A 115,343-nucleotide genomic window follows, 5' to 3' on the forward strand; every position below is an offset into this window, starting at 1 on the left:
CATCCTCACGTGCTTTCTTCAGACGCGATTTTAAACGCTGCCAAGCTTGTTCATCCGGCTGGCAATTTTTCAATAAATCCTCCAGTAATTGAACCGCCTGTCCGAAATTCTCCTGTAAACCATCTAAGCTAATGGAGCTAACTTCCGAAGAAACGTTAACATCAAAGGATGATGCAATTTGATAAAAGGCCTTACTGATATCCTCTGCGCTTTTTGTCGATGTACCAATATATTGTAAATATTCGGCGGCAATGGGCAGTAATTTGTTGTGATAGCTACCCATTTCTAATCGATAGCTCAAGCGAAAAATATCGTTCGTTTTATTTTCCACCGACAAGAGCGTTAGCCCATTAATTCGGTCTCGATTAATATCTTTGCCGTAATCGATCCACATAGGAGCGACCGGTGTTTCCGGCATCTCATTCACTTGCTTCAAAAAAGCAGATTGAGCATCTCTGTTCACTTCAACCGGTGTAATTGCCGGTTTCTCAACTTTCTTTATACTTTTATCCTCCCCCTTCTTCTTATAGACAGCGACATAATTATTATTTAAATATTTCTTTGCGAAAAGCATGATGTCTTGCTTCGTGATTGTCGCCAGTGTACTATTATAAGCGACCATTCGTCGCCAATCTATATCCGATGTAAAGGCATCCATCAGGCTGCTTGCTCTGGATCTGTAGCTTTCGTTCGTCTCGATAGTATACTTTTTGGCGTTATTAAGGATGCCAATTAAAAGCTCATCAGAGAACATGCCTGTTTTGAGCTTTTCAATCTCGTCCAGCATCAGCTGTTTTACCTCGTCCAATGATTGACCTTTCATAGGCCTTCCTTGCAAGAGTAGCGTACTATAATCTTTGAGTACATAAGGAAAGGCTGCGGCAGAAAGCAGGCGTTGTTTTTTAACTAAATTGAGATCGAATAGACCTGCGTTACCATTGGTAAGAATGCTACCGATCAGCTCTAGTAATTGGGTGTCCTTACTCTGAGATCCCGGAAAGCGGTAGCCAATCATCACACTTTCAGGTGTTGGCCCAACCACTTCCTTAAGAATTGGTGTTACCATTTCCTTTTCAGGTTCAAAGTGGTAGGCCGGTACTTCTTTCTCCTTCATAAAGGAAAAGCCAGTATCGATTTTTTTATCACGAGATCGGGATTAAAATCTCCCGACATAATGATGGCCATATTATTGGGGACATAGTATGTTCGATAATAATCTCTGATTGCAATTAAAGAAGGATTCTTTAAATGTTCGATTGTCCCTATGGTTGTTTGCTTACCATAGCTGTTTGGAAATAGATTTTCAAACATGGATTCGAATACCTTAGTGCCATCATTATCCAAGCCCCTGTTCTTTTCTTCATAGACAGCCTCCAATTCGGTGTGAAAAATTCTGAAAATCGGATTCCGAAATCGCTCCGCCTGTACGGCTAAAAACTTATCGATGGACGAAGAGGGGATGTTTTCGATGTAAACGGTCTGTTCAAATGATGTAAAAGCGTTGCTCCCTTGCGAGCCCATGTTGGCCATCAACTTATCATATTCATTAGCGATAGCGAATTTTGCCGCTTCACCTGAAACTCGGTCAATTTCGGTATAAATCGCTTTTCGTTTCGCTGAGTCGGTTGTTGAATTATATTGCTCATATAATTTATCAATCTGGTTTAGCAAAGGCTGTTCTTTCGACCACGTTAAGGTTCCAAATTTGTCCGTACCTTTAAAGAGTAGATGCTCAAGATAGTGCGCTAAACCGGTATGGCTTGCCGGGTCCGTTTTACTTCCTGCTTTGACCGCTATATAGGTTTGAATTCGTGGTTCTTTCGTAGAAGGACTTAAAATTACGGTAAGACCGTTCTTTAAGGTATAAAATCTAGACTGCGTGGGGTCGTTTGTGACGTAACGGTAAGTATAACCGTCGCTAGTAGCGGTCTTCCATTCGTATGCCTGCTGCCCGAATAAAGTGCCTATGCCTATAAAAAGAAATAGAATGGATAGTATATTTGTATGTTTCATATGTGTGAAATTAACTTGGCCTAAAGTTAATGTTTTAAATCAAAAACTTTTTGGCACTTGGTTTGTATAACTTTTAACGTCATCAAAAAATATTAAAATGAGCATAAAAAAGAACATAGCTATTTTTGGTGTGGCACTGGCTACATCAAGTATGTTATTCACCAGCTGTAATACAGTTAAATCCATGAATAACACCCAAAAAGGTGCAGGTATAGGTGCCGTAGGTGGAGCAGGATTAGGTGCGCTTATTGGTAAAAAAGCAGGTAATACGGCTGTGGGAGCCATCATCGGTGGAGCTCTTGGTGGAGTGGCCGGTGGGCTGATTGGAAAGAAAATGGACAAACAGGCCGCAGAAATTGAGCGGACAGTAGACGGTGCGGAAGTCGTACAAGCAGGTGAAGGTATCATTGTCAAATTCGATTCAGGCATCTTATTCGGATTTGACCAAACAGCCTTAAAGCCGGAAGCCCAAACTAACATTAAGAACTTGGTTAAGTCGTTGAACGACAATCCTGATACCGATATTTTGATTATAGGTCACACTGACAACAAAGGAACAGCGGAGTATAATCAGGGACTATCGGAACGTAGGGCTGCCGCTGTAAAAAATTATGCAGTGGCACAAGGATTATCCTCTAGCCGGGCAAAGACAGAAGGAAAAAGCTTTAATGAGCCAATTGCTGATAATAGTACCGAAGCCGGACGCGCCCAGAATCGACGCGTAGAAATCGTAATTGTTGCTAACGAAAAGATGAAGGAAGAGGCGAAGCAGCAAAGTTCAATGTAGCCTAAAACATTCACTACATACTCAAGAGAGTAAGCGATTTTAAGCTTACTCTTTTTTTGTTTTAAAGGTATTCATAGAAGCTCAGCGCAAAGCTCCCCAGTTGTTCGGGCCTTTATGATCAAGCATAAAGAAAAGCTATAAAAATAGGCTAATAAAAACCTTTCTTTTTTAAAAGCGAAATTCCTGATGGAATTAGCAAGTGATATTTCAAAATCGGCCTATTCTGTTAACTTTGTATCCAACGATGGGAGGGGATAGAAAGTATCTTCTTACTAAGTCCAAGATTGAACGATAACGAATAAACATATTCCAATGAAACTTTTTTTGTTAGATGGTATGGCTCTGATATACCGGGCTCATTTCGCATTAAGTAAAAGTCCTCGCTTTACCTCTACAGGATTGAATACTTCCGCTATTATGGGCTTTACGAATACTTTATTGGAAGTACTAAAAAAGGAAAACCCATCGCACATGGCGGTCGTGTTTGATACCGAAGCGCCAACAGAGCGTCATACCTCTTTCGAGGCGTATAAAGCCCATCGGGAGGCTATGCCCGAAGATTTGGCAGCGGCTATTCCCTATATTTTTCGATTAATTGAAGGTTTCAATATTCCGGTGATTACCATGGACGGTTTTGAGGCCGATGATATTATTGGGACTTTGGCAAAAAAAGCAGAGCAAGCGGGTTTTGAAGTCTTTTGTATGACGCCTGACAAAGATTATGCACAGCTTGTAAGCGATCATATCAAAATTTACAAGCCTGCCCGTATGGGAAACGGACATGAAATACTGGGCGTAAAGGAAGTGTTAGAGAAGTGGGAAATCGAAAGAGTAGAGCAGGTAATCGATATCTTAGGTCTGTGGGGTGATGCGGTTGATAATATACCCGGCATCCCTGGAGTTGGCGAGAAAACAGCAAAAAAATTGATCCAGGATTTTGGATCGGTTGAGGGAATAATTGCCAATAGCGATCAATTGAAAGGAAAGCTAAAAGAAAATATCGAAACCTATGCTGAACAAGGACTTATTTCAAAAAAGCTGGCAACGATTATCCTCGATGTGCCTGTCGAATTTGAGGCTGAAACCTTGATGATAAGGGAGGCCAATAAAGATTTATTGGAGCCGTTATTTGCGGAATTGGAATTCAGAACATTGGGTAAGCGAGTGTTTGGAGAAGAGTTTAATGTCGTAGACAATAAAGTGTCTGCCGGTGGCCAAATGGATCTCTTCTCATCCGGAGAAAGCGCGGCGCCTGCACCTGAAGCAACAATATCGCCTGCTCCGGGAAACCATATCGGTAATACGGAGCATAGTTATACCTTCGTGGATAGCGAGGAAAAACTGAACGAATTGCTGGCACTTTTAGCGAGCCAGAAGTCTTTTTGTTTCGATACGGAAACCACCGGTACCGATGCTAATTGCTGCGAATTAGTTGGACTTAGCTTTTCGGTAGAAAAAGGCCAAGCGTGGTATGTACCCGCATCAGCGGATCAAAAAGAGGCTCATGCATTGGTTCAGCAATTTAAGCCTGTTTTCGAAAACCCTGCGATCGGTAAAATCGGACAAAATCTAAAGTTCGACATATTGGTTTTGAGCTGGTATGATGTGAAGGTTGCAGGTGAGCTTTTTGATACCATGTTGGCTCATTATCTCATTGATCCCGAGACTAGGCATGGAATGGACGTGTTATCGGAAAATTACTTGGGGTATACACCGGTGTCCATTACCACGTTAATCGGCCCAAAAGGCAAAGGGCAATTAAATATGCGCGATGTAGACCCTAAAACGGTTAGCGATTATGCCGCAGAGGATGCGGATATCACTTTACAGCTGAAAGAGATTTTTGAACCCATGCTTATTAAGGTTGAGGCTGATAAGCTGGCACATGAAGTCGAGTTTCCACTTGTACCGGTATTGGTAGATATGGAAAGGGTAGGCGTTCGGATCGATGTGAAGGCACTATCCGACTTCTCCTTGGCGATACAGAATGAAGTTCAAATACTGGAGGCAAGAATTTATGAGAAGGCAGGTGTGCCTTTTAATATTGCTTCCCCTAAACAGTTAGGAGAGGTCTTATTTGATAAATTGCAGCTTGATCCAAAAGCAAAGAAGACAAAGACAGGTCAATATCAAACGGGAGAGGATGTACTCATGGCGCTTGCCAATAAGAGTGACATTGTGCAGGATATACTGGAATATAGGCAGTTACAAAAGTTGCGATCAACTTATGTTGACGCGCTACCCCAGTTGATCAATACGAAAACCGGACGTGTACATACCTCTTATAATCAGGCGGTGGCCGCAACTGGAAGGTTAAGTTCAAACAACCCCAATCTTCAAAATATCCCGATTCGCACAGAGCGGGGAAGAGAAGTTCGGAAAGCTTTTATTGCACGTGATGACGATCATGTTATCCTTTCGGCGGATTATTCGCAGATTGAACTTCGCTTAATTGCAGAAATCAGTAAAGATGCCAATATGCTGGATGCTTTTGCAAAGGGCTTGGATATTCACACAGCGACAGCGGCCAAGGTGTACGGCGTAGGTTTGGAGGAAGTTACCGGTAATCAAAGGCGGAATGCAAAGGCGGTGAACTTCGGGATTATTTATGGGCAATCGGCATTTGGTCTGTCGCAAAGCTTAGGAATCCCGCGTCGGGAAGCAGCGGATATGATTGAACAATATTTTATTCAGTATCCGGGCATCCGTAATTATATGAATAATACCATCGCCTTTGCTAAAGAGCACGGTTATGTAGAAACGCTGTTAAAACGTCGACGTTACCTGAGGGACATTAATTCGGCCAACGCTACGGTACGAGGTTTTGCAGAGCGAAATGCGATCAATGCCCCTATACAAGGATCGGCCGCCGATTTGATTAAAATTGCGATGATTCACATTCATCAAGATATTCAGCAAGCTAATCTTAAAGGAAAAATGACAATGCAAGTACATGATGAATTGGTGTTTGACGTACCAAGGAATGAGGTTGCAGCGTTTAAGGAAATTATAGAAGCGCGTATGAAGGGAGCTTTAAAAACAGAAGTTCCCATTGTGGTGGAAATTGGTGAAGGGCAAAATTGGCTTGAAGCACACTAGAATGAAAATCAAACAAAAGAAAACGATTTTTAAAATGGGGCTGCTGCTGATCAGCAGTCTATTAATTGGGCCACGCTTAAGGGCGCAAACAGATAGTGCGGAAATTAAACCTATCTATTTTGAACAGTTGACGGACGGCACGACGCAGTTCTATTTCGATGAACATTATTTTCTGGTCGATAAATTTTGCCAATTTAAATCCATCGAGCGAGTGGGTAAATATAATATTTCGATCAAAAGCTTCGACGGTCCTTTTACCGATTACAATAACGATGGCAAAGTGATCCTGACAGGGAATTATTTCCAAGGCAAAAAAGAGGGTGTTTTCACGGCCTATTTTGCCAATGGACAGATAAAGTGGACAACTACCTTTAAAAATGGTAAGGCCGAGGGGGTCTCTCGCTATAATTATCCGGATGGCTTGCCGATGCTGGAAATTCTTTATAAAGAGGAGGGAGCTTTTGTCCAAAATTATTGGGATACCAAAAGACGTCAACGCGTGAAAGATGGAAATGGAAAATATGAGTTTTCGGTAAAGGCTGAGGGTTACAACGAATGTGGCTACACCTTTACCGACTATCAAGGGAACATTAAATCTGGAAAGCCGGATGGTAATTGGAATATTTTTCTGGTATATCCTAAAAATGAACGCGACTACGCAGGCTATGAGCGATTTGAAGAGGGCGTGTTTAAAGGAGGTTATGATGAAATTACCGGGGTTCCCTATAAGAACGGATCGCGGATACAGATCGGTCCCTCCTTGTTCTTCCTTCAGGCGGAAGGAATGGTCAGCAAGAATTGCACCATAGATGAGAACCAGGATTTTTCTATGTTCATGATGAAGAAACTAGAGGCCGCTTTCGCTATTTATGATTCTCGCGGGTTACTCACCGGACCTGCCAAGCTCGAAATAAAGGCGAGTGTTGGCAAAACAGGAAGTCTGCGCGAACTGGAGATCGTTAAGGGCTTAGCGGAGAAAGACGGCGATAAAATCATGGCTAATGCCTTACAGAATATCAGTTATTGGATTCCTTCTTACGGCGAGACTGACTATATCGATGATGTTTTCAATATTACTGTAGACGCAATGGTGGACGAGGAAAGTGGACGACTCCGCTTTTACAATTTACAAATACAGCGGGAAAAGGGAATATAACGTCAATTAGCTAATGTAATAATTAGCTAATTGATTGATTCTATGCGCAACTTGAGATGCTTGTGCACCTTATCTTTTTTACAAGGTTATCGATTCTCCGATTGCTAGCAAATGAAGGTTTAAACCGGCGGCAGCAAATTTTTGCTTGGCTTCTTCTTCATTGATTTTAATAGGAGGAAAGGTGTTATAGTGTATCCCGATAATATTCTTGCAATTAACAAAACCAGCGGCTTTAATGGCGTCATCCACGCCCATGGTATAATGGTCTCCGATGGGTAAAATGGCCCAATCCAATTGCTCATCCGCTAAGAGCTTCATCTCCAGCGTCAATGCCGTATCGCCTGCAAAATAGATTTTTTTATCGCCACTTTTGATGAGATATCCCGCGGCTACGCCTCCATATTGCTGATCCGGCGTGCCATTGGTATGTAGTGCATACACCATTTTGGCTGTACCAAAAGAGGTTTTTAGGGTACCGCCAAAATTGAACGCAATAATCTTGTCTTGGTTAATGCCTTGCCGACCTACCCAGGCAGCCGTTTCTACGATGGCAACGACAGTGGCATCCGAGTTTTTTTGAATGGCCGCTACATCTGCTACATGATCTTCATGTGCGTGGCTGAGCATAATATAGTCAGGCTTCAGCGTATTGATGTCTATATGTTTTGCTTGTTCATTTGGTGTAATAAAAGGATCGAACAATACATTGGCGCCAGCTAACTCCAAGGCAATCGTGGCATGTCCATAAAATGTTGCTTTCATGTGTTAAAAGTAAAAAGTTAAAAGTAAACCTGCATGCGGTAGGCAGGAAGTAAAAAAGCCTGCCTTCTGTAAAACTGCTCATTACCCGTTATGAGTTGATAGTCATAATTCTTAAAGCGTATAACTTACCACCCATAAGACAAACTATTGACCAAACATACCACCCAAGCCTCCCAACATGTCTTTGGTTGCGGCTTGCATTTCGGTCTGGCTTACATTTTCAGCTTGCTGAAGAGCCTTGTTGATAGCCACCACTAATAACTCTTCCACTTCCTCCAAATCAGCACCTTCGTGGAACGTTGGGTCTATTGTAATCGATTTAATTTCTTTATTGGCGGTTGCAATTACTTTAATCGCTCCTCCCTCCACTTCACCTGACACACTTATTGTGTCGAGGCGTTTTTTAATTTCTTCGGCCTTTTGCTGTGCCTGAAACAATTTATCGAACATATTCTTTTATATTTAGTTGTCTGTTAAAACGTTAAGTAGTTGAGTCGTTAAGTTCCTACTCAACTACTCAACCATTTCCCCACTCAACTAGTCCCTATTCTCCAACATAATCTCCACTACCGTTATAAGCGCCTTGCCTGATAACGGGCATATCCAATATTTTAAATAGATCGTCTAAATGTGTAAGACTTCCGTTCGCCATATTACTTAACAAAACAATGGTAACATCGTTTTTCAAATCTCTAACATATAAGTTTTTAAAACCATGCCACCAACCTGTATGGTATACAACATGCTCCTTTCCTTGCTCAAAGGTACGCCAACCAAAGCCATAATTAAACACACCTTTGATGGACTTTTTGTTATGTGGTGCGTAAGCAGAGTCTTGCCAACTTTGATTGATTAATCGCCCTTCACGCATAGCACGATCAAAAAGAAATAAATCTTCCACGGTGCTATAAATTCCCTTATCGCCCACGGGGCCGTCGTGAAAATTTTGAACAACAGACCTCCGCCAAACCTTGTCATGGCCGACAACATCGGTAGGTATTTTTTCATAATCAGCTTTAGAGTAAACATGCGTATTCTTCATTCCCGCGGGTCTAAAGATATTCTCTTGCATAAATACCGTAAATGATTGACCGCTTACCTTTTCTATAATTGCCCCCAGTATCATAAAGTTGGAGTTGTTGTAATGAAACCGAGTGTCGGGTTTGGCATAGGGTGCCGGCTTACGCTCAGCAAGAATCTTCATAACGTCCATGTTGGTCATCCCTTTTTTCTTATCGGGCCATAGGTCATCCGTAAAATAAACATAATTGATCAAGCCCGATCGATGCGTTAGTAGCATCCGGACGGTAATGCCTTCATAGGGGAAGTCGGGGAAAAACTCCTTCACTTGCTGGTCGAGCTTTAATTTACCCTCTTGTACCAATAGTAAAATACCGGTAGCAGTTAATGGTTTAGAAACCGAAGCCAATTCAAACTGAGAGCGAATCTTCAAGCTGTCCTTACGCAGATAATCAGCCCAACCAAATGCATTTTCGTAAATAATCTTTCCTTTTTTTGCTATCAGTACATTGCCATTAAACGCCGATTTCTTATGAAGTTTCTGCATAAAAGCATCTACCTCTTTATTTGCATCCCGAGGGTGGTATATGAGCTTGATACTATCGGTAATTGCTTGTTCTTTGGCTTGCTGCGCCTTTTTTTCTTCAGCAGAATTGCAAGCGGCGAATATAATAAAGGAAAGGAGTGAAAATAGTAATAATCGTCTCAACACGTAATGAATTTGCTATTAAAAGTACAACATCATAGGAATGGCGAAATTGATAAAATATTGTGTTAATTGCTAATTTAATGAAATTTTTACACAGCCTGTATGCATAATGTAATAAGAAATAGGAAAAATAAAAACAATTAGCGCGCAAATATGGTCAAGTGTATAAGTTTTATAATCACCGACGCATAGCTAGAACAGGTAATCACGAGAAATACAACAATTAGATTCCGGCTTAGCATATCTATTTAATCTTGATTTTGAAGATATGAAAAGAATAGGGTGATAAGTCGGAGATTATCGTTTTCCCTTTAAGCGTCACCTTGTCAATTTTCGGGCTGACTTTATTGGGATGCTGAATGGAATTCTCTTCCGCTAATCCAGCGGTCAACACAATATGTTCTACTTCTTTTGCTAAATTTTCTTTTGTTTGTATATTAAAACTACCATTGATAGGATAATCGTTATGATTTACCACCTTAATGATCGCTTCGTTGGTTTTACTGTCTAGTACCGCGGACGCATATAGACCATCCTGACCACTAGGAATCACGTTATCCATACGAACGGAGATTACATGAGTTCCTTTGTTTATAGCGTATAGCTTCTGCACTTGATAGTTCGGTGTACCGTATGCTTGCAAATTATCCACCCAAATAAGGTCAGGTGTCCATTGCCATCCGTCAACATGAGCGAATAAGGGTGCATAAGAAGCCATACCGACAACGTCTGCATTTCGTTCTACCCCGGTTAGGAATGCTGCTTCGGCAATAGCCGCTTTCCAGTTATTTCGGTTACCGGTACCTGCGGTCCGATCAGTATGGGCAGCATATTCACCCGCAAAAATTTTTGGTCCTTGGCGATCATAAGCGTCATAGCGATTAGCATGGGTCAAAAACCAATCGGGACTGCGATAATAATGTTCATCAATAAAATCGACCTTTAGTCGTCTTAACTCCTTATTAAGAAATTCAAAACGTTCGCCTTCGGGATCGGTACCTGAACTAGCTACAATCTTAATATTCGGATATCGTTCGTTAAGGGCTTTTTTGAAGACTTCAAGTCGTTCTATATATTGCGGACCCCAGTTTTCATTCCCTACTCCTAACATTTTTAAATTGAAGGGCAGCGGATGTCCCATTTCGGCACGCAGTTTTCCCCATTTTGTGCCGGTATCCCCATTAGCAAATTCTATTAGATCCAATGCATCCTGTACATATTCATCCAGTTCATCTATTGGAACCAGCTCGGCCGTATTGAACTGGCAAGCCATACCGCAGTTCAAGATGGGCAATGGCTCGGCCCCGATATCCTCCGCCAACTGAAAATATTCAAAGAACCCTAATCCAAAGCTTTGATAATAATCAGGTGTTAAGCGATGCTTAAACTCGGTATTCCATCGATTGATGATGAGCTTACGATCCTCAATCGGCCCAACGGTCTTTTTCCATTGAAAACGATTAGCTAAGTCTCTGCCTTCAACGATACACCCACCGGGAAATCGTATAAAACCCGGTTTCATGTCCGCCAATAATTGAACCATATCTTTCCGTAAGCCCCCGGGTCTGTTTTTCCAAGTATCTTCCGGGAAAAGCGAAATCATATCTACATCTAGCGTACCCTTCCCTTCGAACCAGAGAACAAGTTTCGCTTTTGATTCCGTTTTAGCGGCTCGGAAGCTTATCTGCTGCTTTTGCCAATCCGTCCCGGTTTTTTCCGGACGAAGCGTACTCTCCCCTATTACAGAACCCAAGGTATCCACCAGCTGTAAACGTAAAGTAATGCCAGGTACAGCTTGTTTATACAAGACACTAAAGTCATATCGAAGTCCCTGCTTAATCCCCATGCCACGGAAACCTTCGTTTTGTAATCCAACTTTTTCTGATGATAAGCTTGTGTTAACCCGTAAAAAACGTGGATTATTGGGTTTGTCTTTTCGATTCAATACCAAAAAAGTTCCCTCTCCGATCTTCTCACCCAATTTCTTCCAGCCCATAAAAGGATCTGCGAATTCAAAGGACCTATTCTTTATAAGTTCAGCATAGATTCCGCCGTCCGCTCCTAAATTAATATCCTCAAAAAACACCCCCCACATATTGGGGGATATGTTTCCTGTAGGATGTGAAATATCGATAGTAAACGATTTCTTTTCTTGCGCACTTAAGCCGAGTGCGCAACTCAAAATAAATACTCCCAGTAACTTCCGTCGAATCATTATGTTATATATCTTTCGTTTGTACCTTTAATTTAACGCTAAGACGGCCACAGAGAATGGCGGTAGCGTGACCGAAATTTGGTTATTTTTCATTTTGGCTCCTTTAAATATTTCTGGTTTTATGTAGCCTGGATTCTCAAAAGAATTAAAATCTCTAAGTTTTTTTGAAGTAAGTAATCGTCCGTTTAGATTTTTGTATTTTCTATCACTTAAGTCGATCGTAATTTCTTGCTGGTTTTTAGGGTCGATGTTTACCAACGATATATGTGTATTGCCGTCCTCTGCGATGGATGCCGAAGCGGAAACCGCTGGAATTGATTCGCCGTTAAATGAAAGCTTTTGACTATTTACTTCAATAGGAACCAATCTAGCATCCTGATGCACTTTGTACATTTCCAAAACATGATAGGTCGGAGTCACCAGCATCTTATCACCTTCGGTTAATATAACCGCTTGTAGCACATTCACAGTTTGCGCCAGATTAGCCATTCGCACCCGTTCTGCATGATTGTTGAATATATTGAGCGTCATACCGGCTATCATCGCATCCCTCATGGTATTTTGTTGATATAAAAAGCCGGGATTAGTGCCGGGCTCTACCTCGTACCAGCCACCCCACTCATCAACAACAAGCGCGATTTCTTTTTTAGGATCATATTTATCCATGATAGCACTATGCTTCTCAACCAGCTCATTCATGAACCAGGCAGATTTCATCGTTTTGAAATACTGTTCATCAGTATACATGGTTGCTGAACCTTTCTTTTGCCAGTCAATTACCGCATAATGATGTAATGCTAAGCCCTTGACCAAAGATTTGGGAATCTTTTTCATAAGCGTTTCGGTCCATTCATAATTATCGCTGTTGGCTCCGGATGCAATACGAAACAGCCCGCCGCTATTGGTCCAATCTGACATAAAGGTGGCGTATTTACGGTATACATCCGCATAATACTCCGGCGTCATATTGCCCCCGCATCCCCACGCTTCGTTACCAACTCCCCAGAACTTAACCTTCCAGGGTTTGTCTCTCCCGTTTTCCCTCCGAAGATCGGACATGGGGCTTTTTCCATCAAAATTGACGTATTGTACCCAATCGGCCAGTTCTTGCACTTCCCCACTACCTACATTACCAGCTAGGTACGGTTCGGTGCCAAGAAGTTCACACATATTTAAAAAATCATGCGTTCCAAAGCTGTTATTCTCAGTAACTCCTCCCCACCAAGTATTTACGATGCTTGGTCGCTTTCCTTTTGGCCCGATACCATCTTTCCAATGATAGGTATCTGCAAAACAACCACCCGGCCAACGAAGGTTTGGTATGTTTAATTTTTTTAATGCCTCTATCACATCATTGCGAACACCGTTGGTATGTGGAACGGTTTTATTGTCCTCGCCTACATAAATGCCATCGTAGATGCAACGGCCCAAATGTTCGGCAAAATGCCCATAGATATGTTTATTAATGGTAATGGTGTCTTTCCCCGGCAATAATTTCACCAGGTTTTGTGCCCATAATGTCGTACTGGAAATCAGCAAGGACAGTAAGGCAATAAGTGGTTTTTTATTCATGGTATCAATTTTGGTATCTAACAAATAATTGGCTATACGCTCGTCTAAGATAGGAAAATATTAATAAATGTAAAATAAACATTTAAAAACTATCCTATTCAGCTATTCCTTTTAATTTGCCGAATTAGGCAACAAGTTTCTATTAAGATCTAACTCTCGCTGTGGAATGGGAAGGTATTCCTTTCCTGCTCGCCAGGTGTCAAAATCGTTATCATTTTCTTTCAGTTTGGCAAGTTTATCCGGATCATATAACCAGCCCCATCGGATAATGTCATTAATCCGAATTCCCTCAATAGCTAGCTCTAGAAATCGTTCATGTGCGATTTGATCGCGCATTTGCTCTTGTGTCATATTCGACTTTACACTCGCCAGATCAGGAAGTTTCGCGCGATCTCTTACTTGTTGTATATAGGGATAGGCTTGGTCTGTCTGGCCAAGTTCGTTCAGCGCTTCCGCATACATGAGTAATACGTCAGCATACCGAAGAATACGGTAATTAATGCCTGAGTTTTCCACGCCGTTATTTTCATTTGTATAGCCTGGAATACCATCATGGGTATATTTACGCGGATAGATATTGCTCTTCGGATTTTTCCAAACATCCCCATAGGCCAATTCGGACACACCTGGCTCAAAGGAAGCAATGGTAGATAGCAGTCTGGGATCGAGCTCACCATCTATTGTCCGCTCTTCCTTAAATTCATTATAAAGTCCTCTTGTAGGCAAAAAGTCAGAATAACCAAAACCGTCCATGGCATAGGTATGCCCAACAGAAGAGACTTGCTTCCAGTTGGCATTCGGCTCTCCTCCGTAATTGAAGACAGTTCCTCCAACCGTTTCCGGGTCGGCAAATTGGACTTCAAATAAAGACTCGGCATTATTTTCGTTAGTTGGCTTGAAGTTATCTCGATAATCAGTCATTAAACGATAGGTATTCAGCGTTGGCCCTTCTATTAGCAATCGGAATTGCTCAGCCGCTGCTGCCCAATTTTTCCGATAGAGAAACACTTTCCCGAGCATTCCCACTGCAGCGCCCTTCGTAACTCTCCCGGTTTGATTGGCATCAGGCCCGGATACCGTACTATAAGAAATCGGTAACAACTCTACTGCAGCACGAAGGTCGTCGATAATCTGTTGCCATAAAACCTCTTCAGAGGCTGTTGCCGGGTAATAATCCTGCCTATCGACAGGAGGTGTAAGAATAACGGGAACAGTCTTATAAGTATTTGCTAGGGTAAAATAGGCTAAACCCCTTAAAAAATGAGCTTGTCCAAATAGACGATCCTTCAATGCTTGATCCATCTCAATCTTGGGAACAAACGTAAGCACTTGATTTGCCCTGTATATCAATTGATACCATTGCGACCAAACCCACTCTACCGGTCCGGAGGTTGACATAACCGTAAACTTTCCCGTTTGCACCAAATCGCCCCAGGGGCTGTCTCCTACAAAATCATCTCCTCTTGCATCGGTAAGAGCAGGCATCATCCGCATATAGGTACCGTCTTGAATCAGACTATTGTAAATGGCGATAACACCCGCCGATGCTTGCTCTGCTGTTTGCCAATAAGTCTCTACTTGTTCTTGTTTTTGACTATTAAGATCTAGTTTTTTATCGCATCCAACCATCAACATGGAGAATAAAAACAGTGCGATTATATATCTTTTCATAATTATTTTGATTATATATTAAAACCCAACTTGTACTCCCAACATCAAGGTTCTTGGCTTCGGAAAGGAACCAAAATCAAACCCGGGCTCAAAGACCCCGGCAGTGAAATCAGGATTGTATCCTTTGTAAGATTGGAAAGTATATAAGTTTTGAGCCGTTGCATAGACCCGCAAGCGTTGAACGCCCTTGATCAATTTATCAGGTAAAGTATAGCCCAGTGATACCGTGTTGATCCGTAAATACGTTCCATCTTGCAGCCAGCCCTTTCTATCCGAGTCACGTCCGTTTCCATTGGGATCATTGGCTACCAAACGAGGGATTTCGGTGTTCGTGTTTGTCGGTGTCCAACGCTCCAAAATATCCTCATGTCTATTAATATAATCTGTCGTTAACATAAGGTCTCGGTACATTCTGCTATTGATTTTAAAGCCCGAACTACCGGATGCAAATAAGGTAAAATCTATTTTTTTGTAAGAGGCAGTGAAGTTCAATCCATAATTTAATCCCGGGATAGCACTTCCGAGATAGGCTCGGTCATCCGCATTAATCACATGGTCTCCATTTAAATCCTTAAACTTAAGGTCTCCGGGTGCTGTTCCTGCACTTTGAAAAGCATGCGCATTTACTTCTTCGACCGATTGAAAGATACCTTCCGTCACATAGCCAAAATGCTGTCCCACTTCGCCTCCAATTTCCGTTTTGGAACCAGCACCATAAATAGGTTCATTGTTATCACCCAAAGCCAATACTTTATTCTTAATTGTACTTACATTTGCGGCAATACTAAAATTAAAATCTCCTTGGGTTTTATTATAGGCTGCCATAAACTCAAACCCTGAATTCTGCAAACTTCCCGTATTAACTGTCGGTGCCTTATTAACCGATCCCGTTGAACCGGGAATAGGAACACCAACCAATATATCAGTGGTTTTATTGCGATAATATTCTACGGTAAAATCAATTAGTCCATTCAGCAAAATACCATCCAAACCGATGTTGGAGGTAACTTTAGATTCCCATTTGATATCAGGCGACACTAAACTTGTTTGAAGTCCGCCGAACACTTTTTGGCCATTAAAGTTGTAGACAATATTCGGATTGATATAGCTCATATATAAGTAATCCCCAATATTTTGATTTCCCAGCTTGCCATAACTCGCTCGCAGCTTTAAGTCACTTACAATATCCTTCGATACCTTAAAAAATGGTTCATTGGTCAACTTCCATCCCAAAGCAATCGAGGGGAAATAACCGAACCTATTCCTAGGACTAAATCGGGAAGATCCATCTCGACGGATATTGGCAGTCAGGAGGTACTTATCATCGTAATTATATGTAATACGGCCTAAATAAGATGAAAGCGCATTTTCGTCAATGGTGCCGGAGGCCGTTTTATTGCTTCCATTGTCTAAAATTGGGAAATATGGCTCTGTAAAGGCTTCTGAATGTCCACTACGAACTAATGCAGATCCATACTGGTAGGTTTGCCCGATCAGTGCCGTGAGCGCATGTTTTCCAAACTTTTTTTCATAATTCAAGGTGTTCTCTACCAAGCCCGTTGTATAGGTGCGTTGCCCGTCGTCTAATCTGGAAATATTTGAATGGAAAAAATATCCCAAATCGAAGGCAGGTTGAAAAGCGTAATCCCGCGCCTGTGTTTTGTCGTATCCTAAATTTAATTTATATCGTAAGCTATGCCCGTTCTTGTTTATTAAATCGATCTCTCCATAAGCAGTTGCAAACATGCGATCGACGTCTGTATAATTCTCAAACAAACTATTGATGGCAATTGCATTAAGCGATATAACATCATGGATATTCGACTCCGTACCGCCAAAACCTCCCTTATTATTAGGATCATAAACCATTTGTGTTGGAATAGCTTCCACCAAATCGATCACCAATGGCGGGCGACTGCCAGTCAATATGGTATTATTGTAGGTAAGTGTATTTTCGTGCGAGTGTGTATAGGATAAAAGTTTGGCCAACTTTGAAAATACCTTTTCTGGCAGTTGTATTGATGCGTGCAGTATACCGATCATAACTAGGTCCATTGCCAACAAAAGTACCGTCATTACCAAGGTAGTCGAAAGAAAGGTTATAGGTCGTATTTTCCCCACCACCCATAAAATTGAGATTATGGTTTTGCCTTGATCCGTTTTTTAATCCTTCCTTTTGCCAATCCGTATCCACGTTATCAATAAATAGTGGTGAAGATGGATCATTTCCCGGAATGAGCGGTAACCCGGCATTGGTTCTTACTTCATTGGCAATCAACTGATAATCGGTGCGCTTTAAAACCGGTATACGTTGCCAAACTTTATCCACCCCATAGGATCCATTATACTCAATATTTAACGGCGTATTTTTCTTACCCTGTTTTGTTGTAATTATCACCACTCCGTTGGCTGCCATAGAACCGTATATAGCACCTGCTGAAGCGTCCTTTAAGACCTGCATCGATTCGATATCATTAGGGCTGAAATCACGTATGGACGTGCCCACAGGAACACCGTCTACCACATATAGCGGCTGTGCATTACCAAAAGTGCTTACGCCTCGAATTCTTACATTTGGGCTGGCACCGGGCTGTCCATCGCTATTTACGGTAATACCCGGACTCCGTCCCTGTAATAGCTGGGAAATATCATTTGTTAAGTATTTCTTGGATTCGGCAACATCCACAATAGCAACAGAGCCGGTAATGTCTGCTTTTCGCTGCGTTCCGTATCCCACCACCACCACTTCTTCCAATCCCAGTAAATCCTCTTCCAAGGTTACGTCGTAGATGAATTGTCCGGAAACTAAAGGGACTTCTTTTTTTATATACCCAACATTGGTAAATACCAGCTTGCCAATTAAGGCCGGTACTTGAACTTGATAAAAACCATTGAGATCACTTGTAGTTCCGATTTTCGAGCCTGGTAGACTTACGCTGATACCGGGTATAGGCTCTCCTTTTTTATCAGTTACCTTCCCTTTAATTTGCGTGCTCTGTTGGCTCCACCCCAAATGGCTTAGCAGAAGCGCCATGTATACTATCAAAGCGCTACGCCAATTGAATTTTAAATTGATTCGTTGCATGTGTTTATATATTGGTTATTCGTTTTAAGCGTAATCGGTCGGAACGAATATAGAAGCTTTTTATTAAATGTCAATGGAACATTTAATAAAAAGTGTCAAAAAACACTTCTTTGAATACTTAATCGTTTAAACAATGATTATCTTTGTAACATTGTCTGCTTTACCAATTTGATAAAGCAACTGGAATTTGACTATCTTTATCGCATGTAATGCGAACGTGGAACTAATTTTTACAGAATGCCGATAATTATCTTAAATGAATATTATCTTACCGATCTAATTACCTTTAAATTATGACGAAATACTCAAAACAAACACGCCTACTTGTTGCCGTAGACTGTATCATCTTTGGATTTGATGGGGAAAGTCTTAAATTGCTGCTTATACAAAGAGGCTTTGAGCCTGAAAAAAATAAATGGAGCTTAATGGGCGGATTCGTGGAGCCGAATGAAACACCTGAGGAAGCCGCTGCACGCGTCTTGAAGCAATTGACGGGTTTAGAAAATGTATATATGGAGCAAATGGAGGTCTTTGGCGAACCCAATCGAGATCCCATTGAGAGAACAATCAGCATTGCTTATTATGCACTTATTGACATTCGTAAATACAAAGATCAGTTAAGCAAGGAGTATCGTGCCGAGTGGATGCCACTAAAAGAAATACCGAAACTTATCTTTGATCATAATAGCATGGTAGAACATGCGAAGAAAAAATTACGCTATAAAGCCGCCCTGCATCCAATACTCTTCGAGTTACTGCCCGAAAAATTTACTATCCCCCAAATACTGACTCTTTATGAGGGTGTTTATGATATTGTATTGGATAAAAGAAACTTTAATAGAAAACTTTTGTCAACAGGTTTATTAGTTCGTCAAAAAGATAAGGATAAAGAGAATTCGAAAAAGGGTGCATTTTATTACAAGCTCAATAAGGAAACCTATAAAGATAAAATAAGTTCATTCTTAAACTTTATACCTAACCCTTAATTTTTTTCATGCACATTTTTTCGATAATATTTTTTATCTAAAAAAATAAATGTTATTTTGACACGAAATAGCAGAAGAGATTGACAGACTGACCAATTAGTATCGTAAACTCACAGCACTGTAATTCTCTGGGTATAAAAATTAAAGAACGAAATACACTTTAGTATATATGGACAATGCATATGTTATCGGAGTAGACTACGGCACGGATTCGGTGCGATCTGTGCTCGTGAATGCCCGTAATGGACAAGAGATCGCTTCCTCGATCTATCATTACCCCCGGTGGAAAAAAGGTTTATATTGTAATCCTTCCATCAACCAATTTAGGCAACATCCTTTAGATTATATTGAAGGTCTGGAATATACGATTAAAGACTGCTTAAAGCAGAGTGGTGAACAGATATCAGCCAATGTAAAGGCTATCGCAGTTGATACAACCGGATCAACACCAGTTGCCGTTGATAAAACAGGTACACCGTTAGCACTGCTTCCTGCTTTCGAGGAAAATCCAAACGCAATGTTTGTACTCTGGAAAGATCATACATCCGTAAAGGAAGCAGACGAGATCAATCAAACCGCCAAAAAATTTGATATAAACTACCTGCAATACGTGGGAGGCATCTATTCCTCTGAATGGTTTTGGGCGAAGTTGCTCCATATTTTACGTAAAGACAAAGCGATCGCCAACAACATTTTCACTTGGGTTGAACATTGCGATTGGATTCCGTTTTTACTAACCGGTGGCAAAGATGCGCTACATATAAAAAGAGGTGTATGCTCGGCCGGTCATAAATCCCTTTGGAACGAGTCATTTGACGGTTATCCGCCAAACGAATTCTTTATTGCTGTTGATCCTTTGCTAAATGGCTTTACCGACAATATTTCAGCAGATACCTATACGGCCGATAAAAAGGCGGGCCATTTATGTGAAGAGTGGGCGCAAAAACTCGGACTCAGCACATCGGTAGTGATCGGAATTGGCGCCTTCGACGCCCACATGGGAGCTGTGGGTGGACAAATTGAGCCATACTATTTAAGCAAGGTAATGGGCACGTCTACCTGCGATATGCTAGTGGCTCCGAACCATGAAGTAGACGGCATCTTAGTAAGCGGTATTTGTGGCCAGGTAAATGGTTCTGTCATTCCCGGGATGCTCGGAATGGAGGCCGGTCAGTCTGCGTTTGGTGATGCCTATGCCTGGTTCAAAAATCTTTTGATGTGGCCACTAAAAAATCTTTTGTCAACAAATGATAATCCGGCATTGGACGATTTGGCGAACCAACTAGAACAGCAGATTATACCGCAACTGAGTAAACTCGCCGAGAAGATCGAACCTAATATTCAGCAAGAATTTGCAATCGACTGGCTAAACGGAAGACGGACACCTGATGCTAACCAGGCGCTTAAAGGAGCTTTTTTCGACCTAAACCTGGGAACAGACGCGGTGCAGCTCTTTAGAGCATTAGTAGAGGCAACTTGTTTTGGCGCTAAGAAAATTGTTGATCGCTTCAATGAACAAGGTGTACCGGTTAAAGGCTTAATTGGCATGGGAGGTGTCGCCAGAAAAGCACCATTTATCATGCAAATGATGGCTGATGTAATGGATATGCCCATAAAAATCCATCGATCGGAGCAAACTTGTGCGATTGGAGCCGCTATGTTTGCAGCCACTGCGGCAGGCATTTACACCAAAGTAGAAGAGGCTATGTCTGCCATGGGCCAAGGCTTTGACGCTGAATATCACCCGAATCCGCAAAGAGTTGCGATTTATAAACTACGCTACGAAAAGTATACACAAATGGGTATGCTCATTGAAGAGAAGTTAACCTCAAAAGACAATATATTAACTCATATCGCTTAAAATTCATGGCTAATTTTAATTATCAAGATATAAGAGAGGCTGCATATGAAAGCAATATGCAGCTTCCTAAACTAGGTCTGGTGCTTTTTACATTTGGCAATGTCAGCGTTGTCGATCGAGCTAAAGGAGTTTTTGCCATTAAACCAAGTGGTGTGCCTTACGAAAAATTAAGTCCCGAAAACATGGTGATTGTCGATTTTGAGGGCAATACCATTGAAGGTGACATGAGACCCTCTTCTGATACGAAAACCCATGCTGTATTATACAAACACTGGGAAAATATCGGCGGTATTGTCCATACCCATTCTACTTATGCTACTGCGTGGGCGCAAAGTCAGCGGGATATTCCCATATTTGGCACGACACACGCCGACCATCTTACTACCGATATTCCATGTGCTCCGCCCATGGCCGATCACATGATCAAAGGTAATTATGAATATGAAACAGGCTTTCAGATCCTTAACCACTTTAAGGATCACGGATTGGATTACCGGGAAGTGGAAATGATTTTGGTAGGAAACCACGCCCCCTTTACTTGGGGAAAGACCGCAGAAAAAGCAGTGTACAATAGCGCTGTCTTGGAAACGGTGGCACAAATGGCCTTATTAACGGAACAGATTAATCCCAATGCGCCACGCCTTAAAGATTCATTGATCAAAAAACATTTCGAGCGGAAGCATGGACCGGATTCTTATTATGGACAACAGTAGTTTTAAGTGATGAGTTTTACGTGGTAAGTTTAAATTTACAACAGGGAATAAGCCCCCTGTTTCCCAGCTCCTAAGCCACAGACAAAGGCTGGAAAATCAATAAACGTAAAACTGAAAACTTCTAGGAATATCTTGATACTTGATACAAAACAAATAACGAACAACGAAATATAGATATGCTAAATTTAAAAACTTTTGACGTCTGGTTTATAACAGGAAGTCAAGATTTATACGGTCCTGAAACCCTCGCGCAGGCTGCGGAGCACGCTAAAAAGATTGCTGATTATTTGACGGATCAAGCACTGATTCCGGTTAATATTGTGTACAAACCAATTGTAAAAAACTCGGAAGAAATATATAACACCATCGCAGAGGCAAACAAAGACGCCAATTGTATTGGCATTATTACCTGGATGCACACGTTCTCTCCGGCAAAAATGTGGATCAGGGGATTGAACGCTCTCAAAAAACCCCTCTTACATCTGCACACGCAGTATAATCGAGATATTCCGTGGGACAGTATTGACATGGATTTCATGAACCTCAATCAGAGTGCACATGGCGACCGGGAATTTGGGTTCATCGTTTCCAGGATGCGGATCAACAGAAAAGTAGTGACCGGCTTCTGGCAGGATGAAGATGTTGCCAAAAAGATTGGTATCTGGACTAGGGCCGCCGCCGCTTGGAACGATTGGCAAGGCGCGAAGTTTGTTCGCTTTGGCGATAACATGCGATATGTTGCTGTAACCGATGGAGATAAAGTGGAAGCAGAAATGAAATTCGGTTTCTCGGTTAATACTTATGCCATTGGTGATCTAGTAGCTGAGATAAACAAAGTAAGTGATGAAGCGGTTGCAGCACTGGTAAAAGTATATGAAGAAGAATATATACTTGCCGATAACGCGAAAGAAGGCGGAGCGCAACGACAACACGTACTAGATGCAGCAAAAATCGAAATCGGTTTAAAGAACTTCCTGGAAGCAGGCGGTTATAAAGGATTTACAGACACCTTTGAGGATTTGCACGGTTTAGTACAACTTCCAGGTATTGCCGCCCAAAGGCTTATGCAACAAGGGTATGGTTTTGCAGGAGAAGGCGATTGGAAAACACCGGCTTTGGTTCGTGCCTGCAAAGTAATGGCTTCGGGTCTACCTGGAGCGAATGCTTTTATGGAAGACTATACGTATCACTTCGATCCTGATAATGCAATGGTACTCGGGTCACATATGCTTGAAGTAGACGCTTCCTTAGCAAAAGATAAACCTCGTTTAGAAGTTCATCCTTTAGGTATTGGCGGAAAGGCAGATCCGGCCCGACTTGTTTTTAATGCAGCAGGCGGAAAGGCATTGAATGCCTCATTAGTGGATATGGGAAACAGGTTTCGCCTTATTGTGAATGTTGTAGAAGGGGTTGATGTACAAAATGAACTACCAAAGTTACCGGTTGCACGCGTTCTTTGGAAACCATTACCGGATATGAAAACCGCATGTACCGCTTGGATCTATGCCGGTGGTGCGCACCATACCGTTTATAGCCAAAATCTAACAAGTGAGTACCTGGAAGATTTTGCACGTATAGCAGGTATTGAATTTGTAAAAATTGATGAAAACACGAAGCTTGGTCAATTCGAAAATGAATTGAAATGGAGTGAGGTGTTTTATCAGATCCAAAAATAAAATAAAAGGTGGCGGAACGGCTCTTTTCGCCATCTTTTTTGCTAACCTTTTAACCTTAACTCCATTATGGGAAAATTTGCACAAATTGATTACATCATATTTCTCGTCTATTTTGTAGTAGTAGCGGGATATGGATATTGGATTTATCGCAAAAAAAACAATGCGAACGCCAGTAGTAAAGATTACTTTTTAGCTGAAGGATCGTTAACCTGGTGGGCAATTGGCGCTTCGCTTATCGCTTCCAATATATCGGCAGAGCAATTCATCGGTATGAGCGGCAATGGATTTACCGTCGGGGTTGCTGTTGCAGCCTACGAGTGGATCGCGGCCCTGGCTCTTATTATTGTAGCCGTGTGGTTCATTCCTGTTTATCTGAAAAACAAGATTTTCACCATGCCGCAATTTTTAAATAATCGGTACAATGAAACAACCAGTCTAATCATGGCTGTATTCTGGTTGTTCCTTTATGTTTTTGTAAATCTAACGTCAATCTTATTCTTAGGAGCTTTAGCTATTAATAATTTGGCCGGCGGTGGAAGCTTTCATACGATTGTATTGGCTCTATCGGTCTTTGCTGTTGTAATTACCCTGGGCGGTATGCGCGTAATCGGTTTTACGGACGTTATTCAGGTGCTGGTACTTATTATTGGTGGCGTAGCTACAACTTATGTAGCGCTTACACTTGTCAGCGAACATTTTGGTTTAGGCAAAGATGTATTGGCCGGCTTCTCGCAACTTATGAAGGATTCGCCGGAGCATTTTAAAATGATTATCGAAAAGCCGACTGCTTCGTCATCCCAGGAGGAAATTAATAAGTACCTTATGCTCCCCGGCTTAGGCATGTACTTAGCAGGGATATGGATTGTCAATCTAAATTATTGGGGTTGCAATCAATATATTACCCAACGCGCTTTGGGTGCTGATTTAAAAACCGCACGTACGGGAATTCTTTTTGCCGGATTTTTGAAGCTTTTTATGCCGGTTATCGTTATGCTTCCCGGGATCGCCGCTTATGTTCTATACAAAAATGGCGCTTTGCAGGAAGAAATGGCACCGGGTGGACATTTCAACCCTGACAATGCCTATTCGGCTATTCTAGGTTTTCTGCCTGATGGCATGAAAGGGCTATCATTAGCTGCCTTAACCGCAGCCATTGTTGCTTCGTTAGCGGGAAAGGCCAACAGTATAGCCACTATTTTCACCATGGACATCTATAAAAAGTATATGAATAAAGATGCGTCGGAAAGAAATCTGGTCAATGTTGGAAAAATTACCGTAATCATCGCGATTGCAGCATCAATTCTCTTCACGTGGGACGATATGCTTGGAATCGGCGGAGAGGGCGGTTTTACTTTTATTCAAAAATATACCGGTTTTATCAGTCCAGGTGTATTGGCAATGTTTTTATTAGGTATGTTTTGGAAACGAACTACAGGAGCTGCAGCCATCGTAGGACTTATTATGGGTTTTGCTTTATCGGTAGTTTTTAACAATTACGCGCCGACGTGGTTTGGAAATGACACTTTGTTATATACGGCTTATCCAAACGGGCGCGGTGGTTATGAAATTCCTTTTCAGATTTGCATGGGCCTTTCGTTTCTGTTCACTGTTATTGCAATGATCGCTGTTAGTTTGGCAGGACCAAAAATTAATCCCAAAGCATTCATTTTAGACACTAAAATGTTTAAAGTAGAACCTTCCGTAATGGTTATGATTGTATTGACTTTACTATTAGTTAGTGCGCTTTACGTAAGATTCTGGTAATCTCCCGAAAATGGGATACCTCTTATATTGCCTTTCAGTTACAAGAGGTATCCCATTCTATACACCTTTTAATGGAATATAACGCCACAGCCTTCGTTTTACACCTTTAAAGAAATCCTAAAAATGGGAGTCAAGCCATAACATTATCAAAACTGCCAAGCAAAATCGATAAAATATTACTAATTTTATACAATAAATATTGCATAAACCAAATTTTATTTTTTACATTTGCAACCATTATTAAATAAGGAAAGATTCTTTATAACATGAATATTGCTAATATGCATATAAATATTGCTAAGCATTCCAATCCAGGAAGTGCGCAAGTAATCCCATGCATAAAAGCGATTGGCAACAAACTTGTTTTAAGAGTCCGACGACCCATTATGCCCCGGGCTTGATTCGAGGGCATACCCACTCCACAAAAAGTACAATAGCGAGTCCGGTTATTGTATCCATCAAAAACAATTAACAAAAAGGTAATCAAAATCAAACGGTAGAGCAAAATGTGTTTTATTGTTTTGTTCTCTTGGGTCATTCACATTCAATGAATACTTCAAATTTTGTTGTTATTCCTGCAAATGAATCGCATATCGGATATGCCGAACAGATTTGCAATGAAATGGCGGAATCTGCCAAAGCACGCGGTACGGGTATTGCACGTCGAAAACCGGAATATATTGCCAATAAGATGCTTGAGGGAAAAGCTGTAATAGCGCTCCATAAAGATGGCACTTGGGCAGGTTTTTGTTATATCGAAACTTGGAGCCATGGTGAATATGTTGCCAATTCCGGCCTCATCGTTAATCCGGTTTTCCGAAAAGAAGGGTTAGCTAAAGCTATTAAAAAGCGGATTTTTGACTTATCGCGCGAAAAATACCCGAAGGCAAAAATCTTTGGTCTGACCACTGGTTTTGCAGTAATGAAAATCAATTCGGAGCTGGGGTATGAACCCGTCCCCTATTCAGAGTTAACCCAAGACGAAGAATTTTGGAAAGGTTGTCAAAGTTGTGTAAATTACGATATCTTAATGAGTAAAGACCGTAAAAATTGTATGTGCACAGCTATGTTATGGGACCCTGTGGAGAAGGAAAAAGAGCTTCGACAAAAAATTGAGCAAAAAGCGAAAGCAAAAGAACGTTTGAAACAGATGCAAAAAAAGCACTCCTTATTAAAACGTATCGAATTAAGTTTGAGAAGAAGGAGCAAAATTATCGCTACCTTATTTTTAGCGTACGATTAGTTGATGTATTAGTTACCGCTTACAGTAATTACAATATAAGCTAGCCTGTAAAAGACAGGTATAACCGAGTGTTAGGAGCTCATTTATGCCAATAAGAGCCTTCACTCATCATATTCTATAAGATGGATTTGCCGGCGTACTGCAAGCGAGTTCATTCCGTTTAATAATAAATTATTCTAATGAAAAAGAAAGTAGTATTAGCATTTAGTGGAGGATTAGACACCTCATTCTGTGCCATTTACCTATCCAAAGATATGGGCTTAGAAGTTCATTCCGTCATCGTCAATACGGGAGGATTTTCGGAAGATGAACTTAAACAGATCGAAGCACGCGCTTATGAGCTCGGTGTTGCGTCACATGCTACAGTTGATGAAACCCAAAACTATTATAACGAAAGTATAAAGTATCTTATCTACGGTAACGTATTAAAAAATGCAACCTATCCCTTATCGGTAAGTGCCGAGCGTGTATGCCAAGCAACTGCCATTGCAAACTATGTAAAGAAAATCGACGCAAACTTCGTTGCCCATGGAAGTACTGGTGCAGGTAATGATCAAGTACGTTTCGATATGATCTTTAATATCCTGATTCCGGACGTAGAAATCATAACACCTATTAGGGACTTGAAATTAAGCCGCGAATCTGAAATCGATTACTTGCATAATCATGGTGTAACCTACAGTGCCGAAAAAGCAAAATACTCGATTAATAAAGGCATTTGGGGCACTTCAGTGGGAGGAAAAGAAACCTTAACATCCCATGAAACATTACCGGAAGAGGCATGGCCCACACAAGTGACAGCAAGTGAAAGCAGAAGAATTACCATGAATTCGAGAAAGGTGAGCCGGTAGCACTTGACGGTGAACGGCTAGGTCCGGTAAAAGTGATACAAAAATTGCAGTCGATTGCCCAACCATACGGAATAGGAAGAGATATACACGTAGGAGACACAATCATTGGCATCAAAGGAAGAGTCGGTTTTGAAGCGGCAGCACCGGTTGTTATTATTAAAGCTCATCATACGCTTGAAAAACACACACTTACGAAATGGCAGTTAAGTTGGAAAGATCAGTTAGCTTCTTTTTATGGTAACTGGATGCACGAGGGGCAATTTCATGATCCTATTATGAGAGATATTGAAGCCTTTTTGCAAAGCTCACAGGAAATGGTCAGTGGTCAAGTATTCGTTGAATTAAACCCGTATCGATTTAATATAATTGGCGTGGAATCCAAGCATGATTTAATGTCCAGTAAGTTCGGAAGTTATGGAGAGATGAACAATGCATGGACTGGCGAAGATGTAAAGGGATTCTCTAAAATCTTTGGAAATCAAGTAATGATATGGCATAAGGTTAATAAGTTGTAAGTTTTAAGTAATGAGTTATAAGTATCGAGTGAGTAAGAAAAAAACGTATAACGTATAACGTATTACTTATAACTCAAAACTATTCTGATATGAATAAAATAAAAGTAGGGATTGTTGGCGGAGCCGGCTATACCGGAGGAGAGCTTTTAAGGGTTCTCATTAATCATCCTCATGTAGAAGTTGCCTTTGTCAATAGTAACAGTAACGCAGGGAACCCGGTTCATTCCGTGCATACTGATCTATTTGGCGATACAGAGCTGAAATTTACCGATGAGCTTCCCCAAAATATTGATGTCTTATTTCTGTGTGTTGGTCATGGTGCGGCCCGGAAATTTTTAGAGGCAAACCGGATAGCCGAATCCATTCGGATAATTGATCTGAGCCAGGATTACAGATTGAAGTCAAAGGCGGAAAACTTTGTTTATGGTTTACCCGAGCTTCAACGGGATAAAATAAAAACGGCGCAGCATATCGCGAACCCGGGCTGTTTTGCTACAGCGATTCAATTGGGCTTGCTGCCGTTGGCAGCTAAAGGACTGCTGGCTTCGGAAATACATATCAATGCAACAACCGGCTCTACCGGTGCCGGACAGAGCTTATCACCGACATCCCATTTTAGCTGGAGGAATAATAACCTTTCCGTATATAAGGCTTTCGAGCATCAACATCTACATGAGATCGGAGAAAGTCTTATTCAACTGCAATCTTCGTTTGATCAAACAATCAATTTTGTGCCACAACGTGGTGCATTTACCCGAGGTATTTTAGCCTGTACTTATTTGGAGTCAACATTATCTATAGAGGAGGCATCAGATTTATATAGCCACTATTATGCAAGTCATCCATTTACTCACGTAAGTCCGGGCAACATCGATTTAAAACAAGTGGTGAACACGAATAAAGCACTGATTCATTTAGAGAAACATGGTACTAAATTGATGATTATCTCCATCATCGATAATCTTCTAAAAGGTGCAAGCGGACAAGCCGTACAAAACATGAATCTTCTATTCGGATTGGAGGAAACGACTGGATTGAAGCTTAAAGCCGTTGGTTTTTAAGTTATAAGTTATAAGTAGTATGTTATACGTTTAACTTCAAAATGCAAAATTATAAAGAATTGATTGTATGGGTAAAGTCGCATCAAACTACTCTTAATATCTATAAAATCAGCGCGGCTTTTCCTAAAGAAGAACAATACGGTTTAACCAGTCAGTTGCGGAGGTCTACAGCTTCTATACCTGCGAATATTGCAGAAAGATGTGGAAGGCCCTCCCAAAAAGATTTTATTCACTTTTTGAGCATTTCGTTAGGATCTGCAAACGAAACAGAATACTTTTTACTACTTGCAAATGATTTAGGCTATTTATCACAAAAAACTTTTGAATCGCTCAACGACGAAATTAATCAGATAAAAGCAATGCTCATTTCGCTCATAACAAAAATACGTAGCACGATAGCTTAAAACGTAAAACTTAATACTCATAACGCAATGAAACTCTTTGACGTATACCCTATAAATCCCATTGAAATTGTAAAAGGAGTTGGCTCTTATGTTTATGATGCCACTGGCCGGGAATACTTAGACCTATATGGAGGACACGCAGTTATCTCCATAGGCCATAGCCATCCGCATTATATACAGCGTATAACAGATCAACTGAATAAGATAGGTTTTTACTCTAATTCGATTGAGATACCGCTTCAAAAACAACTCGCTGAGCTACTGGGCAAAGTTTCTGACAAAAAAGATTACCAGCTTTTTTTATGTAACTCCGGCGCCGAAGCTAATGAGAATGCGCTCAAATTGGCGTCTTTTTACAATGGTCGCAAAAAAGTGATCGCATTCAAAGGCGCTTTCCACGGAAGAACATCACTAGCGGTTTCGGCAACTGACAATCCCAAGATTATCGCTCCGGTAAACGAGACGGAAAATGTTATTTTCCTTCCTTTCAATGACGAAGACGCACTTGAAAAAATCTTTGCGGAACAAGGAGAAGCGATATCTTCCGTCATTATTGAAGGAATTCAAGGCGTTGGTGGTATACGGGTAGCCAACCACAGCTTCCTTCAGAAAATACGGAGCTTAACCGAACAGTATAATGCAATCTTTATTGCTGATTCTGTACAATGCGGCTACGGACGCTCCGGAAAATTTTACTCCCATGACCATGCAAACGTACAAGCAGATATTTATAGCATGGCCAAGGGTATGGGTAATGGCTTCCCGATAGGTGCCATTTCCATTTCACCCAAGATTAAGCCTTGGTTTGGTGAATTAGGTACCACTTTCGGGGGGAATCATCTTGCATGCGTAGCCGCCTTAGCCGTTTTGGAGACGATGGAGAAGGAACAACTCGTGCAGAACGCATTGCAAATTGGACGCTATTTAATGAGCGAATTAAAGGGATTTGATAAAATCAAAGAAATAAGAGGTGAAGGTTTAATGATCGGCATCGAGCTTCCGGAAGAGCTAAATCAGGTCAAGAAAGATCTATTATTTAAAAACCATATATTTACAGGAGAGGCAAAGCCTAATGTGATCCGCTTACTGCCTGCATTGAATTTAGGAAAGAAAGAGGCGGACAGGTTTTTGGAGGCATTATCGGAGAGATTAAGAAGTTATAAGTAATAAGTTTCACGTCGTAAGTGCCTAAAGCTTAAAACGGACAACCTGTAACTTAAAACGTACAACTATTAAAAAAGAGATTCAATGAAGAAATTTTTTTCAGTAGCGGATGTAGATAATTTATCAACTATTGTCAAAGAAGCATTAGCGCTTAAAGCTGCACCGAATGCTCATCGCAAATTGGGAGAACATAAGATGCTCGGACTTGTTTTCCTGAATCCAAGTTTACGCACACGACTTAGTACACAGAAAGCTGCTATAAACTTGGGAATGGATGTTATGGTCATGAATATGGATAAGGATGGCTGGGCGCTTGAAACCAGGGATGGCGTTGTGATGGATGGCACAACGGTTGAACATATTCGGGAGGCGGCGGCCGTAATGGGTGAATATTGTGATGTTTTGGGCTTACGTTCCTTCCCAGGCTTAAAAGATCGTAAAGAAGACTATAGCGAAGACCTTTTTAATAAATTTTCAACTTACTGCAAAAAACCCCTTGTTAGCTTAGAGAGTGCTACACGTCACCCGCTTCAAAGCTTAACAGATTTAATTACGATCTTAGAGCATACGCCATCCACGTCTAAAGAAGTGGACGGTAAATTTTCAACAGTTACAGCCAAGCCAAAAGTTGTTCTTACCTGGGCTCCACATGTTAAAGCATTACCGCAAGCGGTTCCCAATTCATTCTCCGAATGGATGTGTAAAGCCCAAGAGCAGGGATTGTTAGATTTTACTATTACCCATCCTGAAGGATACGAGCTCGATGAGCACTTTACAAACGGGGCTACAATCACCACCAATCAGAATGAGGCTCTAAAAAACGCTGATTTCGTCTATGTTAAGAATTGGTCGAGCTATCAAGAGTATGGCAAAATACTGGTTACAGGAAGAGAATGGATGCCCACACCCGAGAAGCTTAAAGTAACAAACCATGCAAAAGTGATGCATTGTTTGCCGGTAAGAAGGGATCTGGAATTATCATCAGCCCTACTAGACGGTCCGGACTCATTGGTTATTCAAGAGGCTGGTAATCGCGTATGGGCGGCTCAGGTTGTATTGAAAAGGATATTGGAAAATCTATAAGAGCCACTTATATAATCCCTCATATGGAAAAACTAAATATCGTAAAAATAGGTGGCAATATTGTAGAGAATGAAACCGCGCTATCTGCGTTTACTAACGTTTTTGCCAATTTGAAAGGAAAGAAAATATTAGTGCACGGTGGAGGAAAAATTGCCAGTAAGTTAGCAAGCGATCTAGGCATCGAGGCAAAAATGGTCAATGGCAGACGGATAACGGATCTCGAAACGCTGAAAATTGTGACCATGGTATATGCCGGCTTGACAAACAAAAGCATTGTCGCGCTATTACAAGCGAACCACTGCGATGCGATTGGGCTAAGTGGAGCAGATGGGAACACGATTCGCACCATTAAACGCCCTGTCAAAGAGATCGATTATGGATTTGCGGGCGATATGACCCCAACTTCGATTCATAACAAGCGTATCCAAAGTCTGCTCGAACTCGGCTTATGCCCTGTATTTTCCGCTATAACCCATAACGGAGAAGGTCAGTTATTAAACACAAATGCCGATACCATTGCTTCTGCATTAGCCGTAGGGCTCGCCTCAAACTATGATATTTCTCTAATTTACTGCTTCGAAAAAAGAGGCGTATTAAAAGATATAGAAGACGAAGGCTCCGTTATTACGCAAATTAATCGTACTCATTATAGCATGTTAAAGGAGCAAGGTATTATTGCCGACGGCATGATTCCAAAACTTGATAATGCTTTTGATGCCATTTCAAAAGGTGTCAAGAAAGTAATTATTAAACATGCGAATGATTTAACAGATGAGCAAGCAGGAACAACCATTTTTTAACGCAAATAATTCAACACGAACATTATGCCTAAGATTACCATCATAGGAAGCGGCAACATCGGCCTATCCTTGGCAAAAGGACTGATAGCGAAGGCTTATTGTAATGCCTCCGATATAACGCTCACGAGAAGGAACATCAGAAATATGTCACAGGAAGCCAAACTTGGATTTAAGCTTTCGGACAATAATAGAGAAGCAGTTCTTGATGCTAATATCATTGTTCTGGCGGTTCTCCCTCAGCAACTAAATCAAGTATTGGAACAAATCAATGGAGCCGTAATTGCCGATAAACAGCTTGTTGTTTCAGTAATTTCAGGCGTAAGCTGCCGAGATATCCGTCATAAGCTGGGCGATGCTGTACAAGTAATACGGGCGATGCCGAACACCGCTATCGCCATTGGACAATCGATGACTTGTATCGCCTCTGATAATGCACACGAGCAGCATATGGACGAGGTCACTCGCTTATTTGAAACCGTAGGTGCTGTAGTTACCATCAATGAAGATTTGATGACCTCTGCCACTGCGCTTTGTGCTTGCGGGATTGCCTTTTTCTTAAGAAGTATTCGCGCGGCTTCTCAGGGAGGTGTTGAAATTGGATTTCATGCCCACGATGCATTAAAGATGGCTGTTCAAACCGCAAAGGGTGCGGCCGACTTGTTATTGCAAATGCAAAGCCATCCGGAAAGCGAAATTGATAAAGTAACCTCACCAAAAGGCTGCACAATTGCCGGCCTAAACGAGATGGAACATAACGGTTTTAGCTCTGCCTTTATCAAAGGCATTAAGCTCTCTGCGGAACGGGCCGGCGGGCTATATAAGGAATAAGATGGACGCATTAATAAGGGATAGCATCAATTTATTGAAAGACCTAATTGAAATTCCATCTTTCAGCAAGGAAGAAACCGGGACAGCAGATCGAATTCAGCGCTTCTTCCAAGAGCGGGATATACCCTGTTATAGGAAGTTAAATAACGTTTGGGCTTACAATCAGTTTTATGACAAGCGTAAACCCACAATTTTATTAAATTCTCACCACGACACAGTAAAACCGAATACAGGTTACTCCCGCGATCCCTTTAAAGCAGCTGTAAGCGATGGTAAATTATATGGCTTGGGAAGTAACGATGCAGGTGGACCGCTAGTCTCTCTCATCGCAACTTTCTTACATTTTTATCCTTTACAAGAACTCCATTACAATATATGCATAGCAGCAACTGCAGAGGAAGAAATCTCAGGAAGGAATGGAATTGAGCTGATATTTCCCTTATTAGAGCCCATAGATTTTGCCATTGTAGGTGAGCCCACGGAGATGCATCTCGCCATTGCCGAAAAAGGGCTAATGGTACTTGACTGCATGGCCCAGGGGGCGTCAGGACATGCAGCAAGAGAAGAAGGCGATAATGCGATCTATAAAGCCATGAAAGACATTGAGTGGTTCCGCGCCTATAAATTCCCTAAAGAATCCGCTATCTTCGGCCCTATAAAAATGAGTGTAACAGTCATCAATGCCGGATCCCAACATAATGTAGTCCCGGCAACCTGCAGTTATGTAGTGGACGTGCGCACAACCGATGCTTATTCCAATGAAGAAGTACTGGCTATCATCCGCCAATATGTGGCAAGCGATGTACAGCCGAGATCCACTCGACTCAATCCTTCATCAATAACAAAAGACCATCCTTTTGTGAAAGCGGGAGTGGCTTTAGGCAGGAAAACATATGGGTCGCCCACCATGAGTGACCAAGCGCTCATTCCGGTGCCGTCTTTAAAAATGGGTCCCGGTGATTCCGCCCGCTCTCATAGTGCGGATGAATTTATATATCTTCGCGAAATTGAAGAGGGAATAGAACTTTATGTAGCTTTGCTAAGCAAGGTCTTAGCTATTAGCAATTAACTTTCGGTTATCAGCAATCGGAGATTGGCACTCGGCTAATGGCTTTTTTACTTTTTAATTTTGAATTTTAATTTCTTATGAAATGTCCATGACTGCAAAACACAAACTCGAATGAAAATAATCTGGACATTCCATATGACCTTTCAAAGACAAATTATTTACATATGAAACTTTGGCAAAAAGAAACGGAAGTAGAGCAATCGGTCGAAAAATTCACAGTAGGAAACGATCGAGCACTTGATATATTTTTGGCTCCTTTTGATGTATTAGGATCCCTGGCGCATACGCAGATGCTCGAAAGCATTGGCCTATTGACAAAAGACGAACTAGCGGTTATTCAAGAAGAGCTCAAAAAGATTTATCGCGAAATTGAGACGGGTGGTTTTACAATTGATGAGCATGTGGAGGACGTTCACTCTCAGATTGAGCTATTGCTCACGCAACGTATCGGAGATGCCGGAAAGAAAATACACAGTGGTCGTTCAAGAAACGATCAGGTATTGGTCGACCTCAAACTTTACTTTAGAAACGAGATCAAACAAATTGTAGAAAATACTAAGTTTTTATTCGAGCTACTCATAGAACTAAGTAATCAATACCGGGAAGTGTTAATGCCGGGGTATACCCATTTGCAAATTGCTATGCCTTCCTCATTTGGGCTTTGGTTTGGTGCTTACGCTGAAAGCTTAGTAGACGATCTGGAGCTTATGTTGGCCGCTTGGAAGATATGCAATAAGAACCCTTTGGGTTCCGCAGCAGGCTATGGTTCTTCCTTTCCATTGAACAGAACATTAACCACCGAATTATTGGGTTTTGAGACCTTAAACTACAACGTTGTATACGCACAGATGGGCCGTGGAAAGACAGAACGAGTCTTAGCACAAGGAATGAGTGCAATCGCCGCGTCACTAGCAAAAATGGCCATGGATGCCTGCCTATATATGAATCAAAATTTCGGATTCATTAGTTTTCCCGATAAATTGACCACAGGATCCAGCATCATGCCCCATAAAAAAAACCCGGACGTCTTTGAACTTATCCGAGCTCGCTGCAATAAAATCCAGGCCTTGCCAAATGAAATCGCTTTGATGACCACAAATCTTCCTTCGGGATATCATCGAGACTTGCAGTTGCTGAAAGAGAATTTATTTCCTGCCTTTCAATCCATCAACGACTGCCTTCAATGATGCACTTAATGCTGAGCAATATTAAAGTCAATACAAATATTCTCGAGGATCCAAAATACAACTACTTATTCAGTGTAGAAGTGGTGAATCATGAAGTGTTACAAGGCGTCCCTTTTAGAGAGGCTTATAAAAACATCGGTTTGGCAATAGAAAAAGGGACTTTTAAACCCATTAAGGAAGTAAAGCACACGCACGAAGGGAGCATCGGAAACTTACAAAACAAAGAAATAAAAAACCTCTTCGATAAGGTCCTGGGCGAATTTGGTTTCCATAAAGTGGACCGAGCCTTAAAGGAATTGCTTCAATAAGGACGAAAGGTGAAGATGTAGGGCATAACGCATAAGGTTATCAAATTAACCATAAGCCTTATACCCTACATCCCACTCCTTTAAGCTGCCTTAGTCTTTTACCAAAGTACCTATTAGCTCGCCTTGTGCTAAACGAACTAAATTGCCACTTTTGTTCATGTCAAATACGATAATCGGCAATTTATTCTCTTGGCATAAAGTAAAGGCTGTCATATCCATTACATTCAATCCTTGATTATATACATCTTGGAAGGTAATCTGGTCAAACTTAGTTGCATTAGGATCCTTTTCCGGATCGGCAGTATAGATACCGTCTACCCGAGTACCTTTTAACACAACATCCGCATTGATTTCAATAGCTCTTAAAGAAGCCGCCGTATCCGTAGTAAAGTATGGGTTTCCAGTACCGGCACCAAAAATTACGATTCTACCTTTTTCCAGATGCCTTACTGCCCTTCTTCGGATAAACGGCTCGCAAATCTGCTCCATTTTTATCGCTGTGAGCAGGCGCGTTTTCATGCCAGCCTTTTCTAACGCATCCTGTAAAGCCATGCTGTTGATGACGGTGGCCAGCATGCCCATGTAGTCAGCTTGCACACGATCCATCCCTGCTTTTTCTGCACTCAGTCCACGGTAAATGTTTCCGCCTCCAATAACAATTGCAATCTCTACCCCTTCATCATAGACAGCTTTTATGTCTTGTGCGTACTGGGCGACACGGTCGATATCGATACCGTACTGTTTGTTACCCATTAAAGCTTCTCCGCTAAGTTTAAGTAGGATACGTTTGTATTTCATTTGTATATAATTATTGATAAGTATTTACATTATTTTGCCCGTACAATTCCTCAACTTGTGGGTCGTCATTAACAACGACGCAAAATTGGGTAGCTATGTTATTTGGGGGGAAAGTATACAAGATAAATAAGGGATTGATAAAACTCGTATTTTCTTGTGATATAAAATGGTGGATATTCATCCAGATGTTATTTAATTTTTAAAGATATATAGCGTAGTCTTTTCAATGTATCTTTCAAAACAACGATTTTGTCAAGGGGATTCTTATTCATCTTTTGAAATTTCACGCTCCCGGCAATTACGTCCCTAACCTGTATGCGGTACCTATATGCTTTAGATAATGAAATAAGAACAGCCCGCCAAAGATATTAAAAAATCGTAATAATCCATTTACTCAAAATCTATCAGATGCATAACAATTTCATCACAAAGTGCGATGATCGCATTGCGCATCTACGTTCAAGAAGCTGTTTAAGTGAAACAGCGTCTTAAAAGGTAAAATACATTAGAAATTAGGTACGATTGTTGTACCTTTATGTCAAAACTTTTACCACAGACCTTAACACATTATATGGTTGTCGACTTAAATAAACGTTCGAAGTTAGCAGAAAAACTTCCGCTAGCTATCATACTTTTTTTATCAACATGCCTTGGACTCCTTTCCTGTTCTACTAAGAAGACCGGGACAGAACAATCTTTGGATGTTCCTTACGTAGCCAGTAAACCAGCGGTTGTTGAAGCGATGCTACAAATTGCCCAGGTAAACAAAAACGACTTGATATATGATTTAGGTTGCGGAGACGGCCGGATCGTTATTACGGCAGCTAAAGAGTATGGAGCCACCGGTGTTGGCGTAGATATAGATCCGAATAGAATTAAGGAAGCGAATCGAAATGCACAGAAAGAAGGTGTTAGCGACAAGGTTCAGTTCCTACAGCAAGATCTTTTTGACGTGGATTTCAGTAAAGCATCCGTGGTGACGCTGTATCTGCTTCCCTATGTCAATTTAAAACTGCGTCCAAAACTATTGGAACAATTAAAACCCGGTACGCGTATTGTCTCAAACGAATTTGATATGGGGGATTGGCAGCCTGAGAAAAAAATCAAAGTTGGCGAATCTACTATTTACTTCTGGACGATCCCGGAAAAGAAGCCTATATAAAATGAGTTAACGATGAAGAATAAATCCATTCCATTGCCTTAACTTTGCAGGCATGGGCGGTATTTACTTTCATATACCTTTTTGCAAACAAGCATGTCACTACTGTGATTTTCATTTCAGCACTTCAATCAAGTACAAAAATGAAATGTTGGAAGCCATGGCGAAAGAACTGCGCTTACAATCGAGCTATCTTCCCACCGATCGAATTAATACAATCTATTTTGGCGGAGGCACGCCTTCGATCTTAGAAGCATCGGAAATCAGTTTCTTACTGGATGAGGCAAGTCGCCATTACGACATTAGCAATACGGTTGAAATCACCCTGGAAGCAAATCCGGACGACTTAGGCAAAACAAAGATTGAAGCTTTTCGAAGAACTTCCATTAACAGATTCAGTATTGGTATCCAGTCGTTCTATGACGAAGATCTGAAATGGATGAACCGTGCGCATACTGCTCAAGAAGCCGATAGTGCGATAAAGCGAGTACAGGATGCCGGTTTTGAAGATATCACAGCCGACTTAATTTATGGCTATCCTTTGTTAACCGATGAAAAATGGTTAAACAATATACAGAAACTCGTACAGCTTCACATTCCGCATATCTCTGCTTACAGTTTGACAGTAGAGCCAAAAACAGCCTTAGCCCATCTCATAAAGGTAGGAAAATATAAAAAAATGGACGATGAACAGGCGGCAGCACAATTTCTTCAACTCATTGAAACGCTGGACGGCTATGCTTATGAGCATTACGAAATTTCAAATTTTGCATTACCGAGTCGTTATGCAAAACACAACACAAATTACTGGAAATCAAAGCCCTATTTAGGAATAGGTCCTTCCGCTCATTCGTTCAATGGATTACAACGGCAATGGAATATCAATAACAACCAGCAGTATATAACATCGATAAACCATCAGCGTGTTCCTGCTGAGGTCGAGACATTACCTGAAATCGATCGGATCAATGAGTATATCATGACTTCTTTACGAACAATGTGGGGGCTCGATCTAGAATACCTCGAACGTCTCTACGGAAGTGCCGCCCTGGGCTATGTTGTAAGCAATGCGAAGCAGTTTGAAGAAGATAACAAAATATATAGGGAGCGCGATTGCCTAAAACTGACCGTTTCAGGAAAATTGATGGCCGATTACATCGCTTCCGAACTTTTTATTGAAGAAGGATATGAACATGAAAAGATCTAAAAAAAATATAATACCTGCCGGTCATCGAGTTATTTGGATTATTGGCGCTTCAGCCGGAATAGGAGAAGGCTTGGCCAAGTACTATGCTTCTATAGGCGCTAAGCTTATCATTTCTGCCCGTTCGAGAGACAAGCTATACCAAGTAAAAGCAGCCTGCAAAGGCAATCCCATGAATGTCCATGTGTTACCTCTTGATTTAGAAGACGAAACTTCCCTGCCCGAAAAAGCACTGGAAGCATTACGCATATTTGGCAGAATCGACACATTGATCCATTCCGCCGGTGTAACCCAACGGGCCTTAGCCATAGACACAAAGTTATCCGTGGCACAAAAGATTATGGACATTAATTATTGGGGACCTGTAGCCATAACCCAAGCGGTATTACCCGCCATGCAACAACAGGGCAGAGGGCATATCATAGTTATAAGCAGCTTGATGGGAAAAATTGGAACGCGATTTAGATCTTCTTATGCAGCATCCAAACATGCATTACATGGTTATTTCGAATCCCTGCGACCGGAAATCTACGACGACAACATACACATTAGTATGGTATGCCCTGGTTTCGTAAACACCTCATTGGGCGAAAAAGCACTAATAGGCAATGGTGAAAAATATCAAAAGAAAGATGATGTCCACATCAAAGCAATGTCAGTATCCGAGTTCGTGAAACGCTTGATCCCTCATTTAGACAAACAAAAAGAAGAAATATTTATAGCGGGAAGTGAAATTAAAGCGATTTGGGCCAGTAAATATTTACCAGGCAAGCTCTTTAGGAGGAAAATCAGAGAAGCGAAAGTGATTTGAGCCGATGTATTAGCAGTTGTTAGTCGCACCTTATTCCTTCTACTTTCAAGAATGGTCGAGTAAATGCCACCACTGCACCCAACTACGGACCTACTCTCGATTTCCAGCCAAATAATCGATAATCTTCGCCGTAGCACCAGCCTGTTGTTGTACATAGCCATACGCTCGATTCCCCGCCTCCTGTCTAATCTCTATTTCTTGCAAACGTTCAAACACTGCTACAAACTCTTGTAAGTTGCGAATGCTAAAAGCTGCTTTGGCTGCAATTAGGTCTTTTGCTTCTTGAAATTTGTGATAGTGAGGGCCAAAAATTACCGGAACGCCATAAGTTGCCGCCTCCAATATATTATGAATTCCAACGCCGAAACCACCACCAATATAAGCGACATCTGCATAACTATACAAGTAGGAGAGCATACCTATGTTGTCTATAATTAGTACAAAAGCATTCGCATTATCTTTTGGATGAACGCTACTATTTAACGTGGAGAACCGCACACTCTGTTTAAATCGGCTATCAATTTCATTTAAATGAGCGGCATCAACAATATGTGGCGCAATCACTATTTTCCATTCGGGATAAACCTGTCGCAAAGACATAATCAATTCTTCATCGGGCAACCAAGTACTCCCCGCCACTAGAACTTTATGTCCGTCAACAAAACGGGAAACAACCTCTATCTCGCGTTTATGCTGCGAGAGGAGCGCCACGCGATCGAATCGGGTGTCACCCGTTAACGAAACATTTTTAAGACCAATACTATGCAGCAAAGCAACACTTTCCTGATTTTGAGCGAAATAAAAAGTCACATAGCGCAAAGTCGATCTAAAAAGTCGGCCATACCAAGTGAAATAAAATTGCCCTTTCCGGAATATAGCCGAAACTAAATAAAGGGGAATTCGCCGATTATGAAGCGCCTTAAAATAATTGTGCCAAAATTCATACTTTACGAAGAACACTTCTTCTGGATTGATGAGCTCGATAAACCTCTTGGCATTGGCGGGTGTGTCTGCGGGGAGATAAAACACATAATCCGCTTTGGCATAGTTAGCTCGCACCTCGTAGCCGGATGGAGAAAAGAAAGTAACTACCACTAGCTTGTTAGGAAAATGTGTTCTATAGGCTTCCAAAACAGTGCGGCCTTGCTCAAATTCGCCTAAGGAAGCAAAATGAAACCAAGTGTGTTTCTTTGATGAGTCTACTTTACTGGCGATCAACTTAAACAAGCCTTGCCGGCCTTCTTTCCATTTCCGAACCCGCGCATTAAAGGGTGCGGCAATGAGCACAAAAAACTGTCCCAAAAAAATACCCAAATTATACAATATCCACATGCTGTTAGAAGATTATGAATCATTTTAAGGACAGACAAGGCCCTGATAGTTTTTTATAAGAAACGGCAATTATATTCAATTTGTTTATCTTCGCCAAAGAATATTCCAAACATTTATTAAAGCATGTCAAGAAAGCGCATATTAATTACCGGGGCAGCTGGTTTCCTTGGATCACATTTATGCGATCGTTTTATCAAAGAGGATTTCCATGTAATCGGAATGGACAATCTAATAACCGGGGATTTACGAAATATCGAGCATTTATTCAAACTGGAAAATTTTGAGTTTTACAATCATGATGTTTCCAAATTTGTCTACGTACCGGGGCGCCTAGATTATATTTTACATTTCGCATCTCCTGCTAGTCCGATTGATTATCTAAAAATTCCAATTCAGACATTAAAAGTCGGTTCCTTAGGCACCCACAATTTACTCGGCTTAGCACGTTCTAAACAATCGCGCATTTTAGTAGCATCCACGTCAGAAGTATATGGCGATCCTACGGTAAGTCCGCAGCCGGAAGAATATTGGGGAAATGTAAATCCGGTAGGTCCTCGCGGGGTATATGATGAGGCTAAGCGTTTTCAGGAAGCTATTACCATGGCTTACCATACGTTTCATGGATTGGATACACGGATTGTTCGAATATTTAACACTTACGGTCCGCGTATGCGACTAAACGATGGAAGGGTTTTACCTGCTTTTATAGGACAAGCCTTGCGAGGTGAAGACCTAACCGTATTCGGAGACGGCTCACAAACACGTTCGTTTTGTTATGTGGACGATCAAATAGATGGCATTTACCGGTTATTAATGAGTGATTATACACAACCCGTAAACATAGGAAATCCTGATGAAATAACCATCAAGCAATTTGGTGAAGAAATAATAAGACTGACAGGAACGAATCAGAAACTAGTTTATCGTGACCTACCGATCGATGATCCTAAACAAAGAAGACCCGATATAACAAAAGCGAAGGAAATTCTAGGATGGGAACCTAAGATTGGACGGGAGGAAGGTCTGCAAAAGACTTATAAATATTTTAAATCACTTCCCGAAAAAGAAATAAAACACAAAGATTTTACGTATTATAACAAGCATTAATTAAAATCGATTATATGAGCAAAATTTTGGTTACCGGCGGTACGGGATATATCGGATCGCATACCGTTGTAGAATTACAAAATGCAGGTTACACGCCTGTTATTATTGATAATTTATCGAATTCTAATAAAGGGGTTTTGAAACAAATAGCTTCCATCACCGGAAATAGCCCGGAGTTTCATGAATTTGACCTCTGCAACGAACAAAAGGTAATCGAATTTGTAAAGAATAACCCGGATATCACCGGACTCATTCATTTCGCGGCCAGCAAAGCAGTTGGCGAATCTGTAGAAGAACCGATCAAGTACTATCGAAACAATTTCTTTTCTTTACTCAATCTATTAAATGCATTTAAGGATCGCGATATCAATTTTGTATTCTCCTCAAGCTGTACAGTTTATGGGCAGCCTAAGGAATTACCGGTAACCGAAAGCGCACCGGTTCAAAAAGCTGAATCGCCCTACGGTAATACTAAACAGGTAGCCGAAGAAATCTTAAGCGATACGGCCAAGGCTTTTGCCAATTATCATATCATTGCTTTACGTTATTTTAATCCTGTGGGAGCACATGCCAGTGCTTTAATCGGCGAATTGCCATTAGGTGTACCTCAAAACCTTGTACCCTTCATTACACAGACAGCAATTGGAAAGCGAGAAAAAGTTACCGTGTTCGGAAATGACTATGATACACCCGATGGATCAGCCATTAGGGATTATATCCATGTTGTAGACCTCGCAAAGGCACACGTAGCGGCCATAAAACGTTTAGAAGAACATAAGGCCAAAGCCAATTATGAAGTATTCAACATCGGTACGGGTAAAGGTTTGTCCGTGCTCGAAATTATCAGGGCCTTCGAATCGTCAACAGGCGTAAAACTGAATTATCAAATTGCCCCACGCCGTGCAGGAGACATCGAAAAAGTGTGGGGAGATGTCTCTAAATCATTGACGGAATTGGGGTGGAAAGCCGAATTGGATGTGGAGGAAATGATGCGTTCGGCTTGGGCTTGGGAAGTTTATTTAAAAGAGAAAAATCCATTTGGATAATAAAATTGTGTTTAGCAAACATACTTAATAGAAAGACCATGAATATCATTATAACAGGAGGTGCCGGATTTATTGGATCGCACGTAGTAAGACGTTTTGTTAACAACTATCCGCAATACCACATTATTAACCTCGATAAATTAACATATGCCGGTAACCTTGCCAACTTATCGGATATAGAAGATCAGGTGAACTATGAATTCGTAAAGGGTGACATTACTGACGCTGCATTTATCAATGAGCTGTTCGAGCGTGTCAAACCGGATGCCGTAATCCATCTTGCTGCTGAGTCGCACGTAGATCGCTCTATTAGCAACCCCTTGGATTTTGTACTGACCAATGTCGTTGGAACTGTCAACTTATTGAATGCTGCGCGGAAATACTGGGAAGGTGATAGTAGCAAACGTTTTTATCATGTTAGTACAGATGAGGTCTATGGCGCCTTGGGAGAAAGTGGTATGTTCACCGAAGAAACGAAGTACGACCCACACTCACCTTACTCTGCTTCAAAGGCAAGCTCCGATCACTTTGTCAGGGCCTATCATGATACGTATGGGCTTAATACGGTCATCTCAAATTGTTCAAACAATTATGGTTCCCATCACTTCCCGGAAAAACTGATTCCCTTAGCAATTCATAATATAAAAAACAATAAACCCGTGCCTGTTTATGGGAAAGGGGAAAATGTTAGGGATTGGTTGTGGGTAGAAGACCATGCCCGTGCCATCGACGTTATTTTCCACCAAGCAAAGGCCGGCGATACCTACAATATTGGTGGGCATAATGAATGGAAAAACATTGATCTGATCCGATTACTTTGTAACATTATGGATCGGAAGTTGGGACGACCCGCAGGCGAATCGGCAAAACTTATCACTTTCGTTAAAGATCGTGCAGGCCATGATTTACGGTATGCGATCGATTCCACAAAACTGCAAAAAGATTTGGGATGGGTGCCTAGCTTACAGTTCGAAGAAGGATTGGAAAAGACCGTTGATTGGTATTTAGCAAATGAAGAATGGCTAAATAACGTAACCTCGGGAGCCTATCAGGAATATTATAATAAGCAATATAGTTAGCTGTTAATAGGGAACAAGGGAGTGGTTAATAGCGTAAAGCTTTAAGCGCCCTTTCCTCTTTCGATATGCGCTGTCATTTCAAGGTTAGCTTATGAATGAAATTAATTCCCATAAAGATTTATTAGTATATCAAAAGTCTTTGGACTTTGTCCAGAACATTTATCAATTAACCGCTAAATTTCCTGAAGAAGAAAAATTTGGCCTTACCAGTCAAATGAGAAGGGCTGCTATATCAATCCCTTCAAATATTGCAGAAGGAGCCGCAAGACAATTTGTTAAGGAATACATACAATTTTTATATGTTAGCTTAGGATCTATCGTTGAGATAGAAACACAATTGGAAATTGCTAAGCGCTTAAATTTCTGTATTGAAAATAGCCGGTTGCAAGAAGAAATTATCCATATAAAGAGAATGTTGATAAAACTTATACAGATATTGAAGACAAAATGATTAGTTATCTCGATCCAACATTTCTATTAACAAGTTCTCTATTTCCTACTAACTATTAACAAGTTCCCTATTAACTATTTAACAATGTTATACTACCCCTTTCATAAATTTTCGTTTGACAATAAGACTTGCTTTTTAAGTGGGCAAACGTTAACATCATCCGAAGAACAAATACAGGTGTTCCCTTCCTGGCTGATGCAACATTATCATTTAGAAGAAAAGCCATTCAAGTTGCTCGACGAAAGTATAACGACTTACAAAAAGCTTAAGGTGCCTTGTTCGGCAGACACTTCTGATAGATTGGAAAAGTTAGAAGAGGAAGTAAAAGCGGCTTTTTTAGGAGGCTATCAGGAAGTAATCAAACTTAACAAGCAATTATTGTTTCAATGGATTGGAAAGCTTCTTTATGGAATTGTATTCAATGAAATACAGATTGGGATCAGGCAACAGCATATGAGCGGTGAAGCGATGAACTTTTCGCAGGTTCTAGCCAAAAAATTTTCCAATCTACATGTTATGCTGCAATCGATGATTAAATCTATGGAATTCGAAGGCAGTTTACCTTTCAGCATCAACGTATTTGAAATAGACAGTCCGGAAGACAAATTCAGTTATCGAGATGAAATTAACACATTGGTTTTCTCATTACGAATGAACAATTTCGGCATTGTAGCTTGCTTGCAAGACAACGGAGCCAATAATAGATATCACGAGCGGAAGCTTCAGTTAGTATCCGGAAAAAAACTGCATCCCATTCAGTTTGAAGAGATTTGTGGCTTATTTTTTTATTCTGCTTATCTCTTTAATCGGCTACCTGAATATGCCATACTGCCAACCGAAAAAATCGTCTATATCGAACCTATGCCACTAGCGGGCATGGACACACGCCCCATCTTTGATACGTTTCAAGCTAAGACATATGGACAGGTACTGGAAAATTTCTGGAAACCTTGGGGTTTTACCTTATTTGAAATCATTAAGGATCCTGAAAACCCGATGACATTTTTGGCGGATCAAAACGGATCATTCCGCCCGTGTGAAGCAATTGATTTACCTAAGACTTATGGCGACTAAGTGAACAGTTGTCCTACGGCGCTGAAAAAGTGACCAATAACCTGAGGGTATAGTAATACCGTAACAACAAGGCCAACGATCGCACCATAAAAGTGTGCATCATGGTTGATGCTATCGCGCCCTACTTTAGCTGCCCACACACAATAGAATAAAAACAAGGGACCAAAAATAACCGCAGGGATGGGAATAAAAAACACACCTATATAAGAGGTGGGTTGAAATAGAATAGCACTAAAAAGTACCCCACAGATGGCACCTGAAGCCCCCAAACTATAGTAATTGTAATTGTTTTTCTGCTTCATAATGGTGGTTATATCACTAATAACCAAGCTCAACAGATAAATTAAAGCAAATTGTACATGTCCCCAGCTGCTGATGGATACCAAAATTTTTTCTAATTGAAAACCGAAAAAAGAGAAGGTGAACATGTTAAAAAATAAATGCATCCAATCACGGTGAATCATGCCACTGGTAAGTAATGTATATATTCGCGCTCCCCTACTTATGCTATATGGATGCAGCATAAACTTTTCAAGAACACCGTGATTTGAAAAGGCATAAATACTGGTGATAAGCGTAAAAACAAAAATTAGGCTGGCAACAGGTGTTTCTGTGATATAACTCTCCATATCTTAAATAATAGGGTTGAAAGTACTAAAAAATTGTTATTAATCGTTAGAATAATCCTAATTGTTTCCCCTTGGTTGGAACGAATAGATCGCTACGTAATTCGGTCAGCTTATTTTCACCCATAAAGCGCGACACCGACAATTTAAATAGCTGATGCAGACTATCGGCGAGTTGTCCTTCTCCTCTAATCCGCCTACCAAACTGACTGTCATTTAAATTTCCACCATGACACGCAGCAATACCATGCAAAATTTTTTCAGCCCTATCCGGGTAGGCCTTATGAACCCAATCTTTAAATATCTCCCCGATTGCTCCATTAAGTCTTACAATGGTAAAAGAAGCTGCAGTGGCTCCATGCTTTGCCGCTTGCTCAATAAGGGCCGGCATTTCGTCGCTGTTCAAACCCGGTACAATTGGCGCACACATTAACATGACCGGGATGCCGGCATCCGTCAATTTCTTTATCACATTCAGTCGCCCAGCAGCCGTTACCGTTCTAGGTTCCATTTTTTGCCTTAATTCCTCATTTAAAGAATTGATCGTAACTGCTACATGTACCAGTTTCCATTTTGCCAGTTCAGTTAAAATGTCCAGATCACGAAGTATCAGGTTATTCTTACTAATAATGGAAACGGGATGCTTATATTTCAAAAAAACGTAAAGCAAAGATCGTGTAAGCTTAAGTTTGCGCTCCAGCGGCTGATAACAATCGGTATTTCCGGACAGCATAATGGTTGAAGGAACATAACCTTTTGCGTTAAACTCCTTCTCTAAGAGGGTTGCACAATTACGTTTTACAATAATTTTTCTTTCAAAATCCAGTCCGGCGCTATACCCCCAATATTCATGCGCATTCCGAGCATAGCAATAAATGCACCCGTGCTCGCATCCTTGATAAGGATTTATTGACCTCATAAAGCGTAAATCCGGACTGTCACTCTCACTTATAATCTGTTTAGGATAAGACTCTATGATCTGAGTAGCTGTATTTTCCAGAAAAGGCTCATCTAAGCCCTCTATGTGCTCACAAACATATTTGTTTTTAAAAAACTTATTGTGTGTATTTATTTGAGCTCCCCTACCCTTAAAATACTCCTCATTTTGCATTGTATCCATAAACAAATATACTAATATATTTAGTATTACGGCTAAAAATATTAGTATATTGTTATGACTCAATCGTGTCGTCCAACAATAGTAGATATAATTGTTTAGGCCCGTGAGCTCCTAAAACTAAGGTCTTTTCAATATCGGCAGTCCTGCTCGGGCCTGTAATTGCACTGATCATGGTAGGTATCTGCTCGTATTTTCGCTTGACAACTTCAAATCCGTCCTTTAGATCCATTACCAGTTGCGACATATAGGCGATTACGACATGTACATGAGGATAAATGCTCAATCTTCTTCCTGCAGCACCGCCATTGCTTACTAAAATACTTCCTGACCGTGCAATGAGTGCCTCACATTTCGTAATACCCATTTCTGCTTTTTGAAACTCCGCGTCCCCTCTAAAGAATGGAAATTCATACCGATCAAGTATTTCTTGTATCTCGCTCTCCCAAGCATAAATCCGCTTAATATTTTCCTTTTCCGTAATGGCAAGTAAGCTTTCTATCAGTTGGATTTCATCCTCACAAAAAACGAAGTTACCGGCAACGGCTGTAAAATTTTGAGCGAACATAATCTCAATGGCTTCATCAGACTCTTTATATAGAGGCACTTCTTCCAAATTAGGGTAGGGATTATCCCGCTTTAGCAACAACGCTTTTCGTATTTTCTTCAACAATCTTTCCTTCGCAGTAGCTTCTTGCATAGTCATCTATTTAAAGTGCAAGTTATAAGTTTTTTATTAAAAACCTGAAAGAGAAGATAGACTGTGTAACCAATTAGGTAGTATAAAAAAAGAGACGCAACCAACTTAGCTGCGTCTCTTTTGATATTAGTTTTGGTAAAACGATTATTTCACCGTGTCAGTTGTACTGTTTTCATCGGAGGATTTGGTTTTATCGAAGGTTCCGGAATTGTCCCCTACACCTTCATGCATGAGCCCCTCAGCTGCTTTCCGTTGATCAGAAGAACCTTCATCACCGTTCACAAATTCGTCATATGTAGTACGGTGGTCGAAAGGCCTTTTGCCTAAGATTTCCTCTAAATCCGATTGGAATAATATTTCTTTTTCCAATAACTTTTCTGCTAAGGCCTTCAGTCCGCCTGACTTTTCGCTAAGCAATTGCCGCGTTTTCTCATAAACATCGCTTATCAATTTACGAACTTCTTCATCAATAAGCTCCGCCGTCTTTTCGGAGTAAGGTTTTTGGAATTGAGACTCCTGACTATCGTTAAACGATATATTACCAACCTTATTATTCATACCATATACAGCCACCATTGCATAAGCTAATTTGGTAATGCGCTCCAAGTCATTCTGCGCCCCTGTAGAAATTTTGCCAAAAGTAAGATCTTCAGCAACCCTTCCGCCCATGGTCATGCACATACCGTCAATTAACTGCTCCGTGGTATACAAAAACTGCTCTTTCGGCAAGTATTGGGCATAACCTAAAGCGGCTACTCCACGAGGAACGATGGATACCTTAACCAAAGGATCAGCATGTTCCAAGAACCATCCAGCTATAGCGTGTCCAGCTTCGTGATAAGCGACAATTCGCTTCTCTTCAGGAGAAATAATTTTATTTTTCTTCTCCAATCCGCCGATAACCCGATCGATTGCATCTTGGAAATCCTGCATATCAACCGATTCTTTATTTTTACGAGCGGCTATAAGCGCGGCTTCATTACAAACGTTAGCGATTTCTGCCCCTGCAAAACCAGGTGTTTGCGCCGATAATTTCTTCGCTTCTACATCTGCTGCCAGTTTAATCGGCTTCAAATGCACTTTAAATATCTGCTCCCGGCCTACCAAATCCGGCTTATCGATCGAAATCTGTCGATCAAAACGCCCCGGTCTCAATAAAGCCGAGTCTAGTACATCCGGTCGGTTTGTTGCAGCTAAGATGATAATACCCGAATCCGTGCCGAATCCATCCATCTCAACCAATAGTTGATTAAGTGTATTCTCTCTTTCATCATTCCCGCCAACAATATTATTTTTGCCACGAGCGCGTCCAATCGCATCGATCTCATCGATGAAGATAATGCAAGGGGCCTTATCTTTCGCCTGTTTGAATAAATCCCGCACACGCGAAGCTCCAACCCCAACAAACATTTCAACGAAGTCTGATCCCGATAACGAAAAGAACGGTACTTGCGCCTCTCCTGCAACAGCCTTAGCCAACAATGTTTTCCCTGTTCCTGGAGATCCTACTAATAGCGCGCCCTTCGGAATCTTTCCTCCGAGATTGGTATATTTCTTGGGATTTCTTAGAAAATCTACAATTTCCATAACCTCCTGCTTGGCCTCTTCCAATCCCGCCACGTCATTGAAGGTAATATTTACTTGAGATTCTTTATCAAATAGCTGTGCCTTCGATTTACCAATATTGAAAATCTGACCGCCGGCACCACCGGCACCGCCACCCATTCGGCGCATAATGAAAACCCAAAAAAGAATCACAAGACCCAAGGGCAGGATGATAGACAGTAACCAGCCGGTCCAAGGACTATTTCTCTCCTCCAATGTAACACTCACCCGTTGATTTTCGGGAACACCTTGCTGTGCAGCGTTTAACTTACGCTCCAAAGCATCGAAGGATCCATCTTGAAAAAAGTACTGGGGTCCCGCACTACCGGTGGAAAGATTAAGCCCGTTATTTTTTGGGCGCACGTCCTTATATTTCTCTTGATTGAGTTTATCCTTTTTAATATAAACCTCAACACCAATTAACTCATTTCGCTTATATGCTACCAACTTTTCCACGTCTCCTTCTTTCAACATGGTAGATTCAAATCGTTGATAGGTAATTTCTTTCGCACTCTCTCCCGTGAAAACGTACTGAAGAGCAATAAAACCCAATATCATGGCTATCCATAACCACATGATATTGAATTTAGGAGGTTTGGGGCTGATTTTCTTCCCCGGAACTTTCTTTATTTTCCCAGGTTGATTTGACATATTATCTTTCATAAATTGTTTTATCCTCTTTGTTTATTTAGCTCGGGATCTTATGCACTTTGAAAATATTTCAGTTCTGCATCGCCCCATAAATCTTCTATCGCATAAAATTGCCTTTTATCCGTTTTGAAGATATGTACAACAACGTCTATGTAATCCAGCAAAATCCATTCAGCATGATCTAACCCTTCTTTTCGCCATGGATCTTGTTTAACCGCTTTATACACTTCCTCTTCCACACTTTTCGCTATCGCCCTCACTTGGGTTGTCGATTCGGCATGACATATTACAAAATAATCAGAAACAGAGCTATGTACATTTTGGAGGTCTAATCTAACTATTTCGTTACCTTTCTTCTCTTGGATACCGTGTATAATAATCTCCGAGAGATGAGTGGATTCTTTAACCTTTTTACCTTTTACCATTAAAAAATTTTAGTTTTGAACAGTTTTTCATTTAATGCCACAAAGACTTTGCAAAGTAACACTTTTTTGGGACTTATTGTTGGAGAAAATATTATTACTCTTCAACGGGTAAATTCAACTAATGATTATCTTAAATCTAACCTGTCAAATTCTACGCCATATACTGAAGGAACTGTAATAATGGCAGTAGAGCAGTATGCAGGAAAGGGACAAGCGGGCAATATTTGGAAAAGTGAACCAGGTAAAAACTTAACTTGTAGTGTTCTATTGAACCCGACCTTCCTTTTACCAAAGGATCAGTTCGATCTCAATATCGCCGTTAGTTTAGCAATTGCGGATACTCTTCAACCGATATTGGGCGAAAATCTGCGTATAAAATGGCCGAACGACCTTTACTACCTAGATAAAAAAATTGGAGGAATTCTTATAGAGAATATACTGCGGGGAAGCAGCTGGAAACATGCCATTATTGGCATAGCGCTAAATGTTAACCAAACCGTTTTTGGTGACAATCAGGCAAGGGCTTCTTCCCTTAAGCTGCTGCTGAATCAGGATTTTGAAATAAACACCTTACTGCAAAGCCTTTGCTATCACTTAAGCACTGAATATCAACGCCTTAAAGAAAAACATATAATACAGCAAAAAAGTCGTTACAGAAGCCTTCTTTACCGATTAGGGGAGCCTGCCAATTTTCTGGTGCAAGGACAACACAAAAGCGGCACAGTCATTGACGTAAACAAAGAAGGAAAACTTATAGTAGATTTTGACGGCCAGTTGACAGAGCACGCTATTAAAGAAATTGCGTTCATTTGAGGATTCCTGCCAAGTATGCAGAAGAGAAATCACGGAACTGACTAAAGTTGGGGCGAAGAAGACGTAACCAAATTGCATAATCCCCTCCTTTTCTATAAGTTTGCACCGTCCTCGCTCCATAGTTTGCAAGGCCGACTATTCACACATAAGTTAAACCTTTTTGACCAACAGCGTCTAAAAAGACAAATTGTATTAAAATGAAAAAATTAAGTGCATTTTTAGCCATTTTGATTTTCAGCACCTTAATTGCGTCCGCACAGATTAAAACGCCGGTAAAATGGGCCTATGCTGCTAAAAAGATTAATAAAACGGAGGCTGTGCTTCTAATAAAAGCTACCATCGATAAAGGTTGGCATATTTACTCTCAAAACATCAAACCCGGTGGCCCGGTGCCTACCAGTTTTACTTTCACAAAATCAACAGATTACACCCCTGTTGGAAAAACCAGTGAACCGAAGGGGATAAGCCACTTCGAGAAGGTGTTTGACATGGATGTTGTATACTTTGAAAACGAGGTTGTCTTTCAACAAAAAATCAAACTCAATAAAGCCGCAACCTCTGTTAAAGGGACCATTGAATTTATGGTGTGCAACGATCGGGAATGTTTACCTCCCGATGAAGTGAATTTCAATATTCCAATAAAATAGGGAAAGTGGCTTAAGCCGCTTTCCTTCATCCCATCTTAACCTAACCGTACTTTATTTACAATAAGGAGACCTGAAAATTGGCACCCTCTCAGGAATAATTACTAATTTCACGCCTTCAAACTAAAACTGATGTATAGAAAATTCATTATAATTACATTAGCTAGTATTTTCTTAAGCTTTTTTATGAACGAAGCCTCTGCGCTTACGTTACAAACCGACACCATTTCTTTGGATGATATCGAATTTACTGATATAACAGAAGATACAAGCGTCAATACCGATACAGTCCAAGCAGCTACTCCTACTAAAGGTTTGCCTGCCCAACCGGTAATTTCAACAGATACTGCGAATAGCGTTTCACTTTGGCAAATATTCATTAACGGCTTGCTTTTTGGTTTTGCCGCTATTTTAATGCCTTGTATATTCCCAATGCTTCCTTTAACCGTTAGCTTTTTTACGAAGAGAGCTGGGTCTAAGTCAAAAGCGATAGGACAAGCTATTCTATACGGCTTATCTATTATAGTTATTTATGTTGGCTTGGGAATGCTTGTCACCATTTTTTTTGGATCAGACGCCTTAAATGCACTTTCTACCAATGGTATTTTTAATTTCTTGTTTTTCTTATTGTTAGTGGTATTTGCTGCATCTTTTTTAGGTGCTTTCGAAATTACCCTTCCCAGCTCATTTGTTAACAAAGTAGACGCTAAATCGGATCAAGGAGGCCTTATTGGCATCTTCTTTATGGCTTTTAGCCTCGCTTTAGTTTCTTTCTCTTGCACGGGCCCGCTAATTGGAACCTTGTTAGTAGATGCAGCCTCCAAGGGCGAACGTTTAGGACCTGCCATTGGGATGTTTGGCTTTTCTTTGGCACTTGCTATTCCCTTTGCGCTGTTCGCTTTGTTTCCATCCTTGTTGAAATCCTTACCGAAATCCGGAGGTTGGTTGAATAGCGTAAAAGTGGTATTAGGATTCCTCGAATTAGCCTTTGCTCTTAAATTTTTATCGAATGTGGATTTGGCATACCATTGGAATTGGCTGGATAGAGAAGTATTTTTAGCTCTTTGGATCGTAATATTTGGTTTAATGGGGCTATACCTATTAGGAAAAATCAAATTTGCACACGACAGTGAGGTTCCACATTTATCGGTTCTGCGTACATTTTTTGCCATTGTGGTGCTATCCTTTGTCGTATATCTGATTCCGGGTATGTGGGGCGCCCCATTAAAGTCAGTCAGCGCATTCTTGCCGCCAAGTGCTACTCAAGATTTTGACTTAAGCACCGGTATATCGGCTTCGTCTCATACTACCACAAACTCCGGTCCTAAAAAATATGCAGAGATCTTTCATGAACGTGGAACTCCGAAAGGCTTTGATCCCTATTATGATTATGAACAAGCCTTGGAGGTTTCTAAACAAACAAACAAGCCTGTCTTAATTGATTTCACTGGTTGGAACTGCGTGAATTGTCGTAAAATGGAAGCAAATGTTTGGACGGATCCCCGCGTAAAAAACCTCTTAAATAACGAATTTATTATGGCAGAATTGTTTGTCGACGATAAGACTACGCTGCCGCAAAACGAACAATACATCTCGACTTACAGCAAAAAAAAGATCAATACCATCGGAAAAAAATGGAGCGATTTCCAGGCATCCAAATTCAACAGCAATTCGCAACCTTTATATGTTATTGTAGACAGCAATGGTAATGTATTGGTTCCTCCGCAAGGAGCGAATTATGATCCCCAAAATTACATCGACTTTCTTGAATCAGGTATTAAAGCCTATAAAGAAAGGCTATAGTGTCCGTAATAATCAAATCAGCTATACATTAATATGAGCACAATCAAAAATATTGCAGTATTTACTTCAGGTGGAGATTCGCCGGGCATGAACGCAGCTATACGTGCTGTTGTACGCACGAGTTTGCATTATAATCTAAATGTATTCGGTATTCAGCGGGGTTATGATGGTATGGTAAATGGAGATATCTTTCCGATGGATGCTAAATCTGTAGCCAATATCATTCAACGAGGCGGAACTATTTTAAAGACCGCACGTAGTAAAGAATTTCGAACCGTAGAAGGACGTCAACAGGCTTATGAACAAATCAGGAAATTCCAAATCGACGGATTAGTCGCTATTGGTGGAGATGGAACGTTCACGGGAGCAGCAAAATTTATTGAGGAACACGACATCCCGGTAATGGGGCTTCCAGGCACTATTGACAATGATTTAGCAGGAACCGATTTCACCATCGGTTATGATACGGCCATCAATACCGTTATCAGTGCAGTTGACAAAATCCGAGATACAGCGGAGTCGCACGATCGCCTATTTATTATTGAGGTAATGGGCCGTGATTCCGGACTTATTGCGCTTCGTAGTGGCATAGGAACAGGGGCAGAGGCCATTTTAATTCCGGAAAGCGCAACAAATTCAAAAGCTTTATTGGAAAAGTTGGCTCATGGCCGAAAAGATAAATCTTCGAAAATTGTATTAGTGGCCGAGGGTGACGAAGAAGGTGGCGCCTTCGCTATAGCCGAACTGGTGAAGAAACATTTTCCAAATTATGATACCAGAGTTTCCATTTTGGGTCACATACAACGTGGAGGTAGCCCAACTTGTATGGATCGAGTACTGGCAAGCCGTCTAGGCGTTGCTGCCGTGGAAGCGCTACTAGCTGGACGTAAAGGTGAAATGGCGGGCGTTATCAATGGTGACATTGCATTTACTCCATTCAATAAGGCCATCAAGCATATAGACTCCCTTACACCCAGCTTGCTTAAAATTGTGGATATCTTATCTTAATTTTATTTTCAAAACGATGTAAAAAGAGGCTAGGCTGGTTTTGGTCTAGCGCTCTTTCCAATTATAAACAAGTTTTATCGGGATTAATCCCAACAATTATCAAGACATCTACATTGTTTTATGGAGTGTGATTTCAGAATAAAAGTGTTTTTCACTGCCGCTACGCAATTGAATTTTACAAAAACGGCTTCGGAGCTTTTTATATCACAACCTGCTGTTAGTAAAAATATCCAGGAATTGGAACAACAAATCGGCCAATCTCTTTTCGAACGAAGTGGCAACAAGCTTAAACTAACTGCCGCAGGCTCCATTCTATACAAACATGCTCGTCTTATTATTGAGCAATATAATAAAGCTACGTACGAAATTGATAAGTTAAAGGGAGAAACATCGGGAAAATTAAAATTAGGTGCCAGCACCACTATTTCGCACTACATCATTCCCCTCATATTAGCGAATTTTCATCGCAATTACGACGGTATACATATTGAAGTGGCACACGGCAATACACAACAAGTGGAAGATTGGCTCGATAAAAAAAACATTGATCTCGGAATTATCGAGGGGTTAACACAAAATAAATCAATGAAATACACACCTCTCTTTAAAGACGAAATTGTTTTAGTTACACGTGCAGAAAATCCGCTTGCTTTGCATGATACATTCGCATTTAGGGATCTTTCACGGCTTGACTTTATTATGCGCGAGAATGGTTCAGGAACAAATGACGTGATCGCTAAACATTTAAAAGAAAAAGGTGTAGATCTACAGGACTTGCAGATAAACGTTAATTTAGCGAGTACCGAAAGTATTAAACAATTTCTTTTGCACAGTAATAGCTTTGCTTTTTTGTCTATTCATGCCATCACTCGCGAGTTGCATGAAAAACATTTAAAAATTATTGAAATAGAAGATTTCACCATAGAGCGCAATTTCTTTTTCATCCATCCCCATGGACCGCTATCCGGCCTTCCCGAATTGTTTATGCGTTTTGCAAAGCAACAAGAGCAGTTTTTTATTCATGCCACCTAATACAATGGATTATTTTATTCCTTCACTATTGTTTTTCAGTTTCTTCTTAAAAACCTTTTCAAATTTTTCCAATTTCGGTGCTATTACAAATTGACAGTATCCTTCGCTCCGATTCAAATTAAAATAATTTTGATGGTAATCCTCGGCTATATAGAAAGCACCGTATGGTTTCACCTCTGTGACGATAGGTTTGTTGTAGGCATGTTCTTCATCTAATCTTTTGATATAATACAATGCCTTTTCTTTCTGTTGCGGATTATGATAAAAGATGGCTGATCGATATTGCGTTCCCACATCATTTCCCTGTCTATTTAGTTGTGTTGGGTCATGGGCCACAAAAAATGCCTCGATCAACTCATCAAAGCTGATTACTTTTGGGTCGAAAATAATATTCACGGCCTCTGCATGGCCTGTATTACCCGTGCAAACTTCTTTGTAAGAGGGGTTCTTAACATACCCACCCGTATAACCGGAGACAACTGTATCAACGCCATTAAGCTGTTGAAACTGCGCCTCTACGCACCAAAAACACCCCGCGGCAAAAGTCGCCGTATCTAAAAGACCGGCATTTGCTGAAGGTGTAACTACCTTATTTTTCTCTTGCTTTTGTTGGGGTTCTCCCGCGCAAGAGAGAAACACGTTCAGCAACAAAGCACTTATAACCATTCCTATTGTTTTCATCCTATTATTTCTTTTTAATGGTTAATGAGAGCTCGAGTAAATAACCGAAGCGACCGCGAGGCTCATTGACACCTAAAAATGTAAATGCTTGTCAATAATAATTGCCCATTGTGTCTATTATTATTATTTACATCTCGGTTTCATCTTTCTATAACTTAATCCACTCTTAGTACCAGTTTACCAAATTGTTCCGAACGATCCATCTTCCTCACAGCCTCTTCGGCATGCGCTAAAGGAAAAATTGAGTCAATAACAGGCTTTACCTGATGCTTATTTACAAATGCCAACATATCATGAAAATCTTTAGGCGAACCCATCGTACTACCCAATATACTCAGTTGTTTCCAAAATATTTTTCTCGCATTGAGTTCAGGTAAATTGCCTGATACCGTAGCACCGTAGAAAACAATTCTACCACCTGGTTTCGCAAGCTCGATATAATTATTAAAGCCCTCTCCTATAGCGCTGTCTACTATAACATCAAAACCATCGTTAGGGTGTATTTTATTTGCCCAGTTTTTATCGGTATACAATGCGCCGGCCTTCGCTCCCAGGTCTAGCGCCTTCCTTATTTTTTCCCGCTTGCTTGATGTTACATATACTTCTGCACCCGCAAGTACGGCCCACTGCAAAGCAAAGCTTGCTACCCCGCCTCCAACACCCGCTAGGAGTAGTCGTTCCCCCCTCTTCAGATGCGCTCTACTGAATAAGGCTCGCCAGGCGGTTAACCCGGCCAAGGGTATCGCAGCCGCCTCCTCAAAAGTAAGGTGAGGTGGCATAATATGTAAATTTTGGAGCGGCACGCTTACGTATTCTGCAAAAGTACCGTCCTGTGGAAGTCCGAGAATATGAAATGTGGTCGACTGTGCGGCTTCGCTTTCGCCCCAATTTAATGAGGGATTGATAAGCACTTCCTTTCCGATCCACTCCTTTTCCGATTCGCTCCCCACCTCTGCTACGACTCCTGCACCATCGGAACCTAAAATAATAGGGAATTTCAAACCGGCGTACTGTCCCTTTTGTATCCAATAATCTCGCCTATTAAGTGCCGCAGCTTTAAGCTTTACGAGTACTTCATTCGCTTTTAGTTTAGGCTTACTTACATTCTTTATCGTTAAGGGTAAGTTAATTCCGTCCAGAACTATCGCTTTCATTTATTTGTGTTTTATGTTGGCGATGCCATTCATCGCTGTCAGGCAGATGTGACAACAACTTTGTGCAACCATAAATCCGGAGCACTGTGCCGATCTTTCACGATTAAAAAAAGCAGTGCTGCCTAGGCAAACACTGCTTCTTCGCATGTTTTTAAATCTTTGAAAATCCAAATGAGCCATTATTTTTTGGCATTGGCGTAACGCTCGCCAACTGATTTCCAGCAGATAACATTAAAAATTGCCTCTAAGTAAGCAGGGCGTTTGTTTTGATATTTCAAATAATAGGCATGTTCCCAAACATCAATACCTAAGATTGGTGTTCCCTTAACTTCTGCAACGTCCATCAATGGACTGTCCTGATTTGGTGTCGACGTTACCTGCAACTTTCCGGAGGCATCTACAACCAACCACGACCAGCCGGAACCGAAGCGCGTTGCTCCGGCATCCTGAAGTTTTTTCTTTAATTCGTCAAAAGAACCAAATGTTTCATCAATAGCGGTAGCCAACTCACCACTCGGAGTAGTTTGCGCATCAGGCGACAATATGGTCCAAAATAAGGAGTGATTATAGTGCCCTCCGCCGTTGTTTCGAACCGCAGCAGGATATTTTGAAATATTCTTTATGATTTCTTCAATAGAAAGCGATTCCGCATCAGTTCCGGCAATTGCTTTATTTAAATTATCAACATATGCCTGGTGATGTTTTCCATGGTGAATTTCCATGGTTTCTTTATCAATATGTGGTTCTAATGCATCGGATGCGTATGGTAACGCAGGAAGTGAAAAAGCCATAATTTTATGTTTTTTAATTTTCTGATTGTTGTACACAAATATAACGATATATGCTCCGAATTGTTCTTATGAATTAAGTTTTTATAAGGAGATGACAATAGATAGAGATGTGAACTTGGGAACATGTTAGTAGGGAACATGTTTTACTCGTCCGATTATCAATTGGGATTTTGAACAGCTATTCCCTTCTCCCTTGTTCACAGCTAACAATTTAGACTATCGTCTTTTCAACTGAAAAAATCGTTGCATTAATTCCCGACACGTCTCTTCCATAATACCACTTACTACCGTAGTTTTCGGATGGACAATATCTTTTGAAATCGTAGCGTATCCTCTCTTTTCATCCCGTGCGCCAAAAACGATTCGCTTAATCTGAGACCAATAGGATGCTCCCGCACACATAACGCAAGGTTCTATTGTAACATAGAGGGTGCAATCTTTTAAATATTTACCCCCAATGTAATTCGCAGCGGCTGTGAAGGCCTGCATTTCTGCATGAGCAGTTACATCATTCAGTGTTTCTGTTAAGTTATGCCCCCGCGCTATAATTTTACCATCATGTACAATGACGGCTCCAATAGGAACCTCGTCTGCATCAAAAGCTTTCTGGGCTTCGCGCAAAGCTTCCTTCATAAAGAATTCGTCCGATACGGAATCACTTGTATCTTCAAAATTTATATATTTCATTTATCTTCTCTTTCGACCGCAGGTTTTAAGCTAGACTGTCGGCCAGCCACTATCCGTTGATTAATTCACTACTAACAAATTCAAGATTCCGTGTTACAAGGCTATTACTAAAGCCTCACATCAGTTTGGCACCATTTGGTACCCTTGATGCAACAGTGGATAAAACAATATCTCCATTTTCGTCAGCAAATCCGGTAACTAAGCATTCAGATATAAAATTGGCGATCTGCTTTTTGGGAAAGTTTACAACACCAATAATTTGCCTGCCGGGCAATTCTTCTTTTGTATAATGTTTAGTGATTTGCGCGCTGCTTTTTCGAATGCCTATTTCGGACCCAAAATCAATGGTTAACTTATAAGCCGGCTTTCGAGCTTTCGGAAAGTCTTCCGCTGTTACAATCGTACCTACACGTAGTTCTACTTTTTCAAAATCATGCCAATTTATCTCTTCCATGAGATAAACATAGATAAACTTGCTTTTTTTCACAAGTTTTTTTAATTCTCGGCACTTATTCGTAGCGTAACGCCTCGATCGGGTCTAGTTTTGATGCCTTAGAAGCCGGATAAAAACCCGAGATCATACCGACGCCCACGCAGACAACAATCCCCATTATTATCCATTTCCATGGCACGACAAAACTCGTTCCTACAACCACCGCTACGATATTACCAATTAAAATACCGAGCAATATACCGCCTATCCCTCCAAGTAAACAGATTACTATCGCTTCCGTCAAAAATTGCATTCGTATCACTTTTGGCGTGGCGCCGATTGCCTTTCGAACTCCGATTTCCCGCGTACGCTCGGTTACGGAAACAAGCATAATATTCATTAAGCCAATGGAAGCACCTATTAATGTAATAATGCCGATCACAAAGGCCCCCACGGCGACATAGGTAAGACTACTAACCAGTATTTGGGCAACAGCATCGCTTTTGGTGATCTCAAAATTATTTTCCTGTGTAACTGCCAATCCACGAATATTTCTAAATAAAGCGGTTGCTTCCCCAATTGTTGGGTCTATCCCCTGCGCGTTGCTACTCATTACCGTAATAGTATAAGAAGGCATTTCCCCCTGCACTACAGCTCGCGCACGCAACAAGGGGATGATACAGGTCTTATCAGCCCCCATGCCGGCACTGGATCCTTTGTCTTCCAACACGCCTATAATTAAATATTTTGCATTACCGATAACCAGCATTTTGTTCAAGGGGTCTTGCCCCTCTTTAAACAAACGTTTTTTTATTTCACTCCCGATAATCACCACATTGGATCCGGTTTCCAACTCGCGCTGGGTAAAGTTTCGACCGCTTTCCAATTTATACCCCCCGGTTTGCAAATAATGATCATCACCTCCCAATATGGATATGTTTGGATTTGACTGTTCGCTCCCGTACTTCACAACCGCAAAATTGGAAGCATAGGCGCTAATGGAAACAATGGCACCATAATCGAATTTCTTTTGGAAGGCCAAGGCTTCACGATAGGATATTTTTTTGAAAACTTTAGGTCTTGTACCGCTGCCTCCGATTTGTACGTTGATTCCTCTATTCCTAATATTAAAGGAATTGGCTCCCATTGCTGAGAACGAATCTTTTAATGAGTTTTGAATAGCATCAATGGAGGTAAGAATGCCTACCAGGGCGGTGATACCGATTGCTATGATCAAGGCGGTCAAAAAAGTACGCAATTTATTGCTAGCAATGGACTCCAACGAAAGCCGGATATTTTCTCGATAGGGCATCTTTACTGACATAATCTCAAACGATTTGCTATTAAGACATGCAAATAAGGATTATGTTACAGCCGGAGACTCACTTACTAGTTCAAAAATGGTGATTTCAGGCAAAATGCCAACGCGACCAGGATAACCTAAAAAACCATACCCCACATTAACGTACAGTTGTTGGTTACCATCTGTATAAAGTCCCGCCCATTCTTTATAAACGTATTTTGCAGGGCTCCACTGATAACGATCTCCTCGAATACCAAATTGCATACCGTGTGTGTGGCCGGCAAACATGACATCGATATCCTTATTATTTAATACTTGAGCTCGCCAATGGGACGGATCGTGCGATAATAAAAGTTTTACAGGCAGGTCTTCCGTACCTTTTTTTGCTAAATCAATTCGTCCATACTTAGGGAATCTGCCGGTTCCCCAATTTTCCACTCCTAATATACCAATCTCTTCATTATCAACACGCAATTTTCTATGTTCATTCAAAAGTAAATCCCACCCCATAATCCTATGGATGTCCTTCACCTGCTGTAAGTTTTTACGTTTCTCGGGGCTATCCTCCTTCCCATAGAAATAATCTCCATAATCGTGGTTCCCCAATGTCGAATAAACGCCCAAAGGTGCCTTCACTTTACTAAATAAGTCCTGATAATTGCGCATTTCATCGGCCTTATTATTAACTAAATCGCCGGTAAAAAAAATGACATCCGGTTTTTCGGCAAGTAGCATATCAATGCCTCCCTGAACGGCCGTTTTATTATAAAAGCTTCCTGAATGGATATCCGATATTTGCCCAATCGTTAATCCGTGAAAGGCTTTAGGCAAATTCGGCAAATAAAGTTTCTGTCGTCTCACCCTATAATCATAGCCTCCCACAGCAATTCCCCAACTCAAGGTGGCAAAGGGCACAGCAGCAACAACAATACCAGCTCTAGTTAGGAATTGTGATCGACTAATACGATCAGCATTAGTTGAAACGGTTTCCGCAGAAAGCTTCGTCGCTTCCGATTCACCTTTTCTGCCAAATATCTTTCTTGTCATCCACACGCCGCCTCTCCTAAAATCATCTACAAGCAAGACTAGTACATAAAAAATCTTACTGGTAAAGGTCAAGAAAAAAGCAACCAATATAATGGATCGAACAATCAAAGGAAGGCTGAAGTATAAGCTCGCCAGAACACCAATGAACAAAGCGATACTATATCCCCACCAAACAGCTTTAAAAAAACGTGCTTTAGCCCATCGAATGGTGCTTTTTTGAAGTGCATAATAAATATAAAAATCAATTAAAAGCAGTATAAAGGCATTAATAACGATCAGTCTCATATTTAAATCCTTTCCGGCCCTATCGGGCACACCCATTCAAATCCTACTTATTCACAACTGTTTCTCCAAGCTGCATATTGGGTATGTTTGCCTGCTCGCCGAGTACCATTTGTTTTAATGCCTCTATCCATTTTGGATGGGTATTTAAGCTTGGCACCAATTCGACATGTTCTCCACCTAGCTTCTTAAATTCTTGCCCGTATTCTACGGTTATTTCATATAATGTTTCTATACAGTCGGCAACAAATGCCGGACTGAAAACCAGCAGTCTTTTTGCACCTTCATGGGCTAGTTTCTCCAGCGCATCGCTCGTATAGGGCTGAACCCACGGCTCCTTTCCTAATCTTGATTGAAAACAGACAGTGTACTTTTCAGGAGCTATATGAAGCTTTTCCGCAATCAACCGTGCTGTTGCATGACATTGCGCAACATAGCAAAATTTATTCGTTGAGCTTATCTGCGCACAGCAATTGGGGGCATCACAACCGTGATTACCGGAATTGTCAACGTTCTTCAATTGCCTAATCGGTAAGCCATGAAAGCTAAATAGTACATGATCGAAAGTTTCAGGTTTCTTTAATCTGCCATTGTCGGCAAAAGCTTCGATCATCAACTCGTTATCATAGAACTGATTGACAAATGATATTTCCGGAAAGGTTGGCCACGTACTCATTAGGCGCATTACCTTTTCAATCACAGACCCAGTGGTAGCGGATGCATACTGTGGAAACAAGGGGATGACGCGAATACTGTCAACCATAGCTAAACGAAGCTTTTCCAATGCCTGTTCGATAGAAGGGTTTTGGTAACGCATCGCGAGTTCAATCTGGTACTCGTCGCTCAGTTCCTCGCGCAATAAAGCTACCTGTTCTTCACTGATGTAAAGCAGTGGGGAACCTTTTTCCTTATCCCAAATCTCATTGTATAACTTAGCAGTCTTTGGACTCCTGAAAGGAACAATAATTCCCCGTACCAAGAGATTTCGCTGGATTACACCGATATCAATCACCCGACCATCCATCAAAAACTCATCTAGATATCGCCGAACGTCAGGTACCTTAGGACTATCAGGCGTTCCCAGATTAATCAACAACACGCCTTTTTTTGCTTTCATCTGTAAATTTTAGTGTTTTAAATCCCTCCCTACACAATCAAGAGCAGTCAGCACAACATTTACTGGTAAAGTAAAAGTCTGTCCTTGCAGACAAGTTAGACCTTTACGCCAAAACCTGTGCCATATTTTGCATCATTACTCCATCCCAAAATTACAAATTTGTATTCGCTTTGGTTTTAATCAAAAATGAATGTGAGCTTTATATGATAATGGGATACATGGAAAGATCGGACGATTAAAAACGCTCCAACTGTTCTTTCACTTTTTGCATTAACCACATAGGTGTTGATGTAGCCCCACAAACGCCAATAGTCTCATTTGGGCCAAACATAGAAGCATCCAGTTCTGCAGGATCAGAGATAAATATACTTTTTGGATTATTTCTTAGACAAACATCATAAAGGACCTTGCCATTAGACGATTTTCTGCCCGACACAAAAACAATTCTATTAAATTGTTTTGCAAACTTAGCCAGATCTTCATAACGATTGGATACTTGTCTGCAAATCGTATCATTTGCTTTCACTTCGTATCCCCGCTTTAACAGCTCATCTTTAATTTGATAAAATTTATCGGTACTTTTTGTCGTTTGGCTATATAAGGTAAACTTACCAGGCAACTCAAGCGCGTCAAGTTCTTCCAGATCTTGAAAAACGATTGCTTCATTATTTGTCTGACCTTGCAGGCCAATCACTTCTGCGTGTCCATGTTTGCCGAAGATGAGAATGCGCTCTTTATCGTCGTAAGATGTCTTAATCCTGTTCTGCAATTTTAGCACCACAGGACAAGATGCATCAATCAAGGTTATATTATTCTCCAGAGCTATTTTATAGGTCTCAGGAGATTCTCCGTGCGCTCTGATTAAAACCTTTTCATTCCGGAGCTTAGGTAGATCTTCATGGGAAATGATGCGCAGCCCCTTGGCTTTTAGGCGGGCTACTTCCTCATCATTATGAACAATATCCCCCAAACAATAGAGATATCCCTCCTCTTCCAAGATTTCCTCTGCCATGTCAATGGCATAAACCACTCCAAAGCAAAAGCCGGAATCCTTATCAATTGAAACGCGCAGTTGATAACTCATGATGATGCAAAGATAGCATTTTTTGGCTATAAGTTGTTTGTTAGTTGTTAGTTGTTAGTTGTTAGTTGTTAGTTGTTAGTTGTTAGTTGTTAGTTGTTAGTAAAATTTACTTTTTACTTTTTACTTTTTACTTTTTACTTTTTACTTTTTACTTTTTACTTTCTAACTACTTCAATGCATTCAGTAATCTAAACATCTGCTGTCGCATATTATAAGCGGTACCTTCATAGTTGTTCACGAGCAAGCTAAACACAAGCTCGGTTCCATTAGATGCTTTTTGATATCCAGTGTACCCCAGTACACCGCCAATCGTACCGCTCTTCATCTTCATGCCATTATAAACAGGGATACTTTTATAATAGTCGCTAAACCAAGGTTCTCTTTTAATAGAGGTCAAAATTTTTGCCATGGCCATTGTTGTGACACGATTTTCGGGCGAGAGGCCACTACCATCAAATATTCTCATCGACCCTTTTTCCAATCCTAGTTTGTTAACCCAAAAGTCGCGCATTGTATCAGCCGCGTCGTCCGTGTCCAACACAGACCCTTTTTGTTGAGCGATCGTCTTTAGGAGTGCCTCACCATACAAATTGATACTTTTTTGATTGAACCAATAAACAAGATCTTTTAAGGTTGGAGATTGGTGGATAAACAATGTCCTACCTGCTGATGGCACTTCCTTTCCCGATAGCTTAAGCAATTTGCCACTAGTAGCAGGTTGTCGTACGCTTACACCTTGGCGTTCCAAATTCAACTGTAATCTTAGCGCTGCGTCGTAAGCGGCATCCGGAAGCGCGATCTGAATAGGCTTTTTTAAATCAATCCCGTAAGTACCCCGCAGATATATGAGCGACGAATAGGGTGCACTGTAGGGATAGACTTTATCTCCCGAACCGGGGCTACCCGTAGTAGATTCATTAACGATTTTTAAATACGATACATTAGGCACCGTCGACTGCAGGGTTGTGACAGCTCCTACCTGTCGGCCCGGGAGTATATGAACGTCCACTAAATTTTCTCGCCAATTTAACCCAGATATCCCCGCGCCATAATAACTTCCTAAATCCTGCCAAATCCATCGCGGACCAGCCTTTTGTCCTCCATATAACAAATCGTCACCGATAATACTACCGTTTATTTTCTTGATCCCTGCATTCACAATAGCATGAGTCCATTGTGTTAACAACAGGGATTCCTTTGTTTGCTCAAATCGGTCACTACCTAAAGAGGGGTCGCCACTTCCTTTAATAACTAGATCGCCGTTTAAGATACCATCTACAACCTGACCGGTATAGTACAATTCTGTTTGATACGTGTAATCTGCTCCCAACAGGTAAAACGCAGCAGCAGAAGTGATCGTCTTCAGGGTGGAGGCTGTAGCTAGCCCTGTATTTCCGTTCTTAGAAAAGATAACGGAACCGGTTTTAGCGTCTAATACGGTAAGTGATGCCGTTCCATACTTCAGGTTCGGATTACTTTCAAACTGTTGATAAGCGATATTTATTTTCTGTTCCAGGGATTGGGCATACGATTGAGTTGTCAATGAAAAAACGATCAAAATCAACCAAAATCGTATGCTTATAGCATTACTTAACACCATCTTTGCTTTAGTTATTTTCCGCTCAATAAGTCAATTCAACCATTACGGGGAGGTGATCGGAGGCATAAGGCTCTTTAATCACCTCGTGCCGTACCGACTGAAAGCGCTTTTTCGGTCTGAACATAATAAAATCAATTTCCCGATCGGGATTTACCTCAGGAATTGTAAAAGCAGCACTACCGCTAGTTTTACTCCTTGAAAAGTAGGTATCAAAATGATTAATTACGTCGGATTCCGGTTTTGCATTAAAATCGCCCCCTAAAATAACGGGTTGAGAATAGGTGCTCAATTTCTTAACGATGGCCTCTGCTTGCAACAGCCGGTTCTGCTCCTTTAGGTCTAGATGTGTGCTGGCAAACACAAGCGGTTTACCGGGCTTCGGCTCTACTGCTACAATGGCGAGTACGCGAGGTTCGCCATTACTTCCTTCAGCCATTGGTAATATTAAGCTATCCTTTTGTTGTATAGGCCACTTAGATAGTATGGCAACACCATAAGCACCCCCTTCGTAGTCGATGGCCTTTACAAAATGATGATGCATCCCTGTCAAGCTTCCCAATGCTGCCGCTTCGTTCAGGTTTTTACCCGATCGCCGGTTATTTACATCCACCTCCTGTAAAGCAACTAAATCCGGCTTATTTTGATTAATAACCGCTGCTATGGCCTCTAAATCGATAAGTCCCGGCTTTGACGGTGGGTTAGCATGATGAATATTATAGGTAATAATACGCAATGTATCCTTTTCATTGGCGGTTACAATTTCGGCTCCAAATATAAATTGAAGCAAACAGGTAATTGTAAAAAGGGTTCTCAAGAAGGCCTTGTTCATTGTTTTGTTTATTATGCTGACGCACCAAAAATAAAAAAGGAAGATGGCTTTCAAGCATCTTCCTTTTATTTTTATTTTCTATTGGCATTAAGCCAAGCCTTGCTTCACTAAATATTCGGCAATTTGGACGGCGTTGGTAGCAGCTCCTTTACGCAAGTTATCCGCCACAATCCACAAATTAAGTGTCTTTTCCTGGCTCTCATCCCTACGGATACGTCCAACAAACACTTCATCTTTTCCATGAGCGTCTTTTGGCATTGGATACTTCAAATTAGCCGGATCATCCACGACGATAACACCGGTTTGCTTTGCAAGTAGATCTCTTACCTCATTTAAATCAAAGTCATTCTCAAATTCAATATTGACAGATTCAGAATGCCCTCCCATCACCGGGATGCGCACCGTAGTAGCGGTCACGCGGATATTATCATCCCCCATTATCTTATTCGTCTCCTTAATCATTTTCATCTCCTCTTTTGTGTAACCGTTATCTTGGAATACATCGATCTGAGGAATCACATTAAGGTCAATTTGATAAGGATAAGCCTTTTCTCCATCTTTGCCTGCTCGTTCATCGTTGAGCTGCTGTACCGCTTTCACCCCTGTTCCTGTTACCGATTGATAGGTGGAAACGACAACACGTTTTATTTTATATTTCTCATGAAGAGGTTTCAATACGACAACCATCTGAATGGTTGAGCAGTTTGGATTTGCTATAATTTTATCATCTGATGCGAGTACATGCGCGTTCACTTCCGGAACGACCAGTTTTTTTGTAGGGTCCATACGCCATGCAGATGAGTTATCAATTACAGTAATTCCTGCCGCAGCAAATTGAGGTGCATACGCCGTCGACGTTCCTCCGCCGGCAGAAAATAAAGCGATTTGCGGCTTCAAGTCTATTGCCTCGTCGGGTGTAACCACCTTATACTTCTTTCCCTTGAATTCAATTTCCTTACCCTTACTTTTTTCAGAGGCTACCGGAATCAATTCTGTTACTGGGAAATTGCGCTCTGCTAAAACTTTTAACATCTCCGAACCGACAAGCCCGGTAGCGCCAACGACTGCAATTTTCATTGTTTTGTTTTAAATTTTTGTTTTAATAGTAAATTTTAATGAATCATTATTTTTTAACCTTCAAACATACGAATTTTAAAGTTAAAAAGAGGAATGTTTTTAGCGATCAGCTTCTTCAAAGTTCATTTTTTCGAAAACACCTTGTTCAGTTCGTTCATTCTTCTTGTCAAGCGATTGAACGTTTGCCCTCCTCAACCAAGCTTTTTATCTTAGCTCATCTGAAATAAACCAAACCACAACCTGGATAATGAATAAGATCTGTCTTATATTAGCTTCATCCTTATTGTCTTTACTAACCGCGACACTACACGCTCAGGTAGAGCCACTTGATATATTGATCAATGAGATACTTCCCGATCCAAAAGCCAGTGGTGTGGAGTTTGTTGAAGTGTATAACCGGTCGGAAAAAACCATCGATTTAAAAAGCTTACAGATCGCTCGCGTTATTGACAAGGATAGTCTAATCAACGTCCGACCTCTTGCGACCAAAGAGACACCCTTTTACCCTAAACAATATATGGTACTAAGTAAAGATGGTAATATCGTTAAAGATCATTATTATACCGAAAACCCAACAGCTTTCATTGATATAGCGGCAATGCCTCAATTACCCAATACAGGCGGATCAATCGCAATTATAAACGGCCAAACGATCATTGACCGACTCGACTATCATGAAGGCATGCACCATCCACTGGTAAAGAATCCGAAAGGAGTTTCTTTGGAAAGACAAAGTTTTGAGGAAGACACCAATAAACCGGGCAATTTCACTTCCGCAGCGGCTTCGGTGGGTTATGCTACACCGGGATACAGAAACTCACAGCAACGTACTGAGCAGCATGACGCTATCTGGCTTAGCTCAAAGACATTTTCACCTGACTATGACGGATTCGAAGATATATTGCAAATCAATTATCGATTTCAGCAAAGCGGTAATATGGTGAATGTCTACCTATATAATGAACAGGGAATGCTGGTAAAAACCTTATACCGGAACCATTTACTTGGTACAAGTGGCACACTATTTTGGGATGGTGTTAGCGATACAGGTCAGCGACTTCCCGTGGGTATTTACCTCGTTTATGTAGAAGTTTACAACTCCGTTGATGGTATAAAAAAATATCGCATGAGTTGCGTATTGGCAACCAAATTTTAGGCAAACAATAGTTAACATATCAAAAGAACGTTTTTTTTGTCACTTTCTTCCGCAGAAAGTAACCAAAGACTCATCGCTTGGAACTTTGCTACGATGGTGGTGCTTCAACCTGCAAGCCGCAAACTTCCTAGGCGATATTTCAGCTGAACGAAGAGCTTTTGCGGGCAGCCACTGGGCCCCGAGTGTCGGATAAACGGCCTTGAAGGATACCGACGCAACGAGCAGCAAAGCATTTGCTCCTCTGCTCATATGGCAGTATCCAAGCGGATTGAGGAAGTGAAACGGCTCCAATACGCGCCAGTGATGCTTTGCCATCAGGTGCAAAGTAGCCTACACCGCCTTGATTTATTCACTCTTGTTTATTTTTAAAGGTGTTCATGAACTCATCACTACGTTCTTCGGTTTGCTCAACTCGTATGTTTGAAAAGTTGAATAAAAAACCGGTCTTTTTTAAAAAGCGATTTCCCTGCACACCTCACTACTCAGTTGCATATGAAAGGCAATTTATCTAAGTTTGTGGGCGATGGAAGAAAGCATTATCATTATCGGGTCTAACGGGCAAATCGGAACGGAATTAGCAACTGCTTTGCGATTAAAATATGGAGAAAAAAGTGTAGTAACATCAGATATAAGGCAACCTAATACCCCATCGCAGGGTCCTTTTGAAATTGTGAATGTTCTTGACAAAGAACTACTGCAATCTCTATTCGAAAAGTACAAACCAACACAAGTTTATCTTTTGGCTGCTGTGTTGTCTGCTGTTGGTGAACAAAATCCCAAATTGGCCTGGGATTTAAATATGACCGGTCTACTGAATGTATTGGATCTCTCCGTAACATACCGCGTTGACAAAGTGTTCTGGCCAAGTTCCATCGCTGTTTTTGGACCCCATTCACCTAAAGAGGAAACTCCTCAATATTGCATCATGGATCCAAGTACGGTATATGGCCTCAGCAAACAGGCCGGTGAACGTTGGTGCGAGTATTATTTCAATAAATATGGCCTAGACGTTCGTAGCATCCGATATCCAGGTTTAATAAGCTGGAAGGCTGCTCCGGGCGGAGGCACTACGGATTATGCTATTCACATTTTTCATGAAGCTTTGAGTAAAGGAACCTATGAGTGCTTCCTCTCTGCCGAAACTCGCTTACCAATGCTTTATATGGAGGATGCAATCCAAGGTACACTTCAATTAATGGATGCACCTGCTGAAAATTTAACAATCCGAAGTAGTTATAATTTGACAGGCCTGAGTTTCACGCCGGCGGAATTAGCTGAAGCAATTAAAGTACATGTTCCCGAATTTTCCATTTCCTACTCGAATAATGATCCACGCCAGGCAATTGCAGATGGCTGGCCTTCTTCCATCAATGATGAATATGCTCGAAAAGATTGGGGCTGGAACCCACAATTTAATCTCAAGGCAATGACAGAGGAGATGATAAAAAACCTAAAACAAAATTTAGAAACCACTTAATATACATTATATGGGAAGAGCATTTGAGTTTAGAAAAGAAAGAAAATTTAAACGCTGGGCCAAGATGGCGGTCCAATTTACACGCCTTGGAAAGGAAATCGCCATCGCTGTTAAAGAGAGCGGACCTCATCCGGAGTCCAACTCACGTCTTCGCACGGCTATACAGAACGCGAAGGCGGTCAACATGCCGAAAGATCGGATAGAAGCTGCGATCAAACGTGCATCTGAGAAAGACGCCAAAGGTTACGAAGAGCATGTTTATGAGGGCTATGGCCCACATGGAGTACCCATTTTAATCGAAACAGCCACTGACAATACCAATAGAACAGTGGCTAATATCAGAAGCTATTTCACTAAAGCAGGCGGTTCTTTAGGTAAAACGGGCTCACTTGACTTTATCTTTCAACGCAAGTCAATCTTTCGTTTTGCGGCGACAGAAGACCTGAATTTAGAAGAACTGGAATTGGAGTTAATCGATGGCGGCCTGGAGGAACTCTACGTCGAAGCAGACGAAGAAGGAAACGACATTGTGGTAGTACAAACGTCTTTCGAGGACTTCGGCAATATGCAAAAACTATTAGAAGAAAAGGGCATTGACGTAAAAAGTGCTAAATTAGAGCGCATTAACCTCTCTACAACTGAAGTTTCGGAAGAGGCTTCTGCAGAAGTGATGAAACTCATCGATAAGATTGAGGAAGACGACGACGTACAAGCGGTGTATCATAATATGGTTTAATTAGTAGTATCAAGATAAAAGACACCTGCCGGCAGGCAGGTAAGTAGCCAGAATGATACTTGGGTACTTGATACCCGATACTTGATACCTGATACTAGATACTTAATACTAAAAGAATGACTTTCGAAGATTTCTTTATAAAAAAAGGATAGACCTTCGCCAATTAGAGAAGGTGGAACCTCAATTGTATAGAGAGTTCAAAAGTCATTTTGAGCTAATGGGCGAAAAGAGCTTCGACCATACAAAGAAATTCTGGTTTAACCGCTTACGGAAAAGCTATCATCTCAAAGAAGAGGTTGGCCTATCTCAGGCGCCCATTAGCACTTCTTCTTTGGACGAAAACAAGGCCATTGCTGCAGCAGAATCCCCGCAAGCCGCGAAACCTACCGGCTTTAAACCGCGGTTTAAAGCAACTCCACCTACCGGAGAAGCAAAACCCGCTCCGAACCCCGAAACGGATACGGATAGTGCAAGCAAAGCGCCCACCGGTTTCAAACCTAGATTTAAACCGGGACAGACCACGCGTTCCAAAGAAGACCATGCAGAAGATCAATCTGTAAAGGGTGAGGATACCCCTCCAACTGTAGCGCCAGCTACCGACCATGTCAATAAGCCGTCCGGTTTTAAACCCCGTTTTAAAGCTGGCGTAACAAATAAGGAAACGGCAATACCAAAAGAAGAACCTGCGCTGCCTAAGCAACTTGAAAAAATAGGCAAAACAGAGGAACCTTCTGAAACACAGAAGACCGGTGAACCAAAAGACCTATCCAAACCCATGGGCTTCAAACCCAGGTTCAAAGCTGGCCTTACCGATAAAACAGCAGCCGAACACCTGCGGAAAGAACCTGGCCACCCCTCAAACCAAGCAAGTAAGGTGGAGGGCGAGTCAAAAGATGCGAAAGATGTGTCCGACAAATCGACTGATAATGAATCGCCTACTATTTCGAAGCCAACGGGATTTAAGCCTAGATTCAAAGCCGGTATTACAAATAAAACGTCTACGGAAAAACCGCAACAAACATCCAATCCCGGTGCTGAGGGGGATAAAAAAAATATGGCTCCCGAAGCAAAAGCTGAGGTTCCTCATACAAATCCGAATACAGACACCGAGCACAACGCCGCGAGCACTGAAGCTAAACCTTTAGGCTTTAAGCCTCGGTTTAAACCGGGACTCAAAAAGGGCGATACAGGAAACGACAAATAATATCGTCACTCTTGTGCGCGAAGTACACGCAGCACGTTGCCGCCCCATATTTTTTTAATCATTTCATCGGTGTAACCACATGCAATAAGTGCTTCGGTTAGATGAGGGTATTCACCTACATCGGCCAATCCTGCCGGGGTAGCGTCCATGCCATCAAAGTCTGCACCGATACCCACGTGGTCAATACCAGCTACTTGTACCAAATAATTGATATGATCCACAACGAGCGATAGCGGTGGTGCCACTTGTTGCCGTACTTGAACAGGAAGCAGACGATATTTTTTATCTATACTTACCGGCAGGCTATCCGTCGAACTGATATGCTTTGCATATAGCAAACTTACATTCCGGCGAAAAGTTGGATCTAAAAAATCCGCATAAAAATTCACGCCGATAACCCCGCCATTTTTAGCAATAGCTTTGATCTGTTGATCCGTCAGGTTTCGGTAATGTGGGTTAATGGAATAAACATCGCTATGTGATACAAAAACCGGCTTATCCGTAATCTTCAGTACATCATAAAAAGTCTGTTCTCCTACATGCGACAAGTCAATTACCATGCCTAATTCGTTCATCCGCCTAACCACCTGCCTTCCAAAGTCTGTCAGCCCCCGACGCTTTCCTTTCCGCTCATCAGCTGCCGAAGAGGCCCACGCAGTACTATTATTCCATGTTAAGGTTAAATAGCGTACGCCCCTACGGTATAAGCTATCCAAATTGCTAAGCTGATTTTCAATCATATGTCCCCCTTCTACCCCGAGCATCGCTACTATTTTACCTTGTTGCACCCCTTTATAAATATCACCTACACTTTTAGCAAGGATTATTTGGTCTGTATTCCGTTCTATCAGTTCATTCAAAGCATCTATTTGCCTATTTGCATACTGAAAGGGCTTTAATTTTTTCCCGTCGCACCATACCGAGAAGAATTGTACATCAACCCCCCCTTTCTTCAACCTTGGAAAGTCCGTATGACCTTTGGTCAATCGCTTTGTTATATCTTTTCCCGTGATAATTGATTCCGAAAGAACATCATTATGCAAATCAATCACGATTGCGTTTTTATGAAGGTCGTCTGCTTGCTGCCTGGCGGACAAGGAGGCAGCTAACAGTAAATAGAAAAAAAACAGAAAAAATTTCATGAGCAATAGGGCAATATTTCGCAATATATTATTAAAAACCTTATATTTAAAGCTTTTTTAACGACAGATAATGCTAAGAATAGATACGCAAAAACCATATAGTTTAGTTTATTCGTTATGTCAACATGAATTTTTGGGTTATTTAATTGAGCCGCACATTGTACAATTAAATCCAAATGGCGAATTTTCACTTACCTATCAGCGAATTTTTAGCAATACCGCTCGCGAGTATGCACCCGCACTCGAAGACAACGACTTAAAAATCATTAAACTGCTCGACGAGCTAGAGCAATCGGAACTCATCAAAAAGATGCATAAAAAAGCGATTCGCCCACGCGAATTCTTCAGCAAAATCTTCGACAAAAAATTATTTGATTATATCCGTCCAAAAATAGATAAAAAACTGGCAGCCATCTTACAGCTTATCCGCGATAAACCACTTTACCTAATGAGCAAAGAGGGATGGCCCGTAGAAGAAAAACTGACGATTGCTCCCGAGCCTGCTTCCGTACTGTTTCATTTTCGCAGAAATGCGGAAGAAACACGTTATTTCCCGACCATAAAGTATCAGGGACTGCGCATTGATTTTATGTACAAAAATGCGCAGATCATCAGCAATGAACCTGCTTGGCTATTATTAGAAGGAACGCTATATTCTTTTGAACAAGATTTAGACGGAAAAAAACTATCGCCTTTCCTAAATAAGCGTTATATCAGCATCCCCAGAAATACCGAGTATAATTACTTCGATCGATTTGTACGGTCGTTGATCACTAAGCACCACGTCTACGCGGAAGGCTTTGATATCAAAACCTATCAACATGAGGCATCTCCCTTGCTTAAAATTGTTAATACCGCCAATGGCGACGCCTTTGCGCAATTGCAATTTAAATATGGCCCGTATACCTTTGATGCCGGTAGCGAACATAAGGTTACCGTTCGAATGGATTACAAAGAATCAGAAGATCTTTACACCTTCCATCGGGTAAAACGATCCTTAAAATGGGAGGAAGACCATTTACAAGAACTTTTGAACTTGGGGTTATCAAAACCGGATCCGCTTTTCAACAACCTGAATATAAAAAAACATCCGGAACATATCGACGGCGCCACTAACACCCACTTATTGATTAACTGGATTAACGTAAACCACGACTTTTTGATTAATAAGGGTTATCAAATCGAGCAAAAAACAGAAAACCACCGGAAATATTTACTTGGTAATACCAAGATTGATCTGGAAGTAAAAGAAGAAAATGATTGGTTCGATGTTCATGCCATTGTTCGCTTTGGTCCATATGAAATTCCTTTTATTCAGTTGCGAGACCATATCCTGCATCAAAAGAGGGAGTTTATTTTACCTTCCGGAGAAATAGCGATTATTCCGGAAGCTTGGTTTGCTCAATTTAATAACCTGTTTTATTATTCCGCAAACAAAGGAAGCATTCAGCTTCAAAAACATCATATTGGCTTAATCAACGATCTAAGTGAAAGTAATATCCAAGGGCTTAGTATGGAGCGGAAGTTGCAGCGTCTTCAGGAATTTGAACAAATCGACGATATTGCACAACCACTCCATTTTAAAGGTTCATTGAGAAGTTATCAAAAAGCGGGATATAACTGGTTTCATTTTTTGAAAAACTATCATTTTGGGGGTTGCTTAGCCGATGATATGGGTTTAGGAAAAACGGTGCAAACTCTGGCATTGCTGCAAAAAGAACGAGAAGAGTTACAAGAGAAAGGCATCCAAGGCACCTCGCTGATCATCATGCCGACCTCACTCATTTACAATTGGCAGAGTGAAGCCGAGAAATTTGCACCTGCATTAAATATATTAATTCATACAGGTACCAATAGGCCGAAAGTAAACGACCATTTTGGAAAATTTGATGTCGTTATTACTACCTATGGCATCGCTCGTGTCGATGAAGAATTATTACAGGGATTTTATTTTCATTATATTATTTTGGATGAAAGCCAGAACATCAAAAATCCAAGTTCCAAGTCCTTTAAAGCAGTAAAAGAACTAAGAAGCAAATATCGATTAACGCTCAGTGGTACACCGGTTGAGAATTCGGTGGGCGATCTCTGGTCGCAAATGTCTTTTTTAAACCCAGGATTATTAGGCAGTCATGCTCATTTCCAGTCCGACTTTGTAATTCCGATTGAGAAGAAAAAGGATGAAGAAAAGGCGCGCAAGCTCCAAGCGATTATCAAACCCTTTGTGTTAAGGAGAACAAAAGATCAGGTAGCGCAAGAGCTTCCTCCCAAGTCTGAGCAGATCTTTTATTGCAAAATGAGCGATGAACAGGCCGAGTATTACGAAAAGATTAAATCGGAGTATCGCAACGTTCTGCTAGAGCAATCGCTCGACGAATTAATGGTTAAATCACAGATTCAAGTACTGCAGGGCTTAACAAAACTTCGCCAACTGGCAAATCATCCGCGCATGGTGGACGAGGACTATGAGGGAGAATCGGGCAAATTCGAGAACGTGGTGCACACGCTGGACAGCGTCTTATCAAGAGGACATAAAGTGCTTATATTTTCACAGTTTGTAAAACAACTGGAAATTTTCCGCCGGCATTTTGATAAGAAAAAAATCAGGTATGCTTACTTAGACGGCTCAACAAGAAACCGAGAAGATGTGGTTAATGACTTTAGAAATAACGAGGAAGTTAAGCTTTTCCTAATTTCCATTAAAGCGGGAGGTGTTGGATTAAATCTTATAGAAGCAGATTATGTATTTATTCTTGACCCTTGGTGGAATCCGGCTGTAGAACAACAAGCTATCGACCGGTCGCATCGTATAGGACAAACGAAAAACGTGTTCATTTATAAGTTTATCACAAAAGATAGTGTAGAAGAAAAAATTCTGGCTTTACAAGATCGCAAAAAGACGATAGCCAATCAACTAATAACAACCGAAGAGAGCTTTGTAAAATCGCTAACTGCAGATGATATTAAAGAGTTATTAAGTTAGTTGCATTCTCCCCCTATCGCAGACAGATACAACCACAACCAAGCGGGGTTTATAGCTTATGCCTCTAGACCTTTTACCTTACGCCTTGCACCAATGGTGCCATATAAGACCTTTCAGTCCTAGCTCAATAAACCACAATTTCATCTGTAAACAGAAATCCTTTCCTATTATTTTGGCCTACAATACGAATGTAACGCGCAAGTCGACCCTCCAGATCGAAACTGAACGTCTTAAATCGTAAAGACGGATCGGTCGTCGGCACATCGTTATCGATTTTTTCCATTTCACGGAAATGCCTACCATCATCAGAGGCTAATATTTTCACACTGCCCGGTATATAAACCCCTGGCCCTGCAAGCTGCATGAACCGCAACTTTATCTCATGTAGTTCTTCGCGTCGTTCAAAATCAAGTGTCACATCAAAATCACCTAAAAATCCCTGCCATTCACCGTCACCGTAGCTTAGACCACCGTATTGCCCATTTAATAAACTACTATCCAGCTTTGCCGGATACTTGTCATTCCATTGATTATTGTAAACGATTTTTTTACCAATTCCCTTATGGATATCAACTGTAAAATCCTCCACCTTACCAAAACGGACAGAATCTTTAAAAACAGCTGCCTTAATAGTCGTTGTGTTTACGAGCGACAAGGAGTCAATGTATAACGTAGAAGCCATTGTTGGTTCGCTTCCGTCTGTCGTATATCTTATCTCAGGACTATATTGCTCAGAAGAAATTGTTACCGTTGCCTTTTTCTTATTGATGTCATATTTACTCGCAATGGAAACATCATAAGAAGGTCGATAGTAGTTGACATGCAAGCGTTGCAAAAGCAAATAATGTTTTTGCAAACGCTTTTTAAAGTCTTGCCAAACCCGTTTATCAGCAGGTGTCCATCCAATTTCTGCCAACGCTATAGCTCTTGGAAAAACCATATATTCAACTTGCTCCTGCGTTGGCATGTATTCTGTCCAGACATTTGCCTGTACCCCTAAAATATGTTTTTGTTGATCGGCCGCAATTTCAGCCGGAATGGGATGATAAGAATACACCTTCTCTAAAGGTAAGAAACCGCCCATGGCCTCCGGCTGACCAATTGGATTACTTTGGTAAGAGTCGAAATATAGATAAGCGTCGGGCGTCATAATCACATCGTGCCCCGCGTTTGCCGCCTCAATCCCACCTTGCTCTCCCCGCCAGCTCATGACAGTCGCTTCCGGGGGCAAGCCCCCCTCCAATATTTCGTCCCATCCAATGAGTTTTCTCCCCTTGTCTTTCAAATACGCCTCAACCCGCTTGATCGCATAACTCTGCAGGCCTTCTTCATTTTGAAGATTATCGCTCTTTATCCGTTCTTGGCATTTGGGACAGTTTTTCCAAGCTTTCTTGTCTGCTTCATCTCCCCCAATATGGATATACGTAGAAGGAAATATATCCATCACTTCATCTAACACATTAGTAATAAAAGAAAAGGTCTCCTCATTGCCAATACAAAACTCCCCATTTCTATAAGCCTCACCTGAGCAGGAGAGCTGCGGAAAAGTTGCCAAAACCTCTTCACTATGCCCGGGCATCTCAATTTCGGGAATTACGGTAATGCCTTTTTCAGCTGCATAGCCTACAAAATCACGCGCTTCCTCTTGCGTGTAGTACCCACCGGAAGCATTAGGATCTCCCACTTCCAAGTATCTTCGTCCCGAATTCCACCAATCCTTCCAACGAGGATAATTTCTCCACGCCGCCTTTTGCGTCAGTTGAGGATATTTTTTTATTTCCAGACGCCATCCCGCCCCATCCGTTAAATGCCAATGAAAGGTGTTTAACTTATATAGGGCCATCAGATCAATCATTCGCTTCAAAAAAGAAATCGGGTAAAAATGCCGAGACACGTCAAGCATTAATCCCCGATAAACAAAAGCAGGTTCGTCTTGTATGGAAACAGCCGGTAGCAAGCGTTCGTTTGATTGCGTATAAGCAATTTGGGTGAGTGTCGCTAAAGCGTGTATTACCCCTTGACGATCATGGGCTATGATCGTTATCTTTCCTGTGTCTACCTCCAATTGATAAGCGCGTTGGGGCAGGCGATCCTCGGCTTCGGCTTTAAGCAAAAAAATACCGCTTTCGGGCATCTTTTTCCTGGATTTCAGCTTATGAGGCGTTTCAAAATGGATATAGGGATGGGTTCGGAGCAATTCAACTTCTTCTGTAAAATCTTGACTTACGTAGACCTCCGCTAATTCCGGGTATTGAAAGTATCCGGGCTTTTCTTGTAAAAATGTTGGTGCTGGTATAATAGAAAGGCTATCTTGAGCAAAGAGTATCGTTGGGCAAAGGCAAAGAAAAACCCATAGAGATAGCCCGGTAGAGAACTTCTTCTTTTCCATTTGTTTCTTATAAGATCTGACTTTGCAAACATAGGCAAATTAACGCTTATATACAATGTACCATTGTGTCGCAATGTGAACCTTTGTTGCATCCTTTTTCAATTCCTATAACTATTTTAAATGACTGTCGAATATAACACCTAAAAATAACAGGATTCGCTTTTAAAAAAGAACGTTTTTTTATTCAATTTCTTGTATAAAAGTTGAGCAAAATCAAGGCGGTGTAGGCTACCTTGCACCTGATTGCAAAGCATCACTGGCGCGTATTGGAGCCGTTTCACTTCCTCAATCCGCTTGGATACTGCAATATGAACAGGCGTGCACATGCTTTGCTGCTCGTTGCTTCGGTATCCTCCAAGGCCGTTTATCCGACACTCGGGGCCCCTATGGCTGCCCGCAAAAGCTCTTCGTTCAGCTGAAATATCGCCTAGGAAGTTTGCGGCTTGCAGGTTGAGGCACTACCATCGTAGCAAAGTTCCAAGCGATGAGTCTTTGGTTACTTTCTGCGGAAGAAAGTGACAAAAAAAACGTTCTTATAATCTAAACACCTTTATCAGTAGGTTAAAGGCGAAATCGACCGATGGAATTTCACTGAGGTAATCCCTGTTTAGGGAGGAAGCTGATAGTATATTGTAAAATTTGACCCTTACAGTGATATTAGCATTAATTAAAAGAAAATTTCAAGTAATTGATGTTCTTATTGTGAGCTAGGTATTTTTTCTCGTAATAAGTTTTGATCGTAAGCGTCTCGTTTACAAACTCGGAATGATATAAATCTTCTGTTTTACAGTGCACTTTTAATCCCAGCTCTTCTATTTTGGAGAATGTGTAGGCATGCAAACCATCGTTATCCGTTTTAAGATTGACATAGCCGCCTTCTTTTAATACCCAATGATAGCGTTTTAAGAACTTATCGGACGTCAACCGCTTTTTTTCACGGCTAATTTGAGGTTGTGGATCCGGAAACGTTATCCAGATTTCGTCTACTTCCCCTTTTTCAAAAAAATCCAGGAGCGTCTCAATTTGTATTCTTAAAAAGGCCACATTTGAAATGTTATCTTCCAATGCCGTTTTTGCCCCCCGCCATATGCGATTTCCCTTGTAGTCTATTCCAATAAAGTTCTTTTCTGGAAAAAGTCTTGCCAGGTTTACAGCATACTCCCCTTTGCCACAGGCAAGCTCCAAGACAATTGGGTTATTATTACCAAAATGTTTCTCAGCCCATTGCCCCTTCATCACCTTTCCTTCCTCTAACTGTAGGACATTATCAAACGTAGCGATCTCAGCAAACTTTCTTAATTTATCTTTTCCCATTGCGGCTGCAAACTTAGATAAAAAGTTTTATACGAAAAATAGTTGTGAGTTGCCGGTTGTGAGATGTACTTAAAACTATTCAAGCCATCGCCAATCGCCAGAGATACGCAAAGGTTCTTCCAGTTTGTTCTCGATCATGAGTGCCTTTACTTCCTCGTCGGAAAGGCGTTTAGTATCAATCACCGGTGCCTCCGCAATGCCATAAGCCAGCATCGCACCGAAACGAACTGTATTAATAAGCCCCGGTTTATCCACTAAGTTTATATGATCGCAATCCGCATGATAACAGTTTAATACATCCTTGCTAAGATACGTATCACCACCGCCGCCGGTAGGCACCCCTTGCAGCATAAACGGCTGATGATCACTATGCAAACCTGCTCTACCCTCAAAATTATTTTTGAATGTTGTATCAATGGCTTGCACTTGCTTTCCGATGGCCTCAAACAACGTTCTGCTACTTTCCAGACTGGATTGAAAACTCTTTGGGTTATTGGTCATGTCATAATTCAACATATAGCGAATGTGTTCGATACTTTTATCCCGTATCGCTTGCTCCACATAAGCTTTAGATCCAAGTAAGCCTTCCTCCTCACCCATGAAAAGCACAAATTCGATGGTTCGTCTTGGTTTTACGTTTAGTTTCTTCAAGGTACGGGCCATATCGATTACTGCAAACGCACCTATTCCATTATCAATGGCCCCCGTAGCCAGGTCCCAGCTATCCAAATGTCCGCCAACCACAACCTTTTCTTTGGGTAATTCCACCCCTTTAATACGCGCAATAACGTTACGTGCCGTGACATGGCCCGCATAATTAGTCATTACGATGGAAGCATTAACTCGCCCTTTGTTTTTCAACGAATCCTTTAGTGCCAAGCCCTCTTCCAAGCCTATACAAACAGCCGGAATAGGAATGAGCTTTCCAGTCACCGAGGCGGTTCCCGTAAGTAATACGCCTCCCGGAACTGTGTTATAAAGGATGATACCTTTTGCCCCGTATTTGATGGCAAGGGCTGTTTTCTCTGATCGATGTAAGTTTTTCGCAAGTGGGTTGGCGTCCGGCAAAACGCCCAAATAAGCTAGTACAATTTTCCCTTTTGCTTTATCCGGGTCAACTAGATAATCTCCCTCGAGGCCACTGCCCATATCAACGATTTCTGCATGCAAGCTCGCGTTCTTAGGAGCATGCGCAAGGGATACCGCTTTGATTTCTCTTTCCCCGACATTACCGGTTACTTTTAAAGAAAGCGCGCCCCTGCTCCAGCCTTCTGCTTTAAACGTTTGAAAGGATACCTCGTCGAAACCGTAAGACTTGAAGAGATCATATGCAAATTGCTCAGCCTTGGCACCGTTCTCCGAACCGGTTAGGCGATGCCCTATACGAAGGGTAGATGTTTCCAGATTATGATAAGCCTCCGAGTGCTGAAGTACTTCTTCATTGATCATTTGAAAAATCGGCTTCAAACTCTCATTAGATTGACAAAAGCCTTCAAAAACAAAAAAGAAAAGAACAAAAGATAGTAAATAGATACGCATGTGTCAAAAAATAATCAATAATACCAGTAAATTCACTCCATAAGTACATCCATTAAAGCACGCGGCAAAGCAGTCCCTTTAGATATTCGCCCTCCGGAAAGGACGCTCTGATAGGATGATCTTCCGGTTGGTTGAACTGATCAATAAACTGAATCTCTTTGCCGGCGTCCAAGGCAGCCCAAGCCAGTACCTGCTTAAAGGTGTCAATGTCCATCGCTCCCGAGCAGGAGAAGGTTGCCAGCAAACCACCACTGGATAATAACAGTAAGCCCAACCTATTCAATTCTTTATAAGCACGGGAAGCCTTTTCTAAACTGCTCCTGGAAGGGGCATACTTGGGCGGGTCTAAAATCACCAGGTCAAACTTTTCGCCCTGCTCTTTAAATGCCTTTAGCTGCTTGTTTACATCACTTTGAATGGCCTTGTGCCTCGACTTGTCGAAGGCATTCTCGTTAATATTTTGGATCAAGGTCTCGATAGCCAAAGCCGAGCTGTCCACACTAAACACTTGGGACGCACCCATTTTAAGTGCGTTTAAGCTAAATCCGCCTGAATAGCAAAAACAGTCTAGTATCTTTTTGCCAGGAGCATGTTGAGCTACAATCAATCGGTTGGTCCGTTGATCACAATAAAAGCCAGACTTTTGGCCTTCTGCAATGTTCACTTTATAATGTATTCCATTTTCAATAATGTCAACAAAGACAGGCGGGTGTTGGCCGAAAAGAACACCCCCTTGTGCCTCTAAACCGTCATGTGCCCTTGCCGCTCCATCTTCGCGTTGGTAAATTCCTTTTGGATTAAGCAGTTTCTGCAATTCATCCACGACGATCGATTTAACGCGTTCGATACCGCTAGTTAATATTTGTAAAGATATAAAGTCGCCAAAACGATCTGCTATCAATCCAGGTAGAAAATCAGCCTCGCTAAAAATCAACCGGGCTGTATTTGTCTGTTCATTAAAGATACCATTTCTCGCCTTTACAGCCTTTTGGATTCGCTCTCTCCACCAATTTTCATTTACTTCTTTTGCAGGATCCCATTCCAAAAGACGTATTGCCACGCGCGACTCGCCGTTGTAGTAGCCATAGGCAATAAATTCACGATCATCGTTATAAACGCTCACCAGATCACCATTGCAGGCTTTCCAACTATCCTCGCGATGGCACCGGAGAAAATCCACGGATGTAATTGCCAAGCTGCTTTATCCTTACCCTTTTTAATATGATTTCTGTCATTTACTCGCTTACACTATATTTTCCGTGATTTAAGAAATTAAGCCAAACATAGATAAAAAGGATGGTATTCTCGAAAATTGATGCGATAAAAAGCGGTAGGCGGTCAACTACTTCCCTACTTAACTCACTAAAAAAAATAAACAACGTGCAACATCTATAAACCTATTGCGTCTATTAGGCAAAGAACAATAAACAATTACATTGGAAGTCAGCTATAGCGACCCGCATGAAGATTTGATTGCCGACTGTAAGAAAGGTAATCGGCAAGCTCAGTTTAAGTTGTACAAGCTTTATTCAAAAGCTATGTATAATACGGCTTTGCGTATTGTAATCGATGCGGACGAAGCGGCCGACGTACTACAGGATGCATTTATTGACGCTTTCAAGCGATTGGACAGCTTTAGACAAGAAAGCACCTTCGGCTTATGGATGAAACAGATTGTTGTTAATAAATCGCTCTCCGCACTAAGAAAGAGAACCGTTGTTTTCGAATCCATCAGTGATATAGACGATGTAGCGGACGAAGAAATAGAAGAGAACAACTACAGTTTTCAAATAGAACAAGTAAAAGAAGCAATCAATCAACTGGCAGATGGCTATCGCGTGGTATTAAGCCTTTATTTACTGGAAGGTTACGACCACGAGGAGATAGCACATATACTTAAAATAAGCGAGAACACATCTCGTACGCAATTTTTAAGAGCAAAAAGAAAACTATTGGAGATACTCAAGAATTAAAATAAATAGTATCATCAAAAATGTGGGTTTGGAAAATTAATAGAAGCCGCTCTTTAGCCAAAAGAAGCTTCGTAAAAAATGTTAGGTATGGGAAATATTGAGAAATTCATTTCTGAAAACAGGAAAGCGTTTGATAATGAATTACCACCTGATCGGATTTGGGAGAACATAACAGCTGTTTTCGAGGGGGAAGATTTGCTAAAAAAGCGCGAGAGATCCTTACGTCTTAGAACCATTATATCGATGGCCGCCATGTTTGTATTAGTATGCAGTGCTGCATTTTTGCTTTACAAAGCACGCACATCGAATCGTCTGGATTATAGTCAAATCGACCCTATATTGGCGAAACAGCAAGTAGAATACGCATCCTTAATTAGTGAAAAAAGGGATGCTTTATCAAATATGGCTACGAAAAACCCGCAGCTATATCAAGAATTCACTCAAGTTATTGATAAGATGCAGCGGAACTATAAACAGCTTAAAACCGAACTAGATCAAAGTCCGAATAAAGAGCTTACTTTAGAAGCCATGATCAATAACCTTAAGATGCAAATTGAGGTTCTCAATCAGCAATTGGAAATTTTGAATTATATCCATCAACAAGAAAATAAATCTTCTCATGAACAGGTATAAGATTTCTGTGTATATCATTGCCTTGCTTGTATCAAGTCAGTTTAAACTGATGGCACAAAATAATGACGAGGAAAATAAGCTAGCTCGCCGCTTGGAAGCCACAGGCGAGAAGATCGAACGGATGACAACTGAACTAGTGAAAGGTCTGAAGGAAATCGATACAGAAGGAATTGTTCAGCAAGCGGAACGGATCGCTAGCTTTTCGGAAGAACAGGCTAATAAAATCGCAGGAAAAATAGAAGGTATCGACTGGGAACAGGAGGGATTACTAATCGACCAAGAAAATGCAACTCCCATAAATGGAGTGGAGCAAAGCAAAACGATACAAAAAGTTTATATCATCTCCAAAAACACCCCACTTAGCATTAATAACCGCTATGGAAAGGTTGAAGTAAAAACTTGGACAAAGAACGAAATTAAAGTCGACATAACGATTAGAGCCATAGACGCCTCCGGAAGTAGAGCCGAAGAAATTATCAACAGTGTATCCATATCGGAGACTAAATCACCGAACAATATTTCACTTAGCACGCAGATTAATAAAGGGAAATCCAGTTGGTGGAATAACATAATCAGCGGGAACAATAAAGGGGTACAGATTAACTACCTTATTTCTCTACCGAAGAACAATTCGCTCGCCATTAACAATAAATACGGAACAGTTGTGCTACCTGATTTAGCGGGCGATGTGGACTTAGACGTGTCCTACGGCAGCTTAAATGCCGGCAGATTGTCGGGTAATAATATTCGCGTCCATTCCAGTTACGGTTCAGCTAAAATTCTTTCCGTGAAAGATGCAATGATGGATTTCAAATACGGCAGCATGGATTTAGGTGAAGCCAATAATATACAATTAAATATCGGCTACTGCGGAGGTAGTCAAATTGGCACGCTCATCAGCTCAGGAAACGTTGACATTAAGTACTCGGGCGGTTTTAAGATCGGATTAGATAAAAGCATCCAAAAGCTCAATCTGGACGCAGCCTACTCTTCTAGCACCATCCGTATTGATCCGGCAGCCCATTTTTCCTATCAAGTAGACGTTAGTTATGGCGGATTTGACAAGGGTGATGCGGTTGTTACCAAAGAAGAACCCGATCCAAGTGAACGAGGCCCCAAACTCCATAAAACATATAATGGCTACTTTGGTAAAAATTCGTCCAACCAGGTACGCATTGATTCCAAATATGGGTCGATCACGTTTAAATAGAGGCTATAAGCTTTAAGCGATAGGCATTAAGCTTTCGAATTTTGACCATCTTCGGGGTTATTGATGCTTCGTTACCTTATTAAAGGGGTTCGCTTTAAAAAAAGACCGTTTATTTTAACTTCTTTCTTTCTTTTCATTAAGTTTTCGTTTTTTAAGGCATTCAAGCTTTCCCTAACGGGAAGGTCCGCGAAATAAAGAAGCAAAGAGCCGACCGTAGGGAGTCCATGAACACCTTTGAAAATAATGAAGTAGTGAATAAAATCGCCGCTTCCTGCCTATCGCAGGCAGGCAGGAAGCGGCATTGTTTTAGACGTAGGGCTTTTACTTTTAACCGGACGTATTATTATCTTCAGCCCTAAGTATAGCCCTGCGCGTGGGTAAAATGGCCTTGGAGGATACCGAAGCAACGAGCAGCAAAGCATTTACACGTCTGTTCATATCGCAATACCAAGTGGATTGAGGAAGTGAAACGGCTCCAATACGCGCCAATGATGCTTTGCCATCAGGTGCGAGGTAGCTTACAAAGCCTTGATGTTTGCCTCTCTTTGCATCAAGGTAAAGAGAGATCAAATTAATATAAACACCTTTAGCTATATGAAAGCGAAACCGACGCAACGAGAGTTCACCGAAGGTAATCCTGACGCATCAATGAGCCCGTCGGGGTTTTGACTTTTTCCTTCCTGCCTACCGCAGGCAGGTTTAATTTTTACCCTCCCTACGGGAGGCAAGCTTTTTAATTTACCATGTAACCATTGGATAAAAACTGCGTCTTATAAAAAACGTTATCCATATGGACCTTAAACTACTTCCTACCGTTATTAGCCGTACCCCTCTTTTTTCATATGAAGATACTTTAGAAGACAAGTGGGACGAGCTGAAAGAAGCCATTAAAATTTCGTCAAAAGACCTTTATGAGCAGATTAAAGACACCAGAAAAGAAGATTATGATAAACTACCCGAGAAAGTAAGGTTTTCTTGCTGGAAGTATTTCAATCGGGCACGCTTCCGGGCCACACCTTTTGGTCCCTTTGGTTCCATCACGATGGTCCCCTTGGAAAGAGAGGGATCCGAAGTTATCGTTGAGAAAGATCCTACGTTACATACGTTTACGAATTGGATTCATAAAGATACCTTACTATCCGATCTACCCAATCTTTATAAGAACGCCAAATTTTTTCAGGCCAACACGTCCGTTTACCCCTGCGGCGATCAATTACGTTACATCAGCACCTTGGAAGACGGCACCTTTGAAATTGCATCGATTGATAAACAAGCAATTATCGAAGATGTACTGCAGCGATGTAAAACCACTATTGCCAAAGAAAAAATTGTAAAGCATCTCATCAGTAAGTATGAACTAGAATTAGCAGTTGTAGACGATTTTCTGATTCAGCTCATCGAATTGCAGCTGCTATTGACTGATCTACATCCCAATATCATCGGTACGGATTACTTTAAGCGAGTTGGACTGGACGGGCAAGAATTTAAAGAAAATCCCTATATAATTGCTACCCGATCATTACTTAAAGGTAGTCTTAGCACACAACAGTTTAAAGTAATACCGGAGGCAATCAATTTTATAAAAGACTATTTACCCCAACCCGTCCATAAGCCATTGGAAGATTTTAAGCGCGCTTTCCAACTTAAATTCGAATATCGGGAAGTTCCGCTCTTGGAAGCCTTGGACCCGGAACTAGGTGTGGGATACAATGAATTGGAATCATCGCCTCACACAGACGAATTAATAGAGCTTTTAAAAGGCAGTCGGATACAAGAAAACGAACAAATACCTTACACCCCTTTCCATCAGTTTTTATTAAATGGGATCTTGAAAGGGGAAGATATTCAGCTGGAAGAACTAGCGAAGCACAATCTTCCGAAATATGCCACTAAATTACCCAATACATTTAGCCTAATTATACAGGAGATAGACGGCCAAATTTTAATCCAACAGGCTGGCGGAGCTACCGCAAATTCACTTATAGGCCGATTTACCTTGGAAAATCCCAGTTTGACTCGGTACAGTAAAGAGCTCGTGCGCATAGAGGAAGAGGCTAATCCCGAAATCATATTTTTTGACATTGCTTATCAATCCGAGCGGAAGGTCGATAGCGTTAATAGACGGGATAACCTGTATCATTATGAGCTACCTCTGCTCACGTGGACCGAGAACGAACACCAATTACGACTAGACGATGTTTATATTAGTGTAAAAGGCAATGAAATTGTCCTGCGCGCGAAAAGCCTAGCTAAACGTATCGTTCCACGTTTAGCTAGCGCCTATAATTATACACGATCTGATTTATCGATATTTCGTCTTCTATGCGACATACAACATCAGCACCTGCTTACCAGTCTAACAATTAATTTAAATAAGATTTTTCCTCAACTTAACTATTATCCTCGGGTTAACTACAAAAACCTTGTGTTTTCTCCTCGGATGTGGAAAATAGACGGAGAGACTTTTTTAAATGAGTCTATACCGATCAGGGCGCTAAAGAAATACCTAAAAAAAGCGGGAATACCTTCAACCTTCAAATGTTTAAATAGCGATCAATACCTGCTATTCAATACAGATTCAGATGAAGATCTCGAATTCTTACTACAATATATAAAAAGCGGAAAGGAACTGTATATCACGGAAACCGCGTTACCAAAAAAATCGGCAATCAAAAGTAAGCAAAAACGACCTTTTTTATCTGAGTTGAACATTCACTTGCACAATACAGCAACCGATATAAAACTTTTTCGACAGGCCTTACGAAGATCAATGCTGATCAACGAATTTCAATGATCGGACAAGACTGGTTATACGTTGAAATCTATATACATCCGTTGCATTCAAATGTGCTGTTAACCGAAAACATTTCTCCTTACTTAGAAAAAGTTAAACCTAACATATCGAAATGGTTTTTTATTCGTTATTCGGCTCCTTCCCCTCATATACGATTACGTCTCAAGCTAACAGACCCCACATCCTTTCATGAAGCAATCTTTCAATTGACCAAACACCTATCTCGAGAAATCGAAAGTGGCATCATCTCTGATTTACAAATAAAAAATTATCATAGAGAAATTGAACGGTACGGTGTTTCCACAATCGATCAAGCTGAACATTGCTTTTGGAAGGATAGTGAATACACGTTCATGTTAATCAAAAACAATATTGATCAGCATACTTCTTATAGACTAGTATTGCGTCTATTGGGTGATCTTCTTAACCAATTAGATGTTGATCCTAAGAAAATAAGCGCTTTTATTAAAAATGGCGGTGATGCTTTTGCCGAAGAATTTAAGGTAGAGATGAAAGGATTTAAAGCCATCAATGAATTATTTAGCCATCTCAAAAGAGAAAAAGTGAGTATATCCCTGCCAAAAAAAATTGAAAGGGCTTATCAAGCCTTATTAAAACAAGTTTCCCTTCTACTGAAACAAACAAATGTAAACGAATCCTTACAGCTAATACGGGATTTAGTCCATATGCACGTTAACCGACTATTTACCACCGATCAACGCGTCCACGAACTGATTATTTACCAATTTTATCTGAAAGAGCTGCTGGCGCAACAAAACCGTTTAAAACAGCAAGCTTGATTTGAACTTTTGTTTCAAAATGATTTTTGCCATCACTGCGATAAGTAAAGGTGGCCTGGTCCCCATAGGTATGTTCGAGTCTTTTGGCTATATTCTCCAGACCTTTACTTAAGCCACTTGTATTATGTATGGCGTTAATTAAATTCTTGGTTTCAATTAACAGACTTTCTTGGTCAGTATATATCTTCAAAATTGCAGGATGATTGGCTAAGGATAGATTCCCATGCTTGAAAATGTTTTCTGTTAGCGTAATTAGAACTAAAGGGATCATCCATATGTTGCGAACTCGTTCATCGACTTCTATGTTAAAATATATTTGGTGATTTTGGCGAAGTCGATGTAGGTGGATGAGATTATGTACCTGCTCAATTTCTTCTTCAATGGCAATATATCCCTTGTCCTCACTACTTTCTACTGCATAACGCATCATGGCTGATAAAGTTAAAATAGCATCTGCAGCCACCGGAGCCGATTTACGTGTTTTATTGTAGATAAAATTGAGGGTATTGAAAAGAAAGTGAGGGTTAATCTGAGCCCTTAAATACGCATTTTGTGCATTAGCCAGTTCCTTCTCCATTTTCTGCTGCTCTATAATTTGATTTAATCGCTGTCGTTCGAGAGAGGTTGTCCGTTCTCTCTCTCTTAATAAGTTAATCAAAAAATAATACCCGGTAGAAAAGCCTATAAAATAAAGCGACCGCCACGAAACCTTTATAAACAATGCCCAGGCCATTGTTACTTTCCGAACGCCAAATATTCCAGGAAGTGTAGCTGCAGCGTTTTCAATGATAAAAAAAACGAAGAAATAAACAACAATTTCAATTGCAATTCCAACAGGCAAAGCCAATACAGCAAATTTTGTTCTTAAAACTCGGGGAAGCACAAAATGAGCATGAAAATAGAATAATAAAATATGCTGCACATAATGGATCGTATAGGATCCAATTTTAGCAAATCTACCAGACACCAATCCAAGAATGATGGTTTCGTAAAGGATAAAAATTGACCAAGTTATAATATGAACCTTGTACTTGGTAAAAAAATTCGGGATACGTTTATCCATAATTTTTCATTTGGTGTAAGCTAAACGGGCTTTCGTGTAAAAATTTTGGACATCACAACTATAACTCTCAATTTTAAAAGAAAAGCCATGAAAAAGATCGAAGTTACAAAAAAAACAATCTTTTTATTTAAAAAGACACAGAGAAGTACCCAAGCAAAAAAAGAAACTTTTACAGATGAGTTTTTTACTTGGACGGTATAGTCAAAATCTATTTAATAGTTTTAGTTGGTTGGTTTAAAGGCTGGCTTAGTTATTACGGCCAGTCTTTATTGTATTTTTCAACAAGTAGTCATAAAAGGCATCCTTATAAAAAGTGCCAATTGGGATAAGCATGTTCTTTGGCAGCTTCACCAAGCTTCCTTCTACTTTTTCTATGTAATTTTTTGAAATAATAAATGAGCGATGTATTTGAATAAAATCATCGGTTTCATCAAAACGCTCCTTTATCTCCTTTAAGGTGAGATAAGTCATTATCTCCTCTGTGGTCGTATAGATTTTAATATAGTTCTTAACACTTTCAATCGCAATAACCTCATCAAATTTTATGCGAACAAAGCGATTACGTTCTTCCGTAGTTTTAACATAAAACTCCTTTGAATTGTCCTCTGTTCGAACTCGAGGGTTATCGTTGAGTAATTTATTGATAGCTAAGGCAAATTTTGCAAAGGTAAATGGTTTCAACAAATAAGCATCTGCTTCCACTTCGAAGGCTTCAAATGCGTATTTAGTATGCGCTGTAGTGAAAATAAGCTTATTTGTCTTACTTCGGATCGCTCTTGATAACTCGAGTCCTGAAATGCGAGGCATATCAATATCCATAAAAACGAAATCCACGGGATCTCCTTGGGCCATATCAGCCATTGCCTTTACCGGGTCTATATAGCTTTGCAAGACAACTAATTCAGGAATTTGCTGAATATAATCATTAATAATTTCTACCGAATCAGGTTCATCGTCAATGACAATACATTTATAAAGCATATTTTGCTATGGTTTCTCCAAACTTATGGAAAAGCTTCTTTAAATACAACTGTAGAGAATTATTAGCGCATAAAAAAGTCCCATCAACCAACCTAAGCCAATTGATGGGACTAATAAATCCTGTTTTGTTTTACGGATTCTGTTCTCCGATATTCGGATTTGCTTCCATCTCAGATCTAGGGATTAAAAACTGCCATCTTACATCTCCAGCTGGAATCTCCATAACACCGGCAACTGATGCCGAGACAAAGTTTGGCACAACGGTTCTATTTAAAGGCAAATTCAACCGTTTTAGATCAAGCCATCTAAAACCTTCGCCCCATAACTCTATTCGTCGGTTAAACAAAACCTCTTCAATCAGAGCAGCTCCGGAATTTGTTGATTTTATAGCATTAGCGTCACGAACTGAAGTCAACTGAAATAAGGTATTTTGAGCTTCGCCTTCTTGACCATTTCTCGCATAAGCTTCAGCGAGAATTAGGTACATTTCGGCACTTCTCAATAAAGGCACATCGCCTAGTGAAGGGCCACCGACAACTTTAACTGCAAATTTCCGACTCATGTAAGGCTGCCTGGCAAAGGCAGTTGATGGCAAAGGAAAATTATCGGCAGTAGGTGTTGGCTCCCACAGCTTTTTACGAACATCCGTCGCTGCTATTTGACTATAAAGAGCTGAATTTATTCGTTTAGGATTTGCGCGCATAAAAGAAGTATTGGCATTGTAGGCAATTTGGCCAAAGAACGACCCGAAGGTGTCTCCTTGATCTTCAGTAGGCATGGATGCCCACATTACTTCGCTCAAATTGGGTGCATTATTGAATCCCGAAAGATAAGCCGCCTCTGACATTAATGGAAATTCACCAGCATCAATCACTTCTTTTGCATACTTTATAGCGTTAGGATAGTCTTGCATCGTAAGTGCCACTCTGGCTCTTAACGCTTTAGCAACTAGCGCATTGGCATGTGATTTATTTGTGCGCGTTGTCACGTTCAGGGCAATAACATCTTCCAAGTCTTTTACAATGGCTGCGTAAACCTCCTCAACAGTAGCACGAGGCATATCGTTGTCTTTAGTTGATAGGGGTAGTGGTACACCAGCTTGCGAATTTGGCTTCGCATTCGCATCATATCGTTTTCCAAAAAACTGCACTAAATATGAGTAGGCATATGCTCTTAATGTAATAGCTTCTGATTTAACTCTCGCCTTTTCACTTTCTGTTCCGACAGCCGCATCTACATTGTCAATAATATAATTTGCGTTACCTATGATTCGATAGAATGTTCTATATACATACTGAGGCACGATATTATTATCAACCCGATGTGCATTCCAAGATGCTTCCGAAGAGAACCAATTGTTATTAGAAATCCCTAAATCCTCGCCCATAAAGTCGATATTCAATAGAATGCCGCCTACTCCGGGTTTATTTTGCTGGTTTGAGGTTACTTCCTCTGTTCTCTCAAACATCAACCGATAAATGCCGTTTAGCAATTTGCTTGCGTTTTCGACCGTATTGAAGACAGACTCGCCATCAACCTTATCGGTCGGTTTAGTATCAAGGTAATCTTTACTACAACTACTAATGATGAATACGAACAATAATGACAATATTAAGTATTTTTTCATGTCTTTCTTTTTAATAATTATAACGAAACGTTTACTCCAACACTAAATATTCTACTAGGCAAATATGTCGTGTTATTTGAACCATCAAACGATTCGGTAGGATTCATCCCTTTTCTTTTCGAAATAAGACCTAAGTTTTCTCCAGTAACAAAAACTCGTAGTGCCGAGACGTCGAACTTCTTTGTCAATTCAGATGGCAACGTGTAGGATAAGTTCACGTTTCTAAAACTAATGTAAGATGCATCAATTAACCAACGATTTGAAGCGGCATTAAACTGCGTCGTACTGTTGATGTCTATACGGGGAATATCTGTTATCTGACCGGGTGTTGTCCATGAATTCTTGATATCTTCATGTAAAGCCGCGCCATAAGTTATTCCCATTAGGCCAGCATAGTTGCTATCGTAGAACTTACCACCTATCTGATAGTTAATCAGGAACGATAAAGCAAAGCTTTTATACCTAAAGGTATTGTTGATGGAACCAATTAGATCCGGAATAGCACTACCCGAATAGTCAAACTTAGCATTGTTATAATTTGTTGTATATTCAACACCATTAACCGTTCTTAAATTCGTAGTTGTCCCTTCAGCAGGCACATACAACGCCGCTCCATCTGCAGGATCTACGCCCGCATACTGTCTTAACCAGAAATTGTACAAATCTCTTCCGACCTCTCTTCTTTTATTACCGCTGGTAACCACGGGAGTTTCTGCCGGCATTTTGGTAATTTTATTCTTGATAGTCGACCAGTTGGTAACCATATTCCAAGTAAAATTCTTCGAGCGTATAATATCACCTCCCAATTGCAAATCGATACCAGTATTATACATAGATCCTATATTTCTATACACGCTCCTTATTGGATTGGATAACGCCAAGGGTACAGAAAAGATTAGATTGCTTGAACCTCTTCTATAAAATTCCAATTCACCAAAAATCCGACTATTAAAGAACGAAAAAGAAACACCGGTATTCAAGGTGTTAGAGGATTCCCATTTTAACGCCGGATTACCTTGGGTTGCAAGTATAACTCCTGGCTGTCCACCATTGTTCCATCCTAACTCATATAACGATTGGTAATTATAATAAGTAGGATCACCGTCAGCATTTAAGGTTGCGTCGTTTCCGACTTGACCATAGGACACTTTCAGCCTTAAATCATCGATCCAAGACTCATTACTCATAAATGCCTCTTTGGATATAGACCACGAACCTCCCAATGAGAAAAACGTACCCCACCGAGAATCTTTCGCGAATCGCGAAGATCCATCCCTTCTTAAGGAAGCATCAAAAAAGTATCTTGAGTCATAGTTATAGGCCACCTTCGACAAGTAGGATTCAATTCTATAGGTGTCCCTATATCCACCTGCGCCATAGGGTGTCACAAAATTTGGAAATTCGGAGTTCCCTTCAATAGTAATCCCGGTTTTGGTTGCGGTTAAGGAACGATAATCATAATCATAATTTTCGTGACCTGCCAAAGCATTTATACTATGTTTGCCAACCACCTTATCATAAGAAACAATTTGGTTAAACGTGTAGGATCTGGTTGTAGATGATAACTTATAGGAGTATCCATTGTAAGAAGCGCCGTCCCCAACCAAATTATTCCAGAAGGTCGTATTATGATTCTCTCTGATATCGACACTAATTGAAGGTCTAAACGTAAAGTCTTTTAAAAATTTAATTTCTACATAACCTCTACCACTTATCAAATTCCTTCTATTTAGTTTTTCGTTCAACTGGGTTTCATAAATCACGTGGCGTCCAGGATATGCTCCTTGAGGCCTATTAATTGATCCCGGATGGAAACCGTAGTCATACCACTGCTCCCCTGTTAACTCGTTCATGATTGGGTTCCCTTCCCCATCGAATGCTCGTACAGGATAAATTGGGCCTATAAATCTAGAAAACATGAAGGCGTTTATATAACTGTTTGCATTGTCGGTTGACGCATCACTCGCTAAGTTACCGTCTGAGGTGGACCCAGCTAAATTAAAACCGGTCTTCAACCACGACTTAATAGTCGAATTGGCACTAAGACGCACATTAAATCTTCTGTAGTCTGATTGAAGGATATACCCTTTATCATTTAGGTATCCAAGAGAAACATAGTAATCAGATTTCTCCGATTTACCCGTTACGCTCATATTGGCGTCTGTTCTTTTCCCTGTTCTTTCAAGCGGTTTATACCAATCGAAATCGTTATAAAGTAGAGAAGCATTTGGATTAAGCTTTCCATCCGTCCCAACTATTTGATCATTAGGCACGTTAAACGGATTGTAAATGAGTTGCGATTGAATAGTATTACTCGCTTGGAGAGCTGCTTCTTCCGGAGTCTTCCCGGTACCGGAAGTTGGATACACCAGGCTGTTTCTTAAAGCTTGCCACATTAACGGATAGTATTCGTAGGCATCAACCCTATCATATTCGGGTGTTCCTCGGGAAGAGAAACCTTGGTTTAGGTTCACATTAAGCTGAGTTCCCTGAACTGTCCCTTTTTTCGTTGTGATAATAATGACTCCATTACCTCCTCTCGAACCGTAAAGAGCCGTTGCAGATGCATCTTTCAGCAAGGATATATTCTCGATATCATTAGGGTTAATATCACCAATATCGCCATCGAAAACCGCACCGTCTACCACGTATAACGGAGCGTTAGAAGCAGATATTGAACCAAAACCTCTAATTCGAATATTTGATCCAGTACCTGGTTGCCCATTGCCTGAGTTGACATTGACACCTGGTGCCATACCTGCAATAGCATTCGTTATGTTAGTAACGGTACGCTTACTTATATCAGCCGAATTCATGGTGGCAACTGAACCGGTAATGGCTTCTTTCTTTGCTGTACCGTAAGCTACGACGACGACCTCATCTAACGAGTTATCCTGACCGGACAAGGTAACATTGATGATAGAGCGTTGCCCAACTTCCAGATTTTGGCTAGCATAACCAATGTAGCTAAAAATAAGCTTAGCGTCTGTCGGAGGCACCGTTATAGCATAGTTTCCGTCCGAATCTGTTTGCGTACCAGTTGTAGTCCCCGCCACAATAACGGATACACCAGGAAGCGGTTCTCCAACTTCATTAGTTACTTTACCTCTAATTCTCCTATCCTGTGCATACGCTGCGCCTATTAGCAGTATACATAACAGAAAGAAACTTAGTAGTTTTTGTTTCATGTGTTTGCTTTTTGGTTAAAAATTAAATTGATTAAAAATATAAAATGATAGTACTTAAATCCATATAGAAATCAGTAAATATTTTATTCATCAGATTTGATGATTAAAGCAAATCCATTCACTCGCCAACATATACAAGACTGCGGAAGAACAGATTAGGCACTATTTAGTATAATAGAACCCTTTACCGGCAAAATGAGAGAGAAATATGGCTATAGGATTAGGTCAATCATGATGAACATTCCGTTCTTCATACTAAAATCCTAAAAAGGTTAATGTAAATCTATCTCAATACGCTAAACATTAGGGCTGTTATTAAACTAATTTAACAATTTATTAGCAAAACTAAGCTTTTGAAAATATTTTACAAGTTTTTTTAGAATTTACTTCTTTCAGAGTATCGATTATTTCTGATACATGCCTAATCGCAGAAGCGTTAAGCTAGAGGTAATACATATGTCATGTATTCCAAAGGTAGGTAAGTAATAATTTAAATATAGGGCGACTGCAATGACAGAGATGCCCCTGCAGTCGCTTCCTAAATTTAGTATCCTTCGTTCTGTTGTCCTTGTAAACTCGGATTATTATCTATCTCTCTTTGAGGGATTGGCAGAATAGTTTTTGGTGCTCCAAACGCTGCCGAGGCCTGCCCGCCTCTTAGATTCTGTCGGTTTCTTAGCATATCCATCCTCCGATGTCCTTCAAATGCCAGCTCTTTTCTTCTCTCAAGAAGTAGAGCGTTAATAAGTTCGTTCTGCGTAAGTACAGATTTAGGACCAAGTCCAGCCCTCCTCCGTATACGATTGTTCAAAATATCAATCGCTTGAACATCTGGGGTTGTACTCAAATGCGCCAATGCTTCAGCTAAATTTAGGTAAACTTCCGTTGTCCTAATAACAGGAGAGTTGTCGCTGTTGTTTACTGCATCTGGAAATTTGTTATTGAAAAAGTAGTCTATTCCAGCAGTTTGTCCTTCTATTTTTAAATTGAAACGCTTATCTCCAGGCTCCGCTTCAAATGCCTGAATTAAACTTTGAGAGAATGGAGCATCGCCTCGCCCACCAGCAGAAGCGGGCATATAATAAGAGGCCCAGCCACCGGCACCTGTTCTACCATTGTCTGTTGCACTATTCTGAATGGTGAATACATCTTCACTAGTATTTCCATTATAGAAGCTAAAATCTGCAGCTAAATCATATATTCCTTGCTCAAGTGTATTATTGGCAGCTTCAACCACCTGAGCCCATTCTTCTCTATAAAGATATAAACGAGACAGCAGGGCGTAGGCAGCTCCTTTTGTAGCTCTTCCCCTCGTATCCGAAGCGCTTTCATAGGATGACGGAAGCGCAGGTACAGCTTCTTCTAAGTCCTTTAATATTTGAGCATGGACTTCATTTAATGAACTCCGCGAAGGATAGGTAACTTCTCCAGTAAAGTCTTCCATAACGAGCGGAACACCTAAGTTGTTGCCGTTACTGACTTGAAATGGTTGCGCGAAGAAATTCACTAACTGAAAATATGCTAGTGCTCTTAAGAACTTCGCTTCAGCGATGTACTGGGCTTTCAATTCGTCCGAAAGTCCCTCAACATTTGGTACATTAGCAATTACCTTATTAGCTCTTGTGATTACCTGATAATGTATTTCCCAAACATCATAAACACTACTATTTGTCGATACAGATGCAAAATCGTTTAATTGTTGAAGGGTTGGAAATGTCCCAATAAAATCAACATTATCCGCCATGTAATCAGCAATAACCTGAGGCATCGAACCATAAAATTCCAACGTTTGGGTTGTGCTATATACTCCCCGAAGGGCGCTTAGAGTGGTTTCTGGACTACTAAAGACAAGTTCTTCTGTTAAGTCCTGTTGCGGAAGCAAGTCTAATTTCTTTTCGCATGCTGAAAGGAAAACCAACATCGCAAAAGTTAAATATATATATCTGATTTTCATGTTCTTATATTTTAAAGTGTAAGATTAACTCCGAATGTGTATGATTTTGCCTGTGGTAGTGCAAAGAAACTTTGACCTATTGTTAAATTACTAGCTCCATTAGCTGAAATTTCAGGATCACCTCTAAAATCCTTACTTTTAACAGTCCACAAATTCTGACCGAGGAAATATATTCTCGCACTCGAGAATATTTTTGTTTTTGCCAAAAAACTGCTTGGCAAGTTATATCCTAGGGTTAACGTCTTTAGTCTCAAATAAGAACCATCCATCATTTGCTTCGTGGACGGCTGATGATAGGTTGTTCTTGTATCACTATTCAATGCAGGTGCAAAGGCTTGATCGCCAGGTTGTCTCCAGTAGTCTAAAAGCTTCACGCTTTTATTGTAGGAACCTGATCCGAAATTATCAGTAAATTCTAAGCCATCGATATAAACATCATTGCCTTGAGTAAAGTTAAAAAATGCAGTTAAATCAAAACCTTTGAATGTAAAGGTATTAGTGATACCACCTTGAAACGTTGGGTCTGCTTTGCCAACTATCACCCGATCAGCAGCCGTTGGTGATGTAGTAGGTGTACCATCTTTTGTTAACCACTCCGCATCCCCGGTTTCCGGGTTGATTCCGTTATATCGTATCAAATAAAACGTATTTTTAGAATGTCCTACAATTGCTCTTTGCTCGCCTGTTCCCAAAAAGTTTCTTCCGTCTTCGTCTCTATTTTCAGGTAGCTCCAAAACCGTGTTCTTGTTGAACGCTATATTAAAAGAGGTTCTCCAAGTAAAATGATCGCGATTGATATTTTCAGAGTTGATTGTAAATTCAAAACCTCTATTTCTTAGTTTACCTACATTCTGCGACGCACTAGCGAATCCTGTTGTAAAAGGTAATGGTACATTAAGCAATAGATCCCGCGATGTCTTATTATAAAAATTCATTTGAATATCGATCGCGTTGAAGAATCGACCGCTTAGTCCCACATCGAACTGAGCCGTTTCTTCCCAGCTTAAATTGGGATTTGCAACCCTGCTTGGAACTAACCCAGACTCACCATTATAATTAACAATCTGACTATTGGCATCGGTTCCCGCTAAGAAAGTGCCTAGATAATCATAATAACCTATATTATCATTCCCAGCTGTTCCATAACTAGTGGTCAATTTCAGGAATTGAGCAATATTATTATCCTTATTGAAAAAACCTTCATTGGAAATGACCCAACCGCCTGATAGAGCATAGAAGTTTCCATATTTTTTATTCGGTCCAAACCGCGAGGAACCATCACGACGAAAAGATCCTTCAAACAAGTACTTATCATCGAAACTATAGTTTACACGCGCAAACTGAGATTCAAGCGCCCAGTCAAAAATCTCTTCAGATGCGGAAACTGGATTTGATGCTGATCCAACATTAGGCAACCCATCGCTAGCATAACCTGTTCCTTCCACAAATATTTGCGTCAATGTAGCCTTTTCAAAACTGTAACCTAGCAATGCGCCGATGTTGTGTCTGCCATCAAAAGTTTTGTTATAATTCAGCGTATTGGTAGTCAACCATTTATTATCGGTATAATTAGTACGATATCCATAACCACCAGGTGTTAGCAAATCTGACTCTCTATATTTTTCGTCAATTTTATAGTTATCAATTCCCCAATCGGTCTTCAGTTTCAAACCTTCAATAACTTCCAATTCTGCGTAAGCGTTACCAGTACTTCTATCCGACCAATTTTTATTTATACCAGTCTGTTCAATAGCAATTACATTAGCAATAAAGCCCGTGTTTTGAAACTTTCCGTCAGGACCATATGGTGTAATATAAGGCAATTGCAAATAAGCCGATGTAAGTGGTGCATAAGTATTGTTCTCTGCCCCAATTCTATCCATATCAACGTGAGAAAGATTATAATTTACACCAAAATTCACTTTATCAGAGACCTTATGATTTAAATTAATGCGTCCAGATAAACGATCCATTTGGTTTCCTATCGTATAACCACTTTCAGTAGAATACGTTCCTCCAACAAAAAACGTTGTCTTTTCACTTCCTCCAGTAGCGCTGAGGTTCGCGGTATTCACATGACCCGTTCTAACAACATTATCTATCCAATCGTAACTTGTCGTTGGGAATTGCGGAACAGAGGCATTATTCGCTGTCAAATAATCGGTTCGAAATTGACGCCACTGATCAGCGTTCATCATTGGTTCTAAGGAAGTTGGCTTGGAGAACCCTGTAAAGTAATCCGCATTTATCTTTGTTTTACCTTGCCCAGTTCCCTTTTTGGTAGTAATAAGTATGACCCCGTTAGAACCCCTTGATCCATAGATTGCAACTGCAGAGGCGTCCTTTAATACCGTCATACTTTCAATATCATTGGGATTGATGTTAATCAATGGGTTAAGGGCTGAGGCACCTCCTTGCGCTTGAGTATACTGCGCTCCAGCAGAATTTAGAGGTACACCGTCAATTACATACAACGGACGTCCACCCGCACTTAGAGAGGAACCACCTCGAATGGTAATTTGCGCTTCAGCACCTAAAACACCCGATGAGTTCACCATATTAACGCCAGCAGCTTGCCCTTGTAGAATTTGCTGGGGAGTCTGAATAGGTACATTTTTAAAAGACTCCGAACTTACAGACGCTACTGTTTGAGTACTTAAAGCTCGACTCTGCTGTCCATAACCAACAACCACAACTTCCGATAACTCAGAAGCGTTAATACCTAGCGTTACATCTAAATTGTTTCCAGCGCTTAAACTTTGTACTAAGGTTTTGTAACCAATATAACTGAAAGTTAAGCTTACAGCTCCTGCTGGAACGGATAAAGAAAACATTCCATCATTGCTGGTCTGGGTTCCAATAGTTGAACCGCTCACTACCACTGATACTCCTGGTAGGGGCTGTCCGTTTTCGTCAGACACTTTTCCGCTGACCCTCCTTTCCTGCGCGTATACTGCTCCTATTAAGAGAGTAAACAGTAAGAAAAAACTTAGTAGTTTTTGTTTCATGTGTTTTGTGTTTTGGTTAAAATATTAAATTGATTAAATATAAAGCAACTGGACTATATTTAGGCTGAACCCGATAAGGTTTACGCATCAAGTATGATGTCAAGGCATATCCTTTCACTTGGTCCCGGATATTGATCCGTTGAACAATATACAAATTGCTACTTATCATAATAATTCGAGTTCAGTGTACGCAAAAGACAGGAAAAATGGCTTTAGAATAGGTTGATCAATCCACTCAATTCTTCTTCACTTACATTTGTCATCCTAATTAGGCTAAGTAAATCTATCTCAATACGTTACACTTAAGTTATTATAAGAAAAATTTGACAATTAGTTACCAAAATTAAGATATTGAAAATATTTTGCAAGGTTTTTTTTTATCTATTCATAAATGTAGGATAAAATTTCAGCAAAAAAGCTTGTAGCGCCGTTTTTACTAGCTTCCTTAAAAACGCGATTGTAACAAACAAGGTAATTAAAGTATTGAAAATCCTCATACTCACGAATACAAATAATCCAATGATTGCTTATTAAAATTTCATGAGAATTGTAACGCTATGTACCTCAAAATAGTCAAATAAGTTGCAAATTGAAATGCTAGAACTTCTTTTGCGAATAACAAATTAAAGCAAAGTAGTTTTAGAAAGTAGTTACATTTACTTGCTATTTCAGACAGTTGTTGCCGTCGATAAGAAAATTAACGCCGATAAAATATAGTTAAGATGGTTGTCCGCATGAGGACCGACAATCCTGTCTTCACAATTCTTCGAGGAATGAGGAGACAAATTTATCTCCTTTTTAGTCGGCCCCTTCCTAAAAAGGAGATAAATTGTATATGTAACCAGTTCTTCTTTTGTTTATATTTCGCCTAGATCTAAACAAATTATTCTTACTAAGTCGTTGTACCTGGATCTCCAGGGTTAGGGCTTAATATTTGGATTGTTATAGGTTTCTTTAACGTGATTGGAACTCCATCCATTAGAAATGAAACGATCAAGTAATCAGATTGTGACGGTTGACCAGCCCTAATGTCAGCTGTTGTATTTGATGTAACCTGAATAAAGCAGCCAGGAGGTGGCGTCCAGGTGACCTGCGAAATAACTCTATTAACTGACGAGCCAGTTTTTACAATTTGAAACGTTGAAAAATTTCCAAGTTCATACAGAAATGAAGGCCCCTCCAACCGAACTTCATTAACAATTGGTGAGGTATAAACTTTCGAAACGATTTTATTACATCCGTTAAGACTTATAGAAATTTCCCCGCCCCCTAAGCCTGTTGTTTTTATCGCTACAGAAGGTCCCACGTTGCTACCAACTATTTGAAAATCGCCGGAAACAGACCATGTAAAATTTGAGTTAATTGGCAAAGAAAAGGCTTCAACAGAATATGTGGCAACCTGATTAACGGTCAAAGATTCCGGTCCTACAACTGCAAATTGATTTTGTTCTTCGATAACAATATTGTTCCATAGTTCTGCTGTAGAGTTTGATTTTCCAGAAGTATTTGGAAGAGCGCTTAGCCAAAGATAATCGTAACATTTATCAGCAGTAAATAATAATTCAACTGCCTTTGTAGATCCCTTAGCTATAGCGGGAAAAATCTGTGTCGGCTCGGACGAACCTGTCAAATTAATTGGACCCGAATTTGCACAAATCGACATAATTGTTGGGTTATTGGTTAACCTTGCCTGTAAAGTCGGAAATCTTCTAATATCTTTAGTTTGCCCCCATTCATAATCTGTTCCACCAAGAGTAGTCTTTATTTTATATATCGACCCTTGCTTAAAGGGATACTTAATTGCCATACCGCTGCCATAACTCCCAGGTAAGGATTCAGAGTAGGCGTGTAAAGTAGATAGGCTTAAATAGTAATAAGTCTGAGGATTAAGATTATTTACGTTAAGCTTAGAGAATCCTTGAGTAGATTTGAAAGTAATACCATTAACGGTCTTTTCTGATGTAGTACAAGCGTCATATCCTTGAAAGGATTGAAAATTTATAGTTGTTGATTTCGTGTTTGGTGTAGTTGAAAGCGCGACGTTCGAAGTTGCAGCATTTGTTCCGCTTTTTATCATGCTCATCGCCTGATCAAAGGTAATAGACCTGTCTTGTTTCGAGTCTCTATCTTTCTCAAACGAGTCTTTCTTAGAACATGAAAACACAAACGTAAAGACTAGAATTATTGGTAAACATCTTTTCATAATTTTAATTTTATCAAACATAACATAAAATATTAAATATCCAAAGTTACAAATTAGTATCAGCAAAATAAAGTTATTCAAAAAGGCACTAAAATCACACTTTACCTATCTCTTGAGTGTCTTTGTTTTACACCTGTCATTTTCATAGTCATAAGACACATAATTTAAATACGACAGCAAAGTAGTTCATCTAATAGTATAAGCTCCGACTATTATGCTCTCGATAGCAGCGATTGATTAAAGAGCTGGACATCAACTGTATTTAACCATAACTAAAACTAAGCCACTTCGGCATTGATACTTGCAGACCTTGAAACAAAACAAAAGCAACGCAAGCTAGAAATAAGAATGTTAGCTGGAAATAGGTTTTTCATATTTTGTTTATTTAATAAATCCTAAACTTATCTTTTCTAAAAGAATCAACACAAGGATAAAGCAATTATCTTAGAGTACCCCCAGAATAAGGCCGCAAGCCAGCCTATGGGATAGTCTAGCTTCTTTGCAAGATAGACTTTTAAAAAGAAAATCCGAAAAAAAATTCAATCATATAGACTTATTTAAAAAAGCACATAGAATTACAAATCATCAATGTTTAGTCATCATCTAAAATTAAAATTAGATAAGAATTGTAACAAGAGTTAACTATATTATTTCGTATAGAAGATTAATCTTTTCCTTCCAGCCAATCTTCCAACTCCTTTTTCTTTTCCCGATTTGTCTTCACTTCTGCGATCTCACAAGATGGATCCAGTATAAAATAAGGCTTCGCTTCTCACGCCTTACTTCCTTTATCGCTTTCCTATTTACCACAAATATTGGATGAAGGTTAATTCAATAACTGCTAATTACGCTATTTTAACAGCGTCAGAAGCTATTCGATTTATTATGTTTTCAATGAGCTCCTACTTTTCTTTGCTTCGCCTCCCTGAACACAAAGAAAACCGCCACTAAAACTTCACATTTTATTAGCAAAATAGAGTCCTTTATAAGCGAAGCGAATTAAACTGAAAGCGAGACGGCTTATTTGACTAGCGAAACACAAATCTTTGATAGTAAAACGTATCAATCAAAGAGCACGATGCCGAACCTTGATGGCACTGTGTCGTATTCCAGCACCTCAATACGGCATAGTGCAATCGAAATAACCTATTTTACTAATAAAACGCAGCCTTCTATCGGAAAAATGAGCCGATTCGATAGCTAAATGAATTTTAATAATGGTAGTTTACAGGATATCATGAGCGAAACGATAGAATTTAATCTCTCCATTGTTTGCAGTGTTCTGAAAAACCACGATGAGTGCTAAACCCATTTGTATCATCACTATCCTGTTCCGTAGGGTCCTATTGAGTGATAGGCACTGGAAACCTATACCTTGATAGCTCCGTTTATTTTCATCTCCGCAATCCTAAATAAAACAAGAGAAACAATCTCAGAGCGACTGCAACTATCCGATCTACTCTACCAGTATTACTATTTAAGTTTCGAAAGAGCAAGCTCTATTACGATTATGTTGTTCAATTTTACGGATAGCCAGATTAAAGTCAGTGCGGCAAAAACACAATGGTTGTTCCTTTAAGATCTCTACATTTGTTTAAACTTATCCATGATTAATTTCCCCTTTGACAAGAGTTGCCTGAAAACACAAAAACGCTGACGGCAACCTTTTCATGATTTCTATAAATCTCAAAAAAAAGCCTATTTGTCCACTATATTAGCCTTAAAAGTTTTTATTATATGAACTTTGCTGCTTCCATTACTCGGTACCAAATCGAAAGATACTCTAACGCCGACTACGTCCAAGGCTTTATTGGAGCTTAGTTGTCTCCCTTTATAGACTTTTGAACTTATCAAAGCGTTCTCAACTCCATCCTCTACAGCAAGCATTTCCTGTTCTATATTTTCTATCGTTGCATACTTGCTCACAAACGGATTAAAAAGATATTCTAATGAGCCTTCGTTTAATTGGTACTTATAAGCAAGCTCTCCGCTAGTTTTTGTAAAAAATACCTCGGGCATCTTATTCAAGTAAAAAACACCTAATGACTCATTAAAAATTGGGAACTCCCCAACACCATTACTCCAATCAAACCCAGGACATCCGACTACTGGAGTCGTGATCAATGCGTTATTCACTAAATTATTAACAGAAGCAGTCGTGGCTACCTTAATCATTTGAGACATTTTTTTGTCCGCAGTGACAGCATTAAAAAGATCGATTTCTTTGGAATCATTAGTGTCAAGAATGTTGCTATCTATAGAAAATTCTGGTATAATATTTTTTGCATCCTGCAACTCCTTAGCTGACCTCAAGTTAATTTGGTATAATTCGCCTGCTCCGCCCACATATGGAAAACTTTGATTTTGTATGTTAAATCTTAAAGGCAGACTTCCTGAAAAATCGTGTCTCCCAATAGTACTTTGCGTTGTTTTTCCAAATCCCATTACAAAATTTAACATCTGAGAATCGCTTACATTAGGATCATAAGCTACTTCAAACTCAGAAATATACCAACTATTGTTCTTAACCTCTTTCGGTTCAATAATACTAACACTGTTAGATTGTTTATTGAGATCAACAATAAGTTGATCGGAAAAAATAAGGGTATGCCCCCCTCCTGAATGCATCTTAATTGTATTATACAAGACATTGAGATCTTTAATTTGACTAATATCAGTATTGTCGATATATTTATACATTCTTATTATACCACGATATTTATTATATAGTATAAAAAAGTCTAAAGGATTTTCGTATTCCGTTGAAAAAGTATTATATAGCAATTCCCATCCGTCTCTTTTTTTAAAGTCGAGCATGTAGTTACTATCATAATCTTGTGACAAGCTAAACCAAGGAGCGAGAATAGGCTCCTTACCAGCAGGAGTAGGCATGTATTTAATATGCTCCCAGTCCAATAAAGATTGCCTACCCACTTTAGTGGGTTGCAAAACCGCAGAGCCTTGGTCAATGATACTATACTGACCAACTTTCCCAGGTGACGACACAACGATTAGACCTTCTTCTTGATCAGTCGTTTTGATGTTATCTTTGTTGCAAGAGATCATAAAAGAAAGCGCAACAAGAAGAAAAAATATTTTGAAGAATATCGTATTTAATCGAATCATAATAGGAACAGGCATTATTAAACAGAACACTGTCGATGCTAATTTAACATTTTTTTTCAATTAATCAAACTACATAAAGCTTTACTCCACACCTGTCCAAAATAAATTTTGGAGGTAAAAGATTGTTGGTTCGCTACTATTGAGGGTGATATTTTTGTTGAGCAGAGAATACTATCCCCGGGTGTTGGCATAAATTTAACCATCAAATAATTTCAGCTGCCCTATTTCTATAATCTGCTTTTGGTCGTAGAAAGGATTGTTGAGCCAGTTTATAAGTCCGATTTTAACAAAGAGATTCAGTCTGATAAATGTTACCAGATTGGACAAATACCATCTGTATCCGGCTTTCTGCTGTAAGAATTTTAGGAGCAGCACAGCAATCAGAGCAGTCCAGAGTTGTATTTTTACTGCATTTTCGCTTGTGCCCACGAATGATTTTATTTTCAGGTGCTGTTTTACGTGTTTGTAGAACACTTCGATATGCCATCTTTCTTTATAGATATCAGCCACGGTCTGTGCCTTCCAGTGGAGATTGTTTTTAATAAAGGTGTATTCCTGCCCCGTTGTGTTGTCCAAATAAACAACCATGCGCATTTCCCCGCTGTATTCCGCTGAAGCCTTCCAGGCAGTAAGGGTAATAAGCCGGTCTGCAAGGATAAAGGTATTGCCCGCACTTTTTTCGGTATTATCTTCAACAATCCGGTAGGCCATGTTCGTTTTTGCCCTGGTAACAAAAAAACACCGGTTGCTGTCCAAAACACATAGCCATTTATAATCAACGTATCCCCGGTCCATTACGATGACGCTCCCGAGGGGAAAAGAAAGCTTTTTTGCCACATTGATCTCATGGACACTTCCTTCGGTGATGGCAGTGAATACCGGCAGGCAGCCATCATAATCCAGCACCGTATGCATCTTCACTGCCCCTTGGTGCTACGGTAGGTAGCCCAGTCGAACACCTTCAGGCACAGGGGAATCACCGTGGCGTCCAGCAGATATACAATCCGTTTCAGTCTTTTAAGACCCGTAAGGGCGAAACTGTGCCGATGCCACAACTCTTCCAGCATTTTATAATAAAAGTCCCTGAAGAGTTCGTAACTACGATGTCTGTTGATATAGGAAAGACTTGATTTGCAAGGAACGCGACCTATACCCAGGTGGTTGATATTGCCCGTGGTGATCCTAAGGCCCTTGCTGATATCATGGACGGAACTGGCTCCACCTATATGGCAGAACAGCATCGACACAAAGTGGGCCCAGCTGTTGATCCCTTTCCTGTGCTTATCGCTACCATGCTTTTTTACCAGCCTGTCGAATTTTTCCCTCGGAAAATAAGACAATAACTGACTGAATAAACTTATATTTATTCATCAGGTATGTTATCTTTATGGCATTCATGCTATCCGCACAGCGGATGGTACCATCGGAGGTTAATGTTTGATTTAAGCACTCAAAACACACGGCTTTTTAGCCGTACTCCTTCTTTTTCCTTAATTATTTTTCAGCGTTTTGGACGCATGTGGCTCAGTCCTTGTTTGGTCGTGCTCAAAAGAAGAAGATAAGCAAATCGATGCGAAGCTTCAACCCATTCAAAAAATAGCAGCAGTTATTCCACCAACTCCTTCACTCATCAAAACGATTAATCGGTTTAACCCAAACTATACCCCAGCCGGATCGATGAAAATCGACACACTGTATAAGATATCTGGGAATGTGACGCGAGGCAAAAGTGACAGTCTGATAAAATTTGAGCTAGGCTTCTCAGATAATGCATATATAATCTTTAAGCATAACTTCGTCAAAGGTAATAACTATGCCATTAGTGTGCCAGTCAATATGGAGGGGTACAACGATGACTGTGGTCTTTTGGGTGTAGATTGCAAAACCTATTTCCCAGAACTCGAGATATTCACGTTAAAGAGTTTAAATTTGAGCAGCGCAACAGATCTCTGTTCATTGAAGCCACTTTTATTAAGAACATCTAATGATAACGTAGTATCATGGAAAATTCCACAAGGGCAAAAGAATACTCCAAAAAACCAAAGCAAAACAGTCAATCTGAGCTTTACAGCGAACGAATGCTCTAACTATATCGTATTTAGAGCATCAAGTCAAGTTTCAAAACCAACATATCTTTACCTAAAAAATATGAAAATTACAAAAACGTCTGTTCTTCAGTTTGAAGGAGAAGAAGAGATGTGCGTTGGTACTACTCAAACCATCGGATATAGTGCAAGTGGGTTTATTATAAACATACCAGTAAAATGGTATGTAAAGGGAGGCTCACAAATCGTTGGAAGTAATATTGGCTCAAGTGTGACAATAAAATCTCTAGGAAATAACGGCGGAAAGATGGGATTCTTTTCCTGCACGGATACCATAGATGGTTTTGAATTTGAAGTGAGGGCCCCTGCGGATTTTCAAATACTTGGCAAACCTGTTGTACGACCATTAGAGCAAACCGTTATTTACTATTTGCCTGAAGAAATCGGTTTATCGAATACATCATTCGAGGTAAGTGGTGCAACCGTATTGAGTAAAACGGCAACATCTGTTCGCGTTAGAATCAACAATATTGTAAATAATAGCATCCCAATTGTTGTTATTACCGCTAAGGGAATGTTCTAGATACTATCAATAAAAACGAGTAGAATACTTTGTGCAATATAAAACTCTATCCCCATCTCAAACTAAATATCAAACTCCCTTGTCTTTAAACAAAACTAACGGTCATTGAACCTCCATCTATACGGAGCTAATTTATCAATTGTAAAACTCCTGAATTTAAGAGATTAGTACAATTGACAAAAGAGATTTAGATGAAACATGCAAGATTTTTAAACAGCGAGGCTTTCTTAGTTTTAAAGAAAGCCCCACTGTTTATACATGACAAATATGGGGACTACGGCATCCACCACTGTTTAGCGCCTTTAGAATCAACGCCTCCAGGGATCTTTGAAACGGCTTCTCTATAATTGACCGCATTTCTTGTTTGCTCTTCAACCGGATAAGTCATTCTGTACGGCACAAAATCAACGTTTTGATCAAGGCTTCCGCTAACTGGAGCAACAAATAATTGGGCCCCACCAGGTTTTTTGATATCAAGACGTATTCTTTCTAACCATGCTTGAATTCCCTGCATATACATAGCTAACCACTTTTGTACTCCTATCACATTCTTCCAGTCGCTGCTGTTATATGGGTTTCCTGCTATATATTGGTTAATAGCGTTGGCATCCGTAACACCCCAATAGTTCATAGAGGCAGTAATCCCTTTTTTATAAAAGTCTTCGGCAGTTCCCCCTACACTAAAACCTCTTTCTGCTGCTTCAGCTAAAGCAAAAGCTACTTCAGGATAGCTCATAAAAATTCCAGGTTCTTCTGCTGCTCTAATACGTGTACCAGGCAAGGAAACTTGATTAGCATTAATGACAGTGGAAGATCCGTATACATAGCCAATATATTCACCGCTTACGGCCGCAGGACTTGCATAAACAGGCAATCTTGGATCATTAACTTCCTTCATGTAGTCAACCAATGTCTTCGAAACTGAAAAATCGCCTGTTCTTGATTTGTAACTTTCGTTGATTGGATTGTTATTCGGAGCGTTTGCTAAATAGTGATAGAGTGCATTATCTTCATTACCTTGAAAAACGCCCGAGCTCACCGCTGCTTCAATCGCACTTCTTGCAGCCTGTGTGTCTTTGTCTACCATACGTAAGGCGATTCTTACGATAAGCGAGTTCGCAAACTTTTTCCATTTTAGAACATCACCTCCGTAGATATTATCGCCAGAGCCATAGCTTGGCTGACTTTCGTCCAATATACTCACCTGCTCTTGCAAGGTTTTTAACAAATCAGCATATATAACTTGCGATGATTCATATTTAGGGTTAAGCGCAGCCTCTCCTTGAAGGGCTTCGCTATAAGGAATATCTCCATAGATGTCTGTCAAAACATGAAACGCCCAGCTTTTTAATATCTTAGAGATGGCTGATTTATTCGGCGACCCGCTAATTAAATCTGCCTCGTTTTGCTTAACACTTTCCTCTAAATTATTAAGTACATCATGGTAATATGCTAACCAAAGATTATAGTTAACATTGGTTCTAATTTGATATCTACTTTCTTCTGTATAATCCGGTTGCGACCACTGTTGCGAGTAGAGTAAACCAAAACGTCCATTCTGCCATTCATCCCAAGTATTATCCATCGCGTTTTTCTGTGCATAGGATAACAAATATTCAGGGTTGACCTCATGTGCGTTGTTTGGGTCATAATTAAGCTCCTCAAAGCTCTTCGTACAAGACCCCAGTCCTATTAGGCCTAAAATAGCTAGAAAGCCAATTTTATAATTATATCGTTTCATTTGCTGTCAATTAAAAAGTTACGTTTAGATTAAAGCCAAAGGTTCTTGTAGAAGGCATCGATACCCCTTCAATACCTTGAAGATTGCCTGTTGATAAAGCAATTGCCGATGGATCAACATGTGGAATATTCGACTTCATAAGCCATAAATTCCGACCTGTCAAGGCAACTCGAACACTTTGCAATCTCAATTTCTCTACAAAAGATTTAGGCAAGTTGTAGCCAAGGTTTACCTCTCTTAGATAAATATAACTCGCGTCATATACATTCTCAGCAGCAATTCTTTGTCCACCATTTGCATTAAAGTGCGTATATGCATCAATTGAAACATCATTAGGGGTACCGTCTTCTTTAACGCCAGGTACGATAATTCCATTTTCTCTGATACCATTTGCAGCGGTCTCTTCAAAAAGACCCGATGATTTACCGAACAGGTTCGTAATTGAGAAAACATCTCCACCTGATTGAAAATCAAAGTTTACGCCTAAAGAAAAGGCTTTGTAGCTAAATGTATTCATAAAGCCTCCGGTAAAATCTGGCAAAATGCTTCCAATTTTTTCTACACCATTACTTACTTTATACAATCCATTTGGTAATACAACCTTATCGCCGTTTTCGTCGTACACGAAATTAGTTCCCATGATACTTCCGTAGGATTCGCCTTCTTCAGCATTAATGGTAGCAATAAAAGGTGCTGTTCCTATTGTTAGATTGGTCACTCTTTCACCAGTTACCGGATCGGTATACAGCTCTATAAGTTTATTAACGTTTCTTGCAATGTTGAAAGTTGCATCCCAAGTGAAACCACCGCTTGTCTTAATTGGAGTACCGTAAATAGCCAATTCTAGACCTTTATTTTGCATTTTTCCGGCATTAATAATTCTGCTGGAATATCCGGAAGTCGGTGAAATCGCCAACGGAATAATTTGGTCTTTTGCCGTTTTATGGTAGGCTGAAAAGTCAAATCCAAAACGGTTGTCAAACATGCGCATCTCTAAACCGGCCTCGTATTCAACCGCCGTTTCAGGCTTCAGGTTTGGATTATTGAGTTGCAATGGACGCGTATAGCTTGGATTGTCGCCAATACTTTGATCCGGTTCAAAGATATTCAGCAGACGATAAGGGTCCGTATCGTTACCTACTTTAGCTGCTCCGAAACGCAACTTTCCAAAGTTTAACCAACCGGAGTCACGCATTGATCCCAATTCTGAGAAAACGAATGAGGCAGATGCTGCCGGATAAAAGAATGAATTATTATTAGCAGGCAAAGTTGAAGACCAGTCGTTTCTTCCGGTAAGATCTAAGTAAATAAAATCTTTATAACCGAATGAGGCACTGGCGAACACCGAATTCATCCGGTTTTGAAACAATTGTTCAATGAGTAAGGCTGGAGATGTAGAGTTACGCAAATTGAAAAAGTCTTTTACGTTTAATCCGCCTACTGTTTGTCCACCATTGATACGATACTGATTTTCCCTTCTGTTAACACCCGCCATCGCATTTACACTGAAATCGTTAAATGTCTTATTGTAGCTAATTCTGGCTTCGAAGTTCTCTTCTTTATTGAAACGTTCGTAGTGGGAGTAAAATGGCACGGCATTGGATCCAAAGGCGATCCGCTCTTGACGTATATCGGTATAAAAATCAGTCATCGCTTTGGCACTTACCTTCAATTCATCCGTGATGTCATAAGTTAAGCCAAAAACACCATAGAACCGATCCCTTCCATCATTCTGGTAGTTTTTATAACGTGTCCAATACGGGTTGTCAGTGTAATTCGCTGCAGGATCGTCGTATGCTCTTCTGTTCCATGTACGTTGAGAACCATCAGGATTTTCATAGTTCCGCATATGTTCAATATCCCAGCTGCGCTGTCCAAAGTTGTTGAACTGTTGCATAACGTTAGCGCCGTCATACCCGGTTCCCGGACGACCGGTTGCTTTTGTTCCAGCGTAATTAGCACTCAAATCCGCATGAAGGCGGGGAGAGAAATTGTAATTACCATTAAAGGAAATGTTATTCTTTTCGAATTTAGAGTTAGGTAGTATAAAGTTCTGGCTCAAATTCGTATAAGCAACGCGAAAACTTCCTTGATCATTAGCACCGTCCAACGCGACGTTATTTGTATAGGTCATGCCTGTTTCAAAAAAATCGCGTACGTTATTGGGGTGTGCCACCCAAGGAGCACTTACACCAGCCTCATCACCTTCAAACGACCAATAGTGTCTTACAAGCAGATTAGGATCGAATTTCGGTCCCCAAGATTCGTCTCTCGCATAATCTACCAATAAATCGTAACGTTCGCCATTTTCATCTTGATAAGTTCCATTTGGTGTATATAGTCTTTGAAAAGGTTGTGGTCCGCCAAGTTCATCATCCCAAGCTCCTCCTCCATATTGATTTTGGTAGTCAGGCAACTTATAGACCTTATCCATCTGCGCATTAAAATTGTAAGAAACACCCAAGCCTTTCTTCTTAGAGCCTTTCTTTGTGGTAATTAAAATGACCCCGTTTAGTGCCCTACTACCATATAGTGCTGTTGCTGCAGCTCCTTTTAATACGGAATAGCTTTCTATATCATCTGGATTGATGTCTTGAATGGTATTTCCATAATCATAACCACCGGCACCGCGCGCTTGGTTTGTTCCTGGCTTACCCGTTGTAGCGCTTATTGGAGCAAAGTTCGAATTGTCCATAGGAATACCGTCTACCACAAAAAGCGGATTGTTATTTCCTGTAATGGAACTAATACCACGAATGCTGATTTTAGCAGATCCACCCATGTTACCACTACCTCCTACAACTTGTACCCCTGCTACTTTACCATTTAAGTTGTTCACAAAGTTTGTTTGCTTTGTTTGGGAAACATCTTCACCTTTAATCTCTTGAACGGAATAACCAAGGGATTTTTTTTGGCGCGATATACCTAATGCAGTTACAACAACCTCATTCAGCTGCGCAGCATCTTCCGAAAGGACCACATTATAAGTATTCGACTGCGTTAGGTTAATAACTTGTTTAGTGTATCCAATGTAAGATACGGTGATGGAACTTGCTCCGTCGGGTACATTCAGGCTAAAATTACCATCTGCATTGGTTTGTGTACCGGTAGTTGTACCCGTGACAATCACGGACACTGCAGGTAAAGCTTCTCCTGCTGAAGAAGTCACCTTTCCTCTAATCGTTCTCTCCTGCGCATAAGCCACTCCCAAGAGCAGAAATGACGCCAGAAAAAAACTTAGTAGTTTTTGTTTCATGTGTTTGATTTTAGTTAAAATATAAAATAGGGTATTATAAGCAATTAAATAAAAGAGAAAAGATTGGCTGAATAGAATCTATTCACCTGGTTTAATAATAAGTACGTATGCCCTCGCTTGGGTATCCATTTCCTCTATCGTAAGTACTTCTTTTTGTATCCTCAGTAAACCTTCTTATGTTCTTTGGAAGTACATAAAAGATTCGTCTATTCGCTTGTAGCTAACAAGCTTTAATATTAGCTAGATGTTAAAAAATGTTAAATTCAACCGCAAATATTCCTTCTATTTTAAAATTTTCAAAAAAAATAAAAAAATGTTACAAAAAATGTGGCTCAGAAACATTAGAACAATATTAGAAGTCTCAATTGTAACATTTTGGCAATTTCTCTTTATCGCTTGATTTATTGAATCTTCGACAGAAAACGTCATAGCAAAAAATGCCTCCCTTGCGGAAGGCATTTCAAATTTACAACAGCTAATTGACGCTTAATTCACATCCCAGAAAACTTTATGAACCACATCATCTCCTCCTAATTTTGAGGCCGCAGCGTCTACGTTGGTACCATTCAGTGTACGTTCGCTCACCGGATAAGTGAGTCGGTTAGGTATAATGCCTGGGTCCACCGCCCGGAACGCAGGCTCCAGCTGAGGGTAATCAAGCCTTTTCCATTCTACCCAGGCATCATAACCTCGGTTATATAAAGCTAACCACTTTTGAACGCCAATCTTTTCTTTCCAATCACCCGAAGCGCTAGCATAAGCAACCGCTGGCTGCGCTAAATAGTTCGCTACATCGCGGTCGTCTCCACCCCAATAGGTGATAGATGCTTCAATCGCTTTGTTATAATGCTCGCTTGGTGTGCCTCCGATGCCCCATCGGGCAGCAGCTTCCGCTAAAATGAACTCTACTTCTGAATAATCGAGTAGCAGCGCTTCGAAATCAGGGGCAATTACTTTATCACTTGGCTTGGAGTTCGTTGAATATTGATTACTGGACCCAATTCCTCCACCAACATATTCACCATTAACGGTAGTAAAGAAGAACG

General features: G+C 40.5%; 88 protein-coding genes and 3 pseudogenes (2 of these 91 only partly in view). 42 read left to right on the forward strand and 49 right to left on the reverse strand.

The window, feature by feature from the left end:
• Both QT327_RS25455 and QT327_RS25460 read right to left on the reverse strand, forming a co-directional pair.
• Positions 1-1,114: the 5' portion of a M16 family metallopeptidase gene (locus tag QT327_RS25455; RefSeq protein ID WP_289554231.1), read on the reverse strand. It extends 914 nt beyond the left edge of the window; only the first 1,114 of its 2,028 coding nucleotides appear in the window; it begins with the start codon at positions 1,112-1,114; its stop codon lies beyond the left edge, outside the window.
• Positions 1,111-2,013: a M16 family metallopeptidase gene (locus QT327_RS25460; RefSeq protein ID WP_289554232.1), complete on the reverse strand. Its 903-nt coding sequence runs from the start codon at positions 2,011-2,013 to the stop codon at positions 1,111-1,113. The genes QT327_RS25455 and QT327_RS25460 overlap by 4 nt, the downstream gene beginning before the upstream one ends.
• Before the next feature lie 97 nt (positions 2,014-2,110).
• Here QT327_RS25460 and QT327_RS25465 point away from each other — a divergent pair, with 97 nt between their 5' ends.
• The 3 genes from QT327_RS25465 to QT327_RS25475 all read left to right on the forward strand — a co-directional run bounded on the left by QT327_RS25465 (position 2,111) and on the right by QT327_RS25475 (position 7,055).
• On the forward strand, positions 2,111-2,800 hold the full coding sequence (locus QT327_RS25465; RefSeq protein WP_013664806.1) for a YiaD family glycine zipper/OmpA-like lipoprotein: 690 nt from the start codon (positions 2,111-2,113) through the stop codon (positions 2,798-2,800).
• 312 nt (positions 2,801-3,112) lie between these two features.
• Positions 3,113-5,899 carry a DNA polymerase I gene (gene polA / locus QT327_RS25470; RefSeq protein WP_289554233.1) on the forward strand — a complete coding sequence of 929 codons (2,787 nt, stop codon included), beginning with the start codon at positions 3,113-3,115 and terminating at the stop codon, positions 5,897-5,899.
• A gap of 1 nt (position 5,900) precedes the next feature.
• On the forward strand, positions 5,901-7,055 hold the full coding sequence (locus tag QT327_RS25475) for a toxin-antitoxin system YwqK family antitoxin (RefSeq protein ID WP_289554234.1): 1,155 nt from the start codon (positions 5,901-5,903) through the stop codon (positions 7,053-7,055).
• A 78-nt stretch (positions 7,056-7,133) separates the two neighbouring features.
• Here the strand turns inward: QT327_RS25475 and QT327_RS25480 are convergent, their stop codons facing one another.
• The 8 genes from QT327_RS25480 to QT327_RS25515 form a co-directional block, all read right to left on the reverse strand.
• A complete protein-coding gene (locus QT327_RS25480; protein WP_289554235.1) occupies positions 7,134-7,817 on the reverse strand; it encodes a metal-dependent hydrolase in 684 nt (227 codons plus the stop codon).
• Between the two features lie 144 nt (positions 7,818-7,961).
• Positions 7,962-8,267 carry a YbaB/EbfC family nucleoid-associated protein gene (locus tag QT327_RS25485; RefSeq protein WP_013664810.1) on the reverse strand — a complete coding sequence of 102 codons (306 nt, stop codon included), beginning with the start codon at positions 8,265-8,267 and terminating at the stop codon, positions 7,962-7,964.
• Positions 8,268-8,361: 94 nt separating this feature from the next.
• Positions 8,362-9,549 carry a serine hydrolase domain-containing protein gene (locus QT327_RS25490; protein WP_013664811.1) on the reverse strand — a complete coding sequence of 396 codons (1,188 nt, stop codon included), beginning with the start codon at positions 9,547-9,549 and terminating at the stop codon, positions 8,362-8,364.
• Between the two features lie 241 nt (positions 9,550-9,790).
• Positions 9,791-11,761, reverse strand: a complete 1,971-nt coding sequence (locus QT327_RS25495) for an alpha-L-arabinofuranosidase family protein (protein ID WP_289554236.1) — start codon at positions 11,759-11,761, stop codon at positions 9,791-9,793.
• Between the two features lie 27 nt (positions 11,762-11,788).
• Positions 11,789-13,333: an alpha-N-arabinofuranosidase gene (locus tag QT327_RS25500; RefSeq protein ID WP_289554237.1), complete on the reverse strand. Its 1,545-nt coding sequence runs from the start codon at positions 13,331-13,333 to the stop codon at positions 11,789-11,791.
• Positions 13,334-13,444: 111 nt separating this feature from the next.
• Positions 13,445-15,004 (reverse strand): RagB/SusD family nutrient uptake outer membrane protein, encoded by a 1,560-nt coding sequence (locus QT327_RS25505; RefSeq protein ID WP_289554238.1) that lies wholly within the window; start codon positions 15,002-15,004, stop codon positions 13,445-13,447.
• 18 nt (positions 15,005-15,022) lie between these two features.
• Complete coding sequence (locus QT327_RS25510) at positions 15,023-16,993, reverse strand: SusC/RagA family TonB-linked outer membrane protein (protein ID WP_289554239.1); 1,971 nt, start codon at positions 16,991-16,993, stop codon at positions 15,023-15,025.
• On the reverse strand, positions 16,938-18,089 hold the full coding sequence (locus tag QT327_RS25515; RefSeq protein WP_289554240.1) for a TonB-dependent receptor plug domain-containing protein: 1,152 nt from the start codon (positions 18,087-18,089) through the stop codon (positions 16,938-16,940). The genes QT327_RS25510 and QT327_RS25515 overlap by 56 nt, the downstream gene beginning before the upstream one ends.
• Positions 18,090-18,382: 293 nt before the next feature.
• On the opposite strand from QT327_RS25515, the gene QT327_RS25520 reads away from it, so the two are divergent.
• From QT327_RS25520 to argH, 15 genes and pseudogenes are all read left to right on the forward strand, one after another.
• The gene (locus QT327_RS25520) at positions 18,383-19,075 is read left to right on the forward strand and encodes an NUDIX hydrolase (RefSeq protein WP_013664326.1); all 693 of its coding nucleotides are present in this window, start codon (positions 18,383-18,385) and stop codon (positions 19,073-19,075) included.
• Between the two features lie 169 nt (positions 19,076-19,244).
• The gene (locus tag QT327_RS25525; protein ID WP_013664327.1) at positions 19,245-20,936 is read left to right on the forward strand and encodes a ribulokinase; all 1,692 of its coding nucleotides are present in this window, start codon (positions 19,245-19,247) and stop codon (positions 20,934-20,936) included.
• A gap of 5 nt (positions 20,937-20,941) precedes the next feature.
• Positions 20,942-21,649 (forward strand): L-ribulose-5-phosphate 4-epimerase, encoded by a 708-nt coding sequence (locus tag QT327_RS25530; RefSeq protein ID WP_130854815.1) that lies wholly within the window; start codon positions 20,942-20,944, stop codon positions 21,647-21,649.
• Between the two features lie 176 nt (positions 21,650-21,825).
• Positions 21,826-23,325 carry an L-arabinose isomerase gene (gene araA / locus QT327_RS25535; protein WP_289554241.1) on the forward strand — a complete coding sequence of 500 codons (1,500 nt, stop codon included), beginning with the start codon at positions 21,826-21,828 and terminating at the stop codon, positions 23,323-23,325.
• Between the two features lie 66 nt (positions 23,326-23,391).
• Complete coding sequence (locus tag QT327_RS25540; protein WP_289554242.1) at positions 23,392-25,089, forward strand: sodium:solute symporter family transporter; 1,698 nt, start codon at positions 23,392-23,394, stop codon at positions 25,087-25,089.
• Between the two features lie 547 nt (positions 25,090-25,636).
• A complete protein-coding gene (locus QT327_RS25545) occupies positions 25,637-26,332 on the forward strand; it encodes an N-acetyltransferase (protein WP_013664331.1) in 696 nt (231 codons plus the stop codon).
• 179 nt (positions 26,333-26,511) lie between these two features.
• Positions 26,512-27,698 (forward strand): annotated as a pseudogene (gene argG / locus QT327_RS25550) (argininosuccinate synthase).
• Positions 27,699-27,787: 89 nt separating this feature from the next.
• The gene (argC, locus tag QT327_RS25555; RefSeq protein ID WP_130854811.1) at positions 27,788-28,759 is read left to right on the forward strand and encodes an N-acetyl-gamma-glutamyl-phosphate reductase; all 972 of its coding nucleotides are present in this window, start codon (positions 27,788-27,790) and stop codon (positions 28,757-28,759) included.
• Positions 28,760-28,800: 41 nt separating this feature from the next.
• Complete coding sequence (locus QT327_RS25560; RefSeq protein WP_149105117.1) at positions 28,801-29,163, forward strand: four helix bundle protein; 363 nt, start codon at positions 28,801-28,803, stop codon at positions 29,161-29,163.
• Positions 29,164-29,190: 27 nt separating this feature from the next.
• A complete protein-coding gene (locus QT327_RS25565) occupies positions 29,191-30,330 on the forward strand; it encodes an aspartate aminotransferase family protein (protein ID WP_013664335.1) in 1,140 nt (379 codons plus the stop codon).
• A gap of 81 nt (positions 30,331-30,411) precedes the next feature.
• The gene (locus tag QT327_RS25570) at positions 30,412-31,410 is read left to right on the forward strand and encodes a Rossmann-fold NAD(P)-binding domain-containing protein (RefSeq protein WP_013664336.1); all 999 of its coding nucleotides are present in this window, start codon (positions 30,412-30,414) and stop codon (positions 31,408-31,410) included.
• A 23-nt stretch (positions 31,411-31,433) separates the two neighbouring features.
• Positions 31,434-32,210 (forward strand): acetylglutamate kinase, encoded by a 777-nt coding sequence (gene argB, locus QT327_RS25575; protein WP_041387970.1) that lies wholly within the window; start codon positions 31,434-31,436, stop codon positions 32,208-32,210.
• A gap of 24 nt (positions 32,211-32,234) precedes the next feature.
• Entirely contained in the window at positions 32,235-33,038 is an 804-nt protein-coding gene (gene proC / locus QT327_RS25580) for a pyrroline-5-carboxylate reductase (protein WP_013664338.1), read from the forward strand.
• Between the two features lies 1 nt (position 33,039).
• Complete coding sequence (locus tag QT327_RS25585; RefSeq protein WP_130854810.1) at positions 33,040-34,107, forward strand: M20 family metallo-hydrolase; 1,068 nt, start codon at positions 33,040-33,042, stop codon at positions 34,105-34,107.
• Between the two features lie 164 nt (positions 34,108-34,271).
• Positions 34,272-35,602, forward strand: a pseudogene (argH, locus tag QT327_RS25590) (argininosuccinate lyase).
• 90 nt (positions 35,603-35,692) lie between these two features.
• Here argH and pyrH read toward each other — a convergent pair.
• The gene (gene pyrH, locus QT327_RS25595) at positions 35,693-36,400 is read right to left on the reverse strand and encodes a UMP kinase (protein WP_013664341.1); all 708 of its coding nucleotides are present in this window, start codon (positions 36,398-36,400) and stop codon (positions 35,693-35,695) included.
• Between the two features lie 535 nt (positions 36,401-36,935).
• Here pyrH and QT327_RS25600 point away from each other — a divergent pair.
• From QT327_RS25600 to QT327_RS25610, 3 genes are read left to right on the forward strand one after another with little or no spacing between them, the layout of a single operon-like run.
• Positions 36,936-37,562, forward strand: a complete 627-nt coding sequence (locus tag QT327_RS25600; RefSeq protein ID WP_242627120.1) for an SAM-dependent methyltransferase — start codon at positions 36,936-36,938, stop codon at positions 37,560-37,562.
• A 52-nt stretch (positions 37,563-37,614) separates the two neighbouring features.
• On the forward strand, positions 37,615-38,766 hold the full coding sequence (gene hemW / locus QT327_RS25605) for a radical SAM family heme chaperone HemW (protein ID WP_289554243.1): 1,152 nt from the start codon (positions 37,615-37,617) through the stop codon (positions 38,764-38,766).
• Positions 38,753-39,574 carry an SDR family NAD(P)-dependent oxidoreductase gene (locus tag QT327_RS25610; RefSeq protein WP_130854807.1) on the forward strand — a complete coding sequence of 274 codons (822 nt, stop codon included), beginning with the start codon at positions 38,753-38,755 and terminating at the stop codon, positions 39,572-39,574. The genes hemW and QT327_RS25610 overlap by 14 nt, the downstream gene beginning before the upstream one ends.
• 90 nt (positions 39,575-39,664) lie before the next feature.
• On the opposite strand, the gene QT327_RS25615 is transcribed toward QT327_RS25610, so the two are convergent.
• The gene (locus QT327_RS25615; protein WP_130854806.1) at positions 39,665-40,906 is read right to left on the reverse strand and encodes a 3-deoxy-D-manno-octulosonic acid transferase; all 1,242 of its coding nucleotides are present in this window, start codon (positions 40,904-40,906) and stop codon (positions 39,665-39,667) included.
• Positions 40,907-41,029: 123 nt separating this feature from the next.
• Here QT327_RS25615 and QT327_RS25620 point away from each other — a divergent pair, with 123 nt between their 5' ends.
• The 5 genes from QT327_RS25620 (at position 41,030) to QT327_RS25640 (ending at position 45,663) form a co-directional block, all read left to right on the forward strand.
• A complete protein-coding gene (locus tag QT327_RS25620; RefSeq protein ID WP_130854805.1) occupies positions 41,030-42,013 on the forward strand; it encodes a UDP-glucuronic acid decarboxylase family protein in 984 nt (327 codons plus the stop codon).
• 14 nt (positions 42,014-42,027) lie between these two features.
• Entirely contained in the window at positions 42,028-43,059 is a 1,032-nt protein-coding gene (gene galE / locus QT327_RS25625) for a UDP-glucose 4-epimerase GalE (RefSeq protein WP_289554244.1), read from the forward strand.
• 38 nt (positions 43,060-43,097) lie between these two features.
• Positions 43,098-44,138 (forward strand): dTDP-glucose 4,6-dehydratase, encoded by a 1,041-nt coding sequence (gene rfbB / locus QT327_RS25630; RefSeq protein ID WP_130854803.1) that lies wholly within the window; start codon positions 43,098-43,100, stop codon positions 44,136-44,138.
• Between the two features lie 91 nt (positions 44,139-44,229).
• A complete protein-coding gene (locus QT327_RS25635) occupies positions 44,230-44,589 on the forward strand; it encodes a four helix bundle protein (protein WP_130854802.1) in 360 nt (119 codons plus the stop codon).
• A gap of 84 nt (positions 44,590-44,673) precedes the next feature.
• Entirely contained in the window at positions 44,674-45,663 is a 990-nt protein-coding gene (locus tag QT327_RS25640) for a hypothetical protein (protein ID WP_130854801.1), read from the forward strand.
• On the opposite strand, the gene QT327_RS25645 is transcribed toward QT327_RS25640, so the two are convergent.
• The 5 genes from QT327_RS25645 to rsfS form a co-directional block, all read right to left on the reverse strand.
• The gene (locus QT327_RS25645) at positions 45,660-46,292 is read right to left on the reverse strand and encodes a rhomboid family intramembrane serine protease (RefSeq protein WP_013664352.1); all 633 of its coding nucleotides are present in this window, start codon (positions 46,290-46,292) and stop codon (positions 45,660-45,662) included. The two genes, QT327_RS25640 and QT327_RS25645, sit on opposite strands and share 4 nt — an antisense overlap.
• Before the next feature lie 46 nt (positions 46,293-46,338).
• On the reverse strand, positions 46,339-47,409 hold the full coding sequence (locus tag QT327_RS25650) for a PA0069 family radical SAM protein (RefSeq protein ID WP_207303713.1): 1,071 nt from the start codon (positions 47,407-47,409) through the stop codon (positions 46,339-46,341).
• 52 nt (positions 47,410-47,461) lie between these two features.
• A complete protein-coding gene (locus tag QT327_RS25655) occupies positions 47,462-48,106 on the reverse strand; it encodes a LutC/YkgG family protein (protein WP_013664354.1) in 645 nt (214 codons plus the stop codon).
• A gap of 144 nt (positions 48,107-48,250) precedes the next feature.
• Positions 48,251-50,374 (reverse strand): ATP-dependent zinc metalloprotease FtsH, encoded by a 2,124-nt coding sequence (gene ftsH, locus QT327_RS25660; protein ID WP_130854800.1) that lies wholly within the window; start codon positions 50,372-50,374, stop codon positions 48,251-48,253.
• A gap of 38 nt (positions 50,375-50,412) precedes the next feature.
• Complete coding sequence (rsfS, locus tag QT327_RS25665; RefSeq protein WP_013664356.1) at positions 50,413-50,787, reverse strand: ribosome silencing factor; 375 nt, start codon at positions 50,785-50,787, stop codon at positions 50,413-50,415.
• Positions 50,788-50,802: 15 nt separating this feature from the next.
• Between rsfS and QT327_RS25670 the strand changes: the two genes are divergently transcribed.
• The 5 genes from QT327_RS25670 (at position 50,803) to QT327_RS25690 (ending at position 56,087) form a co-directional block, all read left to right on the forward strand.
• On the forward strand, positions 50,803-51,600 hold the full coding sequence (locus QT327_RS25670) for a biotin--[acetyl-CoA-carboxylase] ligase (protein WP_165446911.1): 798 nt from the start codon (positions 50,803-50,805) through the stop codon (positions 51,598-51,600).
• Positions 51,601-51,797: 197 nt separating this feature from the next.
• The gene (locus QT327_RS25675; protein WP_013664358.1) at positions 51,798-52,247 is read left to right on the forward strand and encodes a protein-disulfide reductase DsbD N-terminal domain-containing protein; all 450 of its coding nucleotides are present in this window, start codon (positions 51,798-51,800) and stop codon (positions 52,245-52,247) included.
• A 183-nt stretch (positions 52,248-52,430) separates the two neighbouring features.
• Positions 52,431-54,047, forward strand: coding sequence for a protein-disulfide reductase DsbD family protein (locus tag QT327_RS25680; protein ID WP_242627119.1), 1,617 nt, complete (start codon positions 52,431-52,433; stop codon positions 54,045-54,047).
• Between the two features lie 33 nt (positions 54,048-54,080).
• Positions 54,081-55,055, forward strand: a complete 975-nt coding sequence (pfkA, locus tag QT327_RS25685) for a 6-phosphofructokinase (RefSeq protein WP_013664360.1) — start codon at positions 54,081-54,083, stop codon at positions 55,053-55,055.
• Positions 55,056-55,175: 120 nt separating this feature from the next.
• A complete protein-coding gene (locus QT327_RS25690) occupies positions 55,176-56,087 on the forward strand; it encodes a LysR substrate-binding domain-containing protein (RefSeq protein ID WP_013664361.1) in 912 nt (303 codons plus the stop codon).
• Between the two features lie 9 nt (positions 56,088-56,096).
• Here the strand turns inward: QT327_RS25690 and msrA are convergent, their stop codons facing one another.
• The 12 genes from msrA to QT327_RS25750 form a co-directional block, all read right to left on the reverse strand.
• Positions 56,097-56,768, reverse strand: coding sequence for a peptide-methionine (S)-S-oxide reductase MsrA (gene msrA, locus QT327_RS25695; protein ID WP_130854797.1), 672 nt, complete (start codon positions 56,766-56,768; stop codon positions 56,097-56,099).
• 155 nt (positions 56,769-56,923) lie between these two features.
• Positions 56,924-57,922 carry a zinc-binding dehydrogenase gene (locus QT327_RS25700; RefSeq protein WP_130854796.1) on the reverse strand — a complete coding sequence of 333 codons (999 nt, stop codon included), beginning with the start codon at positions 57,920-57,922 and terminating at the stop codon, positions 56,924-56,926.
• Positions 57,923-58,101: 179 nt separating this feature from the next.
• On the reverse strand, positions 58,102-58,713 hold the full coding sequence (locus tag QT327_RS25705) for a superoxide dismutase (RefSeq protein ID WP_013664364.1): 612 nt from the start codon (positions 58,711-58,713) through the stop codon (positions 58,102-58,104).
• 216 nt (positions 58,714-58,929) lie between these two features.
• Positions 58,930-59,400: a nucleoside deaminase gene (locus QT327_RS25710; RefSeq protein ID WP_013664365.1), complete on the reverse strand. Its 471-nt coding sequence runs from the start codon at positions 59,398-59,400 to the stop codon at positions 58,930-58,932.
• A 115-nt stretch (positions 59,401-59,515) separates the two neighbouring features.
• A complete protein-coding gene (locus tag QT327_RS25715; protein WP_013664366.1) occupies positions 59,516-59,854 on the reverse strand; it encodes a tRNA-binding protein in 339 nt (112 codons plus the stop codon).
• A gap of 55 nt (positions 59,855-59,909) precedes the next feature.
• Complete coding sequence (locus tag QT327_RS25720) at positions 59,910-61,157, reverse strand: ABC transporter permease (protein WP_013664367.1); 1,248 nt, start codon at positions 61,155-61,157, stop codon at positions 59,910-59,912.
• Between the two features lie 39 nt (positions 61,158-61,196).
• Positions 61,197-62,468, reverse strand: coding sequence for a metallophosphoesterase (locus tag QT327_RS25725; protein WP_242627118.1), 1,272 nt, complete (start codon positions 62,466-62,468; stop codon positions 61,197-61,199).
• Between the two features lie 43 nt (positions 62,469-62,511).
• The gene (hemH, locus tag QT327_RS25730; protein WP_013664369.1) at positions 62,512-63,582 is read right to left on the reverse strand and encodes a ferrochelatase; all 1,071 of its coding nucleotides are present in this window, start codon (positions 63,580-63,582) and stop codon (positions 62,512-62,514) included.
• Positions 63,583-63,817: 235 nt separating this feature from the next.
• Positions 63,818-64,666: a 4-hydroxy-3-methylbut-2-enyl diphosphate reductase gene (locus tag QT327_RS25735; protein WP_130854795.1), complete on the reverse strand. Its 849-nt coding sequence runs from the start codon at positions 64,664-64,666 to the stop codon at positions 63,818-63,820.
• Between the two features lie 166 nt (positions 64,667-64,832).
• The gene (gene dacB / locus QT327_RS25740; protein WP_130854794.1) at positions 64,833-66,266 is read right to left on the reverse strand and encodes a D-alanyl-D-alanine carboxypeptidase/D-alanyl-D-alanine endopeptidase; all 1,434 of its coding nucleotides are present in this window, start codon (positions 66,264-66,266) and stop codon (positions 64,833-64,835) included.
• Between the two features lie 22 nt (positions 66,267-66,288).
• Positions 66,289-67,095: an endonuclease/exonuclease/phosphatase family protein gene (locus tag QT327_RS25745; RefSeq protein WP_013664372.1), complete on the reverse strand. Its 807-nt coding sequence runs from the start codon at positions 67,093-67,095 to the stop codon at positions 66,289-66,291.
• Positions 67,096-67,182: 87 nt separating this feature from the next.
• Complete coding sequence (locus QT327_RS25750) at positions 67,183-68,172, reverse strand: aspartate-semialdehyde dehydrogenase (RefSeq protein WP_013664373.1); 990 nt, start codon at positions 68,170-68,172, stop codon at positions 67,183-67,185.
• Positions 68,173-68,419: 247 nt separating this feature from the next.
• Between QT327_RS25750 and QT327_RS25755 the strand changes: the two genes are divergently transcribed.
• Positions 68,420-69,328 (forward strand): lamin tail domain-containing protein, encoded by a 909-nt coding sequence (locus QT327_RS25755; protein ID WP_130854793.1) that lies wholly within the window; start codon positions 68,420-68,422, stop codon positions 69,326-69,328.
• Positions 69,329-69,367: 39 nt separating this feature from the next.
• Here the strand turns inward: QT327_RS25755 and QT327_RS25760 are convergent, their stop codons facing one another.
• The gene (locus tag QT327_RS25760; RefSeq protein ID WP_130854792.1) at positions 69,368-69,643 is read right to left on the reverse strand and encodes a hypothetical protein; all 276 of its coding nucleotides are present in this window, start codon (positions 69,641-69,643) and stop codon (positions 69,368-69,370) included.
• A gap of 208 nt (positions 69,644-69,851) precedes the next feature.
• Here QT327_RS25760 and QT327_RS25765 point away from each other — a divergent pair, with 208 nt between their 5' ends.
• The 3 genes from QT327_RS25765 to QT327_RS25775 all read left to right on the forward strand — a co-directional run bounded on the left by QT327_RS25765 (position 69,852) and on the right by QT327_RS25775 (position 72,745).
• Positions 69,852-70,805, forward strand: coding sequence for an NAD-dependent epimerase/dehydratase family protein (locus tag QT327_RS25765; RefSeq protein WP_130854791.1), 954 nt, complete (start codon positions 69,852-69,854; stop codon positions 70,803-70,805).
• A 10-nt stretch (positions 70,806-70,815) separates the two neighbouring features.
• Positions 70,816-71,541 (forward strand): YebC/PmpR family DNA-binding transcriptional regulator, encoded by a 726-nt coding sequence (locus QT327_RS25770; protein WP_013664377.1) that lies wholly within the window; start codon positions 70,816-70,818, stop codon positions 71,539-71,541.
• Positions 71,542-71,758: 217 nt separating this feature from the next.
• Positions 71,759-72,745: a hypothetical protein gene (locus QT327_RS25775; protein WP_289554245.1), complete on the forward strand. Its 987-nt coding sequence runs from the start codon at positions 71,759-71,761 to the stop codon at positions 72,743-72,745.
• A gap of 5 nt (positions 72,746-72,750) precedes the next feature.
• On the opposite strand, the gene QT327_RS25780 is transcribed toward QT327_RS25775, so the two are convergent.
• Positions 72,751-73,887, reverse strand: coding sequence for a dipeptidase (locus QT327_RS25780; protein ID WP_130854789.1), 1,137 nt, complete (start codon positions 73,885-73,887; stop codon positions 72,751-72,753).
• A 70-nt stretch (positions 73,888-73,957) separates the two neighbouring features.
• Between QT327_RS25780 and QT327_RS25785 the strand changes: the two genes are divergently transcribed.
• Complete coding sequence (locus QT327_RS25785) at positions 73,958-76,870, forward strand: DEAD/DEAH box helicase (protein WP_013664380.1); 2,913 nt, start codon at positions 73,958-73,960, stop codon at positions 76,868-76,870.
• A gap of 124 nt (positions 76,871-76,994) precedes the next feature.
• On the opposite strand, the gene QT327_RS25790 is transcribed toward QT327_RS25785, so the two are convergent.
• The 4 genes and pseudogenes from QT327_RS25790 to QT327_RS25805 form a co-directional block, all read right to left on the reverse strand.
• The gene (locus QT327_RS25790; RefSeq protein ID WP_289554246.1) at positions 76,995-79,259 is read right to left on the reverse strand and encodes a glycoside hydrolase family 20 protein; all 2,265 of its coding nucleotides are present in this window, start codon (positions 79,257-79,259) and stop codon (positions 76,995-76,997) included.
• A gap of 663 nt (positions 79,260-79,922) precedes the next feature.
• The gene (gene trmB, locus QT327_RS25795; RefSeq protein ID WP_289554247.1) at positions 79,923-80,573 is read right to left on the reverse strand and encodes a tRNA (guanosine(46)-N7)-methyltransferase TrmB; all 651 of its coding nucleotides are present in this window, start codon (positions 80,571-80,573) and stop codon (positions 79,923-79,925) included.
• Between the two features lie 75 nt (positions 80,574-80,648).
• Positions 80,649-82,112: a M20/M25/M40 family metallo-hydrolase gene (locus QT327_RS25800; RefSeq protein ID WP_130854785.1), complete on the reverse strand. Its 1,464-nt coding sequence runs from the start codon at positions 82,110-82,112 to the stop codon at positions 80,649-80,651.
• Between the two features lie 52 nt (positions 82,113-82,164).
• A pseudogene (locus tag QT327_RS25805) lies at positions 82,165-83,333 on the reverse strand (class I SAM-dependent rRNA methyltransferase).
• 215 nt (positions 83,334-83,548) lie between these two features.
• Here QT327_RS25805 and QT327_RS25810 point away from each other — a divergent pair.
• The 3 genes from QT327_RS25810 to QT327_RS25820 all read left to right on the forward strand — a co-directional run bounded on the left by QT327_RS25810 (position 83,549) and on the right by QT327_RS25820 (position 85,928).
• Positions 83,549-84,085: an RNA polymerase sigma factor gene (locus QT327_RS25810; protein WP_013664385.1), complete on the forward strand. Its 537-nt coding sequence runs from the start codon at positions 83,549-83,551 to the stop codon at positions 84,083-84,085.
• A gap of 87 nt (positions 84,086-84,172) precedes the next feature.
• On the forward strand, positions 84,173-84,718 hold the full coding sequence (locus QT327_RS25815) for a hypothetical protein (RefSeq protein WP_013664386.1): 546 nt from the start codon (positions 84,173-84,175) through the stop codon (positions 84,716-84,718).
• Complete coding sequence (locus QT327_RS25820) at positions 84,705-85,928, forward strand: hypothetical protein (protein WP_130854783.1); 1,224 nt, start codon at positions 84,705-84,707, stop codon at positions 85,926-85,928. Before QT327_RS25815 ends, QT327_RS25820 begins: the two co-directional genes overlap by 14 nt.
• A gap of 327 nt (positions 85,929-86,255) precedes the next feature.
• Here QT327_RS25820 and QT327_RS25825 read toward each other — a convergent pair whose 3' ends face one another.
• Positions 86,256-86,498, reverse strand: coding sequence for a hypothetical protein (locus tag QT327_RS25825; protein ID WP_289554248.1), 243 nt, complete (start codon positions 86,496-86,498; stop codon positions 86,256-86,258).
• A 220-nt stretch (positions 86,499-86,718) separates the two neighbouring features.
• Between QT327_RS25825 and QT327_RS25830 the strand changes: the two genes are divergently transcribed.
• Positions 86,719-88,722 (forward strand): lantibiotic dehydratase, encoded by a 2,004-nt coding sequence (locus QT327_RS25830; protein ID WP_289554249.1) that lies wholly within the window; start codon positions 86,719-86,721, stop codon positions 88,720-88,722.
• The gene (locus tag QT327_RS25835; protein ID WP_289554250.1) at positions 88,719-89,522 is read left to right on the forward strand and encodes a thiopeptide-type bacteriocin biosynthesis protein; all 804 of its coding nucleotides are present in this window, start codon (positions 88,719-88,721) and stop codon (positions 89,520-89,522) included. Before QT327_RS25830 ends, QT327_RS25835 begins: the two co-directional genes overlap by 4 nt.
• On the opposite strand, the gene QT327_RS25840 is transcribed toward QT327_RS25835, so the two are convergent.
• The 10 genes from QT327_RS25840 to QT327_RS25885 form a co-directional block, all read right to left on the reverse strand.
• On the reverse strand, positions 89,458-90,585 hold the full coding sequence (locus tag QT327_RS25840; protein ID WP_130854780.1) for a sensor histidine kinase: 1,128 nt from the start codon (positions 90,583-90,585) through the stop codon (positions 89,458-89,460). The genes QT327_RS25835 and QT327_RS25840 overlap by 65 nt on opposite strands.
• 246 nt (positions 90,586-90,831) lie before the next feature.
• Entirely contained in the window at positions 90,832-91,566 is a 735-nt protein-coding gene (locus QT327_RS25845) for a LytR/AlgR family response regulator transcription factor (RefSeq protein ID WP_130854779.1), read from the reverse strand.
• A 130-nt stretch (positions 91,567-91,696) separates the two neighbouring features.
• The gene (locus QT327_RS25850; protein WP_130854778.1) at positions 91,697-93,193 is read right to left on the reverse strand and encodes a RagB/SusD family nutrient uptake outer membrane protein; all 1,497 of its coding nucleotides are present in this window, start codon (positions 93,191-93,193) and stop codon (positions 91,697-91,699) included.
• A 17-nt stretch (positions 93,194-93,210) separates the two neighbouring features.
• The gene (locus tag QT327_RS25855) at positions 93,211-96,381 is read right to left on the reverse strand and encodes a SusC/RagA family TonB-linked outer membrane protein (protein WP_289554251.1); all 3,171 of its coding nucleotides are present in this window, start codon (positions 96,379-96,381) and stop codon (positions 93,211-93,213) included.
• Positions 96,382-96,925: 544 nt separating this feature from the next.
• The gene (locus QT327_RS25860) at positions 96,926-98,335 is read right to left on the reverse strand and encodes a RagB/SusD family nutrient uptake outer membrane protein (protein ID WP_289554252.1); all 1,410 of its coding nucleotides are present in this window, start codon (positions 98,333-98,335) and stop codon (positions 96,926-96,928) included.
• A gap of 11 nt (positions 98,336-98,346) precedes the next feature.
• Positions 98,347-101,343: a SusC/RagA family TonB-linked outer membrane protein gene (locus tag QT327_RS25865; RefSeq protein ID WP_130854775.1), complete on the reverse strand. Its 2,997-nt coding sequence runs from the start codon at positions 101,341-101,343 to the stop codon at positions 98,347-98,349.
• Between the two features lie 892 nt (positions 101,344-102,235).
• Entirely contained in the window at positions 102,236-103,567 is a 1,332-nt protein-coding gene (locus QT327_RS25870; RefSeq protein WP_168204529.1) for a hypothetical protein, read from the reverse strand.
• A 1,677-nt stretch (positions 103,568-105,244) separates the two neighbouring features.
• Complete coding sequence (locus QT327_RS25875) at positions 105,245-106,672, reverse strand: hypothetical protein (protein WP_130854773.1); 1,428 nt, start codon at positions 106,670-106,672, stop codon at positions 105,245-105,247.
• Between the two features lie 195 nt (positions 106,673-106,867).
• Positions 106,868-107,587 carry an IS4 family transposase gene (locus QT327_RS25880; RefSeq protein ID WP_130854772.1) on the reverse strand — a complete coding sequence of 240 codons (720 nt, stop codon included), beginning with the start codon at positions 107,585-107,587 and terminating at the stop codon, positions 106,868-106,870.
• Positions 107,588-107,589: 2 nt separating this feature from the next.
• Positions 107,590-108,039 carry a DUF4372 domain-containing protein gene (locus QT327_RS25885; protein WP_130854771.1) on the reverse strand — a complete coding sequence of 150 codons (450 nt, stop codon included), beginning with the start codon at positions 108,037-108,039 and terminating at the stop codon, positions 107,590-107,592.
• A 142-nt stretch (positions 108,040-108,181) separates the two neighbouring features.
• On the opposite strand from QT327_RS25885, the gene QT327_RS25890 reads away from it, so the two are divergent.
• A complete protein-coding gene (locus tag QT327_RS25890) occupies positions 108,182-109,300 on the forward strand; it encodes a hypothetical protein (protein WP_130854770.1) in 1,119 nt (372 codons plus the stop codon).
• A gap of 274 nt (positions 109,301-109,574) precedes the next feature.
• On the opposite strand, the gene QT327_RS25895 is transcribed toward QT327_RS25890, so the two are convergent.
• From QT327_RS25895 to QT327_RS25905, 3 genes are all read right to left on the reverse strand, one after another.
• Positions 109,575-111,041 (reverse strand): SusD/RagB family nutrient-binding outer membrane lipoprotein, encoded by a 1,467-nt coding sequence (locus tag QT327_RS25895; protein WP_289554253.1) that lies wholly within the window; start codon positions 111,039-111,041, stop codon positions 109,575-109,577.
• 10 nt (positions 111,042-111,051) lie between these two features.
• The gene (locus QT327_RS25900; RefSeq protein ID WP_289554254.1) at positions 111,052-114,297 is read right to left on the reverse strand and encodes a SusC/RagA family TonB-linked outer membrane protein; all 3,246 of its coding nucleotides are present in this window, start codon (positions 114,295-114,297) and stop codon (positions 111,052-111,054) included.
• 486 nt (positions 114,298-114,783) lie between these two features.
• Positions 114,784-115,343 carry the end of a SusD/RagB family nutrient-binding outer membrane lipoprotein gene (locus QT327_RS25905; protein WP_289554255.1) on the reverse strand. Its footprint extends 868 nt past the window's final position, so the window shows 560 of its 1,428 coding nt (coding positions 869-1,428); its start codon lies off the right edge, out of view; it ends in the stop codon at positions 114,784-114,786.

The sequence above is a fragment of the Olivibacter sp. 47 genome, from assembly GCF_030372825.1.
GTDB lineage: Bacteria > Bacteroidota > Bacteroidia > Sphingobacteriales > Sphingobacteriaceae > Olivibacter > Olivibacter oleidegradans.

Coding starts and splice junctions, on each gene's coding strand:
- araA (WP_289554241.1), top strand. CDS start 21,826: ATGCTAAATTTAAAAACTTTTGACGTCTGGTTTATAACAGGAAGTCAA.
- QT327_RS25880 (WP_130854772.1), bottom strand. CDS start 107,587: ATGCATACGGTGCTGGATTATGATGGCTGCCTGCCGGTATTCACTGCC.
- QT327_RS25860 (WP_289554252.1), bottom strand. CDS start 98,335: ATGAAAATCAGATATATATATTTAACTTTTGCGATGTTGGTTTTCCTT.
- QT327_RS25755 (WP_130854793.1), top strand. CDS start 68,420: ATGAATAAGATCTGTCTTATATTAGCTTCATCCTTATTGTCTTTACTA.
- QT327_RS25525 (WP_013664327.1), top strand. CDS start 19,245: ATGGACAATGCATATGTTATCGGAGTAGACTACGGCACGGATTCGGTG.
- QT327_RS25830 (WP_289554249.1), top strand. CDS start 86,719: ATGGACCTTAAACTACTTCCTACCGTTATTAGCCGTACCCCTCTTTTT.
- msrA (WP_130854797.1), bottom strand. CDS start 56,768: ATGAAAACAATAGGAATGGTTATAAGTGCTTTGTTGCTGAACGTGTTT.
- argB (WP_041387970.1), top strand. CDS start 31,434: ATGGAAAAACTAAATATCGTAAAAATAGGTGGCAATATTGTAGAGAAT.
- pyrH (WP_013664341.1), bottom strand. CDS start 36,400: ATGAAATACAAACGTATCCTACTTAAACTTAGCGGAGAAGCTTTAATG.
- galE (WP_289554244.1), top strand. CDS start 42,028: ATGAGCAAAATTTTGGTTACCGGCGGTACGGGATATATCGGATCGCAT.
- QT327_RS25820 (WP_130854783.1), top strand. CDS start 84,705: ATGAACAGGTATAAGATTTCTGTGTATATCATTGCCTTGCTTGTATCA.
- QT327_RS25725 (WP_242627118.1), bottom strand. CDS start 62,468: ATGAGACTGATCGTTATTAATGCCTTTATACTGCTTTTAATTGATTTT.
- pfkA (WP_013664360.1), top strand. CDS start 54,081: ATGAGCACAATCAAAAATATTGCAGTATTTACTTCAGGTGGAGATTCG.
- QT327_RS25565 (WP_013664335.1), top strand. CDS start 29,191: ATGAAACTCTTTGACGTATACCCTATAAATCCCATTGAAATTGTAAAA.
- QT327_RS25690 (WP_013664361.1), top strand. CDS start 55,176: ATGGAGTGTGATTTCAGAATAAAAGTGTTTTTCACTGCCGCTACGCAA.
- QT327_RS25870 (WP_168204529.1), bottom strand. CDS start 103,567: ATGTTTGATAAAATTAAAATTATGAAAAGATGTTTACCAATAATTCTA.
- QT327_RS25715 (WP_013664366.1), bottom strand. CDS start 59,854: ATGGAAGAGATAAATTGGCATGATTTTGAAAAAGTAGAACTACGTGTA.
- QT327_RS25815 (WP_013664386.1), top strand. CDS start 84,173: ATGGGAAATATTGAGAAATTCATTTCTGAAAACAGGAAAGCGTTTGAT.
- QT327_RS25800 (WP_130854785.1), bottom strand. CDS start 82,112: ATGCGTATCTATTTACTATCTTTTGTTCTTTTCTTTTTTGTTTTTGAA.
- QT327_RS25750 (WP_013664373.1), bottom strand. CDS start 68,172: ATGAAAATTGCAGTCGTTGGCGCTACCGGGCTTGTCGGTTCGGAGATG.
- QT327_RS25570 (WP_013664336.1), top strand. CDS start 30,412: ATGAAGAAATTTTTTTCAGTAGCGGATGTAGATAATTTATCAACTATT.
- QT327_RS25855 (WP_289554251.1), bottom strand. CDS start 96,381: ATGAAACAAAAACTACTAAGTTTCTTTCTGTTATGTATACTGCTAATA.
- QT327_RS25515 (WP_289554240.1), bottom strand. CDS start 18,089: ATGCAACGAATCAATTTAAAATTCAATTGGCGTAGCGCTTTGATAGTA.
- QT327_RS25640 (WP_130854801.1), top strand. CDS start 44,674: ATGTTATACTACCCCTTTCATAAATTTTCGTTTGACAATAAGACTTGC.
- QT327_RS25530 (WP_130854815.1), top strand. CDS start 20,942: ATGGCTAATTTTAATTATCAAGATATAAGAGAGGCTGCATATGAAAGC.
- ftsH (WP_130854800.1), bottom strand. CDS start 50,374: ATGAAAGATAATATGTCAAATCAACCTGGGAAAATAAAGAAAGTTCCG.
- QT327_RS25475 (WP_289554234.1), top strand. CDS start 5,901: ATGAAAATCAAACAAAAGAAAACGATTTTTAAAATGGGGCTGCTGCTG.
- argC (WP_130854811.1), top strand. CDS start 27,788: ATGAATAAAATAAAAGTAGGGATTGTTGGCGGAGCCGGCTATACCGGA.
- QT327_RS25875 (WP_130854773.1), bottom strand. CDS start 106,672: ATGATTCGATTAAATACGATATTCTTCAAAATATTTTTTCTTCTTGTT.
- QT327_RS25720 (WP_013664367.1), bottom strand. CDS start 61,157: ATGTCAGTAAAGATGCCCTATCGAGAAAATATCCGGCTTTCGTTGGAG.
- QT327_RS25465 (WP_013664806.1), top strand. CDS start 2,111: ATGAGCATAAAAAAGAACATAGCTATTTTTGGTGTGGCACTGGCTACA.
- rsfS (WP_013664356.1), bottom strand. CDS start 50,787: ATGGTAAAAGGTAAAAAGGTTAAAGAATCCACTCATCTCTCGGAGATT.
- QT327_RS25560 (WP_149105117.1), top strand. CDS start 28,801: ATGCAAAATTATAAAGAATTGATTGTATGGGTAAAGTCGCATCAAACT.
- QT327_RS25545 (WP_013664331.1), top strand. CDS start 25,637: ATGAATACTTCAAATTTTGTTGTTATTCCTGCAAATGAATCGCATATC.
- QT327_RS25900 (WP_289554254.1), bottom strand. CDS start 114,297: ATGAAACAAAAACTACTAAGTTTTTTTCTGGCGTCATTTCTGCTCTTG.
- proC (WP_013664338.1), top strand. CDS start 32,235: ATGCCTAAGATTACCATCATAGGAAGCGGCAACATCGGCCTATCCTTG.
- QT327_RS25645 (WP_013664352.1), bottom strand. CDS start 46,292: ATGGAGAGTTATATCACAGAAACACCTGTTGCCAGCCTAATTTTTGTT.
- QT327_RS25780 (WP_130854789.1), bottom strand. CDS start 73,887: ATGAAATTTTTTCTGTTTTTTTTCTATTTACTGTTAGCTGCCTCCTTG.
- rfbB (WP_130854803.1), top strand. CDS start 43,098: ATGAATATCATTATAACAGGAGGTGCCGGATTTATTGGATCGCACGTA.
- QT327_RS25850 (WP_130854778.1), bottom strand. CDS start 93,193: ATGAAAAAATACTTAATATTGTCATTATTGTTCGTATTCATCATTAGT.
- QT327_RS25680 (WP_242627119.1), top strand. CDS start 52,431: ATGAACGAAGCCTCTGCGCTTACGTTACAAACCGACACCATTTCTTTG.
- QT327_RS25655 (WP_013664354.1), bottom strand. CDS start 48,106: ATGCAAGAAGCTACTGCGAAGGAAAGATTGTTGAAGAAAATACGAAAA.
- QT327_RS25620 (WP_130854805.1), top strand. CDS start 41,030: ATGTCAAGAAAGCGCATATTAATTACCGGGGCAGCTGGTTTCCTTGGA.
- QT327_RS25840 (WP_130854780.1), bottom strand. CDS start 90,585: ATGGATAAACGTATCCCGAATTTTTTTACCAAGTACAAGGTTCATATT.
- QT327_RS25480 (WP_289554235.1), bottom strand. CDS start 7,817: ATGAAAGCAACATTTTATGGACATGCCACGATTGCCTTGGAGTTAGCT.
- hemW (WP_289554243.1), top strand. CDS start 37,615: ATGGGCGGTATTTACTTTCATATACCTTTTTGCAAACAAGCATGTCAC.
- QT327_RS25765 (WP_130854791.1), top strand. CDS start 69,852: ATGGAAGAAAGCATTATCATTATCGGGTCTAACGGGCAAATCGGAACG.
- QT327_RS25505 (WP_289554238.1), bottom strand. CDS start 15,004: ATGAAAAGATATATAATCGCACTGTTTTTATTCTCCATGTTGATGGTT.
- QT327_RS25610 (WP_130854807.1), top strand. CDS start 38,753: ATGAAAAGATCTAAAAAAAATATAATACCTGCCGGTCATCGAGTTATT.
- QT327_RS25500 (WP_289554237.1), bottom strand. CDS start 13,333: ATGAATAAAAAACCACTTATTGCCTTACTGTCCTTGCTGATTTCCAGT.
- QT327_RS25520 (WP_013664326.1), top strand. CDS start 18,383: ATGACGAAATACTCAAAACAAACACGCCTACTTGTTGCCGTAGACTGT.
- QT327_RS25790 (WP_289554246.1), bottom strand. CDS start 79,259: ATGGAAAAGAAGAAGTTCTCTACCGGGCTATCTCTATGGGTTTTTCTT.
- QT327_RS25650 (WP_207303713.1), bottom strand. CDS start 47,409: ATGGATACAATGCAAAATGAGGAGTATTTTAAGGGTAGGGGAGCTCAA.
- QT327_RS25835 (WP_289554250.1), top strand. CDS start 88,719: ATGATCGGACAAGACTGGTTATACGTTGAAATCTATATACATCCGTTG.
- QT327_RS25615 (WP_130854806.1), bottom strand. CDS start 40,906: ATGTGGATATTGTATAATTTGGGTATTTTTTTGGGACAGTTTTTTGTG.
- trmB (WP_289554247.1), bottom strand. CDS start 80,573: ATGGGAAAAGATAAATTAAGAAAGTTTGCTGAGATCGCTACGTTTGAT.
- QT327_RS25745 (WP_013664372.1), bottom strand. CDS start 67,095: ATGAACAAGGCCTTCTTGAGAACCCTTTTTACAATTACCTGTTTGCTT.
- QT327_RS25710 (WP_013664365.1), bottom strand. CDS start 59,400: ATGAAATATATAAATTTTGAAGATACAAGTGATTCCGTATCGGACGAA.
- QT327_RS25895 (WP_289554253.1), bottom strand. CDS start 111,041: ATGAAACGATATAATTATAAAATTGGCTTTCTAGCTATTTTAGGCCTA.
- QT327_RS25865 (WP_130854775.1), bottom strand. CDS start 101,343: ATGAAACAAAAACTACTAAGTTTTTTCTTACTGTTTACTCTCTTAATA.
- polA (WP_289554233.1), top strand. CDS start 3,113: ATGAAACTTTTTTTGTTAGATGGTATGGCTCTGATATACCGGGCTCAT.
- QT327_RS25735 (WP_130854795.1), bottom strand. CDS start 64,666: ATGAGTTATCAACTGCGCGTTTCAATTGATAAGGATTCCGGCTTTTGC.
- QT327_RS25785 (WP_013664380.1), top strand. CDS start 73,958: ATGCTAAGAATAGATACGCAAAAACCATATAGTTTAGTTTATTCGTTA.
- QT327_RS25485 (WP_013664810.1), bottom strand. CDS start 8,267: ATGTTCGATAAATTGTTTCAGGCACAGCAAAAGGCCGAAGAAATTAAA.
- QT327_RS25600 (WP_242627120.1), top strand. CDS start 36,936: ATGTCAAAACTTTTACCACAGACCTTAACACATTATATGGTTGTCGAC.
- QT327_RS25460 (WP_289554232.1), bottom strand. CDS start 2,013: ATGAAACATACAAATATACTATCCATTCTATTTCTTTTTATAGGCATA.
- QT327_RS25675 (WP_013664358.1), top strand. CDS start 51,798: ATGAAAAAATTAAGTGCATTTTTAGCCATTTTGATTTTCAGCACCTTA.
- QT327_RS25585 (WP_130854810.1), top strand. CDS start 33,040: ATGGACGCATTAATAAGGGATAGCATCAATTTATTGAAAGACCTAATT.
- QT327_RS25700 (WP_130854796.1), bottom strand. CDS start 57,922: ATGAAAGCGATAGTTCTGGACGGAATTAACTTACCCTTAACGATAAAG.
- dacB (WP_130854794.1), bottom strand. CDS start 66,266: ATGGTGTTAAGTAATGCTATAAGCATACGATTTTGGTTGATTTTGATC.
- QT327_RS25705 (WP_013664364.1), bottom strand. CDS start 58,713: ATGGCTTTTTCACTTCCTGCGTTACCATACGCATCCGATGCATTAGAA.
- hemH (WP_013664369.1), bottom strand. CDS start 63,582: ATGAAAGCAAAAAAAGGCGTGTTGTTGATTAATCTGGGAACGCCTGAT.
- QT327_RS25635 (WP_130854802.1), top strand. CDS start 44,230: ATGAATGAAATTAATTCCCATAAAGATTTATTAGTATATCAAAAGTCT.
- QT327_RS25495 (WP_289554236.1), bottom strand. CDS start 11,761: ATGATTCGACGGAAGTTACTGGGAGTATTTATTTTGAGTTGCGCACTC.
- QT327_RS25845 (WP_130854779.1), bottom strand. CDS start 91,566: ATGCTTTATAAATGTATTGTCATTGACGATGAACCTGATTCGGTAGAA.
- QT327_RS25540 (WP_289554242.1), top strand. CDS start 23,392: ATGGGAAAATTTGCACAAATTGATTACATCATATTTCTCGTCTATTTT.
- QT327_RS25770 (WP_013664377.1), top strand. CDS start 70,816: ATGGGAAGAGCATTTGAGTTTAGAAAAGAAAGAAAATTTAAACGCTGG.
- QT327_RS25760 (WP_130854792.1), bottom strand. CDS start 69,643: ATGGCAAAGCATCACTGGCGCGTATTGGAGCCGTTTCACTTCCTCAAT.
- QT327_RS25775 (WP_289554245.1), top strand. CDS start 71,759: ATGGGCGAAAAGAGCTTCGACCATACAAAGAAATTCTGGTTTAACCGC.